This is a genomic window from Anabaena sp. WA102 (genome assembly GCF_001277295.1).
In the GTDB taxonomy this organism is placed as follows: Bacteria; Cyanobacteriota; Cyanobacteriia; order Cyanobacteriales; family Nostocaceae; genus Dolichospermum; species Dolichospermum heterosporum.
The window spans coordinates 4,807,164-4,922,506 of the sequence record NZ_CP011456.1 but is presented as its reverse complement, the minus strand read 5'-3'; the positions used below and the strand labels follow the sequence as shown (position 1 = coordinate 4,922,506).

Annotated in this window: 98 protein-coding genes, 1 tRNA gene, 7 pseudogenes and 1 riboswitch (1 of these 107 only partly in view); of the genes and pseudogenes, 51 read left to right on the top strand and 55 right to left on the bottom strand. The window is 38.7% G+C overall.

The window, feature by feature from the left end; all coding sequences use genetic code 11:
- Positions 1 to 99: 99 nt before the first annotated feature.
- From AA650_RS21585 to AA650_RS21540, 10 genes are all read right to left on the bottom strand, one after another.
- Entirely contained in the window at positions 100 to 705 is a 606-nt protein-coding gene (locus AA650_RS21585; protein ID WP_053540606.1) for a vWA domain-containing protein, read from the bottom strand.
- Positions 706 to 740: 35 nt separating this feature from the next.
- Positions 741 to 1,346, bottom strand: a complete 606-nt coding sequence (locus AA650_RS21580) for a vWA domain-containing protein (RefSeq protein WP_053540605.1) — start codon at positions 1,344 to 1,346, stop codon at positions 741 to 743.
- 249 nt (positions 1,347 to 1,595) lie between these two features.
- Entirely contained in the window at positions 1,596 to 4,214 is a 2,619-nt protein-coding gene (locus tag AA650_RS21575; protein WP_053540604.1) for an HD family phosphohydrolase, read from the bottom strand.
- A gap of 166 nt (positions 4,215 to 4,380) precedes the next feature.
- Positions 4,381 to 5,277, bottom strand: coding sequence for an ADP-ribosylglycohydrolase family protein (locus AA650_RS21570; protein WP_053540603.1), 897 nt, complete (start codon positions 5,275 to 5,277; stop codon positions 4,381 to 4,383).
- Positions 5,278 to 5,624: 347 nt separating this feature from the next.
- The gene (gene aroQ / locus AA650_RS21565; RefSeq protein ID WP_053540602.1) at positions 5,625 to 6,119 is read right to left on the bottom strand and encodes a type II 3-dehydroquinate dehydratase; all 495 of its coding nucleotides are present in this window, start codon (positions 6,117 to 6,119) and stop codon (positions 5,625 to 5,627) included.
- Positions 6,094 to 6,234, bottom strand: coding sequence for a hypothetical protein (locus tag AA650_RS28320; protein WP_027404689.1), 141 nt, complete (start codon positions 6,232 to 6,234; stop codon positions 6,094 to 6,096). The genes aroQ and AA650_RS28320 overlap by 26 nt, the downstream gene beginning before the upstream one ends.
- A gap of 372 nt (positions 6,235 to 6,606) precedes the next feature.
- A complete protein-coding gene (topA, locus tag AA650_RS21555; protein WP_039203318.1) occupies positions 6,607 to 9,252 on the bottom strand; it encodes a type I DNA topoisomerase in 2,646 nt (881 codons plus the stop codon).
- Between the two features lie 468 nt (positions 9,253 to 9,720).
- Positions 9,721 to 10,362, bottom strand: a complete 642-nt coding sequence (locus AA650_RS21550) for a hypothetical protein (RefSeq protein WP_053540601.1) — start codon at positions 10,360 to 10,362, stop codon at positions 9,721 to 9,723.
- Positions 10,363 to 10,414: 52 nt separating this feature from the next.
- Positions 10,415 to 10,885: a PIN domain-containing protein gene (locus tag AA650_RS21545; protein ID WP_053540600.1), complete on the bottom strand. Its 471-nt coding sequence runs from the start codon at positions 10,883 to 10,885 to the stop codon at positions 10,415 to 10,417.
- Positions 10,863 to 11,186 carry a hypothetical protein gene (locus AA650_RS21540; RefSeq protein ID WP_053540599.1) on the bottom strand — a complete coding sequence of 108 codons (324 nt, stop codon included), beginning with the start codon at positions 11,184 to 11,186 and terminating at the stop codon, positions 10,863 to 10,865. The genes AA650_RS21545 and AA650_RS21540 overlap by 23 nt, the downstream gene beginning before the upstream one ends.
- A gap of 222 nt (positions 11,187 to 11,408) precedes the next feature.
- Between AA650_RS21540 and AA650_RS21535 the strand changes: the two genes are divergently transcribed.
- The 4 genes from AA650_RS21535 to AA650_RS21520 all read left to right on the top strand — a co-directional run bounded on the left by AA650_RS21535 (position 11,409) and on the right by AA650_RS21520 (position 16,814).
- A complete protein-coding gene (locus tag AA650_RS21535; protein WP_053540598.1) occupies positions 11,409 to 11,588 on the top strand; it encodes a hypothetical protein in 180 nt (59 codons plus the stop codon).
- A gap of 534 nt (positions 11,589 to 12,122) precedes the next feature.
- Positions 12,123 to 13,697 carry a group II intron reverse transcriptase/maturase gene (locus tag AA650_RS21530; protein ID WP_053538715.1) on the top strand — a complete coding sequence of 525 codons (1,575 nt, stop codon included), beginning with the start codon at positions 12,123 to 12,125 and terminating at the stop codon, positions 13,695 to 13,697.
- A 122-nt stretch (positions 13,698 to 13,819) separates the two neighbouring features.
- Positions 13,820 to 14,029 (top strand): hypothetical protein, encoded by a 210-nt coding sequence (locus AA650_RS21525; RefSeq protein WP_199924321.1) that lies wholly within the window; start codon positions 13,820 to 13,822, stop codon positions 14,027 to 14,029.
- 94 nt (positions 14,030 to 14,123) lie between these two features.
- Positions 14,124 to 16,814, top strand: coding sequence for a CHAT domain-containing protein (locus AA650_RS21520; protein WP_199924320.1), 2,691 nt, complete (start codon positions 14,124 to 14,126; stop codon positions 16,812 to 16,814).
- Here AA650_RS21520 and AA650_RS21515 read toward each other — a convergent pair.
- Entirely contained in the window at positions 16,811 to 17,221 is a 411-nt protein-coding gene (locus AA650_RS21515; RefSeq protein ID WP_039203326.1) for a hypothetical protein, read from the bottom strand. The two genes, AA650_RS21520 and AA650_RS21515, sit on opposite strands and share 4 nt — an antisense overlap.
- Positions 17,222 to 17,412: 191 nt before the next feature.
- Between AA650_RS21515 and AA650_RS21510 the strand changes: the two genes are divergently transcribed.
- From AA650_RS21510 to AA650_RS21495, 4 genes are all read left to right on the top strand, one after another.
- Positions 17,413 to 17,676: a ribbon-helix-helix protein, CopG family gene (locus tag AA650_RS21510; protein WP_039203355.1), complete on the top strand. Its 264-nt coding sequence runs from the start codon at positions 17,413 to 17,415 to the stop codon at positions 17,674 to 17,676.
- Positions 17,663 to 18,082, top strand: coding sequence for a type II toxin-antitoxin system VapC family toxin (locus AA650_RS21505; RefSeq protein ID WP_053540597.1), 420 nt, complete (start codon positions 17,663 to 17,665; stop codon positions 18,080 to 18,082). Before AA650_RS21510 ends, AA650_RS21505 begins: the two co-directional genes overlap by 14 nt.
- Positions 18,083 to 18,599: 517 nt before the next feature.
- The gene (locus AA650_RS21500; RefSeq protein WP_039203329.1) at positions 18,600 to 18,881 is read left to right on the top strand and encodes a type II toxin-antitoxin system HicB family antitoxin; all 282 of its coding nucleotides are present in this window, start codon (positions 18,600 to 18,602) and stop codon (positions 18,879 to 18,881) included.
- A complete protein-coding gene (locus tag AA650_RS21495; protein ID WP_053540596.1) occupies positions 18,881 to 19,066 on the top strand; it encodes a type II toxin-antitoxin system HicA family toxin in 186 nt (61 codons plus the stop codon). Before AA650_RS21500 ends, AA650_RS21495 begins: the two co-directional genes overlap by 1 nt.
- 193 nt (positions 19,067 to 19,259) lie before the next feature.
- Here the strand turns inward: AA650_RS21495 and AA650_RS21490 are convergent, their stop codons facing one another.
- Together AA650_RS21490 and AA650_RS21485 are read right to left on the bottom strand one after the other, a co-directional pair.
- Positions 19,260 to 19,835 carry a DUF4276 family protein gene (locus AA650_RS21490; protein WP_053540595.1) on the bottom strand — a complete coding sequence of 192 codons (576 nt, stop codon included), beginning with the start codon at positions 19,833 to 19,835 and terminating at the stop codon, positions 19,260 to 19,262.
- On the bottom strand, positions 19,828 to 21,063 hold the full coding sequence (locus AA650_RS21485) for an AAA family ATPase (RefSeq protein ID WP_053540594.1): 1,236 nt from the start codon (positions 21,061 to 21,063) through the stop codon (positions 19,828 to 19,830). Before AA650_RS21485 ends, AA650_RS21490 begins: the two co-directional genes overlap by 8 nt.
- A 512-nt stretch (positions 21,064 to 21,575) precedes the next feature.
- Between AA650_RS21485 and AA650_RS21480 the strand changes: the two genes are divergently transcribed.
- Together AA650_RS21480 and AA650_RS21475 are read left to right on the top strand one after the other, a co-directional pair.
- Positions 21,576 to 22,202, top strand: coding sequence for a Uma2 family endonuclease (locus AA650_RS21480; RefSeq protein ID WP_053540593.1), 627 nt, complete (start codon positions 21,576 to 21,578; stop codon positions 22,200 to 22,202).
- Between the two features lie 234 nt (positions 22,203 to 22,436).
- Entirely contained in the window at positions 22,437 to 23,999 is a 1,563-nt protein-coding gene (locus tag AA650_RS21475; protein WP_053540592.1) for an NAD(P)H-quinone oxidoreductase subunit N, read from the top strand.
- 347 nt (positions 24,000 to 24,346) lie between these two features.
- Here AA650_RS21475 and AA650_RS21470 read toward each other — a convergent pair whose 3' ends face one another.
- On the bottom strand, positions 24,347 to 25,192 hold the full coding sequence (locus tag AA650_RS21470; protein WP_442853948.1) for an IS4 family transposase: 846 nt from the start codon (positions 25,190 to 25,192) through the stop codon (positions 24,347 to 24,349).
- Positions 25,193 to 25,261: 69 nt separating this feature from the next.
- On the opposite strand from AA650_RS21470, the pseudogene AA650_RS21465 reads away from it, so the two are divergent.
- Positions 25,262 to 25,660 (top strand): annotated as a pseudogene (locus AA650_RS21465) (transposase); the annotation flags it as partial.
- Between the two features lie 773 nt (positions 25,661 to 26,433).
- Here the strand turns inward: AA650_RS21465 and AA650_RS21460 are convergent.
- On the bottom strand, positions 26,434 to 27,006 hold the full coding sequence (locus AA650_RS21460) for a response regulator (protein WP_053540590.1): 573 nt from the start codon (positions 27,004 to 27,006) through the stop codon (positions 26,434 to 26,436).
- An 896-nt stretch (positions 27,007 to 27,902) separates the two neighbouring features.
- Between AA650_RS21460 and lipA the strand changes: the two genes are divergently transcribed.
- Positions 27,903 to 28,799 (top strand): lipoyl synthase, encoded by an 897-nt coding sequence (gene lipA / locus AA650_RS21455; RefSeq protein WP_053540589.1) that lies wholly within the window; start codon positions 27,903 to 27,905, stop codon positions 28,797 to 28,799.
- A gap of 280 nt (positions 28,800 to 29,079) precedes the next feature.
- On the opposite strand, the gene AA650_RS28315 is transcribed toward lipA, so the two are convergent.
- Positions 29,080 to 29,262: a hypothetical protein gene (locus AA650_RS28315; protein WP_152608850.1), complete on the bottom strand. Its 183-nt coding sequence runs from the start codon at positions 29,260 to 29,262 to the stop codon at positions 29,080 to 29,082.
- Between the two features lie 156 nt (positions 29,263 to 29,418).
- Between AA650_RS28315 and psaX the strand changes: the two genes are divergently transcribed.
- Positions 29,419 to 29,538 carry a photosystem I protein PsaX gene (psaX, locus tag AA650_RS21450; RefSeq protein ID WP_028083170.1) on the top strand — a complete coding sequence of 40 codons (120 nt, stop codon included), beginning with the start codon at positions 29,419 to 29,421 and terminating at the stop codon, positions 29,536 to 29,538.
- Positions 29,539 to 29,559: 21 nt separating this feature from the next.
- On the opposite strand, the gene AA650_RS21445 is transcribed toward psaX, so the two are convergent.
- The 6 genes from AA650_RS21445 to AA650_RS21415 all read right to left on the bottom strand — a co-directional run bounded on the left by AA650_RS21445 (position 29,560) and on the right by AA650_RS21415 (position 41,172).
- Positions 29,560 to 30,429: a branched-chain amino acid ABC transporter permease gene (locus AA650_RS21445; RefSeq protein WP_039201322.1), complete on the bottom strand. Its 870-nt coding sequence runs from the start codon at positions 30,427 to 30,429 to the stop codon at positions 29,560 to 29,562.
- Between the two features lie 335 nt (positions 30,430 to 30,764).
- Positions 30,765 to 35,456 carry a hybrid sensor histidine kinase/response regulator gene (locus AA650_RS21440; RefSeq protein WP_053540588.1) on the bottom strand — a complete coding sequence of 1,564 codons (4,692 nt, stop codon included), beginning with the start codon at positions 35,454 to 35,456 and terminating at the stop codon, positions 30,765 to 30,767.
- 475 nt (positions 35,457 to 35,931) lie between these two features.
- Entirely contained in the window at positions 35,932 to 38,826 is a 2,895-nt protein-coding gene (locus tag AA650_RS21430; protein WP_053540586.1) for a methyl-accepting chemotaxis protein, read from the bottom strand.
- A gap of 31 nt (positions 38,827 to 38,857) precedes the next feature.
- A complete protein-coding gene (locus tag AA650_RS21425; protein WP_027404670.1) occupies positions 38,858 to 39,391 on the bottom strand; it encodes a chemotaxis protein CheW in 534 nt (177 codons plus the stop codon).
- 7 nt (positions 39,392 to 39,398) lie between these two features.
- On the bottom strand, positions 39,399 to 39,770 hold the full coding sequence (locus tag AA650_RS21420; protein WP_027404669.1) for a response regulator transcription factor: 372 nt from the start codon (positions 39,768 to 39,770) through the stop codon (positions 39,399 to 39,401).
- Between the two features lie 178 nt (positions 39,771 to 39,948).
- On the bottom strand, positions 39,949 to 41,172 hold the full coding sequence (locus AA650_RS21415) for a response regulator (protein ID WP_053540585.1): 1,224 nt from the start codon (positions 41,170 to 41,172) through the stop codon (positions 39,949 to 39,951).
- 1,048 nt (positions 41,173 to 42,220) lie between these two features.
- On the opposite strand from AA650_RS21415, the gene hmpF reads away from it, so the two are divergent.
- Entirely contained in the window at positions 42,221 to 43,975 is a 1,755-nt protein-coding gene (gene hmpF, locus AA650_RS21410) for a pilus motility taxis protein HmpF (protein WP_053540584.1), read from the top strand.
- Between the two features lie 392 nt (positions 43,976 to 44,367).
- On the opposite strand, the gene tilS is transcribed toward hmpF, so the two are convergent.
- Genes tilS through AA650_RS21390 form a run of 4 tightly spaced genes read right to left on the bottom strand, consistent with a single transcriptional unit; the run spans position 44,368 to position 49,343 of the window.
- Complete coding sequence (tilS, locus tag AA650_RS21405) at positions 44,368 to 45,396, bottom strand: tRNA lysidine(34) synthetase TilS (protein WP_053540583.1); 1,029 nt, start codon at positions 45,394 to 45,396, stop codon at positions 44,368 to 44,370.
- A complete protein-coding gene (locus AA650_RS21400) occupies positions 45,393 to 46,412 on the bottom strand; it encodes a serine/threonine protein kinase (protein ID WP_053540582.1) in 1,020 nt (339 codons plus the stop codon). Before AA650_RS21400 ends, tilS begins: the two co-directional genes overlap by 4 nt.
- Before the next feature lie 34 nt (positions 46,413 to 46,446).
- On the bottom strand, positions 46,447 to 48,009 hold the full coding sequence (locus AA650_RS21395; RefSeq protein WP_053540581.1) for an ABC transporter substrate-binding protein: 1,563 nt from the start codon (positions 48,007 to 48,009) through the stop codon (positions 46,447 to 46,449).
- 20 nt (positions 48,010 to 48,029) lie between these two features.
- Entirely contained in the window at positions 48,030 to 49,343 is a 1,314-nt protein-coding gene (locus AA650_RS21390) for an ATP-binding protein (protein WP_053540580.1), read from the bottom strand.
- Positions 49,344 to 49,507: 164 nt separating this feature from the next.
- Here AA650_RS21390 and AA650_RS28310 point away from each other — a divergent pair, with 164 nt between their 5' ends.
- Complete coding sequence (locus AA650_RS28310; protein ID WP_199924319.1) at positions 49,508 to 49,678, top strand: hypothetical protein; 171 nt, start codon at positions 49,508 to 49,510, stop codon at positions 49,676 to 49,678.
- Positions 49,679 to 49,689: 11 nt separating this feature from the next.
- On the opposite strand, the gene AA650_RS21385 is transcribed toward AA650_RS28310, so the two are convergent.
- The gene (locus AA650_RS21385; protein ID WP_053540579.1) at positions 49,690 to 50,724 is read right to left on the bottom strand and encodes a LuxR C-terminal-related transcriptional regulator; all 1,035 of its coding nucleotides are present in this window, start codon (positions 50,722 to 50,724) and stop codon (positions 49,690 to 49,692) included.
- A gap of 495 nt (positions 50,725 to 51,219) precedes the next feature.
- Between AA650_RS21385 and AA650_RS21380 the strand changes: the two genes are divergently transcribed.
- From AA650_RS21380 to AA650_RS21365, 4 genes are all read left to right on the top strand, one after another.
- Positions 51,220 to 51,747, top strand: coding sequence for a hypothetical protein (locus AA650_RS21380; protein WP_234413239.1), 528 nt, complete (start codon positions 51,220 to 51,222; stop codon positions 51,745 to 51,747).
- A 108-nt stretch (positions 51,748 to 51,855) separates the two neighbouring features.
- Positions 51,856 to 52,470 carry a hypothetical protein gene (locus AA650_RS21375; protein ID WP_081424302.1) on the top strand — a complete coding sequence of 205 codons (615 nt, stop codon included), beginning with the start codon at positions 51,856 to 51,858 and terminating at the stop codon, positions 52,468 to 52,470.
- Between the two features lie 209 nt (positions 52,471 to 52,679).
- Positions 52,680 to 53,282, top strand: coding sequence for a hypothetical protein (locus AA650_RS21370; RefSeq protein WP_053540577.1), 603 nt, complete (start codon positions 52,680 to 52,682; stop codon positions 53,280 to 53,282).
- 4 nt (positions 53,283 to 53,286) lie between these two features.
- Entirely contained in the window at positions 53,287 to 53,472 is a 186-nt protein-coding gene (locus tag AA650_RS21365; RefSeq protein WP_053540576.1) for a hypothetical protein, read from the top strand.
- Between the two features lie 25 nt (positions 53,473 to 53,497).
- Here AA650_RS21365 and AA650_RS28305 read toward each other — a convergent pair.
- Positions 53,498 to 53,662: pseudogene (locus AA650_RS28305) on the bottom strand (ABC transporter); the annotation flags it as partial.
- Positions 53,663 to 54,032: 370 nt separating this feature from the next.
- Between AA650_RS28305 and AA650_RS28300 the strand changes: the two are divergent.
- Positions 54,033 to 54,644, top strand: a complete 612-nt coding sequence (locus AA650_RS28300) for a hypothetical protein (RefSeq protein WP_053540575.1) — start codon at positions 54,033 to 54,035, stop codon at positions 54,642 to 54,644.
- Positions 54,645 to 54,720: 76 nt separating this feature from the next.
- On the opposite strand, the gene devC is transcribed toward AA650_RS28300, so the two are convergent.
- The 4 genes from devC to hemL form a co-directional block, all read right to left on the bottom strand.
- The gene (devC, locus tag AA650_RS21355) at positions 54,721 to 55,896 is read right to left on the bottom strand and encodes an ABC transporter permease DevC (protein ID WP_199924318.1); all 1,176 of its coding nucleotides are present in this window, start codon (positions 55,894 to 55,896) and stop codon (positions 54,721 to 54,723) included.
- Positions 55,897 to 55,932: 36 nt separating this feature from the next.
- Positions 55,933 to 57,150, bottom strand: a complete 1,218-nt coding sequence (locus AA650_RS21350; protein ID WP_053540574.1) for an ABC exporter membrane fusion protein — start codon at positions 57,148 to 57,150, stop codon at positions 55,933 to 55,935.
- Between the two features lie 788 nt (positions 57,151 to 57,938).
- A complete protein-coding gene (locus AA650_RS21345) occupies positions 57,939 to 59,546 on the bottom strand; it encodes a serine/threonine-protein kinase (RefSeq protein ID WP_053540573.1) in 1,608 nt (535 codons plus the stop codon).
- Positions 59,547 to 59,839: 293 nt separating this feature from the next.
- The gene (gene hemL, locus AA650_RS21335) at positions 59,840 to 61,138 is read right to left on the bottom strand and encodes a glutamate-1-semialdehyde 2,1-aminomutase (RefSeq protein ID WP_053540571.1); all 1,299 of its coding nucleotides are present in this window, start codon (positions 61,136 to 61,138) and stop codon (positions 59,840 to 59,842) included.
- A gap of 137 nt (positions 61,139 to 61,275) precedes the next feature.
- Between hemL and hisIE the strand changes: the two genes are divergently transcribed.
- Positions 61,276 to 61,926, top strand: coding sequence for a bifunctional phosphoribosyl-AMP cyclohydrolase/phosphoribosyl-ATP diphosphatase HisIE (hisIE, locus tag AA650_RS21330; protein WP_053540570.1), 651 nt, complete (start codon positions 61,276 to 61,278; stop codon positions 61,924 to 61,926).
- A gap of 807 nt (positions 61,927 to 62,733) precedes the next feature.
- On the opposite strand, the gene AA650_RS21325 is transcribed toward hisIE, so the two are convergent.
- Positions 62,734 to 62,952 (bottom strand): hypothetical protein, encoded by a 219-nt coding sequence (locus AA650_RS21325; protein WP_053540569.1) that lies wholly within the window; start codon positions 62,950 to 62,952, stop codon positions 62,734 to 62,736.
- A gap of 246 nt (positions 62,953 to 63,198) precedes the next feature.
- On the opposite strand from AA650_RS21325, the gene pruA reads away from it, so the two are divergent.
- Positions 63,199 to 66,177: an L-glutamate gamma-semialdehyde dehydrogenase gene (gene pruA, locus AA650_RS21320; protein ID WP_053540568.1), complete on the top strand. Its 2,979-nt coding sequence runs from the start codon at positions 63,199 to 63,201 to the stop codon at positions 66,175 to 66,177.
- 56 nt (positions 66,178 to 66,233) lie between these two features.
- Here pruA and AA650_RS21315 read toward each other — a convergent pair whose 3' ends face one another.
- Positions 66,234 to 66,575: a hypothetical protein gene (locus AA650_RS21315; protein ID WP_081424301.1), complete on the bottom strand. Its 342-nt coding sequence runs from the start codon at positions 66,573 to 66,575 to the stop codon at positions 66,234 to 66,236.
- A 204-nt stretch (positions 66,576 to 66,779) separates the two neighbouring features.
- Here AA650_RS21315 and AA650_RS21310 point away from each other — a divergent pair, with 204 nt between their 5' ends.
- From AA650_RS21310 to AA650_RS21300, 3 genes are all read left to right on the top strand, one after another.
- Positions 66,780 to 66,989 (top strand): hypothetical protein, encoded by a 210-nt coding sequence (locus tag AA650_RS21310; protein WP_053540567.1) that lies wholly within the window; start codon positions 66,780 to 66,782, stop codon positions 66,987 to 66,989.
- The gene (locus tag AA650_RS21305) at positions 66,979 to 67,497 is read left to right on the top strand and encodes a hypothetical protein (protein ID WP_053540566.1); all 519 of its coding nucleotides are present in this window, start codon (positions 66,979 to 66,981) and stop codon (positions 67,495 to 67,497) included. The genes AA650_RS21310 and AA650_RS21305 overlap by 11 nt, the downstream gene beginning before the upstream one ends.
- A gap of 382 nt (positions 67,498 to 67,879) precedes the next feature.
- The gene (locus AA650_RS21300; protein ID WP_053540565.1) at positions 67,880 to 68,812 is read left to right on the top strand and encodes a cobalamin-binding protein; all 933 of its coding nucleotides are present in this window, start codon (positions 67,880 to 67,882) and stop codon (positions 68,810 to 68,812) included.
- A 161-nt stretch (positions 68,813 to 68,973) separates the two neighbouring features.
- Here the strand turns inward: AA650_RS21300 and AA650_RS21295 are convergent, their stop codons facing one another.
- Positions 68,974 to 70,476, bottom strand: a complete 1,503-nt coding sequence (locus AA650_RS21295; RefSeq protein ID WP_053540564.1) for a phenylacetate--CoA ligase family protein — start codon at positions 70,474 to 70,476, stop codon at positions 68,974 to 68,976.
- Positions 70,477 to 70,954: 478 nt separating this feature from the next.
- Here AA650_RS21295 and AA650_RS21290 point away from each other — a divergent pair, with 478 nt between their 5' ends.
- Both AA650_RS21290 and AA650_RS21285 read left to right on the top strand, forming a co-directional pair.
- The gene (locus tag AA650_RS21290) at positions 70,955 to 72,664 is read left to right on the top strand and encodes a serine/threonine-protein kinase (protein ID WP_053540563.1); all 1,710 of its coding nucleotides are present in this window, start codon (positions 70,955 to 70,957) and stop codon (positions 72,662 to 72,664) included.
- A 115-nt stretch (positions 72,665 to 72,779) separates the two neighbouring features.
- A complete protein-coding gene (locus AA650_RS21285; RefSeq protein ID WP_053540562.1) occupies positions 72,780 to 74,870 on the top strand; it encodes a serine/threonine-protein kinase in 2,091 nt (696 codons plus the stop codon).
- A 182-nt stretch (positions 74,871 to 75,052) separates the two neighbouring features.
- Here the strand turns inward: AA650_RS21285 and AA650_RS21280 are convergent, their stop codons facing one another.
- The 7 genes from AA650_RS21280 to AA650_RS21255 form a co-directional block, all read right to left on the bottom strand.
- A complete protein-coding gene (locus tag AA650_RS21280; protein ID WP_053540561.1) occupies positions 75,053 to 75,412 on the bottom strand; it encodes a hypothetical protein in 360 nt (119 codons plus the stop codon).
- A gap of 34 nt (positions 75,413 to 75,446) precedes the next feature.
- A complete protein-coding gene (locus AA650_RS21275) occupies positions 75,447 to 75,794 on the bottom strand; it encodes a hypothetical protein (RefSeq protein WP_053540560.1) in 348 nt (115 codons plus the stop codon).
- Between the two features lie 796 nt (positions 75,795 to 76,590).
- Positions 76,591 to 76,824, bottom strand: a complete 234-nt coding sequence (locus AA650_RS21270) for a 2Fe-2S iron-sulfur cluster-binding protein (RefSeq protein WP_442853947.1) — start codon at positions 76,822 to 76,824, stop codon at positions 76,591 to 76,593.
- Between the two features lie 61 nt (positions 76,825 to 76,885).
- Complete coding sequence (locus AA650_RS21265; protein ID WP_335337396.1) at positions 76,886 to 81,514, bottom strand: WD40 repeat domain-containing protein; 4,629 nt, start codon at positions 81,512 to 81,514, stop codon at positions 76,886 to 76,888.
- Positions 81,515 to 81,521: 7 nt separating this feature from the next.
- Positions 81,522 to 81,974: a hypothetical protein gene (locus AA650_RS29370; RefSeq protein ID WP_335337395.1), complete on the bottom strand. Its 453-nt coding sequence runs from the start codon at positions 81,972 to 81,974 to the stop codon at positions 81,522 to 81,524.
- On the bottom strand, positions 81,944 to 83,281 hold the full coding sequence (locus tag AA650_RS21260) for a P-loop NTPase fold protein (RefSeq protein ID WP_053540558.1): 1,338 nt from the start codon (positions 83,279 to 83,281) through the stop codon (positions 81,944 to 81,946). Before AA650_RS21260 ends, AA650_RS29370 begins: the two co-directional genes overlap by 31 nt.
- Positions 83,282 to 83,798: 517 nt before the next feature.
- The gene (locus AA650_RS21255; RefSeq protein WP_053540557.1) at positions 83,799 to 84,002 is read right to left on the bottom strand and encodes a hypothetical protein; all 204 of its coding nucleotides are present in this window, start codon (positions 84,000 to 84,002) and stop codon (positions 83,799 to 83,801) included.
- 835 nt (positions 84,003 to 84,837) lie between these two features.
- Here AA650_RS21255 and AA650_RS29175 point away from each other — a divergent pair.
- From AA650_RS29175 to pdhA, 3 genes are all read left to right on the top strand, one after another.
- On the top strand, positions 84,838 to 84,969 hold the full coding sequence (locus tag AA650_RS29175; RefSeq protein WP_257720882.1) for a hypothetical protein: 132 nt from the start codon (positions 84,838 to 84,840) through the stop codon (positions 84,967 to 84,969).
- A gap of 209 nt (positions 84,970 to 85,178) precedes the next feature.
- Positions 85,179 to 85,961 carry a twin-arginine translocase subunit TatC gene (tatC, locus tag AA650_RS21250; RefSeq protein ID WP_039199284.1) on the top strand — a complete coding sequence of 261 codons (783 nt, stop codon included), beginning with the start codon at positions 85,179 to 85,181 and terminating at the stop codon, positions 85,959 to 85,961.
- Positions 85,962 to 86,391: 430 nt separating this feature from the next.
- Positions 86,392 to 87,429, top strand: a complete 1,038-nt coding sequence (pdhA, locus tag AA650_RS21245) for a pyruvate dehydrogenase (acetyl-transferring) E1 component subunit alpha (protein WP_053540556.1) — start codon at positions 86,392 to 86,394, stop codon at positions 87,427 to 87,429.
- 75 nt (positions 87,430 to 87,504) lie between these two features.
- Here the strand turns inward: pdhA and AA650_RS28295 are convergent, their stop codons facing one another.
- Positions 87,505 to 87,669 carry a hypothetical protein gene (locus AA650_RS28295; RefSeq protein WP_168631761.1) on the bottom strand — a complete coding sequence of 55 codons (165 nt, stop codon included), beginning with the start codon at positions 87,667 to 87,669 and terminating at the stop codon, positions 87,505 to 87,507.
- A gap of 63 nt (positions 87,670 to 87,732) precedes the next feature.
- On the opposite strand from AA650_RS28295, the gene AA650_RS21240 reads away from it, so the two are divergent.
- The 5 genes from AA650_RS21240 (at position 87,733) to AA650_RS21220 (ending at position 92,041) form a co-directional block, all read left to right on the top strand.
- On the top strand, positions 87,733 to 88,956 hold the full coding sequence (locus tag AA650_RS21240; RefSeq protein ID WP_053540555.1) for an RNA-guided endonuclease InsQ/TnpB family protein: 1,224 nt from the start codon (positions 87,733 to 87,735) through the stop codon (positions 88,954 to 88,956).
- A gap of 499 nt (positions 88,957 to 89,455) precedes the next feature.
- A complete protein-coding gene (locus AA650_RS21235; protein ID WP_053540554.1) occupies positions 89,456 to 90,394 on the top strand; it encodes an ABC transporter substrate-binding protein in 939 nt (312 codons plus the stop codon).
- A 49-nt stretch (positions 90,395 to 90,443) separates the two neighbouring features.
- A complete protein-coding gene (locus AA650_RS28290; protein ID WP_053540553.1) occupies positions 90,444 to 90,812 on the top strand; it encodes a hypothetical protein in 369 nt (122 codons plus the stop codon).
- A 225-nt stretch (positions 90,813 to 91,037) separates the two neighbouring features.
- The gene (locus AA650_RS21225) at positions 91,038 to 91,907 is read left to right on the top strand and encodes an aldose epimerase family protein (RefSeq protein ID WP_053540552.1); all 870 of its coding nucleotides are present in this window, start codon (positions 91,038 to 91,040) and stop codon (positions 91,905 to 91,907) included.
- Positions 91,908 to 91,969: 62 nt separating this feature from the next.
- Positions 91,970 to 92,041 (top strand) — tRNA-Lys (locus AA650_RS21220).
- Positions 92,042 to 92,135: 94 nt separating this feature from the next.
- On the opposite strand, the gene AA650_RS21215 is transcribed toward AA650_RS21220, so the two are convergent.
- The 5 genes from AA650_RS21215 to AA650_RS21200 all read right to left on the bottom strand — a co-directional run bounded on the left by AA650_RS21215 (position 92,136) and on the right by AA650_RS21200 (position 97,046).
- On the bottom strand, positions 92,136 to 92,378 hold the full coding sequence (locus AA650_RS21215; protein WP_039199279.1) for a YgiT-type zinc finger protein: 243 nt from the start codon (positions 92,376 to 92,378) through the stop codon (positions 92,136 to 92,138).
- 329 nt (positions 92,379 to 92,707) lie between these two features.
- On the bottom strand, positions 92,708 to 94,090 hold the full coding sequence (locus tag AA650_RS21210) for a PP2C family protein-serine/threonine phosphatase (RefSeq protein WP_053540551.1): 1,383 nt from the start codon (positions 94,088 to 94,090) through the stop codon (positions 92,708 to 92,710).
- An 887-nt stretch (positions 94,091 to 94,977) separates the two neighbouring features.
- Positions 94,978 to 95,145: an AAA family ATPase gene (locus tag AA650_RS27080; RefSeq protein ID WP_081424299.1), complete on the bottom strand. Its 168-nt coding sequence runs from the start codon at positions 95,143 to 95,145 to the stop codon at positions 94,978 to 94,980.
- 39 nt (positions 95,146 to 95,184) lie between these two features.
- Entirely contained in the window at positions 95,185 to 95,769 is a 585-nt protein-coding gene (locus tag AA650_RS21205) for a Uma2 family endonuclease (RefSeq protein ID WP_053540550.1), read from the bottom strand.
- A gap of 74 nt (positions 95,770 to 95,843) precedes the next feature.
- Positions 95,844 to 97,046 carry a phosphoglycerate kinase gene (locus AA650_RS21200; RefSeq protein WP_053540549.1) on the bottom strand — a complete coding sequence of 401 codons (1,203 nt, stop codon included), beginning with the start codon at positions 97,044 to 97,046 and terminating at the stop codon, positions 95,844 to 95,846.
- A gap of 88 nt (positions 97,047 to 97,134) precedes the next feature.
- Here AA650_RS21200 and AA650_RS21195 point away from each other — a divergent pair, with 88 nt between their 5' ends.
- Positions 97,135 to 97,542, top strand: a complete 408-nt coding sequence (locus AA650_RS21195; protein ID WP_027404639.1) for a universal stress protein — start codon at positions 97,135 to 97,137, stop codon at positions 97,540 to 97,542.
- A gap of 646 nt (positions 97,543 to 98,188) precedes the next feature.
- Here the strand turns inward: AA650_RS21195 and AA650_RS21190 are convergent.
- Positions 98,189 to 98,968, bottom strand: coding sequence for a hypothetical protein (locus AA650_RS21190; RefSeq protein WP_053540548.1), 780 nt, complete (start codon positions 98,966 to 98,968; stop codon positions 98,189 to 98,191).
- Between the two features lie 158 nt (positions 98,969 to 99,126).
- Positions 99,127 to 99,268, top strand: a riboswitch (cobalamin riboswitch).
- A 345-nt stretch (positions 99,269 to 99,613) separates the two neighbouring features.
- On the opposite strand from AA650_RS21190, the gene AA650_RS21185 reads away from it, so the two are divergent.
- The 6 genes from AA650_RS21185 to AA650_RS21165 all read left to right on the top strand — a co-directional run bounded on the left by AA650_RS21185 (position 99,614) and on the right by AA650_RS21165 (position 104,043).
- Complete coding sequence (locus AA650_RS21185; protein ID WP_053540547.1) at positions 99,614 to 100,021, top strand: DUF1636 family protein; 408 nt, start codon at positions 99,614 to 99,616, stop codon at positions 100,019 to 100,021.
- A 355-nt stretch (positions 100,022 to 100,376) separates the two neighbouring features.
- A complete protein-coding gene (locus AA650_RS21180) occupies positions 100,377 to 101,405 on the top strand; it encodes a serine hydrolase (RefSeq protein ID WP_053540546.1) in 1,029 nt (342 codons plus the stop codon).
- A gap of 467 nt (positions 101,406 to 101,872) precedes the next feature.
- Entirely contained in the window at positions 101,873 to 102,586 is a 714-nt protein-coding gene (locus AA650_RS21175) for a hypothetical protein (RefSeq protein ID WP_053540545.1), read from the top strand.
- Positions 102,587 to 102,601: 15 nt separating this feature from the next.
- Positions 102,602 to 103,063, top strand: coding sequence for a hypothetical protein (locus AA650_RS21170; protein ID WP_053540544.1), 462 nt, complete (start codon positions 102,602 to 102,604; stop codon positions 103,061 to 103,063).
- A gap of 306 nt (positions 103,064 to 103,369) precedes the next feature.
- Positions 103,370 to 103,549 carry a hypothetical protein gene (locus AA650_RS28285; protein ID WP_199924317.1) on the top strand — a complete coding sequence of 60 codons (180 nt, stop codon included), beginning with the start codon at positions 103,370 to 103,372 and terminating at the stop codon, positions 103,547 to 103,549.
- A 32-nt stretch (positions 103,550 to 103,581) separates the two neighbouring features.
- The gene (locus AA650_RS21165; protein ID WP_039205263.1) at positions 103,582 to 104,043 is read left to right on the top strand and encodes a DUF29 domain-containing protein; all 462 of its coding nucleotides are present in this window, start codon (positions 103,582 to 103,584) and stop codon (positions 104,041 to 104,043) included.
- A gap of 234 nt (positions 104,044 to 104,277) precedes the next feature.
- Here the strand turns inward: AA650_RS21165 and AA650_RS28855 are convergent, their stop codons facing one another.
- Both AA650_RS28855 and AA650_RS21155 read right to left on the bottom strand, forming a co-directional pair.
- Entirely contained in the window at positions 104,278 to 104,526 is a 249-nt protein-coding gene (locus AA650_RS28855; protein ID WP_053540543.1) for a hypothetical protein, read from the bottom strand.
- Positions 104,527 to 104,751: 225 nt separating this feature from the next.
- Positions 104,752 to 105,165: pseudogene (locus AA650_RS21155) on the bottom strand (VOC family protein); the annotation flags it as partial.
- A gap of 27 nt (positions 105,166 to 105,192) precedes the next feature.
- On the opposite strand from AA650_RS21155, the gene xseB reads away from it, so the two are divergent.
- Entirely contained in the window at positions 105,193 to 105,432 is a 240-nt protein-coding gene (gene xseB, locus AA650_RS21150; protein WP_053540542.1) for an exodeoxyribonuclease VII small subunit, read from the top strand.
- Positions 105,433 to 105,718: 286 nt separating this feature from the next.
- Here xseB and AA650_RS27070 read toward each other — a convergent pair.
- Positions 105,719 to 106,135, bottom strand: a pseudogene (locus tag AA650_RS27070) (IS4-like element ISSysp3 family transposase); the annotation flags it as partial.
- A gap of 281 nt (positions 106,136 to 106,416) precedes the next feature.
- Positions 106,417 to 107,331: an amino acid ABC transporter substrate-binding protein gene (locus tag AA650_RS21140; RefSeq protein ID WP_234413238.1), complete on the bottom strand. Its 915-nt coding sequence runs from the start codon at positions 107,329 to 107,331 to the stop codon at positions 106,417 to 106,419.
- Between the two features lie 389 nt (positions 107,332 to 107,720).
- On the opposite strand from AA650_RS21140, the gene AA650_RS21135 reads away from it, so the two are divergent.
- Genes AA650_RS21135 through AA650_RS21115 form a run of 5 tightly spaced genes read left to right on the top strand, consistent with a single transcriptional unit; the run spans position 107,721 to position 111,757 of the window.
- Entirely contained in the window at positions 107,721 to 108,047 is a 327-nt protein-coding gene (locus AA650_RS21135; RefSeq protein ID WP_053540541.1) for a hypothetical protein, read from the top strand.
- Between the two features lies 1 nt (position 108,048).
- Positions 108,049 to 109,092 (top strand): CHAT domain-containing protein, encoded by a 1,044-nt coding sequence (locus AA650_RS28850; RefSeq protein ID WP_053540540.1) that lies wholly within the window; start codon positions 108,049 to 108,051, stop codon positions 109,090 to 109,092.
- Positions 109,093 to 109,121: 29 nt separating this feature from the next.
- The gene (locus tag AA650_RS28845) at positions 109,122 to 111,170 is read left to right on the top strand and encodes a tetratricopeptide repeat protein (protein WP_053540539.1); all 2,049 of its coding nucleotides are present in this window, start codon (positions 109,122 to 109,124) and stop codon (positions 111,168 to 111,170) included.
- Positions 111,171 to 111,187: 17 nt separating this feature from the next.
- The gene (locus AA650_RS28840) at positions 111,188 to 111,469 is read left to right on the top strand and encodes a tetratricopeptide repeat protein (protein WP_053540538.1); all 282 of its coding nucleotides are present in this window, start codon (positions 111,188 to 111,190) and stop codon (positions 111,467 to 111,469) included.
- A 30-nt stretch (positions 111,470 to 111,499) separates the two neighbouring features.
- Positions 111,500 to 111,757, top strand: coding sequence for a hypothetical protein (locus tag AA650_RS21115; protein WP_053540537.1), 258 nt, complete (start codon positions 111,500 to 111,502; stop codon positions 111,755 to 111,757).
- 40 nt (positions 111,758 to 111,797) lie between these two features.
- Here AA650_RS21115 and AA650_RS21110 read toward each other — a convergent pair whose 3' ends face one another.
- Complete coding sequence (locus tag AA650_RS21110; protein ID WP_053540536.1) at positions 111,798 to 112,694, bottom strand: hypothetical protein; 897 nt, start codon at positions 112,692 to 112,694, stop codon at positions 111,798 to 111,800.
- A gap of 223 nt (positions 112,695 to 112,917) precedes the next feature.
- Here AA650_RS21110 and AA650_RS27060 point away from each other — a divergent pair.
- The 3 pseudogenes from AA650_RS27060 to AA650_RS28835 form a co-directional block, all read left to right on the top strand.
- Positions 112,918 to 113,052 (top strand): annotated as a pseudogene (locus tag AA650_RS27060) (HAD family hydrolase); the annotation flags it as partial.
- Between the two features lie 145 nt (positions 113,053 to 113,197).
- Positions 113,198 to 113,527, top strand: a pseudogene (locus tag AA650_RS21105) (hypothetical protein); the annotation flags it as partial.
- Positions 113,520 to 113,861, top strand: a pseudogene (locus tag AA650_RS28835) (toll/interleukin-1 receptor domain-containing protein); the annotation flags it as partial. The pseudogenes AA650_RS21105 and AA650_RS28835, both read left to right, overlap by 8 nt.
- 452 nt (positions 113,862 to 114,313) lie before the next feature.
- On the opposite strand, the gene AA650_RS21100 reads toward AA650_RS28835, so the two are convergent.
- Positions 114,314 to 115,343: the 3' portion of an ISL3 family transposase gene (locus AA650_RS21100; RefSeq protein WP_053540535.1), read on the bottom strand. 191 nt of this gene lie beyond the right edge of the window; 1,030 of the gene's 1,221 nt are visible here — the last part of the coding sequence; the start codon falls outside the window, past its right edge — the gene reads right to left on this strand; it ends in the stop codon at positions 114,314 to 114,316.

Genomic DNA, 115,343 nt, shown 5'->3' with positions numbered 1-115,343 from the left:
AGATAAGATCCCCAACTTCTTTTTTTATCTTATCAACAAATTATGAATTGATGTCAAAAGTGGGGGATCTACTTTTGTAATTTTTAATTCACGACGGTGCTAGTCATTAATGGCATTGAGCAAAACTTCTGATAAACTCATATCTTCCATATCATCCATTGTAACGGTGTCGCAAATATCAAACTTAGCACCTGCACTTTGTAGTTCATCATCCAATATTTTCAAAAAGCGGGTAGCTTGAGCATCATTACCGACTTGGATAAAAGAAATAGCTAATTCTTCATCTCTATCCAAACGTCGAGAAACTTCAATAATTACCTTCATGACGGCTTTACGATCATCTGGTTCACCGTCAGTAACTACTAAAATTGTTTCTCCATTGGGTTTAGTTGTACCGCAGGCTTTGCGTTGTAGATAATCATCGGTAGCGTGTTTCAAAACACCGGCTAAATCTGTTGTTCCTGAAGGATCATTTTCTGTGAAAATTTGTGTTACTTTGGCAGATGTGACATTTTCATAACGTTTGAATTTTCCAGAAAACAAATAAATAGTAATGCCATCTGGATCAAATTGTTCACATTTACTGGCTAAGGCCAAAGTAGATTCTTGTGCTGTTGCCCATCTAGTTCTCCCACCTTTTTGATCTGGGGTAGCCATGCTACCGCTTTTATCAATAATTAAGGTGTAATCACGGTTTTCTAGCATGACTAAACTCTCCAGATTTGAGGAATTTTTGTTAATTAATCAGTGATGGCGTTCATTAAAACGTCAGCCAAACTCATGTCTTCTAAATCATCTAAAGTTACGGTATCACAAATATCGAATTTAGCACCAACACTTTGTAATTGATCATCTAAGGCTTTAAGAAATTTGGTAGCTTGAGGATCTGCACCGACTTGAATCATGGAAATTGCTAATTCTTCATCTTTTTCCATTTGTCGAGTCGCACTGATGATAATTTCAAATACAGCTTTGCGATCATCTGGTTCACCGTCGGTAATGACTAAAATGGTTTCTCCATTAGGTTTGGTAGTACCAGCAGCTTTGCGTTGAAAGTAGCTATTCAAGGCATCTTGAAGTACACTTCCTAAGTTAGTTGTCCCTGCTGGATCATTTTCTTGAAATATTTGGGCTACTTTGGCAGCAGTCACGTTCTCATAACGTTTAAATCTGCCGGAAAAAACGTAAACTGTAATGCCGTCTGGATCAAATTCTTCGCACTTTCTGGCTAAAGCAATGGTAGATTCTTGGGCTATCTGCCATCTAGTTCTCCCGCCCACTTGGTCGGGTGTGGACATACTACCACTTTTGTCAATAATTAAGGTATAGTCACGATCGCTCATCATAATCTTCCTATTGTGATTTTTCTACAGCACTTCCCCATGTTATGAGGTACAAGAACCCCACCCCCAACCCCCTCCCCGCAAGCGATGAGGGGGCTATGATGTACGTCATATAATTGGAAACTGCTGTATCTCTATTTTAACCATTAAGCATGAATACAGCACATAATTCATCAATCCTTATCTGCGTTTATCTGCGTTTATCTGCGGTTAAGTATTTCTAAAGTCTGATTCTATACAGCTTCATATTAATTACGAATTACCGGCTTTTGCTTTCGGGTAAGCAATCCGTTTGTGATGAAATTGTTGCCAAACATCCACAAATATTTGGGCGATTTTTGGCATTTCTTCTCTTGTCAAGCCCGAATCTATTAATTGTTCATCTTGCCATTTGGCTTTGAGGATATTATTCAGCATATTTAATGCTTTTTCTGGAGTAGCATCTTTGAGACTGCGTAATGCGGCTTCACAAGAATCTGCTAACATGACGATGCCTGTTTCCCGTGATTGGGGGATGGGACCATCATAACAAAAATCGGCTTTATCTACAATGATGTGTGGGTTTTCTTGGGCTATTTGTTGGGCTTGGTGATAGAAATAGGCGATCGCCATTGTGCCTTGATGTTCGGGAATAAAAGCCTGAATTGCCGTTGGTAAACTGTGTTTCTTGGCCATGACTAACCCTTCCGTCACGTGCTTTTTAATTAACTCAGCACTTCTCCAAGGATCTTTAATTTCTGTTTCATGTTTATTGGGACTGCCGATCTGATTTTCAATAAATCCCAAAGGATCGTGCATTTTGCCAATATCATGATACAAAGTTCCCGCCCTGACTAATTCTACATTACAACCCAATTGTTTAGCCGCAGCTTCAGCCAAAGTAGCTACTAACAAAGTATGTTGAAAAGTTCCTGGGGCTTCTGTAGCCAGACGCTTTAATAATGGGCGATTAGGGTTAGCTAATTCCGCCAAGCGGATGGGAGTAATTACATCAAATAGTGTCTCCAGATAAGGACTTAAACCCAAAGCCACCACACTCCAAGACAAGCCAGATACAGCAAATAAACCAGCTTCTTGGAAGATATACCAACCCGAACCAAAAACCCCACCAGTGAGGATTTTTAATAATAAGAATACACCACCTTGGGTGAGCGCAGTGACAACACCTAATAATGCTAATTCTTCACGCGATCGCAATCTATGGGCTATATAACTACTTAACATCCCCCCCCCAGCCCCAGCCAACAATACTAGAATATTTGTATCTGTGGTAATTGGTAGTATCAGCGACAATAACCCCACCACCGTTATGCCTACAGTTGGTCCATAAAAACTGCCTAATAATAAACCAATTGCACTCCAAGTAGTATAGGGCAAACTGATTGCCAATACTCCAGGAACACTCAGAGTCAGCAGGAGAACTAATAAGCGATCGCGTTGTCGTAAATAATTATGACTTTTTCTTTCCAACCACACAAAAACCTGAATTCCTCCAGTCACAACCATTGCTACAACTGTTAAACCCAGCCAATTCACCTGTCTGCCAATCATGCGATAATGTTGTAATATATGAAATTTACCAGTTGTAATTTGTTCTCCTTTACTAACAATTACCTCTCCTTTTCTAATCTGTACCATCACAGACGGTATTTTATTAGCTACCAGTTGATCTTGTTGTTTAGTTTGGGCTTCATCTTGTTTAATATTTGGTTGTAATACCGCTAAAAATATATTTTTTGTTAATGATTCAGCTTCCATAGGTACAGATAATTCCACTTGTAAACTAACTGCATTATTCAAAATAGATTTGGGTAACCCCGCTGATATACCTTGAGCAAGAATTCGCTCGGCAATTTTACGAATTCCAGCTTGTGTTTTTAACCAATCATTATCAGTTAATTCTAAAATAACAGATTCTGTATAAATTTTTTGGATCTGTTCATTTTTTAGTTGTGATCCTTTATCTAGGGCTTGATTATATCCTTGCCTAACTTGCGCTATTTGGGTAATTAGTGCTGAGAAATCAGATTCTAAAGCAGTAAATTGATAAGCATCCAGTTCTGACAACGCTTGAATAAACGACGCTTCATCACTATGATTTCCATAACTAGGCAACGATACTACCGGAACACTTGATGAATTAGACAACTTTTTACCATTTATTGAATTTTGCGGTATTAACAAAAATTTGGAATTTTGTTTTTTTAAATTTTGTTTTCTATTATTTTCTAAAGTTACTTTCAGTTTTTGCCATTCTGATTCAGGAAAATTCCTCAAATAACGTTGAGTAGGAATTGATAAAACTGAAGTACTAGAAAACGGAAAAATACCAACTATTCCTCGCAGTTGATTACCTGCATCTAAAATTTCTTCTAAATGATCATTAATTTTATCATTGATCTGGTTATCAATCATCAAAACTGGCACAGACCTATCTATAGCATCTTTGCGTTTCTGTTCTGTCTCTTCTCGATTTTCAATATTATCCGTGTAGGGAGCAATAAATGTTTGCCAGGCAATATTATCAACTTTCATTCTTGGTTGGTTATATAAATCATGACCCACCACACTTGTCAATGATAATACTGCCAGCACCAAAATTATTGAGGAGCGTTTCTGGTGTACCCATCTGAAAATAACTTTATCAACACCACCAGTTTTTCTCACCAATTTAGTAGTTGATGTTTGTGTTTGTCCCCGTTTACCTTGTTTTCCTTGATGGCTATTTGCTGATAAATATAGAAGTAGATTTTTGAAAAAATTCCTATGCAGCTTATGTTGATGCTTTCCTTTACGGAATAGCACTTTATACTGTCGCTGCCATTGCTTTAATTGCTGACTCAAGGACTGCAAAAATTGCTGCGTTTTCATCTTTCCTGCCGCGAAATACCCCAAGTATGGCTGATGCCTCCGGCACACTACCCAAGCCGTGTAATAACTTAAGAAGAGAGCGGTTAGTATTTGACCCCCTTCAGGGTTAAATACGAGAGTCTCCAAATTTACTGCCCAATTAATTCAGTGTTTCGCAAAAATCATTTCAACGTCTACGAATAATATGAGGAGCAGCAAAGATAGTATATCCTGTATCTACACATTCGCCAAAATGATCACTAACGTCATATACTCCAGCCCATACCGCCATCATTATATCGGCTAATTTTAACATCTGGTTAAAACTGTGAAGTCCCCATGCAGGGGAATTGGTGACAGAGGGGGAAATTTGCCAACTTACAGGTATACCAACCGTACTATTATATGCACCTGATAATCCTCCAGCAATTGCACCTGTAATATCGTAATTGGCAAAATCGTGATTTTGATTAGCTCTTAATGTGGTGAGAGAAAAGTCTTCTAAGGTACTTAGAAAGCAGTAAAAAGCTAAACCAATATTACTAGTTAATTGTTCTGTACTGTTTAATTCCCTGGTTGCTGTTTCTAGTCCTGCACCCTTTTTTAATAAATCATTGACTTTTATTAATTGTTGTGGCAAGGAAGTTGATGTTTTATCTAAAAAACTCACTGTTTCCGAAATTAATGTGCGGGGATTAAGTTTTTCATTCAGGGATTGAGCGATCGCATATCCTATGATTAAACTAGCATCTCTGACAATCGGCTCATCTTGCCACTTGCATATTTTTTGCACTGCTAAAATATTTTCTCGCATTTTTACAGGATTTTCGTGAAAAAACATCACCACCGGCAATATAGCGAGAATCATTTGTCCCCAAGAATTAATATTTTTTTCTAATTTAATATCTGCCGCTTCTTGACGCTTTAACCAGTCCTCTACATCCAACTTACCCAAACTAATTAAACTTTCCGTCCCCAAAACCGCAATCCTACCCAAATTAAAACCATTCGGGTTAGATAAACTCTCTCCTAAAAATGCTCCTAGAAAAGTCCCCCTAACCCGATTCACAAGAGAATAACGCATAATTTTTGACTGGTAATAGGTAATAGGTAATGGGTAATTGGTAATTGGTAATTGGTAATTGGTAATTGGTAATTGGTAATTGGTAATTGGTAATTGGTAATTGGTAATTGGTAATTGGTAATTGGTAATTGGTAATTGGTAATTTAAATAACTCTTTCTTGCCCCTTGCCCCTTGCCCCTTGCCTCTTGCCTCTTGCCCCTTGCCCCTTGCCTCTTCCCTCTTCCCTCTTGCCTCTTGCCTCTTGCCTCTTGCCTCTTGCCCCTTGCCCCTTGCCTCTTGCCCCTTGCCCCTTGCCTCTTGCCTCTTCCCTCTTGCCCCTTGCCTCTTGCCTCTTGCCTCTTGCCTATTACTGCCTTAAATAATACACCAGTGCTTCCAGACCTAACAAATAACTTTGAGCGCCAAAGCCACTGATTTGGCCAATTACCACTGGTGCGATATAAGAATGATGACGGAAATCTTCCCGACGATAAATATTACTCAGATGTACTTCAACAGTAGGTAAATTAACAGCAGCGATCGCATCCCGCAAAGCCACACTAGTATGAGTGTAAGCCCCAGCGTTAATCACAATCCCCTGATGCTTTCCTAATGCCCCGTGAATAGCATCTACTAAAACCCCTTCATGATTTGACTGCATGGAAAATATACCTGCTTGCAGTTCCATTGCTTTGGACTCTAACAAGCGATTAATTTCTGCCAAAGTCAAAGAACCATAAATTCCCGGTTCTCTAAGTCCCAGCAAATTTAGGTTTGGTCCATGCAGCACAAGAATACTTAAAGCTGGCAAATTCAACTCCCACACCTTAAAAACTTTAGCGACGGCGCATAGAACGTTCATGTACAGGAATCGGAATCAGTTCCGGTTCCGGTTCAGCCTCTGGACCTAGCAGACTATCAATTAACTTCCGCGCTAATTCTTTCAGCTTTTCCAGCACCTTTTCTATATAATCCATTAAACTGACCGCTCCTGAGATAGTACCTCAATTTTATTTAACCGGGTCGCAGAAACTGGCGTATTATCGCACTTCTAGCCTTGGCAGGGTTGACACATTTCCACAAGTATGGTAAGTCCTACTATGAAATTTTAATTTTGTGTTTTCCCTTACTTATTAGATTATCACATTCATAATTACTAATGGGTAATTAGTGATATGAATTCAGGAGTCAGAAGTCACGATTTCAGGAGTATCGCTAACACCACGCTGCGCTATCAGGAGGTAGGGGCGCAGGGCCTGCGCCCATTCAGGAGTTCAGAAGGAAGAAATCTCTCCCCTACTCCCCCTACTCCCCCCACTCCCCCACTCCCCCCACTCCCTGCCCCTTCCCTAACTCGCCGCGTCTGTCTTTTTCGCTCTAGTCTTTGTTGATTTAGTAGTAGCAGTTGACTTAGTAGTAGATTTAGTGGTTTTCCGTGTAGATTTTGTAGATGCTTTAGCTGAAAGTAATTCAATAGCTGTAGACAAAGTTATATTTTCCACTGATTCACCTTCGGGAATACTGGCATTAGTTTTCCCGTGTTTAATGTAAGGACCATAAGGACCATCATAGATATTAACTGGTGAATCATCTTCTGGATGCGTACCCAACTCCCGTAAAGCTTCCTTAGACTTACTCTTAGCAGCGGCCCGACCCTTTTTCGGCTCTGCCAATAATTCTAAAGCACGATTCAAAGAAATTGTCAAGACATTATCAGTAGATTTGAGAGAACGATAATCTTTTCCCTCCTTTCCTTGGTCATGGACAACATAGGGGCCAAATCTTCCTAAACTAGTTTGGACTTTGCCACCAGTTTCTGGGTGAGTTCCCAAAGCACGGGGAAGAGATAATAAACCAACAGCCATATCCAAAGTGAGTGTTTCCGGTGTCACACCCTTGGGGAAAGAAGCTTGTTTGGGTTTAGGATTTTCCTCAGTCTTATCGCCTAGCTGCACATAAGGTCCATAAGTACCAATCTTGATATAAATAGGTTCTCCGGTTTCTGGGTGACGACCAACTTGGTCAGGTCCGACAATTTTTTGTTTGAGGAGAATTTCCACCTGTTTAGGGTCAAGGTCAGCCGGAGTCAGGTTCTTAGGAATAGAAGCGGTAATTACTTCCTCACCATTGGTAACTTCAATGTAAGGTCCATATTTACCAATACGGACTTTAGCATCTAAATTTTCTAGTTCTACAGTTCTAGCCTTGCCGGCATCAATTTCTGTTTCCCTTTCCCTTACCAAAGTTTCTAAACCTTGTTCACCAAGATAGAATTTCTTTAAGTAGGGTAGCCATTGAGCTTCACCCGTGGAAATTTCATCCAAGGTTTGCTCCATTTTAGAAGTAAAACTAGGGTCAACAATATCTGGAAAATGTTTTTCCAGTAAATCAGTCACAGCAAAAGCCGTGAAAGTAGGAATTAGAGCATTATTCAGCAACTGAGCATAATCTTTATCAATGATTGTGCCAATAATGCTGGCGTAGGTACTAGGACGACCAATGCCTTCACTTTCCAAAGTTTTCACCAAAGTTGCTTCAGTATAACGGGCAGGAGGTTGGGTTTCGTGGCCTACCGCGTCCAATTCTTTACATTGAGGATGATCACCAACTTTCAGAGCAGGTAGAATTACTTCTTGGTCTTCTAAAGCGGCTTCAGGATCATCCGAACCTTCCACATAAGCGCGGAGGTAGCCGGGAAAATCTATCCGCTTACCAGAGGAACGAAAACCAGCATCTTCCACTTGGATTTGCACAGTAACTTGAGTCTGGCGAGAGTCAGCCATTTGTGAGGCGACTGTACGCTTCCAAATCAAATCATAAAGAGCGAACTCGCGTCCAGCTAAACCTGTGTCTTGGGGTGTGCGGAAACTACTACCAGCGGGACGAATGGCTTCATGAGCTTCTTGTGCGCCTTTAGATTTGGTCGTGTATTGTCTAGGTTGAGGACTAAGGTATTGTTTTCCATATTTTTGCTCTACACAAGCACGGGCAGCGGTAATCGCTTGGTCGGACAAATGTACCGAATCTGTCCGCATATAGGTAATATACCCCTGCTCATACAAATTTTGAGCCACTCGCATCGTATCCCGTGCCGATAAGCGCAACTTGCGGTTAGATTCTTGTTGCAGTGTGGAAGTAGTGAACGGTGGCGCTGGTTTGCGGGTGACAGGACGTTCTTCCATATCCGTCACTGTCCAGATTTTCCCTTCTAGACGGGTTTTTAGAGTTTCCGCTTGCTCTTCATTAAGTAAAATTACATTGCGACCTGTGGTAATTCTGCCCGTTGTTGAGTCAAAATCGCTGCCTGTGGCAACTTTCGTGCCGCCTAGAGTCACCAGGACTGCGCTAAATAGACTTTTTTCTTGTTCTAAACTGGCTTTTAAATCCCAGTATGTGCCTTCATGGAAAGCCCGACGCTGGCGTTCTTTAATTACTAATAGACGTACTGCTACAGATTGCACTCGCCCAGCGGATAACCCCCAGGCAATTTTTTTCCACAGTAGCGGCGATAGGGTATATCCTACTAATCGGTCTAAAATTCTTCGGGTTTCTTGGGCGCGAACTACCTGCTCATCAATATTACGGCAGTCCTTCAAAGCTTTTTGAATGGCTTCCTTGGTAATTTCATGAAATACCATGCGCTTTGTTGGCACTTTCGGCTTGAGCAATTGGTATAAATGCCAACTAATACTTTCCCCTTCCCGGTCTTCGTCTGTTGCTAAAATCAGTTCAGTTACACCCTTGAGGGCTTCTTTAAGCTGAGTGACAATTTTCTTTTTGTCTTTGGGAACGACATAAATCGGTTCAAAGTCGGCTTCTACATTGACCCCAAGCTGCGCCCATTTTTCCCCTTTCACGGCTGCGGGAATTTCACTAGCCGATTGGGGAAGGTCACGGACATGACCCATTGAAGCTTCTACCACATAGTCTTTTGGTAGGTAGTTGCGAATGGTACGAGCTTTTGTGGGAGATTCGACAATAACGAGAGTTGACATGGAAATTAAAAAAAATAATAGCTATGCAGCTAAATAGTTAAGTTGGGTTAATTTTTGCGAAATGTCAAGATGAAATACCACGCCTAAGCAGTGATTGTATCCTTACACAAACTACCCAACAGGGGGGAATTTTATCAACTTCAGTTGCGGTGAATTAGACATGAGAATGCTGGAAGCAAGCTTTGAGAGTCAATTTGTCAGTTATTTCCATCTTTAACTTATCTAGTACATATTTGACGACTATACTTTGTAAAATATCCCTGGAATTTAATGGTACAAGACTGACAGTGGTTAAGGATTGGGGAAATAAATAATTTTAAATTAGCTTAATTTTCCTCATTTGCCATTTTTTATAGGGCTTGTCTCAAAATTAACTTATACATGAAGAATTGCTAAAATTATATAAATTACAACTACAAGCTTGATTATGAGCGTCTTAATACCTGATAATATTCTTCGAGCCATTGCCTAACTTCTTGAATTGCCAATATAAGCCCCAATTTGTTTAAGCCCCTGTAAAACTTGAATACGTTCTGCTGTATTTTCAAGTAACCGATAAGTGTGAGATCGCGTATATTGAGGGACATCTTGGTGGCGATTGCATTTCAAAAACAATACTTCTCTGCCATTTGTCACCATTCCATAGCAACTTGACTGCAAATTAGGAGCGCTCAACAAATAAGTAAGTGCTTGGGGAATTCCTGCGGTAACGTCCAGCCTTGCAGGTTTTGATTCGATTACCAAAATCCAAAAACTATCTTGGATTACCAAAATATCAATTCTGCCTTGAACCGCTATAGCATTAGCTTCATCAGCAACTTCGATACTGGTACTTACTTCTGCTTTTACCAAAAAAGGAAATTGATAGAAACCAGCCAAATCTAGCAATGGCGACACCACGACAAGCTTAACAATTTCTTCAAGGGGCGCTTCTTCTTGACTGAGATAGTTATAGTTGCGAGTGAGGCGATCTAGTCCTTGTAGTTCCGCTTCGGTTAGTGTTGGTGAATTATTTAACCATTCATCAAAAAAGCGATCGCTAGTGTCGAGTCTCAAGCCAAAGGTTTGACGGAGATTGCTAAGGGTAAGGCTACTAGCATTTGTAATCACAGTTAAATCCTTGTAGTATTTACATGAATTTCAGAAGTTTAGTTCTCGTAGCTTATGGGGCATATTTTTGTAAAAACTCGCTGGGAGTGAAACATTCAAATTCTTCAGTTTGCTCGACAAGTGCGCGAATTAGTTTGTAATTTCTGGATACAAAACATTTTGCTTTTCCTTGCTTGGCAGTTAGATAAACACCTGCATCTTCACGGGGAATTATGCCAGCATCAGCTATCGCTTGAATATCTTGGTCTTCTACAAATATGAAATCTACTTTCAATTGCTGCCAAAGTCTTATTAACAGACCACTTGACCAGTCTTTGTTTTGCAAGCGTTTACCAACTCGTAAGATTTGATCGATAAGTTCTTGAGAGAAGATAACTCTAGTTTGCTCATCGCTATTTTCATCACTGACTAGCAATGATAAAATTTTGCTTTCATCGCTGTTTAAATCAAGCGCTCCCAGAATGTAGATATTTGTGTCGAGAAATACCGATTTGGGTAGACTAGAACTTGATTTCACTGTCATTTAGCCTTTGCTCTCTTTCTGTGGATATTTCTTGTTTTACGTCCTGAATAAGTTCCATAATTTTGTCGGTCGAGTCATAGCCAGATTTGGTAAAAAGTTGATGGGACATAGTTGCAAATCCTTCGTTTGATAGCTGTTCTCGGCGATTACTAATTCCTATCAAATATTGAAACATTTCTAAACTTAACAGCACTGCTTTTTGCTGCCCTTCTTGAACTAAGGCGATCGCTTCTCCCTTAGAGTTGGCTTGTTGGATTAGCCCAGAAAGCTCTTGATTGTCCCGTACATTTGCTTCTAGCATATAGTTTGCTGTTTTGAAGTCAGTTATAATTTTATTCTATGTTATGCGATTCCCACGGAGCGCTTCGCTATCGCCTAAAAATCACGACTCACAGTAATGTAACCCCACTTAACTTTAGTATGATCGCTCGGTATCACGCAATGTTACGCTAAACTATGATTTATGTAATTATTTGATTGATTAAGATTCCATCTTAACTATTTAGGGTTGGAGGGTACGGTTATGGATGAAGCCAGATTACAAGCTTATATTAATTTAATTGAAAAGTTGCTCGCTTGTGCTGATGTTGAGGAACTCAATAATATTCTGCAAGCAAATCAGGAATTGATTGATCCAGAATTGTTGCAGGTGATGGAAAACTATGCAACATGGTTAGAACAAGTGCGATTCGTTGTTAGCTGAATCACGGTAATCAGTCCGTACATAAGCTAACCAACCCAATCCAATCATGGAAAAAAAGGTTGAACTCTCGGTCTGATATGGGTGTAAGTCCCATCTACCAGACTCAGGTATGACTCCCTATCTGCCCACGATGACCCGACTCGGTATCGGGAGGTCGAAGCTGGGAACAGGACGCAATCAGACATCTGTTGTGAGATGACACTTGGCGTTAACGGGGAGTTCCTACGGTGAAACAGAGCCTAAAAAAGCAACCTAGTCCAAAGCAGGACACAACAACAACACCTGACTTTACTGGAGCTAATTCCCGCCGCATCGTTCTTCAATAGCGGTAAGAGTCTAGGGAATCCAGTGGTTGAAGTGGCTACACCTAACGGAACTAACAATCTAGCCGAGGGAACGAATAAAAACGGATTGAAGGTCTAAGGGCGGTCGAACCCTATAAGTAGGCTGGACGAGCAGCGGAATTCCTTCAGTTCGGGTAGGACAGACCGTAATTGGTCGGAGGTGTTCAGAATACACAGATTGGAGCAGAGCATGATTAGACACAGAGAAAACTCTAGTGAATCCTGGAAAACGTTACCTTGGAAGCAATTCCGTCGTAACTTATTCCGCCTACAAAAACGCGTGTACAAAGCTGTTCAAGTTGGCGACAAGCGCAAAGCTAAGTCCCTACAAAAGCTGATTCTGAAATCAACCGCAGCGAGATTACTGGCTATCCGTCAAGTAACACAGCTAAATGCTGGGAAAAAGACAGCGGGAATAGACGGCAAAACCGCGCTCTCATTCGAGCAAAGGTTTGAACTAAGTGAAAAACTTAGAACCGAAGGTAACGACTGGAAACACCAGGGATTACGTGAAATACCCATCCCCAAAAAGGACGGAAAAACCCGGATTCTCAAAGTCCCCACTATTGCAGATAGGGCATATCAATGCCTTGTCAAATACGCACTAGAACCAGCACATGAGGCAACCTTCCACGCTAGGAGCTACGGTTTTAGGACGGGACGCTCGGCACATGATGCCCAGAGATACCTGTACAACAACTTAAACTCTAAAGCTAATGGAATAGATAAACGAGTTATAGAACTCGATATTGAAAAATGCTTTGACCGGATAAACCACACCGCCATAATGGATAGACTCATCGCTCCTTATAGTATAAGACAGGGAATATTCCGATGTCTCAAAGCCGGAGTCAATCCAGAGTTTTCTGAACAAGGAACACCCCAAGGAGGAGTGGTAAGTCCACTGTTAGCTAACATCGCCTTAAATGGGATTGAAAGTATTCATAGATATCACCGTATATCTAGCTACAGAATTACAGACAAGACCTCAAATGGAGATATTGTCGAGCCAACAATCCGTTACGCGGATGACATGGTGATAATACTCCGACCTCAAGACGATGCCACAGAAATACTTGACAAAATCAGTCAGTTCCTAGCAGAGCGGGGAATGAAAGTCAGTGAGAAAAAGACAAAGCTAACCGCCGCGACAGATGGATTTGATTTCCTGGGCTGGCATTTTAAAGTCCAGAAAAACGGAAAGTTTAGATGTACTCCCTCAGTGGACAACTTCAAAGCTTTCCGCAAGAAAGTAAAATTCATCGTCAACAACTCGAATTATGGTGCTACCACAAAGGCTGAGAAATTAGCCCCTGTAGTCAGAGGTTGGAGGAATTACCACCGCTTCTGCAAGATGGATGGGTCGAAGTTTTCCTTATGGCACATCAATCACAGAGCATTCAAGGTATTTAACAAGGAAACTAAGCAGAATCGCCATAATAGCCAAGAGCTAATAAAGAAAGCATTCCCAACAGTTCCTTACTCCGAAAACAAACACATCAATGTCAAAGGTGAGAAATCACCCTACGATGGAGATTTAACCTACTGGAGCGAACGCAATAGTAAGTTATATGACAATAACACCTCTAAAGCCCTCAAACGGCAAAGCCATAAATGTGGTCATTGTGGGTTAAAAATGCTCAGTGACGAGAAGGTACATTTACATCATATAGATGGAAACCACCAAAACTGGAAAACTAAAAACCTTCTAGCAATTCACGAAAGCTGCCACGATTACATTCACATGAGCAAAAGCGAAAGCTAAGAACATCGGGAGCCGGATGCCGTGAAAGTGGCACGTCCGGATCTAACTGAGAGGGGCGGGGAATAATATCCCCCCTCGACTCAACCCAAGGAAATAATGATCATGCCGCTTTGTTACGGAATATGGCGCAACAGTTGGGGCAATATTTCAACCGTCAAGCGGTCAATCTAGAGGAATATCAGGAGTTTTTATGGGAAGTCTTACAAGCAGAAGAAGAGAGTAATGATCCTGCGGTGGTTTATCCCATCCTAGAACGCTGTCAACATCTGTTAAATGATACTCTTGCTCAACTGTTGCAACAATACGCGGCTCTTGCGTCTCTTTTATGGTGATTGAGGATTGATGATAACAAAACCCTTACGGGACAAGGGTTATAAACAATTATTTCCATATTTTCAATGAAATGCCTACACAATAGGGCTTTCAATGATTTTGAACCAGGTTTTCCATAAAAATAACCGAAGAACCCAATACGCTAGATATAGGTTTGCTCAAGGGACGGCTGAAGAAGTGGAAGGTATTGCTGGGGTGATTGAAAATTTATGTATTGATATTACACAGTTTCCCTTGGGAAGTCGAGCTAATAATCTGGAAATTGCCATTACAGGTTATCACACCCTCTTTGAAGTATATACCCGTGATGCTTTTTGTTACGAATGGGCAAGGATACAAAATAATCTGGGTGCTGCTTATCTATATCGTATCAAAGAGAAAAGAGTAGATAATCTAGAGTTAGCAATCAGAGCTTATAACCTTTCTTTAGAAGTCTATACTCGTGATGGTTTTCCGTATGAATGGGCAAAGTCACAAAATAATCTGGGAAATGCTTATAGTCAACGCATCAAAGAGAAAAGAGTAGATAATCTAGAGTTAGCGATCGCAGCTTATAACCTGTCTTTAGAAGTAGTAACCCGTGATAGATTTCCTTATGAATGGGCAGGAACACAAAACAATCTGGGAGAAGCTTATAGAAATTGCATTTTTGGAAAAAAGGCAGATAATTTAGAGTTAGCTATTGCAGCTTATAAGCAGTCTTTAAAAATATATACCCGTAAAGCCTTTCGTGAAGAATGGGCAAGGTCGCAAAATAATCTGGGGAATGCTTATCTAGCAGATTACATTTTTGGGAAAAAGGCAGATAATCTAGAGTTAGCGATCGCAGCCTATAACCTGTCATTAGAAGTCTATACCCGTGAAGCTTTTCCTTATGAATGGGCAAGGTCGCAAAATAATCTGGGGATGGCTTATCTAGCAGATCACATTTTTGGGAAAAAGGCAGATAATCTAGAGTTAGCGATCGCATCATTAAACCAGTCTTTAAAAGTATATACCCCTACTGCTTTTCCTATAAACTGTTTACAAACAGGACGAAACTTAGGAGATACTGCGAACCTGATCGAAGACTGGGAAACCGCCATCAAAGGCTACAACTTAGCCATCGAAGCAGTAGAAAATACACGACTCGAAGCCTTAAACCCCCAACGACAACAAGAAATCCTCTCCGATGCTATGGATGTTTATCATGGCATAGTTCAATCCCATCTCAACCTCAATCAAAAAGATCGCGCCTTAGAATACGTTGAACGCAGCAAAACCCGCTATCTAGTCCAATTGCTTACCGACCGAGATATCTATCCTAAAGGTAATATCCCCCAAACTATTAAAACTGAATTAGATCGCCGCCGTCGTGCCATAATTGGGGAAGAACAACAGTTAGCCATCCAAGAACAAAACCGCAATAGGGGAGTAATTTTAACCCTAGATCAACAAAAACAACCCATCTTAAATGACTATACTCACCTCAATCATTTAAAACAAGAATTAAGTCAACTTATTGACCGTGAAATAACCCCCATAGATCCCACTTTTAGCTTAACTCAAAAAGTTCAAACCATTCCCTTAACTGAGATTCAATCCTTAATTGATCAACAAACTGCCATTTTAGAATGGTATATTTCAGGGAAGACATTTTTAGCCTTTATTGTAACTTCTCAAGAATTAAAAGTTTGGCAATCTTCAACAACAGATAGAGACAAATTGATTGATTTTATTAAAGATTATCGTGAAGCTTATGAAAATAATAAAACAGAGTGGATTAATAATCTTAATTCTCGTTTAAATCAACTATCAGAAATTATCCACATTGATGAACTTTTAGAACTGATTCCCCAATTCTGCAAACGCTTAATCATCATTCCCCATTGGTTTTTACATATTATTCCCCTTCATTGTTTACCCCTAAAAAATGGACGATTTCTCTATCAAAGCTTTTCTAAAGGTGTAGGATATGTTCCCAGTTGCCAACTTTTAAAACTGGTACAATCATCACAACGTGAAAATTTTGATCGTCTTTTTGCTATTAAAAACCCAACAAGAAAAGGACTAAAACCCCTCTTAGGAGCAAATCTAGAAATAGAGAGAATTAGTCAAGGATTTGATGCTGAAAAAACCATTATTATTGGTGAATCAGAAGCATCAGAACAAACCCTAAAAAACCGTCGTCAAGAATTACAAGCATCCCATTGTATTCACTTTTCTTGTCATGGTAAATTTGATAATAAATCTCCTAGAGATTCCGCTTTAATGTTAGCAGATCCAGAAGGTAACTTAGGAGAATCAGCTAACCTAACCCTAGCAGAAGTCTTTGAAAAACTTGATTTAAGAGAATGTCGTTTAGTTACTTTTTCCGCTTGTGAAAGTGGCATAATCGAAAGTAAAGCTGATAGTATCAGTGATGAATATGTCGGTTTACCCAGTGGTTTTCTATTTGCAGGGAGTTCTAATGTTGTTAGCACCCTTTGGACAGTAGATCCTCTAGCAACAACGTTATTTATGACTAAATTTTATCACGATCTTAAACGAATTTCTATCCAAGATCAAGGGAGTATTGCTATTATTTTAAATAATACTCAAACCTGGTTAAGAACTCTCACCAGTAAGAAGTTAGCAAGAATTAAAAACAACTCCGAATTTCAAAAATTATTAATTGAAGCATTTGCCGATAATAAACGCGATCGCAATAAATTTAAAGACTTATTAGAAGCTGCGGTTAAACGTCAACCCTATCCATTTGAAAGTCCCTATTATTGGACTGCATTTATAGCAACAGGAGTTTAGTCATCGGTGGAAATTTGACAAAACTTGTCCATTCCTTCCTCTTGAACATAAATAGCAATTGGAGTTGATAAAAGTGTCGCAATACCTGGGGGACATAGAAAAGATGCTGCTACCATCTCTGTTAACGTAGGGATAAGTGCAGGGACAATTTTTTCTCGCACAATTTCGTATCTTTGCTGACAAATAGATTCACGACATTTATTAAGAACAATAACAAACCAACGCATATCAGCGTTATCTTCGACTCCTTCAATGCCATTTCGAGTAGCAATGGATTCAGCCGCATCCGCCAAATCTCCATCCCATTCTTCGATTACATCAAGTGCAGCTAAAAAATCAGAATTATCTGCTAGTTCACTGCGATATATTGCAATTTGTTCTGATGTTAACTGGATTGTATCTGTCATATTCATTACCTTTGATAAGTCTTTTTTTGATATTATCCCATTAATTACCCTTGAGAATAACAAACCACGATAGAATAGCGATTCCGACGGAGCGCTTCGCTATCGCCCCATGAGGAAACTATTTGAGAACTACTTAACCTTGAATTTTTTGAGCTATAGTATTGTCATACAGAGTTATGACAAACAAAAATATGAGGGTTAATGCAAGGCTCGATAGCGATCGCGCTAATAAGTTTAATTACATTCGCCAGCGGACAAATCAAGGTGTGTCTGACATTATGAAAGTGGCGATCGATCTTTATTATGAAAAATTACATCAAGAATCCCCTGTAAAACCTTTGCAACTCCTTAGAGAATCAGGGCTGATTGGTTGTGCCGAAGGGGACTCTGATTTGTCGGTTAATTACAAACAATATCTCACTGAAAGTCTTAACGAAAAATATGGTCATCGTTGATTCTGGCTTTTGGATAGCATTAATCAATCGCCGTGATGATTATCATGTTCTCGCTCAAGAAGTTCTAGATACGATTGATGAGCCTCTGGTGACAACATGGTGTGTGATTACGGAAGCTTGTCATATTCTCTTGAAACGTACAGGCACAAATGCTCAACAGACGTTTATTCATAGCTTAGAAATTGGTGCTTTTGAGGTTTTTGATCTCAAGGTTCAAGATGGGAAAAGAATCAGTGAATTGATGAATCAATATATTTCCCTGCCAATGGATTTAGCGGACGCTTCATTGATTATTCTTGCCGAACATTTGGGGCATGGGCGGATTTTATCTGTTGATTTTCGGGACTTTAATACTTACCGCTGGAAAAATCGTCATCCTTTTGAGAATTTGATGTCTATTAACTGAAAGTAATGCTATAAATTAGCGATTACTAGGTCGCGCTAGTTCTCTCCGGGACGCAATGCGTTCGCTATCGCCTCTCATCTCCAAAAAAACTGGCCATCACAATTGCCTGTGTTTTATAAGGAAGAACGCCAAAAACCCTTGAAAATGTGGCTGACTGAGTCAGCCACATTTGGGCTTTAGACAAGAGATGAAGGCTAGAGGCTTTCCTTTATCCTGCATTGACGTTAATTTGAAAATTTGAAATTATTTCAAATTTTAATCCATATTCGTGATACAACTAAATTGTCACTAAAGACATAAAAAGCTACCGAGGGACTCTCGGAAAGTTACGCTTGTCAGATATGATTTCACCCGCCAGGGCAAACGAAATCAGGGCAAGAACCCAAATATTTAAGGCAATGCCTGAAACTGGGATAACTGAGGGATATAGACTGAAACTCTCTATAGAATCTCCGCGTCTTTAGACCGGAGAGTGTCAAAATAGGAGAATTGTTTATTGCTCTAGGATACATAAATCATGCTTACTTATAAGGCAATGTATAAGTTTTTAGACAAGGGAGTTCATGGGGAAGTATTAGACTTTCCTGGAGCGATTTCTTGGGGAGAAGATTTATCTATAGTCCGTCGTTCTTTGGCGAGTGCATTAGTTGATATGGCAGAGGTTTATTTATCTCAGGGAGAATCTTTACCGTTGCCGAATGAACAATTAACGGAACCCGAAGCGGATTTAGAGGAACCAATTTATTTGATTTTCTCAGCAGCAAATCATGTTCAAGTTGTTCCTAGTTTTGTAGCTTAATGAAACGTCGAGATTTGTTACGTCACCTCAGTCAACATGGCTGTTATTTATTAAGAGAAGGAAGCGAACATTCTATTTGGGAAAATCCCCTTAACGGTCGTCGTACAGCAATTCCTCGTCATAGAGAGATTGTTGACTTTACCGTTTTTAGAATTTGTCGTCAGTTGGAGATACCTGAACCTTAAATCGCCTCCTAAAACCAATAAAAAGCGATCCCTAGTCCTGAAAATCACAACTCACAGGAATAGCGATTCCTAGGTCGCGCTTCGCTATCGCCCTCAGTAAATATTTAACAGATAGATAATTGAAGCGATTCCTAGGTCGCGCTTCGCTATCGCCTAAAAATCACGACTTACAGTAATAGCGATCATAATCTTTTCAGAGCGATCGCAAGAAATTAAGGAGATTCTTAAACGAAGCGCAGCGATCGGAACATATATTTAGATTTAGTCTCTCTGCTAACTCAACATTCATGTTGGTACTGTAACGAGGCTTTCTATTTTCTCCAACCGACAATTCTATTAGTTTTTCTTTAGGAGATTTAATTTCGTGAGGGTTAGGATGTGCTTTACCTTTTTCACCACCAAGATATTTGATAACTTCTGGATCAGACCAGAACCAAGCTTCTAACTCTTCAATGGGAATACAGATATGTTTTTTAAGACTTTCAATTTCAGAAGATAATTCTTCTAATTTTGAGCGCAATGCTCGCTCATTGTTGAGGGAACCATTCTGAGGATTACGATCCAAATCATGAACGACAATAAAAATATTACAACCTTCAGTGGAAAGTAATTTCAGCTTTGCTCTTAGCTTTTTTGTTAATGAACTACAACCCTTAGAAGCCCATTTTTTGGTTGTGACTTCTGCCCCAAGGACACGATGGACAATTGTACGAATTGCTTCACAGTCTGTATTATCCTCAGCAATTAAGGCGATCTTAAGATTACTCATCGAGAATACCACTGTAAATCCATTCGCCTAATTCACCATCTTCAGAGAGGTATTCAATAACATTGTGAATCTGATCATCGCCTAATTTCCGAACAAATGTTTGTCCATTATCTCGATGAACTAGAATAATTTTGTCTGGACTAGTCCATGAAACGACTTGCGGTGAGTGAGTCGAAAGAATCAAATTTTCTCCAAAAGAGTAGGTCTCGATTTCATTCAGTAACTTTGCAAGCATAGCAGGATGGATTTGTGTCTCAGGTTCTTCAATTATTGTCGTCGTATTAGGAGATGAGGCAATTATTTCAATAAGAATCGACAAGACTCGGAGTGTTCCATCAGATAATAACCCTATATTAACTCCATCTAGCAATACCGAAGAAATATATTCTTCTTCTTCATTTTCAATTTTCTCTCCAGAGTCTCTGCTTAAAATAAACTTTTGTTCAGATATCTTGCTGCCAAGTCCAACTCGCTGACAGATGCTTTCAAGCTCGCATAGATCATCCTTGCCAATAAGACGTAGTATTTTTCGAGCTAGAATATCACCTAAACTGAAAGAACGAGTAGAAATACCTTTGCTTGATACTCTTAGTTGTGATGGTTGTCGTCTAGTCCTTTGTCTAATAGAAGCTTTCCCTAGTAAGCGAACTCCTCCCAAAACAGAATAAACCCAAAGCATTTCGTCAGGTAGCTTGATTGGGGAGGTTTTTGGGAGCGATTGTCGGAGAGAGTGCGTATTCCCAAGAACAGTGATAATTGGACTATCCCCAGTATGAAAAGTTGTCACCCCATTATCAGTAGTCCAAAGATGATCTTCTTCTTCATTAATATATCGACAGTAATCATTCCAGGAGAAACGACTTACTTCTGATTTTTCATCTATGGAGTCATCGGAGTCATCAAAATTCAGATCATCATCAGAACTAGCAAGAGTTGTAAATTCATACCTATATTCAAGTCTACGAGCAGTCGGAGTCAAAATTTCGATTTCTAATATTTTAGGAAAACTTTCGCCATCATACACAAGTGGATTAAACCTACCAATCGCACATAATGAGATTGCTTCAAACCCTTCAAGAATAGCTGACTTTCCAGCCCCATTGCGACCAACTAATACGGCAACACCATCCTCTAAAGAAACAGTAACTCGACTACCTAAGACAGACCAACCGTCAAGGGTAAAAGATAAAAGGCGAGGCTGATTTGTGTTGGAATCTGGGTTGGACAAAATAGAATTTCCTTTCCAATACTAAACGATCTTGCTTAAATTTTAGCCGAATATGTCTATCGTTGTTAAAGTAGTTTAGCTCGCAATTAGTCCATTTTGGACAAAGATATTACACTATTGTTTGGGCGCGATATCTAGCTCGTGGGTGAAGATTACAATCGTGATATCTTGAGTATTGAGTGCGGCTGAGACGATCAGGGCGATTTCTAGGTCGCGCTTCGCTATCGCCTAATAATCACGACTCACAGGAATGAGCCACAATTACTGCTAACAAGCTATTAGCAATAACTTTAATTTTCCGGTTCATGGTCTGTTATTCTTTGACGGCGATCGCTTAGAGATATCAGTAGTCGCTGTAAGGTGCGTTGCTTGACGCGCTTTTTTGCTTTTAATTATGATTAGTTTGTAATTATTATGCGCTACGCTAACACATCCTACTGTTACTATTTTAAAAAAAATATGGATTTAGCAAAAATGCTAAAGTGATGATATTGATGGGGCTAAGTTGACCTATGACCATTGCAACCGAAAGACAAGCACAACAGCAGTTACTAAGTTTTAGCGATTTTATCGTCCGTTATGGTGACAGTAACCGCTACGAATTGATTGATGGAGAGGTGTTTGATTTGGAACCAACAGGCTACCATGAAGAAGTTTCAGCTTTTACCACCACAAAAATCTGCGCCCAAATTGATGCAATAGGTTTAAATTGGTTTGTCCTTCAGCGAGGATTGCTACGTCCTTCCAACTTGGGTATGACAGCATTTCGACCTGATGTTATGGTTGTTGACCGCAATGAACTTGCGAAAGAACTACTTTGGAATGACCAATCAATCCTCACGCTGGGCAGTTCGATTAAATTTGTGATGGAAGTAGTTAGTAGCAACTGGCAAAACGATTATGCGCGTAAAGTCGAAGACTACGCAATTTTAGGTATTCCTGAATATTGGATTGCGGATTATGCGGGTCTAGGTGTGACTCGACATATTGGGAAACCGAAACAACCTACTCTTTCTATTTGTACCTTAGTCAAAGGAGAGTATGAAATTCAGCAGATTCGAGGCAATCAACCCATTACTTCGCTGACATTCCCAAATTTCAAACTGACAGCCGAACAAGTTTTAAAGGCTGGCAGATAAAGTGCTTTTAAGCCATGCTTACTCCTTCCCGAAAATCGCCCCACGCTGAACAGTTCAGTTATGTACTCGACTGTTTATTTTGAGTTATTGCGGTACATTTGCGGATAGCTAAAATCAAATATACGAATTTCCAACTGTTAAAGATAGAAAGATCAATGCAATTTTAGTCAAGAAGTATGGATAGAATAAACTTGTGTTATCTCTAATGTTTAATCGCTAAAACCTATATATCTCATGGATTTTGCTAATTTTGCATCCCAGTTAAATGCTGGAACGATTTTACCAGAGGGAATCGTCATGATTACCCTCTTGGGGGTTTTGATTGTTGATTTGATTTTGGGACGGACATCTGCTCGCTGGATTGCATATCTAGCGATCGCTGGTTTAACAGCCGCGATTATTGCTCTATACTTCCAATGGGATACTACTAACCCCATTGCCTTTACTGGTAGCTTTAATGGTGACGACCTGAGTATTGTCTTTCGGGGGATTATCGCCCTGTCAGCAATGTCAACAATATTGATGTCAATTCGCTACGTCGAACAAAGTGGTACGCCTTTAGCCGAATTTATTGCCATTTTGATGACTGCGACTTTGGGAGGAATGTTTTTATCCGGTGCTAATGAGTTGGTGATGATTTTCATCTCCCTAGAAGCCCTGAGTATTTCCTCTTATTTGTTGACAGGTTATACAAAACGTGACCCCCGTTCCAATGAAGCAGCGTTGAAATACCTGTTAATTGGTGCTTCCAGTACAGCGGTATTTTTGTATGGTGTCTCCCTGCTGTATGGGTTATCCGGTGGACAAACAGAACTAAGTGCGATCGCTCAAGGTATCGCTACAGCGAATGTTGGTCAATCCCTGGGTTTAGTAATTGCTCTGGTTTTCGTGATTGCGGGTATTGGTTTCAAAATCTCCGCTGCACCCTTCCACCAATGGACACCGGACGTTTATGAAGGCGCACCAACTCCAGTTATCGCCTTTTTATCCGTTGGTTCTAAAGCCGCAGGACTTGCCCTAGCTATCCGTCTCTTGACCACCGTTTTCCCTATCGTGGCAGATGAGTGGAGATTTGTTTTCACCGCCCTTGCGGTGCTAAGTATGGTACTGGGTAACGTTGTCGCCCTAGCCCAAACTAGCATGAAACGGATGTTAGCTTACTCATCCATTGCCCAAGCTGGGTTTGTGATGATTGGCTTAATTGCGGGAACTGATGCCGGCTATTCCAGTATGATTTTCTATCTACTGGTGTACCTGTTTATGAACCTGTGCGGCTTTAGTTGCGTAGTATTGTTCTCTTTGCGAACAGGAACAGATCAAATTTCTGAATACTCTGGTTTGTATCAAAAAGACCCACTTTTAACACTGGGTTTGAGTATTTCTCTCTTATCATTGGGTGGTATTCCCCCACTAGCCGGCTTTTTCGGGAAGATTTACTTATTTTGGGCAGGTTGGCAAGCTGGTCTTTACTGGTTAGTTTTACTCGGTTTAGTTACCAGTGTGGTTTCTATCTATTACTACATTCGCGTAGTTAAGATGATGGTAGTCAAAGAACCCCAAGAAATGTCCGACGTGGTGAAGAATTATCCCCAAGTGCGTTGGGATTTACCAGGACTGAGACCTTTACAAGTAGGTTTGATAGTAACTTTAATAGCTACTACCATTTCTGGAATCTTATCCAATCCCTTGTTTACTTTAGCTAATAATTCTGTTACTAACACTCCCATGTTGCAAGCAGCAAAAGTTGCTAGTACACAAGCTAGTGTTATTACAAATAAGGAGTTACAGGAATTGTAAGTTATTCCTAAATAATCGGTAATGGGTAATTGGTAATGAAGCTAGTCTTCAATATTCAATTACCCATTTTTATTATTAAACAGCAATAATACCACATTCCGCACCCCCAAGTGTCACACCCCAAGGAAAGCAATATATTTAGTACATAAGAACTAATACCTGTGAGGGGTGATTAAAATTTATTGAGGCTAAATAGGAATAATTACTATTAAAGCAGATATATAGTCAATAAAACGACTAAGTACAAAATTTTGATTCTGAGGTGATTGTAATGGAAAACCTAGTCCAGAATCATTGAAAGCTTTATCCTCAATGACTATAAAAAACCTTAACGGGTGACAAGGCGGCTAAAGAGCTTGTTTCATAAGGGATAGAGCCTGAAAGCCCCGTTGAAAAAAGAGGCGTTTATGAGGCTTGAGATTGATTAAATTCAGAGCTAAATCAGCCCATAATTCCATACCATAAATCCATAGTTGTCCGTAGAGAGCAAAGCTAAAATCACTTTGACGTGGGTACTTGTCCTGATGTTGTTGAATACGTCCGGCATAAGTCTCTATACCTAATTTTTTCATCCGTTGACCGTGCATAGTGGCTAAACTATAAGCAATGACAATCAATAATACTAAAGCTAAAAAGCGAGTTTCATTTACTTTAGTATCCTCTAAATTATAACCACCAGTTTTACAATCCTTAAAGAATTGCTCAATTCCCCATCGACATCTATAGAGGCATAAAGTTTGTTGGAGAGTTGGTAGATTCGTCAAGATATACCAAGGTTCTTTTGGTCCAGAGTTCCGATATTTTCTCTTCCAATAAACAGCGATATTAAATAAGCCTAATTCATCCCCTTTACCACATTTAACTTTTTCATAAAATCTCGACATTCCTGGCTTAAATCCTTGATTTTTAAGAACTTGATATTCTTGTTCAGGTTTTTCTTGAAAATAAAGGTTTTTCTTCTGGCGTAAAGCGAAGTAAACTCCTTGCTCATCAAGCCATTTAGCCAGTTTTGGACTATGAAATTCTCTGTCTGCTAACACCACAATTCGACATTTTTTTAACAACTTTATTGCTGTCTTTATTAATCTTTTCTGTGTTTGTAAATTACTATTTCCGACATGATTTAATGTTTCCCAATATAGTGGTAGGGCAGAAGTGTTGAATGTTAGGAAAAGATTAAAAAAAAGTACCATAATTTGATACAATCTAAAAAAATCTAGATAAAGAATTATCAAATTATGCGCTTAAAGAATTTCCCAGAAGTTGGCAAAGATGAAAGAGAAGTGGAAATTAGAGTAGTAGCATTTTGTGATATAGAAACTAAGAGTGAATTTCGTTTAGCAACAAACTTATTAAATGAAGGAGAAGAGCAAGTTAGTAATCAAGAGATTATGGAAATTTACATACAAAGATGGCAAATTGAATTGTTATGGAAATTCTTAAAAATGCACCTCAAGTTAGACAGACTTATGACAAAGAATGAGAATGGAATTAGAATTCAGATAATGTGCTGTTTAATCGCTTATTTGATATTGCAACTAATAGAAATACCGCAAGAATTTGGCAAAACTTTATTAGATAAACTCCGTTATCTTCAGTCCTATATGTGTCAGGAAATAAGTTATGTTCATTGGTTTAGAAAACTTATTTGGATAAGATGAAAAATAGCACTTATAGGCTAAGTTTATTTCAATATGTAAAGTTTTATTACGCTATTCAACATTTCTGAATTTGACTCATTGATTTTATTAATGAGTTTAAGTTTTAATGCTGTTTTTAAGTTTATTTCTAGAAGGATATAAGTTATGATTAAGTCTTGATAGACTAACAATAAAATTATATTATATTTTCTGCCAGAAACCACCCTCATTCTTTATTGCTTCTTATTGAGAATGTATCTGAATCAATTTTCCTATCTAAAATTTGTTTTTTTATAGATAAATGTATTCTTTTACTCATTTTTCATCAATTTACCTCCGTAATCACCGTTTGTGACAGTCAAGGGTGCGGAATGTGGGGTAAGAAAGTTGCTGAGGGTTTTAAAGAAACAATGGAGATTTTCTTTGATGATTTTTTGCCACAGTGGAACTATACTGCTAAACCACAACAACATTTAGAATTGTAAGTTATTTAATCCACATTCCTTAATAATTTTTGAAATCTTATTCTATGTAGGGCTTGCTGAATAAACCTATAACCCAGACGCATGAAGAGTTTCATCTGTATGAAAGATAAATGAGGTGCAAGGAAAGTGTGATCATAGCATCAAAAATCGTTCAATTTTCCAGACTTGATATTACTTCTAACTTCTTCTAAATCCTCCTGATAGCGAAGCGTGGCGTTAGCCATACTCCTGAACTTCTAGCCCTCACAGACAACTTTTTCAGCAAACCCTATGTAGTTTCATTTTAATTTGGCATTACCAAAGAAAAAATTACTTAATTTTCTGTTTAATAAAAGTCACAACTTGATTAAGCTGTTTCTTCAAGTTATCAATTTCTCCTTGCATCTTGATAATTTTATCATTTAGTAATTTGATCTCAGCAGATGAATCTACGGCATTTATAGCAACTGGGGCAGGCTGTTTATTTGCAGGATTCACTGGGGGTATATTTAAGTCTAGACGCTCCTTTTTCGACTTCAGCATTGCTGACTTGATAGCGCCAACGAGTTGCTTTTGATCAAAAGGTTTGCCTAAAAATTCAAAATATTCAAATGGTTCTACAAATTTTTCCGTTACCTCTTCCTTGCGTCCTGACATGATTACCAAAGGAATTTTCCGCAATTCTGGTTGAGCCTGGATTTTCTGGAAAACTTCCCAACCACTCATTTTTGGCAACAAAAAATCTAGCATGATCAAGCTGACTTTTTCCTTGAGGATGAGGTTGTATCCTTCTAACCCATCCTTGGCTTCTATCACCTCAAAATTACCTGGTGGTAACATTTCTCGTACTTTTACCCTGACAACGGTAGTGTCGTCAATAACTAAAATTTTGTTACTTGCCACAACTGATTACTCTACTAAAAATTTTATGTTTAGATGGCTGGTTGCCGAGTGCTTTTAAGAATTCTCTCACTATATCCAAAATTTATGTAGATTGGGGGGGAGTATTTTCTGACATAAATTTCCGAAATCACAGGAGTTGTAGGAAACTTTCACTGATGTTTTGATCAATTTGTATCATAGTTGTGTAGGTAGACTACACACAACTAATATCCTGTGTAGTGAAAGATTTATTAGTCTAACTTCTCAGTTTGGGGTATATCTGGAATTACAGTACCTCTATGTAAATAGTCATTACGCGCTCTTACTTTTTGCCTAATTAACAAATCGTTATGTCAGTAACCCAGCCCTAAAGGGACTGGGCTTGCAAGAGTAATCAAGCAAGCCGTGCTGACCAGACCACCCTGAGCGGCTTGCCCTGAGCGAAGTCGAAGGGAGTCGAAGGGTAGCCGTTATTTGAGTCACGACACCCACCGAATGCGTTCGCGCCAGCGTGCCGTCAGGCATAGCTAGTTCCCTGCTCTGTCATTTGCAATTAAACAGTTTTAAGGTCACTGAAATAGTGTTGCAAGTCTAAAAAGCTCTTATAACTGGTCGTTCGCGCCAGCGTGCCGGAGGCATCTAGCTAACATTACCCCAGAAATGAGAGGCTATGAGTGAGCAAAACATTATGCGTACAGAGTTGAGAATTTTGAATCGGTAATTGTCCCGTTGAAAGTGCATTACAAAAGTACCCCGAATTTCCCAACTCCAAGGCGGTAATGAAAAAATATTCAAGGCGGTTAAAACCGTGGTCAGTGAGCAGTTCGGCAAGCTCACTGTAACACTTGTCGAACTGCTCGTGCCGTTTCCCTCTCAGGGCTAAAGCCACGCTCGTTTCCCACTTACCGGGTATTCTTATGAATTCTCCACAACAAGTTGATATCAAGTCAGAAATTATGACTATGCCTAGCTGGTTGCGTCGTCCCATCGGCAAAGCCAGTGAAATCTCTACTGTCCAACGTATCATTAAGCAGCGACAAATTCACACAATTTGTGAAGAAGGGCGTTGTCCGAATCGGGGTGAATGCTACGCCCAAAAAACGGCGACTTTTTTATTAATGGGTCCAACTTGTACCCGCGCTTGTGCTTTTTGTCAGGTAGATAAGGGTCATGCGCCAATGGCGTTGGATGAGGAAGAACCCCAAAAGGTGGCAGAATCAGTACGGCTTTTAGGGTTGCGGTATGTGGTATTAACTTCTGTCGCCCGTGATGACTTGGCTGATGGGGGGGCTGGTCATTTTGTGAGGACAATGGAGACTATTCGCCAGATGAATCCCGATACTCAAATTGAGGTGCTGACATCGGATTTTTGGGGTGGTGGGGGTGTGGCAGTCCAATGTCACAGTTTAGCGATGATTATTCAGGCTCAACCGGCTTGTTTTAACCATAATGTCGAAACAGTCCGTAGGTTAACTCCAACTGTGCGCCGAGGGGCAAAATATGACCGTTCGTTGGCTGTATTAGCGACGGTTAAGGAGTTGAATGATCAGCTTCCTACGAAGTCAGGTGTCATGGTGGGACATGGAGAAACTATGGAGGAATTAATTGAGACAATGGCGGATTTGCGATCTGTAAAATGCGATCGCCTCACCATTGGTCAATATATGCGTCCTTCTTTAGACCATCTACCTGTTAAAAAATATTGGACTCCAGCGGAATTTACAGAACTGGGCAATATAGCCAAGGAAATGGGATTTAATCACGTCCGTTCCGGTCCCCTGGTTCGCAGTTCCTATCACGCTGGGGAGGAGTAGGGGGAGTAGGGGGAGTAGGGGGAGTAGGGGGAGTAGGGGGAGTAGGGGGAGTAGGGGGAGTAGGGGGAGTAGGGGGAGTAGGGGGAGTAGGGGGGCAGGGGGAGTAGGGGGAGTAGGGGAGCGGGGAGAGGAATTTTACTGATGACAACGGACAAGGGACAACTGACAACGGACAACTGACAACTAACCAACCTTACAACCCACATTCAGCATGAGTAAATATACTCAAAATATTTTTCCCAGCAGGTTATTTTGTCAAAAAAAGAATTTCATAAAACAGCTAAAACCCAATCATAATAACCAGTTCATGCTTTTTGCTATCTAGGTCGGTATTCAATGAATTTAATCTCAAACCAACTAATTTATTGACATTATTCTCAATAAACTTGATTCGAGCTTTAAATATATCGGCGATGGCTACGCCGCGCCGAAGGCATCGCTCTAATATAGAATTGCGTGTCATTGTCTGAAAGCCTTGTTATCATTGGGTTATGGATAATTCCGAAAATTCAAAAAACACCTGCGGAATGTGGGTTACAAAAATATTTTTAAAGAATTTGCAAAATTGGCGCGTGAGTTTGCTATTTCTTAAAAAGTCACTAAATTAGGAGAACCGCTTATGACTGCTAAAGGCAAACCCGCTGCTAAACCTTCCTACGCTTTCCGTACTGGCTGGGCGTTGTTACTTTTGGCTGTTAACTTTTTGGTAGCAGCTTACTACTTCCACATCATTGAATAGTTAGAACTAGATCGGTGCTGTTTAAATCGTGCCTTTAAATAAACCTTTGGGACGAATAAGCAGCACCACAATCATGATTAGTAGAGCTATACCTTGTTTGTACTGTGAACCTAGCCAGGGGGTGCTAACTTCTTGGGCAATACCAATAATAAAGGCGGCGGCGATCGCTCCATAAGGATTACCAATTCCCCCCAAAATCACTGAAGCAAACAAAGGTAAAATCAAAAACCAACCCATATTTGGACGCACTGCTGTAATTAGCCCGTACATACTCCCACCTAAAGAAGTGAATGTCCCAGCAATTACCCAAGTCCACAAAATTACCCTATCAACATTAATACCAGATACTCTAGCTAAATCTAAATCATCAGCTACTGCCCGCATTGCCTTACCAATTTTCGTATTTTGTAGCAAGTAGTGTAGCGATAAAATCGCCAAAATAGCTAATCCCAGTACCAATAATTGATTTTGCGGTACTTTTAAAGTCCCAAATTCTAAAGCCGGAATCACGGGCAAATTATAATTTTGGTTTTTACCTCCCCAGAGAAAAATAATCCCATTGCGGAGAAATAAAGCTAGACCGATAGAGATAATAATCAGTGTTGTCGAACTAGCACGGATAGACCGCATTTTTGACCATAGCAATTTTTCTGCTAGTAACATTCCTCCCACAGTTCCCACGGTAGCCACAATCATTGACAACCAAATATTTAGACCCATAGCATTGACCATGAGAGTCAAATAAGCTCCTAATGTGAGAAAATCACCGTGGGCAAAATTAGACAACCGCAAAATCCCATAGGTTAAGGTCAGTCCTACTGCTGCTAAGGCGATAATGCTACCGACAGCGATACCGTTGATAATTAATTGAGCAAATTGTGTAATATCCATAAATATGAAGTTATGGTGAAATTATTGTGAATTTTTGAAGTTGTTATTCAGTAAATGATTGTATCCAATCATCTTTAGGATCTCCGTCACATTCAGAAATGCCGTTTATGGGTCATCTAAAAAAGCACTTGCAGGTTAATAAGTAGGTTGGCGTTGAAAATTGTCGTTATGGCAAGGCAAAAGGCAAGAGGCAAGAGTGAAGAGGGTTTGGGCGATTTTACGTTTCTTTACACAGTTTGGTTTTAAGGAATAAAAGCGTGGTTAATCATCAGCACCAGCAATTTTTTACCCGACTGTAAATTACTGGAGGATACTTTTTACCCTAGTATTCTTCATTAAGCTGTAACTACGACGTTTTCTCCTTTTAGCATCCGCGAGGCTGCTTCTAAAAGTGCTTCTTCTAAATAGGGTTTAGTAAAGTAGCCACTAGCACCAAGTTGTATTGCCATTTGTCTATGTTTATCTGCACCACGAGAGGTAAGCATGGCGATAGGTAAGTTACCAAAAGAACCATCTTTCTGCATTCGAGACAGCAGTTCTAATCCATCACAACGAGGCATTTCAATGTCACAGAAAACGATATCGCAATGTAAACCGGAACGAAGTTTATCCCATGCCTCTTGCCCATCACGGGCTTGTTCTACCCGATAACCAGCTTTGCTAAAGGTAAGAGATAGAAGTTCTCGAACTGTGATGGAGTCATCAACGATTAATACTGTTGTTTCTACTTTGTCAGCGGAGATTGTGTTTACTGATGGTGAATTTGTTTGCTGCCAATTGCCACCGATATGTTTAGACATCTTGCCTTGGAAGATGTCAATGATTTCTAGTACGTCAGCAATGGGCATGATCATACCGTCACCAAGAACTGTAGCACCAGCTACGCCACTTGGTTTAGGTGCTGGTCCTTCAAATTGCTTAATTACAATTTCTTGTTCACTGAGGACTTGATCAACTTGTAAAGCGATCATTGTATTGCCTGAACGGATAACGATGACAGAAATCATGTCATCATTTTTTTTAGTCCCATAGATGTTGCCACGACTAAGTTGACGGTTAAAAACTAAGATATCTTTTAAAGGCTTGAAGGGCAGAATAATCTCTCTCCAGACGATAAATGATTCTCCGTCAGCATCTTGCTGAATGTTTTTGCTGGGAATATTTAGGGTATCTTCCACACCATCCATTGGAAAAGCGATTCTGGTGCGATCGCAAATGCAGAATAGGGCTTTACAAATACTTAGGGTCAGTGGTAGACGAATGGTAAAGATCGTTCCTTGACCTAGTGTGGAGTCAGTACCAACAGTACCGCGAATTTCGCTGATATCGTTATGGACGACGTTCATGCCCACACCCCTACCTTTGATATCGTCTACTTCATCGGCGGTACTAAAGCTGGGGAGGAATAAAAGTTCGTAGGTATCAATCCGAGACATGGTTTTTGCCTGTTCGGGGGTAAGGATACCTTTTTTAACGGCTTTGTTTTTAACTTTTTGATGATCAATACCTGCACCGTCGTCACTAACAGAAATAATGGTTTGGTTTCCTTGTTGTAGGGCGCGAATATTAATGATACCTACGGGTGATTTACCTGCGGCTTCCCGAACTTCTGGGGTTTCAATGCCGTGAGAGATCGCATTATTGACCATGTGAGTCAATGGATCTGTGAGACGATCCAAAATCATCTTGTCAACTAAGGTATCCACTCCTTCTGTGACTAATTCTACTTGTTTACCATATCTAATGGCATTATCCCGCACCCCTCGCCGCAAACGATCAACAGCTTGGGTAAATGGAACCATTCGGGCTTTTGTCAATCCTTCTTGTAGTTGACTAGTTGCTTGGCGTAACTGTCTTGCTACCTGTTCTGTTTCTTCGGTAACAAAGTCAATATCACTGGCTGACTCCCGGACTCGCACGATGAACTCAATCATTTCTTGTGCCAGGATATGGAAGGGCGTAAACCGATCCATTTCAATTTCGCTAAAGCCGCGATTATGGGAATTTCCTGATGGTGGTCCATCATGTTCTCGATAACGGCGACTGGATAGGAGAGAGGCTTCTAAGAGCGATCGCTCGTAGTATTCCTGCATCCTCACTCCCACATCTGATAGATGCTGTACCTGAACCAAAAGACTATCTAGAGACTGTCGCAGACGTTCATGATCCTGCTCTAATGTATTCCGATTTACCACCAACTCCCCGACTAAGTTACTCATATCATCCAGTTGCTTAACTGGAATTTTCATACTTTCTTCTCTTATCGTTCGTCGAGTTGTCGGACGGGGGATGGGGATTTTGCTAGTAGAAGTTTTTCCTGATGCGGCAGACGAGCCAGATATTGTTTTATCAGCCTGTTCTAATAAATCCTCTAATTCACTAAATTCATCTTCTAATCCCAAGGAAGAAAAAGTATTTTGAGAGTTCGTTACTACAGGTCGAACAATTACTGGTGTCTGTCCAATAATTATCTGTGCTTCTTTGTCTCCCACCTCATCCAACAATGCTTCTAATGCTGCCAAATCTTCCCCTGGGATAGATTCTGACTCCTGATTAGTAATTTCTCCTAATGCTGTGGATAAGAGTGCTTCTATCGCCGCAAAATCATCTATTGAAGATGCTTCTACTATATCTTCTACAGGTTCATCCAATAATGCTTCTATTGCCGCAAAATCATCTATTGAAGATGATTGTAATGGGTTGTCTAACTCTAATTCTGAGTAAGTTTCATCCACTACGGCACTATCTGTAGTTATTGCTGTTAGCAAAATTGAGTCTAATTCTAAGTTGAAATCTGCAAAATTAGAGGTAAAATCTAGATTAGTGTCGGATTTAGAAGATGTTATTTCCTCTTCAAACAAAATCAAACCGTCATCATTGCCATCTTCAACAGGCTCAAAAATTTCTTGATCTGCTGTTACTTCTGGAGGTTGAGAAAAACTATTAATTTCTGGTAGAAATAATTCTCTAGATTGGGAAACATTGTTAGAGTTGGCATCTATAAAATCATCAAATAAATTATCTATGGCTTCCGCCCCAGTATCGCTATCTGACGTGAAGAATAAATCAAAATATTCCTCTTGGGAAGTTGGATTAAACCCTTTTTTATCTACATGATTATTTGTCGTTAATTGCTGATATTTTGTGCCAATTTCAAGAGATGCACTAAATAAACTCTCCTCTAGTTCTTTAGCTATATCTTGACTAATTACAGAGGTGTTTTCTGAGTCACTTATGCCTAGATCATCCCAGAAGTTATCTGGATCATCTACTGAATTAGCAAGATTAGTTGTTATTTCTGGTGTACTGAATAAATCATCAATTTCATTGACCAGGGGTGGCTGGGGTTTTACCGCTGTAAATAAATTATCTAATGATAAACTTTCTGGTGCCGATGGTTTTATTTTTGATGTTTTTACATTGGTAGGAATAACTTCTACTGGAAAATTGGCATCTGTATTTGCCGATAAAAAGGAATTATCAAAATTGATTTGAGGTTCTGTAGCTATTTCTGCTATCGCAGTATTTTCTGATTCAGTTGTTTCATCTGTAAATATTAATTCATCATCGGCTGTGAAAGTCAATAATTCTTCTAAATTATTACTGCTATTTGTCTCATTTTCAGAATTAGGCTGCCGAGATTGTCTAGAAATTGAGATTAATTCTAGCAACACATCATCTGATGGAAATTGTAAATCTGTATGATTTGACAACAGATTACTAGGTTCTATCGGTTGAGAACTAACTGTTTCCGCTATATCCCCTGATTCTAATAAACTATCATCAAATAAGAGACTTAAATCCTCATGATTATTTGCAGTTATCTTATGTATATTGTCATCTTCAAAGAAGAGTAAATCAGCTAAATTGTGATTATTCTCTTCAACTTCACTGTTGATAATTGGTAACTGATAGTTGGTGATATCTTCTAATATTTCTTCTTGTTGCCAATTATTTTCTAAATCGGGGGTATCGCCTTCAAATAAATCAGCCAGAGTGTTTAACTCAGAGATTCCTATTTCTGGAGATTTCTCAGTCACAGTTGATTGATGATCAAACAAAGCTGGATCGGTAAATCCATTGATGTTGGGTTCTAAATTTATTTCTGTCGTATCTGTAAATAAAGTTTCCCCAGTTTCCGTTTCTGCAAATTCTAATAACTCCAGTTGTACAAGAGGAAACAGATTTTCTAATTGTTGACTAATAGTAATTTCCCCATCTCTATGTTGGAGAACTAATTCTTGCGCTTGCTTAATTTCAGTAATAATTATTTTGGCTAAAGTTAAATAACTATTATCGGGATTGGATATAGCCAGGGCTGCTGATTCACACAGATTGCACCAATTTGATAAATTTAATTCTCTACCGATTTTTACTAATTGATGACAGCATTCTTGTAAATTGTTACGGGAAGTCTCTATGTTAGTTTTTTTAAACTGTTGCAACATTTCCCGCAGAACTTGTAACACCTGTGCTTGAAACTCTGTCCAATCCTGATTTTGTTTACTTGGTATCGGTGAATTTTGTATCTGTGGGGAAACAGGTGGCTCTATGTGCAACCGGGTAGGAGATGCGCTACTAGGGTTTAATACTTGATTATTACCCTGTTTTAGCAGTAGTTCTATATGCTCATTCAGCCATTGCATGACTGGTTCAGTTTTTGACATCAAAGCTTGAGCTTTTTCCTCTGATAACCCAAAGGGATTGCCAAGATTGTCTATCAAGGCTTTTAATGTATCACAGATGTCCAGTAGCAAAGACTCTAATCTTTGGTCTACTTGAATAGGATGTTCTTTAAGAATTTTGAAGCAATCCTCAAGACGGTGGGACGTGTGCTGAATACTACTCAGACCTAACATAGCCGCACCACCTTTGATAGAGTGGGCTGCACGGAAGACTTCATTAATCATTTCTGAATCTTCCAGGGTTCCTTGAAGATTCAGTAATCCTTGTTCAATAGTGTTTAGGTGTTCTCTGGCTTCTTCGAGAAAGTAACCTAAAATCCGTTGTTGTTGTTCCGGCTGCATAGTTAATTAAATCGGCTTACTACAGGTAAAAGGTGGAAGAAAAGGCGCATGGCAAACAAAAAAGTTAACAGACTAGTACCGCAGGGCGGAAGTCAAAAGTCAAAAGTCAAAACGAAGACAGTAAGTAATGGGACAGAATTAATTACACAATTGATTTTTCTGTTCCCAGTTAAAAGTTCCCTGTTCCCTCTCTCAACGAGTGAATTTAATTTTGTCCGACTACTTATAGGCTTTTTAACGATTTAGAATGGTTGGTTTATTTACACCGCGTTGTACTAGTGGTCTGTCAAATTTATTTTGACGGGTAATGATCGGAAAAAACTTCTGTTCTTCTCTCCCCTGCCTCCCCTGCCTCCCCTGCCCCCCCTGCCTCTATTCTCCCCCTGCTTGCCTTCACCCGTCATTTTCGGGTTGACAGACTACTAGGCATAGAGGTAGACATTAATTGTTCCTTTTGCCTTTTGACTTTTGCCTCTTACCTAGATTCGATAGTTTCCACTCGGAAGCGTTCCACGGAGGCAATTAAATCGCGGGACACTCCCACTAAGTGTTGCAAAGCTCCAGAAACCCGCTGTGCTTCTTGAGAGGTTTCTTGGGCTGTTAATTCCACAGATTGCATGACTTGGGCGACAGCACGGGAGGTTTCCGTTTGTTCTACGGTATCACTGGTAATTGATCGTACTAAAATATCAATGTGATCGGCTACCTGGATGATATTATCTAGCGATCGCTTGGCTTCTTCTGCTAATTTAGTCTGATGAATTACCTGTTGTGTCCCTTCCTCCATAGCTGTCATCACTGAGCTAGTTTCGCTCTGAATTTGCATCACGATTTGCTCAATTTCTTTTAAAGACTTCGCAGATCGATCAGCCAACTGTCGCACTTCATCAGCCACAATAGCGAACCCTCGACCCGCTTCTCCTGCTCTCGCCGCTTCAATACTGGCATTAAGAGCCAATAAATTAGTTCGAGAAGCAATCTGTGAAACTATGGCAACAATAGAGTTAATTTCCTGGGAAGATTCCGCCAAACGTTTCACTTTGCGAGTAGTTTCTGCCACAGTTTCCCGAATTTCCAAAATCCCTGCCACCGTATTTTCTACCGCTTCGCCCCCTTTCTGAGCAATTTTACTAGCATCACGGGCTACAGTTTCCGCTTCCCTGGCCGCCTCTGCTACCCGTTGAATGGAATATGTCATTACCTGTACAGAATTCAAAGTCACAGCCAACTCTTCTGCCTGTCGCAAAGCATCCCCAGATAAAGCTCTCGCAAAGGTTTCTGAATTAGTTGAACCTTTAGTCACATCCCGTGCCGCCACTTTCACCTGTTGGACAATATCCCGCAGGTTTTGAATTGTCAGGTTAAAGGCATCCGCTACCGCTCCCAGTACGTCGGCTGTGACTTCAGCTTGAACCGTCAAATCTCCCCTAGCTGCTCCTTCTACGTCATCCAGAAGGCGAATTACCTGACGTTGAAGGTTTTCCTTCGCTTCTTCCATCTCAATGGCTTTACGTTGCGCCTCATTGGTAGTTGTGAAAATTACCCTAGCCATATCATTAAAGCCAGTAGCCAAGTAGCCTAATTCATCTTGTGAATAAACAGTAGCTTCCACATTCAAATTACCTTGACGCACAGAATCAAACTGAGCTTGTAAGTCCTTTGTAGTCCGGCGAATTTGTTTAAGCGTGAGATTCCCCATAAACCCGGCAGTAGCTGCACCTGTAGCTCCCGCAGCCAAAGCCATTAACAACCCTGTATTTCTCACGGATTCCCGTTGTTGAGCCGGTGAAATGGAAATTGCCAAAGCACTAACCAGAGCTACACCCAACATTGATACCAAACCGACGCTGCCAGCTATCCACCATTGTTTATGGTCTAAGGAGGCATTTTCAAAATGTCCAAATAGCCCTTGTTCTGAGGTGACAATTGGTTCTGTCCTCGCAAGGTCTGATTGAGTAAATATACGAGATGCTTCTTGATCACCTGTAATTGTGAATAGTTCTTCATCACGATGACTGAGATCCTGATAAGCATCCCCTCTTTCATTAGCGAATGAGTTATTCACAAATTGAGCTTGGGAATTTACCTGACTATCCAGGGATTCTGACAGCATTCGCCTATCATCAAAACTATCATCTTCAGTGAGTTCAAAGCCGGGGATATCACCTAGATCATCAAATTCATCAAAGTCGTTGAGAAAATCTTTGTTCTTGCGAATATTTCCACTAGAGATATTACTGGTATCTTGAGTGGAAACGAAGGTTTCAATCCCCGAATCTACTTCAGCCTCTGACCCAAAAGCCGATTCAAACGCATCTAAATCAAAGCTATCATCATCAAAATTATTTTTTCCTGACGAGGAGTTGAAATTAAACTGCCGTTGTGGTAGTACAGAATCGTTGATAAATGATCCTGATTGCTGATTAAGTTGGGTCTGTGATCTAGGTGCAGATTCCCCGGATATATTATGCAGTAAACTATCTTGGCTACTGAGAGAAAAGTCCTCTTCCTGGCTATTTTGCCAATTATTTCCTATATTATTATCGTTGTTGATAGCCTGTTCATTAATCTCCAAATATGTATTTTTTACACTAGTGGTTAAGTCTGGAGAATTATCATCCATCAATTTATCTATATCTTCATCTTCCCCCATGAATAGCTCAGTCTGATTTTCAGAATCATCATCAACCGATAATTTAGTTTCTGCAAAAGGTGAATAGCTCTCCTCACCATTACTCATGACTGAACTGCCATTAGCTAGATTGTTATTAATATCCCCATGATTATGACCGGCAGAACTTCCTTCTTGCCAAAAAGGTGATAATTCTAATTGATCTGATATCGGATTATCCGCGAGATATTCACTAGATAAGCCAAAGGGATTATCAGTCGTGGCAGTATCCAATGAATCGCTATCAAATTCTAGACTATCTGGATCACTAAACGGATTATGTTCTTGAATATCCAGGGGTGATTCGTATTCTTCAAAGGAGTTCATTTCCAGGTTGCTACCATGCCAATTCCCCATAACTCCTGAATCTAAAGATACTTCAGTTGTCCCCTGAGACAGAGATTCATCATCACCAAAAGGCTGTGTAAACTGATCTATAGTTGCTAGACAATTATGAACAAGACTAACACTTTCTTGATCATCTGTTAGACGCAATACTATTTGATACTCACTCCTAGCTACATCATATTGTTGCAACATATAGTAGATGTGTCCCTTTAGCAAATGTGAATCAGGGTCATCTGGTGAATTCTGCATCAACTGATTAATCACTATCGCAGCTAATTCATAATCTTGCTGCTCATAGGCTGTTCTAGCTCTATCATAAGTTATTTCTTGAGAATTTATACGTGTTTCCATTTCCTCCCTCCCAATTGAATTCCGACTAATTTCACCCTGCCCACCGCGCACTTCGCAAAATTGCTATCTGATCCAGTAGTCGCAAATATTTTTTTTCTTTTTCTGTATCAAATAACCATTCTCCACGCAAAAACGGAGCCATTGCATCTGGTACGTTATTTTGTGGCATTAGATACTGTACATCAAGCCAGTCCATCCCACAAATTTCTTCTACCCCTAAGCCTACTATCGTATCTTGATCTTCAATGGCAATGACTGGAATTTCTGAGCAATCCGTGTTTAATGGCGTTGTTTCCCCCAGAAATTGACCCAAATCAGCCACCCAAATCAAGCGCCCCCGTAAGTTTAGCGTACCTAATAGTAAGGGCGATGTGTTAGGAATTGGTGTAATCTGATCAGGACTAAGTTCAATTACTTCCCGAATTCCCGTGGCTTGCAGGGCAAACTCCTGACGTGAGGGCAGATAAAACCGCAAATGCAACTCACCTTCAGGACTTTCTAGTTGTAATTCGGGACGAAATTGATCTTGCCCTGTACCACTTAAAAAATCTGGTTTACTAACCATATTATTTTCATCCTTGTCCTCGCAGGAGTTGTTTGACTGTTCCTACCAATTCAGTTGGTTGGAAAGGTTTTGCTATATAAGCATCTGCCCCTTGTTTCATTCCCCAATAGCGATCAAATTCTTCACCTTTAGAAGAACACATGACAACAGGAACATTTTGGGTTTTAGGATCAGATTTTAATCGTCGGCAGAGTTCATAGCCGTTCATGCGGGGCATGACAATATCCAAAACCACCAAATCGGGAGGTGTGGTTTGAATCGCTTCTAAAGCTTCTGCACCATCGCTGGCATGAGTAACTTTTAAGCCACTAGCTTTCAGTAGGTCTGTAATCATCTCCCTCTGGGCAATACTGTCTTCAACAATGAGAATTGTGCTCATAAATGTCTATTTAGCCTCCTGATTTAGATTTTCCGTTGAGGAAAATAATTTGCGGTGATGGCAAAGATTAACTGTATAAATTAAGTCTATTATTTCCCTACTTTACTGTGTATGGAAGAGAGTTAAACAACTAAATTTTATTCCTGTGATCACATCTTTTACCCTATCTTGTCCTCAATCAACAAGTCTTATCTCCTATTTGCACACTTGGACAATGATCTAAGTTGAGATATTGTGCTACTAGCATGAGCAATTCTTGATCTGTAAAAGGCTTAGTCAGATAATCAGTTGCCCCTACCATGCTGGCACGAACGCGATCAATAAATCCGTCTTTGCCAGTCAGCATAACAATTGGCACAGACCGAAATACTGTGGAGTGCCGTAACATGGCACAAATCTCGTAACCATCTAATACTGGCATGGCAATATCGCAGAGAATTAGATCTGGCTGGAGTTGAAAGACGAGACTCAAAGCTTGTAAGGGATGAGTGATGGAAATCACTTCATAACCTTGCAATTTTAGAATAGATTCTATCGTCTCACAAATCACTAATGTATCTTCAATACATACTACCCGCCCTTTATGTTTTTTTGTTTCTAGGTTTTGTTTTTCTTTGCTAAGTTTATATGTGTCTGAATATACTAAATGTAGCCAACCCTCTTGCACATAAGGATATATAGCTTTTGCTAAAGTTAAAATATCACGGTTGAGATAGCGAGCTAGTTGGCGTAGAGAAGTTTTTCCATCAGCCCATTTATGTAATTTTTTGACTGTATCTTCTGGTAAGGAGGCACTTAATTTAGCCATATCGGCTAAAATGGGTAATTGTTCTGTAGATTGAATATGTGGGTATAATTGCTTCCATTCTTGCACTTGTTTGGTGATTTTGGCAACTAATGGAGCAATTTCTAAGGTGGTTAATTGTGGTACTATTGCTGTCCCTAATTCAAAGATGAAACTGCCTTGGTGCAAGCTCAACAGATCAAATAAAGTTTCTTGGACTAAGCCATAAATGATTGTCCGAGCAATTTTCGGAGTGATAATATTTTGCTCCAAAAGCGCCCAAATATAAGCATATTCTGGAGAATTAGTGACTGCTAGAGATGCCAGTTGTTTAGATTCAAGCGGCTGTTCGACTCGGTAATAACGGAGATAATCGTCAATCCGCGATAAGCTAGTGTCATCTGCTTGGCAATAGACGATTTGACCGTTGAGAAAAAATACAAACCATGATTGTGGTGTATTTTCTCCTCCTTGCCGATTTTTGAAGGTTTCTTCTCCACTGAGTTGGTGACTTGGATATGATGTGCGGGCTTCTACCCATAATTGTCCAGTCCGTTGTCCTAACTCAATTAGTTGGAGAATACTGCAAATATCAATCTCATTTAAGTTTCCCTGCATTTAGCTACAAAGCACTCCTTGATGTTCCAGTGTTATTATTTGAGGGATTTTGACTAGCTGTTTCATACCTCGCAACGGCACAATGTTTATTTCTATAGGTTAAACTCAGTCTAAATTAATAAATAAAATTTCCGAGTCTCATAAATTTCTTGATAGGCTTCTCCTACAGCTTACTCTTTGCTTTCTGATTTTGACTGTCCATGATTTCTGAATGATATTAAGTAGTATAAAGTAGCAATGCTTACTAAAACTAATTGAGGGTGGGTACTGGGTAAGTCCTAAGTCTAAAAAGCTCTTATAACAGGTCGTTCGCGCCAGCGTGCCGGAGGCATCTAGCTAACATTACCCCAGAAATGGGAGTTGGTTTCCAGGTTCCAATCAAAAATCTGGTTTTAATTTTAATATCCACAGCGGTTAAAACCGCTCGTGTCGTTTCCCTCTCAGGTCTAAAGACGCGCTCGTTTCCCACTTACCGGGTATTCTTATGATAGTTATCCTCAGAGGATGTTTGAAAAGTTTTTAATGTATAAATAAACCCTTCTGGTAAACCTCTCCAGTATTAAATGTTATTCCTTTTCCCTCCCCCCTTATAGAGGCTACGGTGTACACACAAGTTATCGAATCACCATTATTCCTCAAATTACCCCACCCTAACCCTCCCCTTTGCTTTGGGGAGGGAACTAATTTTTCCGTTTTTCCCCCGATGCTTTGGGGGGATTAAGGGGGGTAATTTGACTTGTGTGTGATAGCCTCTGAGGAGAGAGTTAGGTAGAGGTAGGGAAGGGGGGTTAGGTTTCTGGAGATTATCGGTTTCATCTAATACTTTTCAAACAACCTCTCAGACTATTGGTTGAGAATATATAATCGGGGGGGGTTAGTAAGAATGATTTTAATTAAGTATCAGCAAGTATTAATATACATGATATCTAAGAAAATAGTTTTATCTTCCTTGTGCTGCTAGACTAATGTTGAACAAAACCAAGTTGACAGAATCATCTACGGTATATCCTAGAACACGGACACAAAGTACATCAAAAGGATTGACGGTGTGCTGTATTTAGCAGAAGTACAAAAACAGAAAGGTGGCTTACTTAGTGGCGGTGGCAAAAGCGAACTAAAATTGATCGCTTGTCAACGTGCTGATCAAAATTGGAGTCCAGTCCCGGACGAAATGATTGTTACTGATGAAGCAAGTAAATTGAATGATGGTGCATTGGTACTGGTGGATTTGAGTCCAAATCGTCAAGTACAGCGGATTCAAGATGCTGGTCGTCCATTGGTGAATATTTTGCAAAATTTTTCCCGACAGGTGGAAAAGTTTAAATTTAAGGAGGAGGAAATTGACCAGTGGAAACAGTCGCTGAAGCTACAAATTCAGGAACTGAATCGTCGGGAAATAGAAATGGAATCCCGGTGGGACGAGGTACAAAAACTGGAGGATGACTCTAAACGGATAGATACACAACAACACTTGATTAATACGTCTCGCACGGAAGTTGAGCGGTTACGGGCAGAAGTTGAACGTAATCGCCGGGATTTAGAAGGTGCTTGGGAACATCTGCGCGTTGAGCAGCGCTGTTTAGAGGAGATCAGATTAAATCTTCAGCAGTCTCAATCTGTGGATAATGAGCGTGGTCAAAAGTTAAGTGATTTGCTTAATCGTTTATCTGCTACATCTGCTCCTATTAATATAGTTAAGGAAAGTCTTGATTACGCTTCTGAATTTGCCAATAAGCAGCAGGATGTTTTGAACTTGCATTGGCAAAAGTTGGATATCCAACGTCATGCAGCTAATCAGCAGCAAAGGGAGGGAGAGGAACTGGTGCAAACTTTGGGCGATCGCCAAAATGAATTGCAACAGGCACAGGATTCTCTAGCACAAGAAATCACCCAGTTACAATCACAAATAACAATAGTTAATAGTAAACAGGAATTAACTTCCATACTCAAACAGTATTTAGAAACTGAGGAGGAATTTTACCAAAAGCTGCATCTTTTGGCGACTAAGACTGTTGCTGAGGTAGCTAAACCGGAAGTTGATGTGACGGCTTTGCAACAAATGCCTCTGAAAGAATTGGAGAAAATGGTGCAAGATTGGCAGGAGAAGTTAGATAGGGATTCTAATTTTGTGCAGGAACAGGAGCAGGAGCTTGAATACAAGCAAGAACTTATAGAAGAACTTCAACAAAAAATTGTTCATGCCACTGGGGAAGAACTAGTAAATTTAGAGTTAGAATTAGTGGATGAACAGGATCTTTATCAGATGCTGAACGAGAGTTTGGTGGGACAAAGACGCAATTTGATTGGACAACAAAAAACTCTCCAGCGGAATCAAGTGGTCTTGTGGCAAAGACAAGGGATTTCGGTGGAGATTAAGGGGGAATCTAGTGATTTAGAATTACTGGTTTCCCAATTTGCAGCCGAGAAACAGCGAAAATCTGCGGAAATTGAGAAGCTAGAAAGTGATATAGCTTTGATACTTGCTACTATTGCAGCAGATCAAGGGGCTATTGATCATCAAACTCAGGAGGTAGAAGTAAAGCGTCAGGAAGTTGATTCTATTCAGGAGCAATTACTGAATTTACGAACTGCAACTGCTGAATGTTGGGGGAGAGTGAATCTTTATCAGGAAGCTTTGCAACCTATTCAGGATGAGCTTGATAGGTTACAGGAGCAGTTAAAAAAGATTTGTGAATCTTTAACTCAAGTGCAAGCATTTGGTGATTCTCAGCTTCAGGTTGTTTTTGATCTGCGTCAGGTGATTGAGAGTTTTATAAATCTACCGGAGGTGTTGGTTTCTTAGAGGGTGTTTGAAAAGTCTAATTTATTACAAAAAAAAGGGAACAGGGAACAGGGAACAGGGAACAGGCAAGGGGCAAGGGGCAAGAGGCAAGAGGCAAGGGGCAAGGGGCAAGGGGCAAGAGGCAAGAGGCAATAATGTAATCGCCGAAAATAATTAATTGAACCTACGTGAGTTCGACATAACGATAATTTTTGGAAAACTCACCCCACGTAGGAGTCTCAAGCCCTTATGATCTCGTTGAAAAAATCATAACTCCGTTCGCGTAGCGTCTCCGAAGGAGAAACTCCGAACTCCTAACTCCGAACTCACGTGAACCCGAGTTCGACATAAGATAATTTTTGGAAAACTGCCCCAAATATGAGTCTCAAACCCTTATGATCTCGTTGAAAAAATCATAACTCTGTTCGCGTAGCGTCTCCGAAGGAGAAACTCCGAACTCCTAACTCCGAACTCAGGTTAATCCAGTCACCTTGGACTATGGCTGTCAAACCACCGGGGAAAGGATCTGTTTGGGAGCGATTGGGGGCTGTGATTAGGGCTGTGAGTTTGTCAATGTGTTCAAAGTTGGGTGCATGGGGAAGTATTTCTTGGAGGATCTGACGCATGACTCGACGTTGGACTGCTAGGGGTGCTTTTTGTAATATTCGCCTGTTTATTTGTAAATTGTCTTTATCACCCTTTGCTGAGGCTTCTAGCCGCCACTGAAGGGCTGTTTGTTCGAGAAATTCTACGTCTGCTTGAAGTAGTTCTGCTGTTTGGGCTAGGTTTGCTTCTACTTGGGGATTGAAATTTTCTCTGAGATATGGAATTAGTTGTTGACGAATGCGGTTACGGGGATGCTTGAGGTTTTGATTGGTGGAGTCTTCCCATATTGGCAGATGGAATTTTTGGCAAAATTGTTCTGTTTGGGAACGGGTGATTTCTAGGAGTGGACGGATTAGGGTAATATTTTCGGTGAGTGGACGTTGCCAAGTTAATGCTTGTAAACCGTCTGTGCCAGTACCACGAATTAAATTGTATAGTAAGGTTTCGGCGCGATCGCTGGCAGTATGTCCGGTAATAATATATTGATAGTTATAACATTGGGCGATTTTTGTTAAGGCTTGATATCGCCAATTTCTGGCTGTGGCTTCACTTTTGACGGGTTGATTGGCTGTTTCTAAATAAAAGGGTGTGTGCCAAGTTTTTGCTAAATTGGCGACGTGGTGAGCATTTGCTTGGGAGTCTTCGCGCCAACAATGATCACAATGGGCTATGGCTATGTTCCATTCCCATTTGGGTTGTAAGTCTAATAGTAATTTAATTAAACATAGGGAATCTTGTCCACCGGATACTGCAACTAATAGATGTTGTTTGGGTGGGAGTAGATTACGGGTGTGGATGGTACGATGTATGTGAGCGTGGAGGGGTGTCCATGTCATAATAAATAATATTTAATCCAAGGGACAACAAGAAAACCACTAATCACACATATAATAACGACGAAGAAAACTTGTAAGCCCGGTATCTCTTCTAATCTGACTCCCCTAGCTAGTAAAGTCAGAAAAACAAAATTGAAAGCAACGCTGGAGAAAACAAAGAGGGGACGGAACTCACGTGGACCATGTTTGATTCTGTCGATCAACCGCAAAATTTTTTGTGTATTTTGTGGTCTATGTTCTCGGTTAGGCTCCATTAAACGATCAATTAAATCTTTAAATTCCTGAGAAATTCCTGGGGCTTTATCTTGCCATAATAACTTTCCAGATGTATCTTGCGGAAAATTAGGATATTCATCAGATCCAGGATATGTACCTGTGAGTAGGTGAAGAAATGTACGCGCTAATGAGAAAAAATCAGCTCGATAATCTATGGTTCTGAGTCCTTGTTGTTGCTCCCGTGAATTATAGCCTGGTGTTCCTATTATTGTCGCAGGAGCAAGAGGATCAATTGGTTCGATAAGTTCTTTAACAATCCCAAAATCAATTAATACTAGTTTACCATCATCTTTTAACATGATGTTCCTTGGTTTAATATCCCGATGTAAATATTTTTGACCATGAACATAAGACAAGATAGTAATCAATTGTTCTAGCCATTCAATAGCTTGTGCTGTATTAGCAATTCTTTGATTGTCTTCCAGCCATTTACCCAAATCCTGTCCGTCAATTTTTTCCATCACAAAACCACGTAAGATTTCTTGGGTGTGAGGACAGCGAAATATAAAATAACCATATTCCTCTCCCTTGGGAATTCCCGGATGCTCTAATCTTGTTAAAGCTGCAAATTCTCTTTGAAAAAGATGTTTTAACTTTGGATTACTAGATTCAATTAAAACTTTCATAACTTTATGATCATTTTTAAACATATCTTCTACCTCAAAAGTTTTAGAAAATTGACCTTTTAAGTCTTCAAGGACACGATAACGATCAATGATAATATCTCCAGGTTGAATCATAATTTTCTCCCTCTTGTGTTAATAAAATACTGATTTACTTTTGTGGTTTATTTGGACAACCTAACTTTTGGTAATCATAGTCAACAGGTAAAAACATAGCTCCTTCTGTGCGGCAATCGGTGGGGACAAGCCCAACCTTGAATATTTGGGAAGTGTCTTCTTTCCTATCTCCGTCCTGATCAAAGGAAATAGTTCCTGAAGCTCCTTCCATGACCTGGAAACTATCCGATTTTAATTGCTGCTGTATAGCCAATCTTTGATGTTCCACAGAATCATTCATAAATGACTTATCTTTTAGAGCGTTTGTTAGAGCCTTTGTCGAGACTACGGTAGCATCATAAAACCATCCGGCTTGAACACCTATATCACTAGTTCCCCAGAGTTCTTCAGCTCTTTTAACAACATTTTTGTTAGGACTGCTTACAGGACTCCAAGTAGTGATAATCCGAAATTTGTCGATATATTTAGTGTCTGCAAGCGATTTCAATATGTTGAGATTATATAGAACAGTTTGTCCTACCACTGGCAGTTGATCTTTATTCGCTCTAATCAAATCCTTAGCATTCTCGAAACCGTTGGAAGTTTTTCCCTTATTAGCAATTTGACCATCAGGAATAAGAATCAGTGCTTTAGCTCCTTGCTGCTTAACATCATTTAATTCATTATCAACCTTCGGTAGATAAGAAATTTGTTTTTCAATTATCTTATTGTGAGCATTTTGACCAAATTTGCTTTTCAAGTATTCAAAAGCAGATTTACTAAAAGTGCTTTCTTTGTTGTAAAAAATAGCTACTTTGTCTTGAGGAATATTAATTCCTAATGTTTTCAATGTGTCAACTAGTTTATTCATCTGATGGGTAACATCAGTATTAGTCTTAAATAAAAAATTGTCTGGATATTTACGATCAGCTAAAATATATTGTCTAGTAGCCGAAACAGCAGAAATAAGAACTACTTTTCTGTGTTGATAAACAGGTAAAGCTTCTTTAACGATCTCAGAGGCATAATGTCCAATAACTGCAATTATGTCTTGTTTAGAGAGCAGTTTGTTTGTTAACTGTTTAGCGTTTCCAGGGTCATTGTCATTGCTATCATTAACGATAATAATTTTTAAACCAGGATTTTTCGGATCATTGTTAAAATCATCTTGAACCTGAGCCGCACCTCTTAACATAGCTTCTGAGATACCAATATTAGCAGGAACAATAACAGCAATAGTGTAACTTTTTCTACGTGCTGCCATTAATTTGGCATTATTGAGGTAGATTAGAGCTTCTCCGTCATTTTTATTCTGTTTTCTATGCTCATCAAAAAAATCGACAGCCTCTTTAAATTTACCCACGTTCCAAGATGCGAAAGCCTTTTCAAATTCAGAGTTAGTATTGTTAAGAGATTCAGATCGCAAGAGACTTTCCTCCCCACAAGAAATATTATCACCTAACGCATAGTTTTCACACCAATTTTGAGAGAAAATTAGAGTGTAACTTCCATATACAAAAGGCCAAGCTATTGTACATACACATGATACACAGAAGAAGATGAAGGTTATTAAAAATAACCGTTTAGCTAGGAGGGGGCTTTTAGCAAAATTTCTCATATCAGTTTCCTTTTAAGTGATTAAATTTCTGGAAAACGGTTTTTAATGTACTTGGTAAGTAAAGGATGGAAAAGGCCAAAAGTTACCAAATTTTGGCTATCATTATTTTCGACTAACCCAGTTGTACATAATCTATGCATAGATTGCCTAATTTCTGTTTGGGAAATAGAAGGAAAAAATCTATAAAGTTCAGGGAGTGATATTGGTTCTGTTTCATAAGCTAATTTTCGTACAATATTAATTTCTGTATTTGATAAACGTAAAAGATGTTTATCAAATATCTCAGTTATGGCATTATGAATAAACAATGTTCCTTCCAGGAATTCATCAATTTTACCTTGATGATGCTCATTAATATATGGAGCAGCCAATTTTAAAGCCAATGGATGTCCTTGATATTTTTTAATCAGTGTTCCTATTCCCTGACCTGACAACTGAAAATTATCCAATAGGTATTGATAATATTGAGCATCTTGAGTTTTTAAACCAGCTACGGTTAATTCTCTAAATCTGGATTTGTCGGCAATATCCATTTGCCGATGTTTTTCTAAACCGACAAATACTACACAGCTTTGATGTTCTAATTCTGAAACAGACTTCAAAAATAGTCCATAGTTAGAATAGTTGATTTTTTGCTGGTCTGCTGATATTTCATCAGTTTCTATTAGTTGTTCACAATGATCAAAAATCAGTAAGCAACGATGTTGATTTAAGAAAGGAATTAGGCTGATAATTCTTTGACGTATCTGAGGTAGAGGTATATTTCTTCTAGCGGAAAAATATGATTCTATATCAGTGAGAAAATCTGCCAATAAAGGGCAATATGTAAGATCCTTCCAAATGACATAATCAAATTTATCTTTAACTTGATCAACAAACTTTCTTAATAGTTGTGTTTTCCCAATCCCAGGTATACCAAAGACACCCAACAAAGCACGGGATTCTGTAACTATCCATGTTTCTAATTGAGATAGTTCTTGTTCACGTCCATAAAAATCTTGAAGATTTGGTGCTTCTAGCAAATCTAACCGTAATGAATTGTGTTCTGGATCTTTTTCACCACCTAGATGCTCTAAAAGTCGTGAAAGAGTTACCAAGCAATTCTTTTTGCTAACTGTCCTACCCGTAACTTGACTGAGGTATTGGAATAACTCAGGACCGGTATTATTTTTGATGGTGTCAACAGCATAATTGAGATTCTCCATATTGGCATAGGCGATATTTTGCAAAGAATATTCTAAAATCGCCTCTTGACAATCACTCAAGTTCAAATCTATTGCTTTCTCACGCTTTACCCAATCCTTCAGTCCTCTAATTATCTGTTTCGCATCCATAGTCTAGTTTTCCCCTGATATCCTGTTCTGGATTGTATCTTAATTTGCCATAACTTTATTAGTTTTATTAGTTTTATTAACTAAAATACTGGTTAACAATTAGTATTTACAATCACATTGACCTCCGAGATACTTGGTTGTGTAAGGACAAAAAAGAGGTTGATATGAATAGCATTGATAATTCAGTAATTTCACTGTCAGAGTTTGTGAATACCAACGGACAAGAGCATATTTTGCAGTCATTCTCAGTACAATTACTGCAAGTACAAAGTGGTTGGTTTATACAGAGTTATCAAGGAGATGAGGATGATGATCCTATAGTTCCTCCTAATTAATTGAGCGGATATTATTTGTCTGAAGAATTAATAATTCTCATCGCTTCCAACTTGCAAATTTCTAATTCTGGTAATTTACAATGGGCTTTTTTAAGTTCTTGATCATGGGAATAAAATTCTAGGAAACTTCGCCATGATTCTCTAGCAGCTTGCTGATTTCCTTGTGCTGCTTGGACTTGTGCTAATAAACAATAAGCTGGAGTATAATTGCTGTCTAATTCCAGACAGATAAGTAAATGCTGGTGTGCTTGTTCATAAGAATTTTGCTGAAAATATGCCCAAGCAAGATTTTTGTGTAATGCAACTTTAACTGTATGATCTTTTATCCTTGATAAAGTTGCTTCAATCATTTTGATAGCATCTGCACTATTTCCTTGGAGAATTTGCAACCGAGCTAAGTTATTAATAGCAGCATCCGCAGCGCGATTTTGATATTTAATGGCAATCTGATAGTGATGACAAGCATCATCTAAATTGTCTAATTTTTCGTAAGTTGCTCCCAGATTATAGTGAGCAGAACCATAGTTTTGGTTTAATTCAACTGCTAATTCTAGATAAGATGCAGCAAGTGCAAAATCATTGTTTAGATAGCTTTCATGTCCTAACTTATTTAGAGATCTAGCAATTTCTTTTTTTTCTTTTTCACTGAAATCAATACGTCTTAGCACTTTTTTAAATTCCTCTGAAACAGGTTTATTAATTGATAGTAGATACAAGATAGATTTAGTAATATCTTCATTATCTTTATCTACTGCTTTTTCTAGTTCTTTTGTTAATTTAGATGAACTATCAGTTAATAACTCTGGTTTGTATTTAGCAAACAATACAACTAAGTCTGAGCGTTTGTAACGACGATGATCAGCCGATTCATTCTTCGGTTTAAATTCATCACATATTCTTTCAACATATTTTCTGACAGATACTTCTGAAATGTTCATGGCTTCAGCTATAGCCGGATCTGTGTGGCCTGCAAGTATTTTCTGCAATACATTTTTGCGGTTTTCTGTGAGGTTATCAAATATGCGATTAAACTCTTGTTGATTCATTTTCGGTTTAAGTTGCATCAGTTATATAGGCATCCGATTTGATTCCTGATAGCGTTCACGTAGTGTGCCGTATCCCTGCGGGAGCCGGAGCCATCAGGCATAGCGTGGCGTTAGCCATATTTTCCTATGTAGGAAGGCAAGAGGCAATCATGCAAGAGGATTCGAGAATATAAAGGTGTACCGAGTTTTGTATGGCTACGCCACGCAAGCTATCAAAAATCAAAAAGGAATCCTATATATTCACTTTTGCGACTATTTTACAGTAAGTCAACATCAATTATCCTATGTCACTATTATGACTTGGGCAATGCCAACTGTTACGTAAGTAATCTGAAAATCTCAATCTCTCTCCTGGGGTTGACATCTGTAAGTAAGTATGTCACAATTTCTATCAAAATGTGTGTCACAAAATAAATTTATTAATTTTTGTGACACATATAGGGGGAAAAATTACTTGTAAAAGCAAAGCTTTTCAGATTCAAGAGCAATAAAAAAGTGGGTCTAAAAGATATGAATTTGAAGCAAGCTACTTCTGTATTAGTTTTAGTTGTAGGAATAGGAGTATTTGACATCAAATCGGTAGGGGCCAAAAATGCTTCCACAAAAGCACCTCTTACTACTGATTCTACACAAAATACTGCATCTTCATCATTCACAATTGCCCAAATAACAGAAGCTAGTTACCCTCTTTATGGCTCATGGAAATTAACATTTAGTGTCAATGGAACTGTTTATAAAGGTTATCTAATTATGAAAGGGTATTATGGAGATTTAAGAGTTAGTTACTTTGATCCTGAGATAAGAAAGAAAGCGACTATAGATCAAAGAATGAAACTGATGTCTTCATCACAGGGATTGGTTTTATTAGGATATAACCCTGTTTATGCTGGAACGTCTATTTCACATCCTACTTATGCTGCTGATAATTTTGTTTTTTCAGTTCAGCCTGATGGTTCATTAGTAGCTTTTACTTGTGATGATGAAAAACGGTGTTCGTCTGTTGATATGGAATTTGTGAAATGAGGTTCAGGAAAAATCTTACCACATTTAAGTAAATTATCGCTCAAGACTATTATTAGTAGTCAAAAAACTTTCTAATCAATAAGGTTTTACTATCGGGATCAATAAATTATGAAGTTCAATTGTAACTTAGAGGCAACTTTCATTTCACTATTTACACTAGCATTTTTACAAGTACAAAATCCAGCAAGTGCATTAATAAATCAAGAAAAATTTGGCGATTTTTCGATTAATTTAGAGTTAAATACCAGCGAAAGATTTAGCAAAAAGCCACCTATTCAACTTGCCATAGATGACTATTATTGGGGATCACAACGAGATTTTAACATTTGGATGCCTGGAGAATTAATAAAGAACACAGATGAAACTCTAAGATCAATGAATGCAGCGACACAAACAGTGTATTTAATATCCCATAAAGATATGCCTCCAGAAACGTCGTATTTAGGTTCGGAAGAGATTCGAGAAGTTTTACAAGTTGCTTTAAGAGCAACCATTTCTCCCAATGATAAAGTTGTAAAAAGCACAAATATGGTATTGAAAGGATATCCAGGTATTGAATTACTGGTGCAATATGCCGATGGCACTCAAGGACAATACCAAGGATATTTAGTGCGACGACGATTTTATATATTGGGAGCTATAACTTCTAATGAATTAACTACAGAAGTGGCTAACTTTTTCGATTCTTTTAGAGTTTATCCGACTCGGATTGTTAGTTATTAGAATTACTGATTTTGTACTGATAAGCCTATGTACTTCATTTCTCCGCGATCGCAAATTCCCATCAATTTGAGTAATCTGCATCAAATAGATCGCTCTGTATAGCTCATTTTGGAAAAGAGTGGACTGACTGTGCGATCGCATCTTCAATATCCCGTCTGTCAAACATTCTAGAAGTCCTATTACCTATTTAGATAAATGAGAGGTCAAATATGCAAACCGTAACTATCAACATTGCAGGACGTGGAACTCCTCTTGCAGATGGAACAACATCGTCTCGAGGTCATATGTGGTACTCGTTAACAGATGTCAGTGGCAGTGCTAAAAGCTATGGATTTGCGCCAGACGAACAACACCACGGTTCGCCTTTTGCTCCAGGCAAGGTTTATACCAGCGATAACACCAACTACCAGAGCCGCGAATACTCTAAAACTATAGAGATCACGCAAGCGCAATATGAGGCGATGAGAAATTTCGGCGATAGACCACAGGATTTTGGTTTCAGCACATCTTACAACGTACTTAACAACAGTTGCATTGACTTTACTTGGAAAGCTCTGGAAAAGGCCGGACTGAATACCTCTGGATTTCAAGGGCATATTTGGCCAACCAGAAACATTGACGATGTGAAGAATATGGTTAATACCCGTTTTGGTGTTGATCCTCAACTAGCAATTGCCTTGGGATTGATCGATGCCAGAATTTTACGGGATACTGCTGATATGTCAATTGATGACATCATCACTGACCTCCAAAAATCCTTCAACCAAGCCCAAACTGTCACCAGCCCCATCATTCTATACTTGAGAAGGTAATAACTTGCATGACACTATTAATGGTGGTTTGGGAGATGATTATTTATCCGGTAGTGCCAGTAATGATATCATCATTGCTGGAATCGGCAAAGATACTCTCTCAGGTGGTTTAGGTTATACCGCTTTCTTTATAGCAATTGAGGGCGGGGAAACCCTGCCCCTACTTGGTTGTAAAAACGTTATCTCATAACAGTAGAAAGTGCTATACATACTTCTTAAAACATATCCGCAGGATCAGCAGATTGGAGTTTGTTAGTAGCGATCGCCCCAGAAATAGCACACATAATTATAGTTAAAAGTAGGACTTGTATACCACGAATTATCGTCATATACATGGGCAAATTTGTCGCTGTTCGGGTTAGTTGGTAAGCGCTCAAACTCTTGTTTATTCATCCTTGATTTTAATTGTATTGGTTGTATATTAACCTTTGTGGCTATTTTACAGTAAGTTAATATCAATTACGCTTGTCACTATTACAACTTGTGTAATAGTGACATTTGTTATGGGGTTGACACCACTAAGGTAAATATGTCATATTTGCGTTTGAGAGATATGCCACTGAATAGCAATATCAAATTTTGTGACGTACCTGGGGTGGGAAGCAATGTTTTTATAACCAAAACCAGTTAAATTCTGGACAGACTTTACTGGTATCGCAGCAAGGTCAATTTTACACAGTCTCTAACTCAAAATAATTCCGTTTTTCAGGTTCAAAATTAAGGACATTTTACTATCAGAAGCCATAAACTATGAAATTGAATCCCAACTTAAAGCCAATTATAAGTTCTCTATTCTCACTAGCTTTGTTGTCCATACAAAATCCAGCAATTGCATCGGTAAATCAAGGTAAATTAGGAAATTCTTCAATTAATTTAGGACTGAATATAACCAAAGAATTTACCAAAAAACAACCAATTCAAATAGCTGAAAATGACGAATTTTGGGGACCACAAGGAGATTTTCAAATTTTGATGCCTGGAGATGTAGTAGAGAATAATAAAGAAATGCTGGTAACAGAAAATAAGGCAACAGAAACAGTATATATGATCTTTCATGGAGACCTACCGACAGATACTGATTATTTAAACTCGGAAGGGATTCGAGAAGTTTTACAAATCTCTCTGAGAAAAAACCTGGATATAAAAGGTAAAGTTGTGCGAAGCACAAATATCGTAATTGAAGGATATCCAGGTATTGAGTTGCTAGTACAACATTCTGATGGTAGTCTAGGACAATATCAAGGATATGTGGTCAAACGACGACTTTATTTAATCGGAGCTAGAGCAAAGGATGAATTAACCACAGAAGCGATTAATTTTTTCGATTCTTTTAGGGTGTATCCGACTAAGATTGTTAATTAGAATCAAGGGCGGGGTTTCCCCGCCCTTGGTGGTAAAAACGTTATTTGATAACAGTAGAAAGTCCTATACATAGTTCTTAAAACATATCCGCAGGATCAGCAGATTGGAGTTTGTTAGTAGCGATCGCTCCAGAAATAGCACACATAATTATAGTTAAAAGTAGGACTTGTATACCACGAATTATCGTCATATACATGGGCAAATTTGTCGCTGTTCGGGTTAGTTGGTAAAGTCCTAAAGATACAGCTACCCCTGGAAAAAATCCCAAAGCTGCTAAAATTAAAGCTTCTTCAAAAACTATAGTTAGCAAATAATCATGACGATATCCTATGGCTTTTAAAGTTGCATATTCTCGCAAATGGGCATTAACATCGGTGGAAAGAACTTGGTAAACAATAATTATTCCTATGACAAATCCCATTGATACACCAAGGTTGAAAATAAAGCCAATGGGAGAGTTACTACTCCAAAAGTTATTTTCAAATTCAATAAATTCTTGATGAGTAAGAACTTTAACATCATCTTTTAAATAAGCTTTTAATTGGGCAACAACTTGATCGGTTTGATAACCAGGTTTGATTTTAACTAAACCGATACTCACACTACTTGTAGGCTGTCTGGCAAAGATTTGAGAGAAGTTATTGGCACTGGTAATCAAGCTCCCATCTGCCGCAAAGGAAGCACCAAGTTTAAATAAGCCACCAATAGTAATTGTATTACCATTAATTTCAGTTGTGACAGTTTTACCTTGTTGAATTTGCTGAATTGCTTGTTGATATTCTCCTCTGGCTGCCCGATCAAATAAGACTGTATTTGGTAATTTAATTTTTTGTAATTGTTGATTAATTTCTGGTAAATCAAAAGCTGGTTGATCTGGATTAATGCCAATAATTAACACTCCTGTTTCTAATCGTGTTTGCGGATTTTTCCAAATAATATGGTTACAATACATAGCTTCAGCCGATTTTACCCCTGGTACATCCATTGCTTGATAAAGTCGTCTACGAGAAAAAATAGACATACTTTGTAAACTACGAGCTTGGGGACTAATGAGAATAATATCAGCTTGTAAACTCCGATGTAATCTAGTATTACTATCATATAAAGCAGTTTGAAACCCTGACTGCATAAACATAAGAACATCGGCAAAAGCAATACCAGATACTGCTACCAATAAACGGCTTTTTTCATGGGTAAGTTGTAACCAACCCAAAGGAGTTCGTCGGCACAATTTTTGAAAAATACTAATCATAGAAATGATAATTGACAACTAACAACTAACAACTGACTAAAGACTAATAATTGCCTTAACTTGCATATTTGTAAATTTAGCTGCTTGGTGGCTAGAGGCTTTGTTTAGTCGGATGTGGACTTTTATTATTCTGTTATCAATATTGCTGGAAGGATCTGTATTGGTGAGGTTTTGCTTTCTTACTTGTAAACCGATTCGTTCTACTTTTCCTTGTAATTCTTGAGAAAAAGTATCGCTAACTATCCGCACCTGTTTTCCTTGGATAATTTTTGTAATATCACTTTCGTAAACTTCAGCAACTACGTACATCTGACTGGTTTTACCAATGTCAGCAATGCCATTACTAGAAATTAATTCTCCTGGGTGAGTGTAGATTTCAAATACTTGTCCATTTTGAGGAGATTTGACATAGGCTTTTTGAAGATTGATAGTGGCTTTTTTTACTACTGCATCTGCTTGATTTAATTCGGCTATTGCTGCTTGTACATCTACCTTCCTAACTTCAGAAATTTGGTTTAGGGTTGCGGAAGCTTCTTTGATTTTTTGTTGACTACTTAATTCGAGCTTTTTTAACTGTGACTGTGCGGCTTGAAGACTTTTTTTAGCAGTTTCTACATTCAAGTTTTTACTATCTCTTTGAGATGCGGAAATTGCCCCTACTGTATATAATTCTTGATAACGGTGATTTTCGGCTTCAGCATTGAGTAATTCAGATTGCAATTTTTCTAAAGTTGCTTTTTGAGTATTAATATCACCTTGACTTTCGGCGGCTAATCTGTCAATGATGGCTTTTTGGGCGGTAATTTCTCCGGGTTTAGCACCTGCTTGAATTTGGGCAATTTTAGCTTTAATTATGTTTACTTCGGCTGTGGCTTCAGTTAATTCTGCTTGCAAGCGATCGCTATTATCTAAAATAGCAATTACCTGTCCTGTTTTTACCATATCCCCCTCTTTGACTAATATCTTCTCAACTCGACTTCCTTCTCCAGATATCGCTGCTGATAATTTAATCACTTCCCCTTCTGGTTCAATTCTACCCAGTGCTGTGACGGTTTTTATCTCTGGTACTGCTACCACAGGATTGGCTGGTTTTTGATTATCTATATCCCGAGATTTGAGGACAATAAAAACACTAATACTAGCCATAGATAAAGATGCCAGCATGGCAATAGCGATTCCTGCGGAGCGCTTCGCTATCGCTAATCGGAGAATAAACTGAGAAGATAATGAACCTTGTCGCTTGCGGTTTTGCACAACTGCATACCTTTTCAGTGCTGTTTCAAAATTAGTTAATGAAAAATATCTGGTAGAAAACGAAATCCTAGAAAATCTTAAAATGTAGTTCCTATACTCAACGAGGTAATTTAGTCAATTTATTGCATTAGAAATGACAAATCAATTCTAAATTTTTAACAGAAACGAACATTTAGAGATAATATCCCAGAATAGAAAGTCAGATGGTTAACAGATGACAGTTTTCGTAAAATTAGTATATGTACCTGTGCAAAATTAATTGAACATTTTAAAATTCCTAAACCAATCAATTTTGTAGGGGTTCAACCCCCTGTGATTGCACCAAATACGGGGGTAGGCACGGGGGCGCTACCCCTACATTAAATCCAAATTTTTTATATAAGTAGGTGAACACAATAAAACCAAACTGTGTAAAGAAACGTAAAATCGCTGAAAACTTCTTTACTATTGCCTCTTGCCTCTTGCCTTGCTATAACGACAATTTTCAACGTCAACCTACTTAATTAATTTTGCTTGCGTACTGATTTTAGGGACTTCCAATTAAAAAAATACCCAAAAATTTCTTGTGGTGCGGGCCGAATTGCCCGCTAATCATCAAGGACGGGCAGGATGCCCATCCCACAAAATTGGGTAATTTATTTTTTGGTGTTCCCTTAGACAAAATGAGATAGAAATATGAATACTTATACAGCAGGAGTCAGGAGTAAAACTGGCTTGCTGTCTGGCTTTGAATTTAGATCATTTACCTCATTAATCTACAATTTGCTATAACTCATCAATTTCTTTAATTAAAATAAACCGCGCTTACCATTCGGACGTACCGTTAACCAATTCATTTTAGCTACAGCCAATTGTTCGTCAGTCACCTTAGCACCAGTGAGATTAGCACCGGATAAATTAGCCCCTCGTAGATTAGCTTGACTTAGATAAGCTTGACTGAGGTTTGCACCTCTGAAGTCCGCACCTTCTAAATCAGCATTACTAAAATAAGCCTTACTTAAATCCGCATCTTTGAAATTTGCTTGTTGTAAACTTGCCCTACCAAAGTCAGTATTGTGAAGATTAGCTGCTTGAAAATTAGGTTTCTGAAATTGAGCAGCATGGAAATTGCTTCCTGATAAGTTAGCACTAGATACACTCAACCGGATAAAATTATAGCCCGCAAAATCCCGTCTTCCTTTTTCATAAGCTGCTAGAAGACCTGGGGAATCTAATTTCCGCACAGAGAATGGATCATCAGCGTTATTTACACCTCTAGCGGCTGATTTAGATGCCAATTCTCTACCCTGATTGCGTCCCTGATTGCGTCCATGTTTCCATTCTGTGTCTGCTGGTGCTGGTGTCTTGTCTTTTCTGGCTCGAATAGATGCCGCTAGTTTCGCAACATTATCATTGTTACCACGAGTATAACTAATAGAATCAATCCCAGCATTTGAAGAATGATTCTGAGTAGGTTCAGAGGGTTTAGAGAGTAAGCCTTGGGCTAAACTATCTAAATATGGCTCCATGTCTAAAGCTGTAAGTACGTCTTGTGCGGATTGATAGCGATTGCGGACGGATACGTCCAACATTTTTCTCAAGACCTTAATAAAATGGTCACTGGCTTGTACCAGATGTTCCCACATCATTTCCCCTGTGGTGGGATTGTATTCTAAGTCTTTAGGAATTTTCCCAGTTAATAAATAAACACAAGTTACTCCTACTGCATAGATATCACTGGCATAAACTGGACGCATAGCCATTTGTTCGGGAGGTGCAAAACCAGCAGTACCAATTGCATAGGCTGTTAAGGCTGATTGTTCGGATTGATTGGTTATGACTTGACTAACTTTATTTTTGACAGCACCAAAATCAATTAGTACGAATCTGGCATCTTGAGAACGACGAATTAAGTTAGCTGGCTTAATATCACGATGAATTACCTGTTGCTCGTGGATATATTGGAGCAGGGGCATGATTTCACTTAAAAATTGTCTGACTGCGGTTTCACTATAAACTCCATTTTTTTTCACTTCTTGTTGGAGAGTCAAACCGCTCACATATTCTTGCACTAAGTAAAATTGATTGTTATCTTCAAAATAGTCCAGTAGTCTGGGTATTTGGGGATGATTACCGATTTTACCAAGAGTTTCTGCTTCTCTGGAGAATAACTCCCGTGCCATTTTTAATATGTACGGAGTTGTACTTGCTGGACGTAATTGTTTAATTACACAAAGCGGTTTGCCAGGTAGATTTTGCTCTACTGCTAAAAATGTTGCCCCAAAACCACCTTTACCGATGGGTTTAACTACGCAAAAGCGATCGCGCAACAGTAATTTCGAGCCACAAGCCTGACATATTAGACTAGATGCTGAATTTATAGGATGGGAACAGGTGGGATTTACGCAATAGCTCATGCAATGTAAACTCGCTGCGTAACAGCTTCAGGGGAATAATGATGCTCTTATTACATTATGGAGAGCAAATTCAAATTTACACCAGGTTATATGAAGCGGGAATTTATTTTTTGATTCCCCTAAGGGACTTCCAATTAAAAAAATACCCAAAAATTTCTCGTGGCGTTAGCCATAGTATGCCCATCCTACAAAATTGGGTAATTTATTTTTTGGTGTTCCCTTAGGCAGGTAATAGGCAACAGGAAACAAGGAATTTATTACCCATTACCCATTACCCATTACCCATTACCTATTTACAGACTAGACAGTACCTCTTTAGCAGCAGCTAATGTCTGTTCAATATCTTCGGAAGTATGTGCTAAAGAAGTAAAACCAGCTTCAAATTGAGATGGGGCTAGATAAATACCATGCTCTAACATTCCGCGATGGAAACGACCAAATTTACCTGTATCCGCCTTTTTGGCATCTTCATAGTTATGTACAGGACCTGCGGTGAAGAATAGCCCAAACATGGCACTAATATGACCACCACAGGCAGCATGACCTGTATCTGAGCAGATTTTTAGCAATCCATCAGTTAACTGTTTAGTAATTTTTTCTAAATACTCATAAGTACCGGGTTTACCGAGGAGTTCCAGGGTTTTAATTCCCGCTGTCATGGCTAAAGGATTACCAGAAAGAGTCCCAGCTTGATAAACTGGTCCTGCGGGGGCAACCATAGACATAATCTCACGACGACCACCGTAAGCGCCGACTGGTAAACCACCACCAATGACTTTACCCATTGTGGTTAAGTCGGGGGTAACACCAAATTTGGCTTGTGCGCCACCGTAGGCAATACGGAAGCCTGTCATCACTTCATCAAATACCAGTAATGCACCATGCTCTTGGGTAAGTTCCCGTAGTCCTTCTAGGAAACCAGCATCAGGGGTAATAAAGCCCGCGTTACCAACTACGGGTTCAAGAATCACACCGGCGATTTCCTGGGGGTTTTGTTCAAATAGAGCTTTTACGGCTTCCAAATCATTGAAAGGCGCGGTTAAGGTGCTGGCGGTGACGGATTTGGGTACTCCTGGTGAGTCGGGTAAACCCAGGGTAGCGACACCAGAACCGGCTTTAACCAGGAACATATCTGCGTGTCCGTGATAGCAGCCTTCAAATTTGATAACTTTTTCTCGATTTGTAAAGGCTCGCATTAGGCGTAATACCGCCATACAAGCTTCTGTTCCAGAGTTGACGAATCTGACCATTTCGACGCTAGGAACAGCATCAATGACCATTTCGGCTAAAACGTTTTCGAGAGCGCAGGGAGCGCCAAAACTTGTGCCTTTATCTAGGGCTGTGTGTAGTGCGGATATTACTTCTGGATGAGCATGACCACAAATGGCTGGTCCCCAAGTCCCAACATAGTCAATGTATTTGTTGCCGTCTACGTCCCAAATATAAGCGCCATTAACACGATCAAATACGATGGGTTGTCCACCGACGGATTTAAAAGCGCGAACGGGAGAACTGACTCCTCCGGGCATCAGGTTTTGAGCAGCAGCAAAGATTTCTTGTGATTTTGTGGTTTTAATTGTGGTGTTTACCAAGGGTATCTCCTATGAGGTGGTGATTAAAATTGAGCTTCTATCTTAGGATAGGGTGAAAAGTTGCTTGTGAATTTCTCTGGTATGGGATTAGCTGAAAATGGTATCTTGAGTCAAAGAATTATTGTAAATTAACTGGTATGTCTTCTTCTGAACTGAAATCGCTTTCATCTGCTATCCCTGTGGAAAAAATTCGCTACGATGACAAGGGTTTAGTGCCGGCAATTATCCAAGATTATTTGGATGGAACTGTGTTAATGATGGCTTGGATGAATCGGGAATCGTTGCAAATGACTTTGGACACTGGGGAAACTTGGTTTTGGAGTCGTTCCCGGCAGGAATTTTGGCACAAGGGCGCAACTTCTGGACATATTCAGAAGGTACAAACTATTCGTTATGACTGTGATAGTGATGCTCTGTTAATCGGGGTGGAGCAGTTGGGTGATGTAGCTTGTCATACTGGAGAACGTAGTTGTTTTCATCAGGTTGATGGCACGGTGACACCACCACCAGGTGATAGTTTATCACAATTGTTTGCGGTAATTTGCGATCGCCGCGATCGCCCCAATGAAGATTCCTATACCTGTAAGTTATTGGCTGGTGGTGATAATAAGATTTTGAAAAAGATTGGTGAGGAAAGTGCCGAGGTAGTTATGGCTTGTAAAGATGATGATGCTGATGCGATCGCTGGCGAAGTTGCGGATTTATTTTATCATACTCTTGTAGCTTTGGCTCATCATCAGGTTGATTTAAAAGCAGTTTATCGCAAGTTACAAGAAAGAAGGAAATAGGCTAATTTATTAATAACTGTCAGAATCAGGATAACCAGGATGTACAGGATGTACAGGATGATAATTAAAATTGTAGGTTGGGTAGAATGAAATCTGAAAATCCTGATTCAGACAAAAAATGAATTACAAAATTCACCAACAATCCACAAATCACAATCCTAAAAATCCTTTAATCCTGATTCAGACAAAATAGAAAACCTAAAAACAACTGGCTCTTGCGTCTCTTTTATGGTGATTGAGGATTGATGATAACAAAACCCTTACGGGACAAGGGTTATAAACAATTATTTCCATATTTTCAATGAAATGCCTACACAATAGGGCTTTCAATGATTTTGAACCAGGGTTTCCATAAAAATAACCGAAGAACCAAATAACTATTAATACAATCTTAGATGAATTTAAAAAAAATGCTAATTCTCCCCTACCCCCTGATAGCGCAGCGTGGCGTTAGCCATACTCCTGAACTTAGATATATCCTAGGGGTTTAGCACTGCTTTACCCTTACATATCTCATCAATTACAGGATGGTTTAATGCTGATGTAGAGATTTTTCATGAAACGTCTCTACAACGTGGTTTGCCTAAAGGATACCAGAAGCTACACCAAGGTAGTTGTAACGTTATTGAGTCCTAAAGTACCAGTTAAACCTGTCACCTCAATGATGGCAATAAGCACCTCTTTTTTCAACGTGGCTTTCAGGCTCTATCCCCTATGAAACAAGCTGTTTAGTCATGAGGATATCCAGACAGTTAAAACTGTTCCCAGTTAAAAGTTAAGAGTTCCCTGTCCTCGCAGACAACTTATTCAGCAAGCCCTAAATATAATTGTATTAACATTAGTTGTAGCTAATTTAAGCAACTCCGACCAACTCAAGGTATCTGATTTATGATCTGCTGTTTCACAATGAATAACTAAATTCCATTGCTGCTCTGGGTTTTTCTTAGTTTTATCTGCTAGAATTTCCGCATTGCGAATTGCTTGCAGCAGCGCTTGCTTCTTTCCGCCATCTTTCTTATTGTGCATTTGTCGGCTTTTTTGTACCACCTGTCAAACAAACTATCCCTATTCCCAAGGTTGCTAAAGTCCAATTTTTCTAAATATTCAATAAAATCACATTCAAAATTACTAGGAAGGTTTACAAAATGGTGTTTACTAAGTTACAAGTAACACCATAGTTTGTTATTACGCAATCATTCAACATTACTCCAGAAAAATTTCGTTTGGAAACAACCGTCAACCCTCAACCGTCAACTGACAACTAAAAAATTTATGGTATTACAAGTAGAAAACAACACTTACGAAGCGAAAACCCAAGAAATTGCTAAACAAGTTCTAGCTGCTACCCAGGAAAATCGCTCATTTTTGGCTGCTTTACGGGATCAAATGCGTTGGGATGATAAATTGCTCGATTGGGCTATGAGTAATCCAGGTTTACGAGTACAATTATTTCGGTTCATAGATACCTTGCCCGCTTTACATAGTAAATCAGAAATTGCCTCCCATTTGCAAGAATATTTGGGAGATGATTCCGTAGAATTACCCGCAGCTTTGAAAGGAATCTTAAACTTTGCTAACCCTGATTCTATGCCCGCACAGGTAGCCGCGACAACAGTGGGAACTGCGGTAGAAACTTTAGCACATAAATATATTTCTGGGGAAAATATCAAGCAAGTCATCAAAACCGTTGAGAGACTGCGAAAAGACAAAATGGCTTTCACCATTGACCTCCTCGGTGAAGCGGTAATTACTGAATTAGAAGCGCAATCTTATTTAGAAAGATACCTGGAATTGATGCAGCAGTTGGTGGAAGCATCCAAAAATTGGGGGAAAATTCCGGCTATTGATGAAGCTGACGGCGAAAATATCCCCAAAGTCCAGGTTTCTGTCAAATTAACGGCGTTTTATTCCCAATTTGATCCTTTGGATGCCCAAGGTAGTGAAGCACGAGTCAGCAATCATATTCGGACTTTACTCCGTCGCGCTCAAGAATTAGGTGCAGCAGTCCATTTTGACATGGAACAATACGCCTATAAAAATATCACATTCAATATTCTCAAAAAGCTATTACTGGAAGAGGAATTTCGTCAACGTACTGATATCGGGATGACAATACAAGCATATCTGCGGGATAGTGAACAAGACGCTAGAGATATTATTGCTTGGTTAAAACAACGGGGTTATCCTCTCACCATTCGTCTAGTTAAAGGTGCGTATTGGGACCAAGAAACCATCAAAGCTACTCAAAAGCATTGGCCACAACCAGTTTATAATGATAAAGTCGCCACCGATGCCAATTTTGAGGCGATAACTCAGCTATTGCTAGAAAATCATCAGTATGTCTATTCTGCCATAGGTAGTCATAATGTGCGATCGCAATCTCGCGCCATAGCAATTGCGGAAAATCTCAATGTTCCCCGTCGTCGTTTTGAAATGCAAGTTCTGTACGGCATGGGTGATAAAATCGCCAAAGCTTTGGTAGATAAAGGTTATCGCGTGCGGGTTTATTGTCCCTACGGTGACTTGTTACCAGGAATGTCTTATTTAATCCGTCGTTTATTAGAAAACACCGCAAATAGTTCTTTTCTCCGGCAAAATCTGGAAAATCGTCCCGTTGAGGAGTTGTTAGCAGCACCAATTATATCTCACGCAAAGGCGCAAAGTCGCCAAGAGGAGAAGGAAGGTTTTGTTGGTGTTGCGGATACAGATTTTGCGGAAGAGGAAAGAAGGAATAAGTCGAGTTTAGCTTTTGAAAATGTCCGTCAGCAGTTGGGGAAAACTTATTTACCCTTACTAAATGGGGAATATGTGAATACTACAACGTTTGTTGATTCTCTTAATCCTTCTAATTTTAGTCAGGTTGTTGGTAAGGTGGGTTTGCTGAGTGTTGAACAGGCTGAGGAAGCAATGAAGTTTGCTAAGGCTGCTTTTCCTGCTTGGAAGAAAACTCCAGTCAAGCAACGGGCTGATATTTTGCGTCAAGCAGGGAAGTTAATGGAGGAACGACGCGCTGAACTTTCGGCTTGGATAGTTTTGGAGGTGGGAAAACCTGTTAAGGAAGCTGACGCGGAGGTTTCGGAAGCTATTGATTTTTGTCTTTATTATGCTGCGGAAATGGAACGGTTGGATAAGGGTGTAATTTATGATGTGGTTGGGGAAACCAATCGTTATATTTACCAGCCGAAAGGTATCGCTATTGTGATTTCTCCCTGGAATTTTCCTTTGGCTATTGCTTGCGGTATGACTGTCGCTGCTTTGGTTTCGGGAAATTGTACTTTACTCAAACCGGCGGAAACTTCTTCTGTTATTACTGCGAAGTTGACGGAAATTTTAATAGAAGCGGGAATCCCTAAAGGTGTTTTTCAATACGTTCCTGGTAAGGGTTCTCAAGTCGGTGCTTATTTAGTTAATCATCCTGATACTCATGTGATTGCTTTTACTGGTTCTCAAGAAGTAGGTTGTAGAATTTACGCAGAAGCCGCAATTCTCAAACCTGGTCAAAAGCATCTTAAAAAGGTAATTGCCGAAATGGGAGGCAAGAATGGCATCATTGTTGATGAAAGTGCTGATTTAGACCAGGCTGTTGTCGGCGTTGTCCAATCTGCTTTTGGTTATAGTGGTCAAAAGTGTTCTGCTTGTTCACGGGTGATTGTGCTTGAACCCATTTATGATGCTTTTGTGGAAAGGTTGGTAGAAGCCACAAAATCCTTGAATATTGGGGAGACGGAGTTACCCAGTACCCAAGTTGGTCCGGTAATTGATGCTATTTCGCGCGATCGCATTTTGGATTATATTCAAAAAGGTAAACAAGAAGCAAAAGTCGCCTTAGAATTACCCGCACCCAGTCAAGGTTATTTTATCGGTCCGGTGATTTTTTCGGAAGTACCCGCAAATGGAGTTATCGCCCAGCAGGAAATATTTGGCCCTGTCTTAGCGGTAATTCGGGTGAAAGATTTTCAAGAAGCAATAGACGTTGCCAATGGTACAAACTACGCTTTAACTGGTGGTCTTTATTCTCGCACACCTTCCCACATTGAACAAGCACAAGCGGAATTTGAAGTGGGGAATTTATACATTAACCGAAATATTACTGGAGCGATCGTTTCCCGTCAACCTTTCGGCGGTTTCAAACTTTCTGGAGTCGGTTCCAAAGCCGGCGGACCAGATTACCTCTTGCAATTCCTAGAACCACGCCACATCACAGAAAACATCCAGCGTCAAGGTTTTGCCCCAATTGAGGGTGCAGACTAACTTTATAATACACAAAGATCCCCGACTTCTCAAAGAAGTCGGGGATCTCAAACTAATTATCTATTTTTGGGACACTCAGGTAAGCTTTTACCAGCGTAGTTACAATCAAAATAAATTAATGCTTCTCTACTAGATTTAAAGTCTCTAGTTTTAGAGGCTGGATCTTTTTTGGGATTTGCTTTATCAGACCAAATTTTTAAGTAGTAACTGCTACCATCATCAGTAGACCATAATTCGTAAATATAGTCACCTCCTCTACCTTCACCTCTCAAATAGTCTGCTAGTGCTGTATTTGATATAGATAGAAGGGTAGATATAGCCAAGATGGGAACTAGGGCTATTTTTAATAGTTGACTTATTTTCATAGACACACCAATCATTGTTTGTATTTCCAGCATAGCGTAACTGTGTGTCTATGTCTAGAATAAAATCATGCACATTTTCATCTAAGCGCAAAATAAAAATGTTATTCATACCATCAATTTTATGACATGAGTCGGGGATCTTTTTTATCCTGTTAATCCTTAAATCCTGGAAATCCTGATTCTGACAAATTATGATATTTTGATGTTAAAATATGAAATCAGGGTTTCTCTATATTTATGGGTAAAAAAGATGATATTAAACAAGTTAATTCAATTGCTAGAGAATTTCGGATGTCAGCAGAATTAAGAAATGCTTTTGGTATATTTCTGGAGGAAGAAAAAAGAAATGGTTATGGTGGAACTTTAAACGATAGAGGTGATTTTACCTATTCAGAACTCCGTCAGAAAGCTAAAGAATTTTTAGAGGATATTAATTATGACTCCTAAAACATCTCTTGCTAATTCCATACTAAATCTAAATCAAATTATTCAACCAATTATTGGCGAAACTTGCCATCAAATTACATTTAGTTATGGGGATGAATTACAGTTACATTTTGGTGAAATGACTGCCTACAATCATCCTAAATTAGCACATTTACGTAAAGGAAGCTGGCAACTTAGCACTAGGGCAACACCTTGGTATTTAATGCTAGGAGATAATCTTTTCGGTCATTCATCTATGTTCGTAAATAATAAAAATGCTGCCAAATATGCTAAAACGTTTTTACAGTATTTGGAAAACAAAAAACTGACTAATTTTATTATTCCTGCTAATAGTCATGATATGAAACTCACTTTATCATTTGAGGGTGGTTACGAACTAATTTTAAAACCAGATTTAGAAGATGATTCTGGACTTGCTTATTGGGAATTAATGATGCCAAATGAGCAAATTTTAACCGTTGGTCCGGGAATGTTTTGGGAATGTAAATCAATTCATGAACCTTATTAGTCTGGATATTTAAGTAGGTTAGCATTGAAAATCTTCGTTATGGCAAGGCAAGAGGCACTCATGCAAGAGGCAAGAGTGAAGAGGGTTTGGGCGATTTTACTTTTCTTTACATAGATTGGTTTTATTGTGTTCACCTACTTAGATCCAGATACAATTTCCGTTTCAAATTATAATTACTAATTAATAATGTATAACTGCGTGCCTTGCTTAAAACAAACACTTTTGTTTTCGTATTAGCGCAAAATCCAAATAGTAACATCCTTAAGATAGATACCATCTCTCTAAAAATATGCAAGAATGAAGGTAGAAATATCTGTTAAAAACAACTTAACACCATTCTCTATTTTTGACTCCTGACTCCTATTCCCAGGGGGGTGAGACTATGATTGATACAAGTAACGATATAAGAATTATTTCTTTAGTTCCTAGTGCTACGGAAATTGTGGCCAAACTGGGCTTGTTTAATGCTATGGTAGGGCGATCGCATGAATGTGACTATCCTCCCGAAATCGTCAATCTTCCAGTTTGTACCCAAGCGCGTTTGAATGGTGACGCTAATAGCCATTCTATTCACAAAGAAGCCGACAATCTATTACAATCTGCCTTGGGTATTTACAAAATCAAAGTGGATGTTTTAGAGAAACTGCACCCTACCCATATTATCACTCAAGATCAATGTGATGTCTGCGCCGTCAGTTTACCGGAGGTAGAAAAAGCAGTTGCCCAACTTACCCACAGTTCGCCACACATTATTTCTCTACAACCCAATACATTACAGGATACTTGGGGTGATATTGAACGGGTTAGCCACGCATTTGGTGTAGATTCAGTAGAAATACTGGAGAATCTAGAAGCCCGTGTCAGAATTTGCAAGCGTAGACTACAAGGACTTTCCACCGCCGAACTGCCTAAAGTCGTGTGCATTGAATGGACTGATCCTTTGATGACTGCTGCAAATTGGGTTCCTGAATTAATTAACTTAGCAGGAGGAAGACCATTATTTAGCATCACTGGTAAACCTGCTGCTCATGTCAAATGGGAAACATTAGTAGATAGTAATCCAGATGTGATTATTTTCATGCCCTGTGGCTTTGATTTGCAACGAACTCAGCAAGAAGCAGAATTATTAACTCAACGTCCAGAATGGAAAAAACTCCACGCTGCTCAAACAGGAAGAGTATTTATTACCGACGGTAACGCTTACTTTAACCGTCCTGGTCCGCGATTAGTAGATTCTGTGGAAATTTTAGCAGAAATATTGCACCCAGATATTTTTGACTATGGTTATAAGGGTAGTGCTTGGCAAATTTTGTAATTATTGCCATCAAGGGTAAGTTAAACGGGCGGTTAGAAACCGCGTCTACACAAGCAAAACCCACCTGCGTGGGTTTCAAATCCTTGGTTTTTTCGTTAGTCCGCGCAGGCGGACTTTGTTTGTATAGCAGCGAATTCCATTCGCCAAGCCTTAAGTTGACACTAGCTTCTGCTGTATCTGTGTTTGACACCTATAGGAAAATATTCAGTATCACCAATGGGTTTTAATTCTACTACAGGAGTTTGATATTGTAGAGGAACATAATTCGCAAATTCACTATTTAAACGCAATAATTGGGCAAGAATAGCCGCAGTAATAGATAATCTTTTTTCCTCTTGATTTTCAATTCCTGGTGCTAATTCTACTACTACAGATAAAAAGCGATTTTTATCGGCATCTTCTTTTACCTGGATAACAAACTTACCCGTTACCCATTCTCTAATGATTGGTTGTTCTAGTCCGACTGTGACATTTTCTGGATAAATATTTGCGCCAAAATAGGAAACTGTAAAGTTAGAACGTCCAAAAACATAGACAAAAGGTAATTGGTGAATTCCGCGATGATTTTTTAATTCTGTAATAGGATTAAAACCCCATTCTGCTAAGAATTCTAGCATTTCTGTGTAGGTAATTAAGCCACCTTGATCAAAAATGCTATATCTAATTAAAGGCACACCATTATTCCCAGAAAATAGTAAATTTCCATCTTCTACTTCAAAAAAACGACTGCAAGGATCATATTGAACTAAAGTAGGTAATCGGGATTCTCCAAATAATGCTTTAGCTGCGGCAGGTGTGGCTGCTAAAAACCGCCGAATACAAATACTTAAAGGGGTTTCATTCCCTAAAACTCCTGCGTCTGCTGTTCCATACATGGAAGCAAAATCATCATAGGGATTTTGAGAACCTATTCTTTCTCCAACTAAATTGCGCCATTCTTCACTGAATACTTCCCCTGCCATGACTAATTTAATGTGATATTGTCCCCACTGCATTCCATTGGCAATACCCGTATCAATCACATCTTTGAGAAATGGTGGATATCCTAATAGAACAACTTGCTCAAAATTACCGCCTAATTCTTGGACAATTCGCAAAATTTCTGTTTTATTATTCCCTGGGGTAATGACGGTAATCGGATAACCTTTAGCGGCTAAATGACGACAGCAATTAGTGGTAAACATTCCACCCACCCAAGTTCCCAAGGTAAAACAAATTACTGCTAAACTGGGTTTAGTATCGGCATGAAAACTATCATGAAAAATTTGTTCAAAGCGGGTAGCTATTTCTAGTTCGTCGGTGATGAAACGTGGCCAAAATGTAGGTTTACCCGTTGAGCCAGAGGAAGCGGCAATCATATCACAGCTTCCTACTTTTCCATTATTACACAATTGGGGCAAAGAATAACGGGAAATATAATTTTCTTTATTAATTTTTGGTAAGTTTTGGAAATCTGCTAATGTTTGAATATTTTGAGGATTTATGCCTCGTTCTGCTAAAAATGCCTGATAAGCGGGTACACTAGCAGCTACATCTTGAAATAATCTCAAAGCTATTTCTTGACTGTCAATATTCAGGTGCTGTTTTAGTTTGTCTGTTAAGGGAGTTGAGATAAAATATTCTAATCCTAAGATTGCCCTTGGTGTTGATATTTGTGGTTTCATAAAGCTGGTTTGTCCAAAAAATCTGGTTGTTCTTTCTCAGAATTCTATCTATAAATGCAATTTTTTAGTAACCTATGGGATTTACCCACTGTACAAACTTACCATCATATCAATAAACGAAATTGCGTCGTTTTCGGCTTTGGGAATAAGAGTAGGGTGCGTCAGATAAAGGAAATCTGTTTTTTACAAAATTATCGGGTCTGACGCACTCTACAAGAGACAAGGGAACACCAAAAAATAAATTACCCAATTTTGTGGGATGGGCATCCTGCCCGTCCTTGCTGATTAAGGGTATGAATTTTAGTCTCACGCAAAGGCGCAAAGACGCACTGAGGTTTGAGTTTTAAAGAAAAATTTTAGCTGTTAGAGGCTGCGGGAACTTGACACTCTCACTGAGCTTTACGCTTACCGGATATTCCTGTAAATTACCTCGTTGCTTTTGTAGCCATTGATAACTCTCCATTTATCTCCCCGGATCATGCAAATATATTGCAGTCAACAACACATAAATAATGGCGGTCATCGTTTTTGTACCCAGTGCGGTGAAGCATTACCTTTGACGGTGGGACAAGTTATTGATAATCGTTATGAAATTGCGCGGATATTAGGACAAGGTGGTTTTGGCCGCAGTTATTTAGCGATTGATCGGCAAAAATCTCGAAAAACTTGCGTTTTAAAGGAATTTGCCCCCAATGTTGTTAAACCCCAGGAGTTACAAAAGGCTAAGGAACTGTTTGAACGGGAAGCAAGTGTCCTCAAAAAAATCCAACATCCCCAAATTCCCCGGTTTCATGCTTCTTTTTCCGCCAAAATTGGGACTAAGGATTTTTTCTTTTTGGTGCAAGATTATATTGAGGGTGATAATTATGACCAATTATTTGAACAGCGTCGGGGTCAAGGACAGTCTTTTAGTGAGGAGGAGGTAATTAATTTACTACATAATGTTCTGCCTGTGCTAACTTATATTCATTCTTTAGATATAGTTCACCGCGATATTTCCCCGGATAATTTGATTTTGCGCCAAAGTGATAATTTGCCCGTATTGATTGATTTTGGAGGGGTTAAACAGTTACCAGCTTCTCAGGGTTTTTGGCGGACACAATTGGCTGTCAATGCGACTTTGTTAGGTAAGAAGGGATACGCACCAGAGGAACAGTTACTTCAGGGAAAAGTTTATAAGAACAGTGACTTTTATGCGTTAGGGGTGACGGCTTTGGTATTAATGACGGGGAAAGAACCACATTTACTTTATGATAGCTTTAATGGGGTTTGGCTTTGGGGTAAGGAAATTAAGGTTAGTCCCAAATTAGAGACTGTCTTAAAAAAGATGTTGGCATATAAGCCGAGCGATCGCTATCAAAAAGCCGAACAAGTTATTAAAGATTTACCTTTACCATCTACCTCATCTACACCACAGATTATGCAAACTTCTAACAATAATCCCAATCCCTATATTACTAAGTTGAAAACACAGGTGGTAGCACCAGGAATAAAGCGGGTTCGCAGTATTCATGGTGGTGTCCACAATCAGACAAGTTTGTTTGTTCAGAAAATACCCATGCCAAAATGGTTGCGTCCTTTTATGGTTAGCTTTATTATGACTACGGTAATGTTGTCAACAGGTGCGGGTATGTTTGCTTTAGGAAATTTTGCAGTTAAGGGAATAACCTCAATTAAAGTTCCGCAAGTTGAACTTCCCAAAATCCCATCTAAGCATGATTCTAAAGATGAAAAAAATCAAACTAATCGCACTATTCAACAGGTGTTTAGTCGTCTACAACAGTTAGAAATTTCTCCGGCATTTTTTACTAATACCGTTAATGAAGTTTTTTATGCCGAAAAACCAGAATTAAACAACCGCAAGTTAACTCAAAACCCCGAAGACGCAGCTTTGAGATCACAATGGAATGCGATCGCTAATAAGTTATTAAATAATCTAGAAAAGGCTAATTTAAGTGAACCTGCTAGAAAGAAAATAGGTAGTTATAGTCAACAGGATTCCCAACGCTGGGAACAGTTAGCCAAAGCGGGAAAATTAGGTAATTATAAATCTTTTCAGGATTTACGTGCAGATACATATCAGACCTTTGACCCGTTGTTTCCTGGTCAGGAACGCGGGAAACTAAATCAAAAAACTTTTCTGCAAATCTGGTATGCGATCGCATCTGATAAAGTAGAAAATAAGTAATGGGTAATGGGTAATGGGTAATAGGTAATTTGTCAGAACTGACCAATGACCAATGACCAATGACCAATGACCAATGACCAATGACCAATGACCAATGACCAATGACCAATGACCAATGACTAATATATACTGTTCTCAAGGGCATCAAAATCCGTCGGGTAGTAGGTTTTGTCTCCAATGTGGAGACAGAATTGGCAGCGTACCGATATCTGGAAATCAAGGTATTCAAGCGGGACAAACTTTAGGCGATCGCTATGTTATTATTCGGCAAATTGGTCAAGGAGGATTTGGCAAAACCTACTTAGCAGAAGACCTTAACCGCTTTCGAGAAGCTTGTGTTTTAAAAGAATTTTTTCCCCAGGTACAAACTCCCTACATTGTCCAAAAAGCCGAAGAACTTTTTCAGCGAGAAGCAAGTGTACTTTACAAATTACAACATCCTCAAATTCCCCGATTTCGGGAACTATTACGGATCAACTTGCAAGGGAAAGAAAGTCTTTTTCTAGTTCAAGATTATATAGATGGTGAAACTTATAATTCCTTATTAAATAGTCGGCAAAAACAGGGTTTAAAATTTACAGAAATAGAAATCCGCCAATTATTACAGCAAATTTTACCAGTATTAGAATATATTCACGCCCTGGGGGTTATTCATCGTGATATTTCTCCTGATAATTTAATGCTTCGGAGTAGTGATAAATTACCAGTATTAATTGATTTTGGAGGTGTTAAACAAGTAGCCGCCACCGTCGCCTCTCAATATTACCAAACAGGGGGAATAGCATCTCCCACAAATGGCACTTTGTTAGGAAAAATAGGATTTGCACCCCCAGAACAGATGCAAACTGGTATGGTGTCCACCCACAGTGACTTATATGCTTTAGCCGTCACAACGTTAGTTTTACTGACAGGTAAACAACCCCAAGAATTAATTGATACTTATAATTGTAGTTGGCAATGGCGACGGGAAATCAGCCTCAGTTCCGCACTTGGACAAATCATAGACAAAATGTTATCACCAATTGCGAGCGATGCCTACGGCGGGTTACACCAACGCTATCAAACAGCCCGTCAACTTCTCCAAGTCCTCAACCCTCAATCTGTTAGCTATCCGCAAACTCAACCCCCCACATCTGCTACAGTTGCTATTTCTCCCCCGAAAATCCCCGTTCCTGAACCCGTGATGATTCCCACTCCTCCCCAACCAGGTATTTGGACAGGAAAAAATGTTTTGATTCTCGTTTTTTTCCTGACTATTGGGAGTTATTTATATTGGCAAAAACTTAAAACCCCTACCAACAATTTACAGGGAAATAACCCGATAATTTTACCCAGTCCCCATTCCACCGAAACAGCAAAAACAGAAGTAACTTTTTCACCGGAAGAAAGACGACGCAAACAAAAATTGAGCATTCTCCGTGAAGAATTAGATATAAATTATCAATTTTATGTTAGACTAGTAAACCAACTCTTTCGAGAAAAATATCCCAATTTAAAAGGGCGTATTCTTAGTGATAATCCAGAAGATGAAAATTTACGAGCTGAATGGGATAAAACCGCCGCCGAAGTCCTAGAAAAGCTAACAGCCATCACTGCTGACTCCCGCCGTCAACTGGGAAATTATACTGGGGATGAACGCGCCACCTGGAAAGCCCAAATCAATCAAATCAACGTTGGTAGTCGGTCTTTATATGATTTAGGTGATGCCGCTTTTTTCAGTGAATTTCCCGAACAAAAGAGTAAAAATTTTATTAAACAACCCATTGGACAAGTTTGGTACGCATTTGTCAATGATCAACTTAACGCCATTCTTGACAAAAGTATATTGGAAAGAATAGTCTTTCCTGAAGGCGCTACAGGTAAAACAGTGAGTGGAACTCTCCAACCAGGAAAAGGTAAAGTTTTTATTGCTGGACTAGCCAAAGACCAAAATATGGAAGTGAAACTAGAAGCAAATTCCAAAGTCTTACTCTCAATTTATTCCCCCTCTGGGAAAAACCCATTACTACAAGACTCTCAAACACGGACGATATCTGCAACATTACCAGAAAAAGGATTTTATGAATTTGTTGTTGTTTCCACAGCCTCAGAATCCGTAGATTATCAACTCACCCTAACCGCAGAAAATCCCCCAGAACCCGAACCAACAGAAGAACCAACAGAAGAACCAACTCTCACAGAAACACCCACACCTGAAAATAATTAGGACTTACGGATAGCGTAGCGTAAGCCATAAAAATTACAGCCGTTTCCAATTATATGACGTATATCATAACCCCCTCATCGCTTGCGGGGAGGGGGTTGGGGGTGGGGTTCTTGTACCTCATAACATGGGGAAGTGCTGTATCTGTGAGGTCTAAGAGTATGGCTTACCAAGAAAGAGTGAAGCTATTTATCCTCATCAAACCCAGACTTTATATGTGCGGTGGGGTGATTGGTTGATGCCTTTATTATTGCTTCTAACTGCTTTGAGTCGGCTTTTAGGATTTCCTCTTTACTGTATTTTCTCCTCCCAATAGAAAGTGGTGTGAAAATAGAAGTATTTACTTGCGGACTAACACTATCGTTTAGACTATCATCTATTTTTTTGCGAAGAGATGATAAAAACATTATATCATTTCCTAGATCAGAAACTTCATCTTCATATTCATCCGAGTCTTCAATTTGATTGATTCTTTCTTGGTATTTTACCATCAAATTATCAACAGCTTCGATCATGAACTTGATATCTTTAAATGATAAATCCATAGCTAATTCCTTCCAATGATGACTGTAACTATTATTAATTAACTTTAGAGAAATACGTACCTATCTGTTGTAATTCTTTTTTATAATCCTCCAATGGCATATCTTGAATGGGTTTCCACAGCCAGTGATTATCATAGTCATTAACTAATTCTAGCTGTTCTGGTATTTTTGTTCCTGCTTGTAATTGCCACCAATTTTTACCATAACCTGGATTAGCAAATGTTGATATTCCCCCTGTTGATTCCCCATCTGCTAAAGTAGTCATAACCCATACTTCCCCATCCTGATCATAGCAAGCAATATCTTTATCAGGGCGAACATTATCCATTCTGGGGGAATTGGCATTTCCTTGTCTATAAAGAATAATTGGTGTGTTGTTCATTAAGTAGGATTTCAGTCTTTAATTTGTGTATTATACTCAAAACGGCTTGATTGTTTGATTCTAAACGTAGGGGTAAAGCAAGAGCTTCATTGGTGTCAACTTAACGTAAAACCCATAGCCCGCCTGGGAATGAATTCCCAGTCTAAGGGACTTCCAAATAAAAAAATACTCAACCACCTAACGCAAAAATCTCTCAAACCCTTATTCCTCTGTGTCCTCTGCGCCTCTGTGGTTCGTTAATCAGGATAATTTATTTCTTGGAAGTCCCTAATAGCATTAACGTAAAACCCATAGCCCGCCTGGGAATGAATTCCCAGTCTAAGTAGGTGAGCGTTGAAAATTGTCGTTATGGCAAGGCAAAAGGCAAGAGGCAAGAGGCAAGAGTGAAGAGGGTTTGGGCGATTTTACATTTCTTTACACAGTTTGGTTTTATTGTGTTCACCTACTTAATAGCAGAAGTTGTCTTTTGATGACTAAATAACCCAGAAATTTTTGAGTAAACTTTAGTTTACTTTCGCTATTAGCCCGGAAATTCATTTCTGGGTGGGTGTGGAAGCCAACAAATAAGCCATCTGTAGCCTAAGTTGACACCAATGAAGCTCTTGCTTTACCCCTACACATCTGGGTTCTTTGTCATTTGGCAAAAGTTTAAATCTCACCCGTGTTTAGTATAAATAGCATAATCCTTGACAAGAAACCATTGCTAGACATACTATATACCTATTCTGCTTATATACAGGCTTGTTTCTTCCTTGCGCCTTTGCTTCTTAGCATCTTTGCGCGAAACAAAACATAATTACCAAGTTGGATCACTAAAAAGATGCACCGTCAACTTCTCTTTTCCCGGTGGAACTGCGGTAATACAAGCCCGAATAACTTCCCCATCATCTAACTCTAGAGTACAAGCGTGACAAGTCCCCATCAGACAACCCGTAGGAATTGATACCCCAGCCCGTTCCGCCACATCTAACAACGGTTCTCCTACTTCAGCATTGACAGTAATATCATCTGGTAAAAAATTAATTTGCATAGTTATAACAGGTTTTTATTGCTTAAAAAATAGTTAAAAAGAGTAATTACGAATTATGCCCCTAATCATCTTGACACAAAGTGCGGTAACTTTGCTCTCTATCGCCATCTTTCCTAGTCATATTTGGATTATACAGTAAATAATCTTTTAAAATATGGCAATTACTTTTCAATAAACTTTCTAATGTAATATCTGACAACTTGCGTAAAATTACATTATCTTTATCACTACCAGCAGCCAATATTTGACCATCTGGACTAAAACTAACACTACTCAACTCTTCAGAATCACCTTTTAACATTATCAATAAAACACCTTCTCGATTCCACAACCTGAGTTTATTATCACTGCTTACTGCTAGAGTTTGACCATCTGGACTAAACTTAACACCAATAAAAGCATCACCATACCCCATCAGAGTTTTTTGTAAAATACCGTTCTCACCCCAAATTTTCACCGTACTATCAAGGCTAACTGAAGCTAATAATTTACCATCAGGCGACCATGCTACACCATTTACCCTGCGAGTATGACCAGTTAAATTTTTGATAACTTCCCCATTCCTTGTCCATATTTTTACTGATTTATCATCACTAGCAGAGGCTAAAAATTTACCATTAGGACTAAAACTCACCCAATTAACAGCATCAGTATGGCCATTTAAAGTTTTGAGTAAAGTCCCATCTCGCCTCCATAATTGAATTGTTTTATCCTTACTAGCAGAGGCGATAATTTTACCATCAGGCGACCACGCCACAGCTAAAACTATATCAGTATGACCATTTAAAGTTTTGAGTAAAGTCCCATCTCGACTCCATAATTTAATTGTTTTATCCTTACTAGCAGAGGCGATAATTTTACCATCAGGCGACCACGCTACACCCCAAACTTGATCATTGTGACCCGTGAATATTTTTAGTAATTTACCATCTCGATTCCAGATTTTTATTGTTTTATCCAGACAACCACCAACAATAGCATTACTATCAGGACTAAAACTAATACTTGTCACCCAATCATCATTAGTTTGGGGATGATGCAAAGTCAGACTATCCCAACGCCATAAAATAATATTTTTATCCCTACCAGCAGATGCTAGAGTTAGTCCATCAGGGCTAAAACTGACACTATTCACCCAACTATTATGTCCTCTCAGAGTTTCTACTAAATTACCATCAAGACTCCAAATTTTAATTGTTTCATCCATACTCGCAGATGCCAGAGTATGTCCATCATTACTAAAATCAACACTAATAACACCGCTGCTGTGTCCAGAAAGAGTTTTGAGTAATTGACCTTTTCGACTCCATAATCTGATTTTTTTATCCATACTAGCAGAAGCAAGAATTTCACTATTAGGAGACCAATCTATAGCGACAACAGCATCTTTATACTCCGACAAAGTTTTGAGTAACTGACCTTCTCGACTCCACAATTTTATTGTTTTGTCAGCACTACTAGAAGCAAGGATTTTACCATCATGTGACCAAGCTACAGCTAAAACAGCATCTTTATGACCTACTAAAGTTTTTAGTAGCTTACCTTCTTGACTCCAAAGTTTGATAGTCTGATCTGTACTAGCAGATGCGATAATTTTTTCATGAGGATGAAAACTCACACTATTTACTACAGATGTATGACCGAGTAAGGTTTTTACGAGTTTACCTTTTCGATTCCACAGTTTAATTGTTTTGTCTTGACTAGCAGAAGCTAACATTTGACTATCAGGGGACCAAGATAGACTATTTATCACATCATCATGTCCTGATAAAGTCCTCACTAAAATTCCATTAGGACTCCAAAGATTAATTGTTGTATCTGCACTAGCTGAAGCTATTAAAGATTTATCAGCACTAAATGTCACCATTCTCACCCCCGATAAATGACCTTCTAGGCGGTTACGTTCTTTGACTCCGTAAACCGCTTGATATAGTGCAGTTAATACCCTTTCTTGAGTAAAAGTATTTCTCCATAGAGTTTTTTTTAATTTTCTCCCTGCTTTTAAACTTTCTTTAAGGGCATCAATACCTTTTTGAGAAGCAAATAAAGCCTCACTGGACGCACTTAGAGTTTTCATTTCACTATCTGTAGACGTAATCACAGAAGTAGTTAAGCCAAAGATAGCAATAATAGAAGCTGTTAAGGCTATTTTTAGAGCAATATTTAATCTAATTGCAGTTAAACGTTGTTTTTCCTGGCTATCGGCTAATTTTGCAATCAACTCTTTTTCTTTTAATTCTGTTCGCAAATGTTGGATTTCTGCTTGACTTTCTTCTTCTCGCTTGCGTAATTCTCGTAATTCTGACAGTAAATTATCTCCTTGGGGATTGTGGATATGTTCTAAATTAAAACCGTTTTGATTTTTTCTTAATTCACTTTTAAGACGTTCAATTTCTTGATAACTATTTCTAACTTTATCCCGTAATGTATTAATTTGTATCTGTAATCCAGATTCTTGTCGTTGTAAATGACGAATTAAGCTGACTAAATAATCATGAATTAATTGATAGCGTTCAGGAACATTGGGAAATATCACAACTAACCCAGAGCGAATTAAAATATCTAAAATTAACTCTAATTTACTAGAATCTTCTAACTCTGAGAGTTCTAATGTTAATTCTGCACGGGTTTTAAAAGGTCTTTTGTTATTATTGTCTGTTAATAAGTATAAAACTAAGAGAGCAGCCCGTTCGTTTTCTCTCCCACATTCTTTAATTAATTCTTGAATATATGTTTGAATTAACTTATTGGGACGATAGGGTTCATACTGTGCAAGAGTAGTAATATATTTATCTTGTAATTGTGCGCCTACCAATTGCAATTCTATCGGACGAACTTCACCCAGTTCTGAAGACAAATCCGCAACTAAAGCATCAATTAAATCTGGTTCTAATTTGACTTGGGAGTAATAATGTGAACGTTCAGTTAATTTTTGAATGATTTTTCTGGCATTTTCAGGAGAAAAGTTATTCAGTTGATAACGAATATTTTTATCAAGAATATTATTATTAATTGCCTCAATTGATGAGAGATATCTAAAATCTAGAAGGCGATGTAAATAATCTTCGCGCAAAGTTAAAATAACTTTCACAAAAGATATACTTAAACAATTACTAATAAATTGATCAAATGCTTGTTTTTCGTGAAAATCTGTATAACCAAAGAAAAATTCTTCAAATTGGTCAAAAATTAAAACTGTAATTAAATGATTATCTGCATTTTCTCGTAATTGTTGTAAAATGTCATTAGCAGTTATCAGAGGACAAAACTTAGATCGAGATTCTGTTTCAATGGCTGATAGTTTCCCCATTTCTAACATAGCTTTGGTAAAAGATTTTCCTAATTCTCCTAACCAATCTGTATAAACTTGGAGGACAACTGGTACAGCAATTTGATCACCAATAGCGCGGTTTTGTAGTGCGGGAACTAAGCCAGCAGTGACAGTAGAACTTTTACCAACACCTGACTGTCCATGAATAACTATTAATTTTTGGTCTGCACGACTAATTCTACCAATTAAGCGATTAACATCAGATTCTCTACCAGAAGCGGCAATTTCTAAGGCTATACTATTACTACCAAATGTAGATATTAAAGTGGGGTTGGTGACTTGTCTTTGAGGTTGTAACCGCCCAGCCCCAATAAAGGAGACAAAACCATATTGTTGTTCTACAGAATGGAGCTTTTGTTTAATAATATAGGCTTGAAGATAGTGTCCTATTTGAAAGTATAATAATCTTAAATTATGTAATAAGCGAATGTAACGATGGGGATCATATTGATGTTCACTGTTCTCTAAGGCTGATGATAGTTGTTGAGATGCTGTATTTATATATTCTTCTGCTACCGTTATTTGTTTTAGATGATTGAGGGCTTTGGCTAAAGTTAATAAATAAATTTGTTCTAATATCAGAGGAAATAAATAATTATTTGATTCTGGGTGATTTTTTGCTGTTTCTAATTGTAGTAGTGATATATGCCCTAAAATACTAGCTTGTATCCAGTTTGAATTATGTACGGCTACCTGTGCTAAAAAACCATAATCACAAGCTAATTGAATTCTTCTACCATATATTTTATGTAATTCTAGGGATTTTTTAGCGACAACTTGTAATTCTTTCCATGATTTTAAGCTATATAAGACTTCTAATAATTGGTCAATAAATTCTGAAACTAAATCTATCCGTCCAGCAATTTCAAATGTTTGTAAACATTGCTGAAAATATGTTTTGGCTGATTGCCAATATGTTTCTCTTGATTTGGGGTTTTGTTCGGCAAGACGACAGTAACATAATCCAATATAAAATAATAAAATTGACTGTTTTAAAAAATCAGCACAAGATGAATTAGATAATCCTGCTGTTATATCAGTTGCATATTCTGTCAGTTCTAAATCTTCTTGATGATGCCAAAAAGGCAAACTTTTCTGAAAGTTATTTAAGGCAGAATCAATCCGATTATTGACATAATCATCTATGCCAAAAATAAATTCTAACTTAGCATTTAATTCTGCTTCGATTCCAATCCCCCTATCATACAATTCTCTAATTGCATAATGGAGTTGGTCGCTACTAATCCATACTTGTTCTAAGGTGACAGTATGAACTTGAGCATAATTACTTTGTAAGACTCTTGTAAATAAATCGTCAGTTTCTTGGTGGAGAAATTCTAGTAATCCAATAGAAGTCATTTCAAATCTAATTGGTGTAGCTGCCCCAACTCGCAAAATCGGGAGCTAACCGCATGATTTTTTGTAAAACTTGATCATTTACCCAAAAAATTATTGGGGTTTGATAACGTTTACGAAATTCGTCTCGGACTTGATTAATGGAACGCAAGAGATCATCTATTTCATAGATTGATTCAAACCCCATAATCATTAATCCAGCAGGTTGATCAATGGTAAGTTGTGATTGAATTGTTGTATATAAACTTGTAGTTTTTTTATCTAAAGTAATACTTTGAATGCGCTCATTTCCCCAACCATTAATTGCTAGTTGCTGCTGGATAATATCTCGCAGGAATTCGTAGTTACAGCACAGTAAAATAACTGAAAACTGATTTTTAGAAAAGGTAATTGCTCTTTCTAAACTACGTAAAGACTGTTGGTTAGCAGCGATTATATTCTCTGCTTGCTGTCTTTTAAGCATAATTTAAATTTTTCCATTTCTGCTAAAACTGGGTTAACTGCAAACCACACTCCTTGGTGATCACGATATTCAAATATGAATAAACTGCGTAATAAAATATCGTACTCTACATTGCCTCTAACTCGTTGATCTTGAAGTACCTGCAAGATTAATTCACTTTCTTCCATATCAATGGCATTAGCCCGGTAATCTCGTTGTCTTTGAATTACTAATTCTACACATTGGCGATCAAAAGGTGGATCTTGTTCTCGCAAACAATCAAATAGTAATCCTAATAAGTCGCGGACATGACCACCACTAATCAGACATAAACGATCCAGAGTTTCTAAGTTATCAAATAATTGAGTAACTAAATTTAAGCGATCGCCTGGTAACATATCAGGAAAGGCTCTGGCTAAGACCATTTGGCGCATCAATCCCAGTCCTTCGGTATGAATTTCTCCACAACGTTGACGCACGGGAATCATCGGTAATACTTTCGGTGCGACTCCACCTCCTAAACGGTGTTGTAATTGGGCGCTTTCATTGGAAAATGTCAGGGCTAAGGGAATTGTATAAACCACATGACAATGTAATTTTCTTAATTGTTCTCCTCGATCAATGAATAAGTATTCGGGAAGCGATCGCCCAGAAGGTAAAGGACGAACCGCCACCCTATCCAAGTTATCCACAATCACCACCAATCCCTTCTTCCCTCTGGCTTTTAGCTCCAAATTAGCCCGGTCTAACAGTTCTTTATTAATTGATTGTAAGATATTTTCTGTGCGTGGTTCTAGATAGTCTCTTAACCGTCTGCGTAACTGAGGGCTTTCTTTGGTTTTTGCCGTAATTTTAGCAATTCCCACAGATAACTCGGCTTCTACTCCCAAGTCTAAAGGAGTTTGCAGAAAATCTACCAACTCCCCAAACAACTTAGTAAAGTAACTAGGCTGGACACGCAGTTTCATCGCTTCCAAGTTTTTACTCACCAAACCAGCGATCGCTAACAGAATATCTGTAATATCTATATCTACCATTTCCAAAACATGAGTAGACTCAAAATAGACAACATGAAAATCCTGCGCTTCCAACTCAGCCTTGAGTTTTAATAATTCCGTAGATTTTCCACAGCCCAAATGTCCTGTAAATAACTGACAGGTTGGCGTATTTGGAGATATCTTAGTAATAGTCCGCAGCAGAGCTTCAATGATCTTCCCACCCCGGACTGAAGTAAAATCAATATAATACATCCGGTCGTCTACATTCTCAATCATCAAGGGACGGGAAGGATTACAAGCCTGATAAAATCTTTCTACATTAAAAAGCATAAAAAATCCAATTCACGCTGTAATTGTCACAACATCATCTGTCACAATCTTTTTTACAACGGAAAACTAGACATATCCGCAACAACTTGGTATGTAAATATAACTAATTTTATCTTTTTCTTCACAGCCTCACCCCACCCAGTCACCAAAGCAATTTACTTACATTAAAATTTACACTGATGACATACAGCAGTTCCCGATGTTATTAGGTACAGATATTAATGATGAAACTCTTTTGGTGCGGGCAAGATGCCCGCTATGTCTACCTCATAAGAGAAGAAAGTGCTGTAAAGGACATAAGCAAAAAACTGTAGGGTAGGGAAACCCCGCCCTGAATGACTAAATTGTATTGCATCCAACTGATAACCGCCACAACAATTGAATCACTCCCTCTACAGAAGCAACCCAAAACAGGCAAAATATTGAAAGTTGATAAAAAACTTGATGTTCTGACAAATCTAGTCAAACACTAATTACGTAGCCTCAACTGCAATTATTACTTTGTCATCGAAGCATATTAATCCTTGCATTTACCCTTACGAATACAGTCACCTGATTGTTCATCTCTAGCAGACATACCCACCACTAACTGTGATTGAGAATAATTTCCGATTCTTACCCCTGCATTGTCAATGGACAGCTTATTCCCTGCAAAACAAGCACTGGAATTGTACAGATAGACAGACAACACCATTAGTCCTAAACCAATTGTTTTTTTCATATCAAAACTCAACTCAGAATGCTATTGCGTAATCAACAACATCATCCTGGTCAATGAAAACTTGTGAATCAGCTAATGGTTCTCAAAATTGCCATAAAAAATCTGCCCATAGCATCAAACAAGACACCACAAACAATGCAAACTTAAAGCGCATTAGTTTATCTTGTCTATTCATTGCAAAGACTAATCTAGACTAGTGTTGGATATTACCCAACTACATCCTTGATTTATCTCAGAATGAACAAACAAGTTATTGTTTTCATTGATTCATAAATCCAAAGTTAGATTTATGACTGCTAAATTAACTCTTACCCCCCTGGCAGAGTTAATTTAACCACAAGATAACGTTCTTTCTATCTGTACAAATTCTCTGAGAAAAACCCGGAGAAAAAAATCTTTTTTTGACCAGAAACAAAAATAGATATTATGCGTCATTAAATAAACGACGTAATCTAAAACACAGTTATATCTAATCACCACCAGAGATTATTTTTTCGTAATCATGAAAAAATGACTCATCACAGGGGATATAGCTAATTAATATTCACCAACTCATACTGAGTTCTAAATTAATACTTAATAAATAAGTATTAATGAATTAATAGTGCCAGAAAAAATTATTGTACTAATTAATACTTTTAAGCAAAAAATAATTACAAATATAAAAATAAAATCAAAGATATAAATATTACTAAAAATAAATAGGTTTGCTGAATAAGTTGTCTGTCAACCCGAAAATGACGGGTGAAGGCAATCAGCAGGAGCAGAGGAGGGAAGAACAGAAGTTTTTTCCGATCATTACCCGTCAAAATAAATTTGACGAACTACTAGGAGTATGGCTAACGCCACGCTGCGCTATCAGGAGGTAGGGGCGCAGGGACTGCGCCCATTCAGGAGTATGGCTAACGCCACGCTGCGCTATCAGGAGGATTTAGAAGAAGTTATACTCCGCAAGGGAATAAATTGAGCTTTTGCTTAAAGTTAATTTTCCTGACTCATTAGATATCTCCAGAAATTAAATATGCGTGACCTGAAACCCTTGTAGAGACGTTCCATGTAACGTCTCTACCATCTTTTTTGGAGATGTCTATTGACAACTTCAAGAGTTTTCAGACCTATTCCTTATAGAATAGTTAACAAAGATTGCCTAACAACCGATTCCCACTCCTCTTACTCATGACCTCTTCACAAGACGTAGATACAATCAAATCCCCTAACTCAGACCCAGAACCATCTATCAGCCCCCTAGATGAATTACCAGGTGAAGTGGAAATGTCCATTTTCGACCATCTGGAAGAGTTGCGACAAAGAATTTTCTATTCCCTCATAGTAGTGGCAGTGGGTATTATCGGTTGTTTTATCGTAGTTAAACCCCTAGTCCAGCTACTAGAAATCCCCGCTCACGGCGTAAAATTTCTGCAATTAGCCCCCGGAGAATTTTTCTTTGTCTCCATGAAAGTTGCCGCCTATGGTGGTTTAATCCTGACCACACCCTTCATTCTTTATCAAATCATTCAATTTGTACTTCCTGGTCTCACCGTGCGCGAACGGCGGTTAGTCATTCCCGTAGTGCTAGGTTCAAGCATATTATTTGTATGCGGCTTAATCTTCGCCTACATTGCACTCATCCCAGCCGCATTGCAATTCTTCATTAACTATGGTGCTGATGTTGTAGAGCAACTGTGGTCAATTGACAAATATTTTGACTTTGTGCTGTTATTGTTATTTACCACAGGACTAGCATTTCAAGTTCCCGTCATTCAAATCTTGCTGGCTACCTTGGGAATTGTCTCCTCAAAAATTATGTTAAAAGGCTGGCGTTATGTCATCATGGCAGCAGTAGTTTTAGGAGCAATACTCACACCTTCCACCGACCCTCTCACTCAAAGTCTTTTAGCAGGAGCAGTCTTAGGACTATACTTTGGTGGGATTGGACTAGTGAAACTCACAGGTAAGTAGTTGTCAGTTGTCAGTTGTCAGTGGTTAGTGGTCAGTGGTCAGTTACTGCACAGAATTATCATGTCTGCGTTTATCTGCGTTTATCTGCGTTTAATTATTCTTAAAATCTTATTTCATGCGGCTTCATTTACTTGATGAAATTACATTAAGTAGGTGAACACAATAAAACCAAACTGTGTAAAGAAACGTAAAATCGCCCAAACCCTCTTCACTCTTGCCTCTTGCCTCTTGCCTTTTGCCTTGCCATAACGACAATTTTCAACGCCAACCTACCTAATTGTTAATCGCTATGCAGAAAGCCAGTTATCCTGATTGTTACCATATAAAATAGGTTTTGATAAATTAATTTTGTCAACGCCGGCTAATTTATAGCTAACGTAAACAAAGACAAACTTAACTTTAACTTTTACAATAGGAATACTTCACCAGCATGGCTCAAGAGCGCACATTACCCACATTTAATACTGCCACAGTCCAAATCACCAAAGAAGAAGGACTAGGCTTATATGAAGACATGACATTAGGGCGTTTATTTGAAGATAAATGCGCCGAAATGTATTATAGAGGAAAAATGTTTGGATTTGTCCACCTGTACAACGGACAAGAAGCAGTTTGTAGCGGCATTATTAAAGGTGCAATGCGTCCCGGTGAAGACTTCGTTTCCAGTACCTACCGTGACCACGTTCATGCTTTAAGCGCCGGAGTCCCCGCCCGCGAAGTCATGGCAGAATTATTTGGTAAAGCCACAGGTTGCAGTAAAGGGCGCGGTGGTTCAATGCATATGTTTTCTGCTGAACATCGCCTATTAGGTGGTTATGCTTTCGTAGCCGAAGGTATTCCTGTGGCTGCTGGTGCAGCTTTCCAATCTAAATACCGTCGGGAAGTTCTGGGAGACAAAACCGCCGACCAAGTAACCGCTTGCTTCTTTGGTGACGGTGCTGCTAACAACGGTCAATTTTTTGAAACATTGAATATGGCAGCTTTATGGAAATTGCCAATTCTCTTTGTGGTCGAAAATAATAAGTGGGCAATTGGTATGTCTCACGAACGGGCAACTTCTCAACCAGAGATATACAAAAAAGCCAGTGTGTTTAACATGGTGGGTGTGGAAGTAGACGGTATGGATGTTTTAGCAGTGCGTCAGGTGGCTCAGGAAGCCGTAGCCCGCGCCCGTGCAGGAGAAGGTCCAACTTTAATTGAAGCTCTGACCTATCGCTTCCGGGGTCATTCCCTGGCTGACCCAGACGAAATGCGAAGCAAAGAAGAAAAAGAATTTTGGTTTGCTCGTGACCCCATTAAAAAGTTAGCGGGTTATTTAGTGGAACAAAATCTAGCTACAGAAGCAGAACTCAAAGATATTGAAAAGAAAATTCAGGCTGTAATTGAGGACGCGGTTAAATTTGCCCAAAGCAGCCCTGAACCAGATCCTAGCGAGTTATATCGCTTCATTTTTGCCGAAGACGTTTAATTTGGGTCATGGGTAATGGGTGATAGGTAATGGGTGTCAAACTGTCAGCTAAATTCTGGGCAAACCTACCCTTTCCTACTCTTTTTTGGGTAGGTTTTCTCTTGCCATACGTTCTATGACATCACTGATGCTTGATGCTTTTATATCTATTTGTTTTTGCTCAAGCCATTGAATAGCTGTTTGAGTCAAAGTCATTGTGAATCGTCTTTTTTCTTCTGCGTAAATTTTTTTTCTAGCCATGTTGTTATTTTTAAATAACTCATATATAATACGAGTATAACAACATTTGAAAGGTCGAGTCAAATGCAATTAGTAGAAAAACACGTAATCAGTAAACAGCATAAATTTTGGAAAGAATGTGATTATTTGGCTTTGCAATCTAAGCATCTTTACAATGCTGCTACTTATATTCAACGTCAATACTTCTTTGAAACTAATACGTATTACAACTCAATTGATATTTACCATCAAACCAAGAATATAGAAGCTTACCGATATCTTCCAACTAAGGTTAGTAAACAAATAGTCCGGAGAGTTTCAGAAGCTTGGAAAGGTTGGTTAGCCGCATTAAAGGATTGGGCAAAACATCAGGGTAAATATCTTGGCCAACCGAAAATGCCCAGGTATAAGCATAAAGAGCGTGGTAGAAATATTGTAATCTATCCAATAGATGCAATATCAAAACCAGCGTTAACTAAAGGTATTGTGAGACTATCTCAGTCTAATATCCAAATACCTACTATTGCTGGTAATGTAGATCAAGTAAGGATTGTACCTAAGCTAAACTATTATGTTATTGAAGTAGTTTACACAGTAGATGAGCCTGTTAAATCAACGGGTAAATACAGTGCTGGTATAGACCTTGGTCTAAATAATTTGATGGCTATAACTTCCAATCATTCCGGTATTAAACCGTTATTGATTAATGGTAGACCATTGAAAAGTATTAACCAATTCTTCAATAAAAGAGTAGCTAAAGCGCAATCAGTAGAAGCCTGGAGACAAGTTAAAGAATTAAATAGTAAGCGTGACAGACGGGTTGATAATTATCTCCATACTGTTTCCCGCAGAGTAATTGATTGGTGTCAGTTAAATGATATTAGTCAATTAATCATTGGCAATAATTTAGGATGGAAGCAAGACATTAATATTGGGAAAAAGAACAACCAGCAATTTACCAAAATCCCTCATGCTAAATTAATCAGTTTGTTGTCTTACAAGGCTAAGTTAGCAGGTATCGAAGTTGTAATTACTGAAGAAAGTTACACATCCATTGCTAGTGCTTTAGATGGTGATAATCTGCCTGTTTACCAGGATAAATCAGATAGTAAACCTACTTTTAGCGGTAAACGGATTAAAAGAGGTTTATATAAAACTTCCAGTGGTAAAATAATCAATGCTGATACCAATGGAAGCATGAATATAGCTAGAAAAGTAATCCCAAACTTTATGAATGGGATAGAGGGATTGCCGTTTATCCCTGTAGTCTTAGGTCTTTGGTCTAAGATTGCAAACGTAGTTGTCTAGTATTGTCTATCCTTAGGTAGCTTTGTCCAGATTTCTATGAGCGGTAATCAGGGAATATCAAAAATAGATAGCGTTGGTGATTGAAGGGATGATTTTTGCTCACGCAGAGGCGCAGAGGCGCAGAGACAAGGAGCTTGAGCGATATAATTTTTGATTTTTATGCTTCAATATAGCGATCGCCAACGCTATGCTTTTTTCCCAATTCAAAAATATGCAAGTTAGATGTAATAAAGCTTATACTCATCAAATTTATTAAGGGTTATAGTTGTATAGGATACAATTATATCAGGCAGAGCCTAGTGTGTTAATTCTGAATCCCTTATCCCATAAGACTTAATATACAAAATGTGTCGCATATTTTTATAAAAAAGTGCCTAAAACAGATGCTTTTGGTGTAAAATGGGACAAAACTAATAATTTTTTAGACAATCCCTGCCTACAAAATACACAGAATTAACATAGTACCCAACCACTAAATCGCTTAGACAGTAGAGGAAAAATGAGATTAAAAACTAAACAGGGTCTGCCACCAATCGTGTTTATTGTGCTAGGCATCGCTTTGCTTTTGGGTATGTCAAAATTAGTTGCATATCATCTTTCGATCCAAGAACGGATGAGTTGGGGTGAAAAGCTGCTAATTCTTGATGGTGCCACTCCTGAGAAAAAAGCAGGTATTAGCGCGTTTGCGAATCAGGACTACCGCACGGCGATCGCTAAATTCCAAGCAGCCTTAATTCAGCAACAGAATGACCCAGAAACCTTAATTTATCTAAATAACGCTATTGTTCGTTCTGCCAGCACTAATACCCCCAAAATTGCTGTCAGTGTCCCCATTGGGAGTAACCTCAACGTTGCTCGAGAACTACTCCGGGGTGTGGCTCAGGCACAACATGAAATTAATCGATCAGGAGGTAAGAGGTTACAGGTTGAAATTATCAACGACGAAAACAATCCAGACATTGCCAGACAAGTAGCGACAGCTTTGGTACAAGATCCTCAAGTGCTGGCAGTTGTGGGACATAATGCCAGCGAAGCATCACTGGCAGCCGCTCCCATCTATCAGTCTGGACAACTAGTGATGATTACTCCAACCAGTTCTGCAAAAGAACTAGTAGGTTTTGGCAGCTATATTTTTCGTGCGCTTCCTAGCACTCGGTTCTTGGCGGAACCATTAGCAACATATGTCCTCAAGGTAGCAAAAAAACCTAGTGTAGCGACTTGCTATAATTCTCAAGCTCCTGATAATATTACATTTAGAGACGAATTCACCGCATCCCTAATTGCAGATGGTGGTCAGTTAATTAACATTAACTGCGATATGGCATCAGATAGTTTCAATCCATCTACTTCTATTTCTCAAGCTATTAGCAGTGGAGCCGATGCTATTTTACTTACTCCTCACATCGATCAATTGCAAACAATTGCAAAAGTCAATTGACATTGCTCGCAGTAATAAAAGCCGACTAGCACTTTTCAGTAGTCCTAGTATGTATACGATACAAACATTGCAATCAGGTAGAAGTGATGTTAATGGGTTAACAATGCCTGTTGTCTGGCATCCTCAAATGCAAAAGGCTAGTGTTTTTACGCAACAAGCAACCAGGCTTTGGGGTGGTCAAGTTAACTGGCGGACGGCGACTGCTTACGATGCGACTCGGGCAATTATTCAGGGATTAGAAAAAGCCCGCACACGGAGCGAACTACAAGCAACACTCCGCAATCCCGACTTTTCAACAATGGGAGCAGGAGAGGTGGTGAAATTCTTACCTACTGGAGATCGCTCTAGTCATCCCATATTGGTGCAAGTAAGATCCACTAAAGCCAAGTATGATTTTGTACCAATTAATCCACAATAGGTAGAAATGTGACAATGCTGCTATGAACAGTCAAAGACTGTAAACTAGGTATGGTAAGGATTTGAGTTGAAATTTTTTGAAGGTTTGAGATCAAATGATCATGGTGGAATTTGTTGGCACGACAACCTACAATTGGGGAGAAAGGTAGGAAAATCGCAATATGTATTGCCTGTTTCCTCTTGCCTGGACATAAGCACAAATTACCACACCAAGCTACTGGCTATTATGTTTACCATTGACATTCAAGAACAACAATACAAAACCTACATCCTGTCTGATAAAACCGCTGGTACACAAATAGAAGTTGTCCCAGAAAGAGGCGGTATCATCACTCGTTGGCTGGTGCAAGGTCAAGAAATATTTTACCTAGACGCTGAACGCTTTACCAATCCTGATTTGAGCGTTAGAGGTGGTAATCCCATTTTGTTTCCTCTTTGCGGTAATTTACCTGATAATACTTACAGCGTTGATGGAAAAGAGTATACCATTAAACAACATGGCTTTGCGCGGGAATTGCCTTGGACAGCAATAGCGCAAAATACTGAAGGTAAGGCTAGTCTCACTGTAGTTCTCAGCAGCAACGAGGAAACAAAGGCAGTTTATCCTTTTGATTTTCAATTGGCTTTTACCTACGAACTCCAAGGTAATACCCTAGTAGTGCGTCAGGAATATAAAAATCTGTCATCTACACCCATGCCATTTTCCGCTGGTTTCCACCCTTATTTTCTCTGTGGGGATAAAAATCAGCTAGAAGTGGAACTTCCTTCTGGAGAATATCAAGATAACAAAACTAAGGAATTCCACGCCTTTAACGGCAAATTTGACTTTAACCAAGATGAAATTGATTTTGCTTTTGGGGGACTCACCAGTAAATCAGCCACAGTCACAGATAATAGCCGCAGGTTGAAGCTAACCCTAGATTACGATGATTTCACTACCTGGCTAGTGTTTTGGACTGTCAAGGGCAAAGATTTCTACTGTCTAGAGCCTTGGAGTGCCACCCGCAATGCTTTCAACACTGGTGAAAACCTGACTATGTTAGCGCCTGGAGCTAGTTGTACTGCTTCTTTTCGGTTAACGGCAAATTTTTTCTAGAAACCCCTTGACAAAACCATAGCTGTTGATGGTATATTGATAAAGTTGGAAAAACAGCAAAAGGGTGGCTAACTCAACGGTAGAGTACTCGGCTTTTAACCGATTTGTTCCGGGTTCGAATCCCGGGCCACCCATTTTTAAGACTTAAGTATAATTGCCTCTGCCAGTTACAAGATGTAAAATTATCCAACTTAGAATAAAATTCTTCAGCTTTCTTTACTTAATCAATTAAACAGAAACGCGGAAAGATTGACCAATAACTTGAAAATCTTCGGTTTCTTGGTTTCTGAGTTTGGCACGAATTTGAGTAAATTGATTAACAACGTCTGGTTTATAGAGCTTTTCTCCACATTTTGAACAAACTTCTGCTTCTACATGGATAACGGCGGTGTTATTGCCTCCTTTTAGCATTTTTTCAATTTGCTTAGTTTCTAATTCACCTTGACAAGTGGGACATTTTTGAGTTTTCATAAGACCTCGTGATGTGTCAATTAATCCAGTGTTGAGGCTGGGAATAATCAACAGCGACTAAAATTCTAATGCTTCTATTCTGATCATAGCCTCAAATTTTGTGAATCGGTTGATGGCTAATGTTTTCTCGATTAATTAAATCGGGAATACAGGGGGTATTATTGGGTATTTTTGGATAATTTTGTTATATATGACAGCAGGAAATATTTTATTAAATGTATTTCTCTGATTTCTGCTTTTTTATGTTTATATGAAAGTTGGCGCAGATTAATAAATTGAATAATTTTTATACAAATACATTAATATTCTCAAAATTTGGCGCTAATCTATCAGACAATTTGCATAACAACTAATGTCATATCATCGGTATTTCGTTTATCAGAACCAATGAATTGTTCAACTTGGTCAAAGAGATATTCGACAATTTCCTGGGGACTGTTGCAATACTTACAGGCTGTTCTGAAGGATGTAACAAAATTATCTTCATCAAAGCGATCGCCTCCAGCCGCCGCTGCATCCGTCAAACCATCAGTATAATAAATTACTGTATCCCCGACTTCTAACTGTGCTTGTGCATTTTCATATTCACTATTGGCATCTAAACCAATTAACATCCCCAATGTATCCAATTGACTCACAGTTTTTGTAGCTGCGTGCCACCACAAGGGGGGATTATGGGCGGCATTACTATAAGATAAAATCCGCGTTTGTGGGTCATATTCGGAATAAAACATGGTGACAAAGCGGTGAGAATTTTCCAAATCCGCATACATTACCCGATTCAAATTTTGTAAAATCCCGGCTGGGGAATTACCATGTAATACTTCACCCCGCAACATTCCCCGCAACATCGTCATAATTAAACCCGCGGGAACACCTTTACCCATGACATCCCCAATGACCAAACCCCAACTAGCATTTTCTGGAGATGCTTGTGGTTTAGATTTTAACTGGTTTTGATTAGTGGGAATAAAATCATAGTAATCACCACCAACTTGATTAGCCGGTTTACAACGGGCGGCTATTGATAACCCAGGAATATTGGGACATTGACGCGGTAAAAGTCGGCGTTGAATTTCTGCACCAATTTCTAACTCTTGGTCTAAACGTTCTTTTTTTCTTAATTCTACAGACAGTTCATCATTGTCAATTGCCACTGCTGTCTGGTCTGCTACTAACCGCACTAATTTTTGTCTGGTTTCTGTCCAACTATATTCAGGATCTCGACTCAAAACGTACAGCCAACCTCTTTCTGTATGCTTGACTAAAATAGCTGTGCCAAAGATTTGCACATCTGGACCTAAAACAGCGTGCATTTGGTCATCTAGAATTCCTGTGGAAATAGCAGCAGGACCTGAGTTAGATAAAAGAGTAATTTGACTACTAGCAGTTTCTAGGGCTTTTCTAATAATTTTTCTTTGCTGAGTATCCTGCCAATGTAGTTGTTCTAATCTAATTTGTCCATTGGGTTTATAAAGAAAAAGTGCGCTACCTTCTGCATCTGTGACTCTGGTAGCCATGAGGGGAATCAGTTCCAAAAACTGATTTAAATTATTAAAGCTTCTGAGGGCAAATCCTAAAGAACTCAGTAAGTCTTGAATTTTATTTTGTTCTCGATGCAGCCTAGACACAAGTTCCTTGAGTGCCACTACAGGAGTGACATCGGTGGTGCTGCTATTGCTATCAGTAGAATGGGGGGGGAATTGTGACACAGGTTAATATTGCAGTTAAGAATAGCAAATTTGTGATTCTTTATAAATACTCTTTTTTGATAAATTGTGAAATCATCATGGAACGAGATTTGTGATTTTAGCAAGAGTAGAAGAAATGTTGAAAGTAATTTTTTAAGTCTTGGTTAATGCTGAGGACATTGCTGAGGGTTAATTTTCCATAATTATAAATTTTCTAATTTGTCAAAAATGAGTCTGGGAGAATCAGTGATTTTTATGATTAATTAGCAGCCTCTAATTTTTTCATAACTGAATCGGTGCTTCATATATCTTGGGAAATAAAAATTTGTCACTAGCAAAATTATCTCTATTCCTGAGAGAGTAGATATTAAGAATCATCCAACCAATAACCAGATGGATTTTTGGTGCATTAATTCATGGCTTTTGCGTTGTGAGGATTTTAGTCAAAACGTTGAAGTAATCATGCTTTTAATGAAAACTTCTTTGACTATGGACTACAAACATTTAACCTATATACCATAAATTATCGAAATGTTTCCTTAGATAGATTTCTTTTCGGGAAAGATTTTGCCTATTTTTGGTCAATATTTCAAAATGTATAATTTTATATTAGTGTTTTGACGGAGAAGGTGGCAGGAAATTAAGTCTTATTTTCCATGCTTCAGCTAAACTTAATAAAGCCTTGGTTAGTAGCTTATATTGTTTGTATCAGCGATACTAAATAATTATATATAATGATAAATGCGTTATATATTAATATTGCCAGCGGTTTAACTGACTTAGAAGTATTAATTTGAGTAAGTGATTTTCTTAGCTGCTTGTTTGATGGGAACTTGGATAATAAATTCAGTTCTTTTGCCAATATCAGAGAAATATTCTCATAAGAGTAAGCCACAAAATTGGGTAATTTATTTTTTGGTGTTCCCTAAAGCATCTTTTAAAAAACTGAATACATTAAAAATTGTGGTTTTACCAGTACCATTTGCACCCACAAAAGCGCACATTTTAGGAATTTTTTTAATTTCCACATTTTTGAAAGCTTTAAAGTTTTTTAGATGGATACTTTCGATTTTCATGACTCACAATTAAACAATTTTTTGAATAGATAGCATTATTTATTCCCTATCCTCAAAATTCACATCTTGATAAATGTCAATTAAACTAATTTCAAAATCAAGATGTTGCAACTTAACAATATCATTTTCACATTTATATTCTCTAAAAATCCATTCTCCCTCATTAGTTTTGCTATAGTGCATTACTTGATATTGATTTTGTTCTACTAAAACATATTCTTTAAATTGGGGAATAGAACGATAAAAAGTAAATTTCTCACCCTGATCATAATTTTTTGTAGACTTAGATAGAACCTCAACAATTAATAAAGGATTAGTCACAGTAGTATTATTTTTGCCTGTATAACTAGCCTTACCATCAGTTACAATCACATCTGGATAAGTATATTCTTTAAATTGTGGAATCCATAAACGCATATCTCCCATAAAAACTTCATATTTTTTGCGTCTCATGGCATATAGTAAAATCGCCGCAATAGCTAGTGTAATTTTATTATGATTACCAGTTCCCCCAGTCATAGGAATAATTTCTCCATCCCGATATTCGCTTTTATAAAGTGCTGTTTCCTCTAGTTCTAAATATTCTTCAGGGGTGTAAATATGTTTGCGAGTTTGTACTTGCATATTGTTTTCCTTAATTTGGTTAATTGCAGAGAATGAAGGACAAAGCCAAAAACTTCATCCTTCACCCTTTTCAATTATGCTTCATCCAAAGCTGCAATACCAGGTAAGATCTTACCTTCTAACAACTCCAAACTAGCACCACCACCAGTAGAAATGTGGCTCATTTGGTCAGCTAAACCGACCTTTTCCACAGCCGCTACAGAGTCACCACCACCGATAATGGTAGTTGCGCCGGTTTTGCCGATTTCTGCTAGAGTATGTGCGATCGCTTCTGTACCCGCAGCAAATTTATCAAACTCAAACACACCCATAGGTCCATTCCAAATCACAGTCTTGCAATCAGCCAAAGCCGCTTGGAAAACCTTGATAGAATCAGGACCAATATCTAAACCCATACCATCGGCAGGGATATTTTCAATGCTGACAGTAGTAGCATTAGCATCAGGAGCAAACTTATCAGCGGAGACAATATCTGTAGGTAGCAACAAAGCCACACCACGTTCTTTAGCCTTAGCTTCCAAAGACTTCGCTAATTCAAGCTTATCTTCTTCCACCAAAGACTTACCAACACTCAACCCACGGGCTTTGTAGAAGGTGAAAATCATCCCACCGCCGATGATCAACTTATCGCACTTTTCCAACAAAGTTTCAATCACACCGATTTTGCTAGAAACCTTAGAACCGCCAATAATAGCCGCCAAAGGACGCTGAGGTACTTCAATCGCACTTTGTAAATATTGCAATTCCTTCTCAACCAAATAACCAGCCACAGAAGGACTCAGAAACTTAGTTACACCCTCAGTAGAAGCGTGGGCGCGGTGTGCAGTACCGAACGCATCATTTACATAAAAATCAGCATTAGCAGCCAATTTTTCCGCAAATGCGGGATCGTTTTTTTCTTCTTCCTTGTAGAAGCGGACATTTTCCAACAACAGCACTTGACCATTTGCCAATGCGCCAACCTTAGCCGCCACATCATCACCAATACAGTCATCAGTTTTGACAACTTCTTGTCCTAACAACTCAGACAGACGTTTAGCGACGGGAGTTAAACGTAATTTCTCATCTACACCCTTGGGACGACCGAAATGACTTGCTAAAATGACCTTAGCACCCTTTTGGGTCAAATCTTGGATAGTTGGCAACGCCGCCCGAATCCGAGTATCATCAGTGATGTTGCCTTGATCATCCACAGGCACGTTAAAATCAACCCGTACCAAAGCGCGTTTTCCAGATATATCAGCCGCAGATAAACTTGCTAAACTTTTTTTAGACACAGCCAAACTCTCCTGATTACTTTTCTGTTATTGTCTTCAAAATATGACCATCAAGATTTTACCGGAGTGAGGGGTGCAGAGGTGAGATATGTTTAAAACAGTTCTATTTCCCATTGATCAAAGTCGAGAAGCCAGAGAGGCCGCTGATATAGTTGCCAATATTGTGCAAACCTATGGCAGTCGCTTAATTCTGCTTTCAGTCGTTGAAGAGCCAGATTCAGAAGCACCGGCTACCAGTCCTATGGTATCTCCAGAAGCAGTTGCCAAACTCCTAGAAAATGCCCAGGCTTTATTTTCTGGACAAGGAATCATAGCCGAATTACTAGAAAGACAAGGTAAACCAGCTTTTACTATTTGTGATGTTGCTGATGAAGTTGAAGCCAGTTTAATTATCATGGGCTGTCGAGGAATAGGCTTAACGGATGAAGGCGCAACTGATAGCGTTACCGCACGGGTAATTAACCTTTCTCCCTGTCCCGTCTTGATTGTTCCTTGATTAAGTATCACGCTTAAATTCCTACCACATCTCGTTCCTAGTCTCTGACTAGGAATGCAGCTGATGAGGCTCTGCCTCTAATAAGTAGGTTGGCGTTGAAAATTGTCGTTATAGCAAGGCAAGACGCAAGAGTAAAGAAGTTTTCAGCCATTTTACGTTTCTTTACACAGTTTGGTTTTAAGTAGTGAGACAGAATTAATTACACAATGTCATTGCGTTAGCGCAGCGTGGCGTTAGCCATATGGAACGAAGTGAAATGAAGCAATTCCAAGGGTTGTGATTGCTTCCCTTCGCTCGCAATGACTGTAAATATTTTTGTCCAATTACTTATTGTGTTCACCTACTTATACTCAAAACGGCTAGAAGCTGGACTTTTTTATCATACAAAACACATCTCCGAGAATTAAATGTGCGTCGTTTGAAACCCTTGTAGAGACGTTCCATGGAACGTCTCTACAATCTTTACCGGAGAAGTCTAAAGAACAAGTTCAAAGCCTCTCCAGTATTAAATATTATTCCTTTTCCCTCTCCTCTTAGGAGAGGGTTAGGGAGAGGTCAAAAGGAGAGAGGGGTTTCATATTTGGTTAAACTATGAACCGTTTTCAGTATACCTGCCTTCACAGATAACTGTTTCAGCAAACCCTACTTAGACAAGATAACTAGTATTCGGGACAATGGGAAACATTGCATATTCATACCAAGCTGTCCAGATAAAACTCCGAATCCAGCGTTGACGTTTCTCCAAACTTAATTCATACTCAAATGCACCAGAAGACTCATCAATAGAAGATAAATGGGAGTTACAACCACAGCCATGTTGATAAGTAAAACCGTATTTAGATGCTATACTTTGCACCTTCATTTGCATTGCAAACACCTTACCTGCGTGTAGAATAGCATCCCACGAACGCTTATGTTCTATATCTCTTTGATCAAATCTTAAAGCCCGTTCTTCAAACACATGATCTCGATAAATTGGGGCTAAATGCACATGATAGAAACTAGCTGGTAAATCATATCCAAATTCATCAAAAAGTTCCAAACCGATGCGAGCTACCTTGACCTCATTATTGTACTCAGAACCTTTTGACTCACAATTATGCAAAACTGCCTTAAAGTTTGGATAGTTGTGAATCATAAAGTCGTGACCGTAGAATTCCAGAGTTTCCCATGCCAGTTGCCCAAATAACTCAGAGAATGAAGGTATTAGCCGAAATAACTGGGGGCGGTCATTAAACAAATCAACATCACCATATTGCAGTTTATATTGAAACAACTGCGCCATTTCTACATAGACTTGTGGATTACTAAATCTGACATTTGCCCTGCCCTTAGCAATATCCTGCCACACACAAGGTAATTGAGCAACAGTAACCGCATTTTCACCAACAATGACGGCAACGTTAGAGGCTTCTTGAAGCTGCATATCTAATTTCCACAAAGAGTTTAATTAACAATTTACTGTAAATAATCCCTTTTTTATCTTCTCAACAGCATAAAAAAATGATACTTCATTCAGCCTCTGGGCAAAACAATAAACAGAATTATCCTCCCTTGTCTATTGACAAGACATAAAAAATATAGTATTCTCGCAACTGAATCGGTTTTAATGGGAAACAGTCATTAAACGCAAGGGGGAAAGTCTGGTGTAAATCCGACACTGTCCCGCAGATGTAAGGAGATTTATTCTCTAAGTCAGAATGCCCGCCGAAAGCAAAAAACTCACATCCATTTGCGTGGTACAGATGATTCAGACCATGAATGTTTCCATAGGAATTAATCAGTTTAGACCCCCAGAGAAACCCTACAAATTGTGTACTGTTCTGAGATTATTAACCGTCAATTTAATTATTTGCAATCCTGCACTTAAGAAAGTGGGAAGCTTTTATAGGTGAGACTTATTGCTATCTTCGTTAGATATATTTTGACAATAATAGAAAAGATGACAGCAAGTGAATCTTGTCCGTTTTCGTGTGCGGTTAATTATGCTTCTTTACACATTTTACAGTAGCCATATTGTAAAAACTCTTATGTCTGCGTTTCCGAATTATTCCTCAACATTTCTAAATCAATGCTCAATCAAAAACATAATCTATTTGTCTGTACTACTTGTGGTAGTAAGTGGCAAGATGGTAAGCGGGTTGGTGAAAGTCAAGGTGAACAACTACTAAAACAACTTCAAGAACTTGCTCAAGATAGTGAATTGCACAATCAATTCTGCATTCAGGGGGTTGAATGTATGAGCGCTTGCAGTCATTCCTGCGTGATTGCTTTTGTAGCCGAAGGAAAATCAACCTATCTCTTTGGTGATTTACCAGTAGATAGTAGTCCATCTGCGGTACTAGAATGTGCAAGTCAGTATTATACAAAATATGATGGTGTATTGCCTTGGTCAGAACGTCCAGAACCTTTAAAAAAAGGCATTTTAGCAAAGATTCCCGCACTAGGTGAGTGGGCAAAATTAAACAACAATAGTTGATAGGGAACGGGAAACAGAAGAATCAGTTGAGTCATTAATTCCGTCCGATTACTTATCAAAAAAAATAACCCAAAATGACCTCTAAAAACAACACCTAAATCAATCAATCCTGATTTCATTTACTTATCTAGAAAATATCTTTCAGAGGAAGAAGCAACAGGGAACAGAAAAAACTCATGTTTCTAAACATGAGATTAAAATAATGACACTGTTTTTTTTCGTGCTACGCATCTTTTAAAAACATCTTTTTCTTGACTGAAGCTCTAAACTGGTGCAAATGAGTGTTTCTTATCTGTTCCCTGTTCCCTGTTCCCTTTTTTTGTAAGTCAATTCAATCCTCTCCTCATACAACTGCATGAAACTACATTCATTGATCTTATTTAGTATCACGGCTACTCTTTTATTATCTCTACCAGTTAAAGCAAATCCTGATAACAACCAGCTTGAGAACCCAAATAGCTGGAGTCAAAATAAATCAAGTGTACAATTGCCGGAAATTAAATTTATTCCTCCAGATTCTGTCAGTAATACCAGTCCAATAGAGACTCATAACTTCACTGGTATATTTCCTTTGGGAAGAGAAATCTCAGAACTACAAACTCCTATTAAAACATTAATGGCTCGCTACAAGTTTCTTTCTCCTGGTATCTTTTTTATGGACTTGAACACAGGAGATTATTTAAGCATTAATGGCGATAAATCTTTTGCGGCTGCTAGTACAATTAAATATCCAATTTTGGTTGCTTTATTTCAGCAAGTAGATGCTGGAAAAATTCAATTAGATGAAACATTGGTTATGGGGAAAAAACATATTGCTGGTGGTTCGGGAAATATGCAGTATGGGCGGTTAGGAAGTAAGTTTAGTCTCTTAGAAACTGCAACTAGGATGATGACTATTAGCGATAACACCGCCACAAATATGATCATAGAGCGTTTGGGTGGAATTACTCAATTAAATCAAAAATTTCGCAGTTGGGGATTGCAAAATACTGTGATGCGAAATCGCCTGGGAGATTTTCAAGGAACTAATAAAACCAGTGCTAAAGATTTGGTAAAACTATCAGCTTTAATGGAAAATAATCAGTTACTTTCCAATACAAGTCAATTACAAGTAATAGGTATTATGAATGGTTGTCATAATAGAAGTTTATTACCTTCTGGTTTAGGTTCTGGTGCTAAGATAGCGCACAAAACAGGGACACTCAGGTTTATATTAGGGGATGCGGGTATTATTGAAACGCCATCAGGTAAGCGTTATTTAGCAGGAGTTTTTGTGCAAAGACCAAATAATGATCCTAGAGGAACAGATTTTATTCGTCAAGTTTCTCAGGTAGTATATGGTTATTTTGACCAAGCAAAAGTAAGTAACCAAGTAAGATTATAGACAAGTACCACAGGGCGTAAATAAACCAATCATTTTCAATCACTAAAAAGATGATGATCATTAACTTACCCCCCAGTGTACTAGGAGTGAATTATATTCTAAGCAAAGACAAACTGTTTAGGATCTGTCAAATTCAAACTACTAGCTTGAATCCCAGTGAGAGTCGCTAAAGTTTGATTATTGAAGACAATCGCAGTATCTCCACCAACTTGATTTAACTTGAGTGTAGATGAGGTAATGCCGGTAATGGACTATATTCTACCCAATTTAATTACCGCAAAACCTATATTCCCAAAGAGGCTTATCTGTTAGTTAAAGCTGAACAGGCGTTTTTATTAATTGGGGAAATGAAAAAGACGGCATTTGTGGGGTTGACGATCGCCTATGATTTTTTTGATGCTGAAGTCGAGGAAGAAGAAGACGATGAACTAAATTTTTCTATGTTTTAATGATCAGGAGTATAAATTATGGATACTATTCTACACTTAGAACATCAAGGTAAAACCGCCCGCCTATCCTTGCAATCGTTGCCACGCCGCCGTCCCAAACCAGTAATTCAGCAAAAAACTCAGGTAGGGGCAATTACGCCTTATAAACTGATCAATGGCATTAATGCGATGATCGATCCGTTTCAGGCTCAACCGTCAGATTTTATCGCTCTTGACCCAGAATTAAAATTGGAGGGAGCAGGACAAATATTGGAAACAGAGATGATTTCCACCGCTTATTACAATTCTAGTAATCGCCTGGATGGACTCAAACCCGTCACTGACTTTAAATTTGTTGATATTATTTACGATCAGCAAGGACAAGAAAAAGAACGCCGCCCCCATCTGATTCGTAAATCCAATCTCAACGATCACCTTCCTATTAAAACAGGTAAACGTCTCCCTATTACCCAAGCATTTACGGACTTTGTGTTCCGGTATACCTATCAAATCGTCCATGAAGACGGCGTGACAATGGAATTTTTATTTAATATCGCCCAAGAACTTCATCAAAACCAGGAAGTAGCTGTGGTGGGGGCTGGTACTAAAGGTAATCAACCACTGGTGATTCGGGAAAAGGGTAGTCCCTATCGCGGATTTTTGTATGGTGAAATTGGTCAGGGTGAAAACGAAGGTAAGTATAAATTATTGCTACTGTTGAGCGATCGTGAACTAAAAATCGTGGACGAATAAACTAGGGAGGCATCTATGCTCGACACCTATATTGATATTTCTAAATTAGTTCCCAAAACTGGTAATTATCAGATTGCTACTGGTAGTGCAGTTAGGGACTTAACTCTGCTGGAAATCGCTAGTCAATACGAAACCCAAGTTAGTCGCAAAATGATCGCATTGACTCAAAACCAACTGGGTAAACGATTTGGCACCACCGAACTAGTATTGCAAACTACCAAAGTTGATGGTGAAGGGGTTTTTATTTATTTTGAACGCTCTAAAAATGTCTGCTTTTGCTTTAATGCTCCCTCTGGACGGGTGCGGATTAATTTCCCTGCCCTTGATGCCTTAGAAGGAGTTTTACGCCAATCCACTGTCCAAAAAGGATTGTTTAGAGCCGAACTGTATTTACAGGAACAAATCCATGACCGCCGTGCCACCATTGGGGATGTGTTAAGGATTTCCTTCAGCAATTCTCATTTTAAGGTTTCATGACATTTAAACCCTTACATTCATAGGGTTTTACAATTCTTAACAAATCCGGGGATAGCGAAGCGCTGCTGCAAGCAGTTCGCTGAAATGGCGCAAACTCGTTTCAAAATGAGAATTGCTGCTTGAGAAGGTCATAACTTGCGTTTTTACGTCCATATATCCCCTTTAGGCAAAAGCTCAAATTGTGACCTTGCAAAGTATAAAAAAATTTTCCAATACATCTTCTTAAAAATTTTCCTCATCTCCATTTAGTATAAGCAAGAAAATATAATCTTAAATTAGATTGCATTAGAATATATTTTAATCAATATGTATAAGCGAAAATTTCCCAGTATTATGGCGAGGGGAGCGATCGCCCCAGGCATCGGGTCTCATATCCCTGATAAGACCGAAGGAATAGAAATAGCACTCTCTAGAAATCACCTTTCTATTGTTAGAATTATTGAGAATAATGCTTTGTTAGGAACTAAATTTAAGTTATTATGTTAAAATAATTGTGTCTGTTATCCAAAGGATAAAGTATGACCACAACAATTTCCACACATCTACAATCAACACTATATGAAACAGATCATTATCTGTGGATAGAAAACACACTCAAACAGCTAGAAAACAGAGATATTAATAATTTAGATTGGCAGCATTTAGCAGAAGAGATTGAAGCATTGGGAATAGAACAAAGACGCAAAGTAGAAAGTTATTTGAAGCAGTTATTAATCCATCTTCTGCTTTGTTGTTATTGGGAAACTGAAAAAGAAACCTGTCAACGAGGTTGGCAAATTGAAATCTCTAACTTCCGTGACGAATTGGAATTTTCTTTTCGCTCCAAAACACTTTACAACTATTTCCTGAGTTGTTTAGAACAGGTTTATACTAAAGCTAGAAGACAAGCAATTCAAAAGACAGGTTTACCTGGTGAGATTTTTCCAAAGCAATGTCCTTTTAGTCTTGAAGATATTCTTAATAATGAATATTTCCCCTAATTTTTTTAGAGGTTGTTTGAAAACTTTTTCGTGTAGGATCTGACACCCGCAGATCCCCCTAAATCCCCCTTGAAAAGCGGGACTTTGAGGAATTTAGCCCCCCTTTGTAAGTAACTGTTCACACCCCCCAGGAAAAAGGGATGAAGAGGCAACAGGAATAGGGAGATGTTTTATACTAGAGATATCAAGAAGGCGTAAGCGTTGCGCGACCTAGGAATCGCCTAGCGTGGAAAATTAAGAGGTGACAGGAATGGGGGGATGTTTGATACCCCGACGAGCAAGAGTGAGAACTTGAGCTACATAAGTCCAAGGGTCGATTTTTCGCAACCGACAGGTTTGCACAACACTCAAAATAGAGCAATAAGCTAAACTACCCTCAGTGGTACGAGTCCCATAGCTAATCCGTCGGGAAATGACAGCATGTCGTAAAGCCCGTTCTGCCCTTGGTTTGATGTCCACATTCACAAGTCGCTTGATAGTCATGATGAAGAACGCAAACCACTTCAATTCCTGAATCTCGCTTCTCTAATTCCAAAACGTAATAGCCCATGTATGGCTTGATGGCTGGGTCTATTTCTAAGCTCTGATTACATGATGCACAGTTTTCAGGATGATCCGGTATGATTTGAGTCGCAACTAAGGGTGTACTTCGCCACATCCCCTTAGCACCTACCTGCTTTCCCGGTGGTTTCTTCCCAAATCCAAGACTTGTTGATCTTTGTTATAAATTACTTCCCAGTTAGTTTGAGTGTAAAGAATATTTTCACCAATTGATTTTGCTGCTTCCGCATGATTTAAAAGGCCCAGTATATCAGCAGTTAAGGTAGTACCCCAACGATTACCTTTTCTTTTCATAGAACTGATACCTAAACCCGCAGATGTAGGATTTTGCCAAATCATTAACCGAATTAATCCATGATCTGCATTTTGATGATAAAGTCGAATTGACTGTAAAGGTGAATTTACCCGATATAGTTGATAAGCTATAGTTGCGGTTAATTCTCCTATTTCTCCAATCCGATAACCAAATTGTTGCCAATATTGAATTGCGGAAATAGCATCTGGGACACCAATACAGACTTCATAGACACTGCTAATTGTTGTATTACTGGTTAAATTCATAATTTATTGAGGTAGGTAGAAAAATTTATGGTAAAACGGAATAATTCGGTTAAATCCATATCTGCAAATGGAGGAAGTTATGAAGCTAAGATAGCAGAAATTGAAACTATTATCACTCGCATTGAGGGAGGTGAATTAGAATTAGCCGATGTATTTACGGAATTTGCGACTGCGGTTGAGTATTTACAAGAATGTGATAGTTTTTTACAGCAGCGACAACAGCAAGTAAATTTGTTAATTGAAACTTTGCAAGATGATGACCAGTAAATAAACGGGAGACAACCGAAATATGCGACAATAAGTAATTGGACAAAAATATTTACAGTCATTGCGAGCGAAGGGAAGCAATCACAAATCTTGGAATTGCTTCATTTCACTTCGTTCCATATGGCTAACGCCACGCAACGCTTACGCAATGACATTATGTAATTAATTCTGTCTCACTACTTACAGCGATTTCCAATCATATAAGGTACATCTTAGCCCCCTCATCGCTTGCGGGGAGGGGGTTGGGGGTGGGGTTCTTGTTCCGGGTTTGATGACAATTTGCTGTAATCCATTTATAGGATTCTTTCTTTTCTATGGGTAAGTTTTTATATTCTCTTTCATTCTTATCTGCATGGTCTATTTCTCTAGTCCACAGTTGTACTGTACTTAACCCTAACGGGAATCCATTTTCTGCATCTAATATCAGTGTTGGGTGAATGTAAAATCCCACATCTTTGTTATTCCCTACTACTCCTATTCCTTCTGGCTTCAGTCTCCCTATATGTGACTGCAAGTTAATTTCACTCGTATCATTAATTGCTAATATATGTTTTCCATTCACATTTAATGCACAATGCTCTCCCACACTGGCAACTAGTTCTCCTATCCTTACATTCTCATTCTCTAAGAATCTATAATATCCCACTTGTTCGGCTCTATTTTTGCTTATTCTCCGAATATTTACGGTTTGCTGTTGTGCCATTGCTGCATACAGTTTAGCCCCCTTTTTAACCGTCTTGGGTCTCCGAATGCTTTCATCTGATATTTTCCCCGTGAATTAAAATTGGATTTTCCACCTGTGTTTTCCCCTTGCTTTTTTCTCTCTCTACTTTACTTTCTTTTGTGTTTCTTTTGGAAATTTAATCCCTTTTACATCTCCAAACGCTTTCTGGGTAAGGTTGTGTGTACACCGTAGCCCCGCAAGCGAGGATGGGGCTATAATATACTCGATATGATGAGGAAATGCTAATTAATAACTAAATCCTACAAATCTTTTTGGGGAATTGGTTCATGAAACTCGATCATTAACTGCATGGTTTCTACAGCTAAATCACGTAAATCTTGATTGAGATATACAGCACCTTGAGAACCAAACCAACGGTCAAAAATCGCCACATATTTGGGGTTATCGTTGACAAATCCTTGCATAAATTTGACGAGGGAATAATTCACTGAATTGAGGAATTTAGAGTTATTCTCAGGAACCATACAAGCAATTCCTTCTCGTGAATAGGGACGAGGGGGGACTATGGCAAAACTATCTGGATTTTTTGCTGTTTGTAACCATCCTTCTAAAAGAATGCTATCGGATGCAAAAGCGTCAATTTTACCCTGTTCCAAAGCTGCAAATGCTTCCGGTCTAGTCTTAAAATATACAAGTTTAGATTGGGGTTGTATTTGCTTGATTGCTTGTTCATTGGTAGTTCCAGCTAACACACCCACACGCTTATTAATCAGGGATTCTGGTGAACCTAAATTGGTTTCCTTTTTAATTAAAATTTGCGTCCCTGTGACACCATAACTAATAGAAAAATCAACTTTTTTATCTCGTTCCCAAGTAAAACTACTGGCATCACAGACAATATCAACTTGTCGGTTAATTATCTTGGGAATCCTTGCTGCTGGGGTAACTGCAACTAATTTAAGTGTAATTTTTTTGCCTAATTCTTTCTCTAATTGCTGTTGGATTAAAGTTAGCATATTCACAGAATAACCAGTCAATTTTCCTTGACTGTCGGAGTAGGCAAATGGTAAAGCATCTTTGCTTGTACCAGCAGTTAATACTCCTGTTCGGGCTACTTTTTCCATCACTGTCTCTGCCTTAGCAACACCGGGTATTAATCCTGATAATATCAAACCGAAGATCACAGGGGCAATATTTTTATATATCTTCGACATAGTAAAAGCAGGTAAATGGGAGAGATTTATTTTGGTACTTACAAACATATTAATCTTGGGGAATCCATAGAATCAAAATGATTAAATTATCTCTATTAAAGACCAAGTTAACAGTTCTAGAAATGATTCTTCACATTAGACCCTGCACAGAATTATGAAACCAATTAATTTATCCGTCTTGATCTGCGTTTATCTGCGTTTATCTGCGGTCAATTATTCTGGAAATCTGATTCTATACAACTTCATTTTAATTTGGTATTGCACAATTATTGATAGTTATATGTCAGGATTTAATTGGAATTGATCGCTTGCAAAGTCATCATCCTTGCTCTATGATATTTTAAAATAATGGTTTATAAACGTGGAAATTAGCTATTTTAGGTAAATTTATGACAGAAATTAAATTTGCTATTGAAGGTGAAGACGCAATTACAGCCACAGAGGAACTTTTGGCAATTGAAGGTATAACTGGGAACTATACCGTAAATTCGGAAGACGTGAAGAAAGAGGCGGTCATTACCACAGTTGCCACTATAGTCGGTTTGGTGGGTGGTGCGATCGCTATTGCTGAACAAATCCGCAAATGGTATCAAGAGTATCAACAAAATCAGTCAGGTAAAAAGATTGCCAAAGTTCTGATTGTTGGCCGCAATGGTAGACGATTACTGTTAGAAAATGCCACAATTGATGAAATTCGCCAAATTTTAGAATCATAACGTGCAGATTCTTCACCTTGACCTGAAAGCTGTTGCAGGTAATTATGTAGAGTTACGCTACTTTACTGATAATTACAACCAATACGAAAGACGTACACTCCCCTTGAGCGAAATTACCGATTTAATTGAGTTAGCAGAAAGAGATTATTACGTTTCCTCATTTGCTGAAGATTATGCAGTGACTGGGTTACGGCTGTATAACTGGTTAGATGGGACTGACAGATGGTTACAAAAACTCATCAATCAATATCAGCGTCAAGGAATCATTTTAGCCATTGCTACAGCCGAAAAACTCGCCCATTTACCTTGGGAAGTTCTGCACAATGGTAAAACCTTTCTCGTTGAACGGTCAATTATTCCTGTACGGTGGGTATCATCGGACTCTGTAAAAACATTGTCTGTGGAAACAAAACCAGAGAACCGCGCTTTGCAAGTTTTATTTATGGCTACTTCCCCCCAAGGAGTAGAACCTGTATTAGATTTTGAAGCCGAGGAAGCGCGAATTTTGGAAGCGACAGGAAGACAACCTTTAGCTTTGACAGTGGAGGAAAGCGGTTGTTTATCGGAATTGCGCTATTTAGTGGATTATTACGGTAAAGATTATTTTGATATTTTCCATATTACCGGTCATGCCACAATTACCAACGGACAACCGGAATTTATTACCGAAACCGAAACCGGAGAAGCTTTTTATGCTAGTGCAGAACATTTCAAACAAGCACTACAATTCCGATTACCAAAATTGATTTTCCTTTCTGGTTGTCGCACTGGACAAGCTGGAGGTGATGGTGATAATTATGGTTCAGTCCCTTCAATGGCGGAAGAATTACTCAAAGCTGGTGCTAAAGCCGTTTTGGGATGGGGACAGAAAGTTTTAGAATCTGATGCAACAGCAGCCGCAGCCACATTATATCAAGAATTAGCAGCAGGAAAGCAAATCACCGAAGCAGTTGCCAGTACCTATCAAACATTATACTCCATCCATCTTGAAAACTTGGGTTTTCGCCATAGAAAAACTATAGGTTTCAACTTAGACGGGGTTTAATCAAAAACCAAGCGCGGGATTGGCATTTATTGCGATTATATGCGGCGGATAGTTTACCAGGAGAATTGGTGACACCATTGCGGACTCAGGGAAGGAAACCAGCACCACCTCTTTCTGTGAGTACGGAATTTTTAGATCCTGCGGGTAAGGTGAAAGTCCCCACCCGTGAGAGTTTTGTTGGTCGTCGTCGTCAATTGCAAAGTTGTTTAAGGACGTTGACACAATCAACGGAAGAAATAGGGGTATTAATTTATGGCATGGGTGGTTTAGGTAAAAGTAGTTTAGCAGCTAGACTTTGTGACCGCCTCCCGAATTTTCAGCGTGTTGTCTTGGTAGGGAGAATTGATGAACCGAGTTTAGTTAGTCGGTTGGTGGAAAAGTTGGATGATAACGAACAACGCAAACAGCTACAAAATCCTGATGAGGAATTGAGATTTAGATTCAAGCGGGTATTTCAGCAGTTGTGGGAAGCAGGGAAAGATCCGTTTTTGTTGGTGTTGGATGATTTTGAGGTGAATTTAGAATTGACCTCTCCCCCAGCCCCTCTCCTGCAAGGAGAGGGGAGTTTGATTCCCCCATTCCCTCGCAGGGAAGGGGGGTTAGGGGGGTTAGGTCGTTTGCAACCCATAGCCGCAGAGGTTTTAACAGCTTTAGTTTGGGCGATTCGGGAAACATATACCAATCATTGGTTAATTCTCACCTGTCGTTATGATTTTGAATTTAGCCAGTTGCAGTATTTCTATAAACAGCCATTGGAGGGAATGAGGGGGGCAGATTTAAGAAAAAAGTGTAATCGTCTTGAGGCTTTTGGGGCAAAATCTCAGGTAGATGAGGCGTTGAAATCTCAAGCGCGGAGGTTAGCTGATGGTAATCCCCGGTTGCTGGAATGGTTGGATAAGATTTTGCAAAATTCCACAGTTGACCAAGTTGCAATTCTCAATCGTTTAGAAGTTGATGCGGTGGAGTTGCGAGAACAGGTTTTAGCTGAAGCCTTGCTGCAACAAATGGATGAAACGATGGGGGAAATGTTGTCACAGGGTTTGGTGTTTGAGTTACCAGTCCCCAGGGAAGCATTAACCGCAGTTTGTGAAAATATCCCCAATTTGGCAGATTATATCAATCGGGCGGTGGCGTTGGGATTGTTGGAAGTTAGTCCTGATAAGTCGTTGCGTGTACCGAGAATTTTGCCGTTGACGTTACCCACTCATGTAGAAACCTTGCATCAACAAGCGGCTGAGGTGTTGTATCGTTTGTGGAGAGGAGACACGAAAACCACACCTGAAGAACAACAGTTAGAAATTCATCGGTTAGCATTATTTGGAAAACAAGGGGAAATTGCCTCAACAGTTGGATCAGATTTGACGACTTACTGGAATCAAAAAAGCCGATTTCGTGAAACCATTTATCTGTGCAAATCTACCTTAGATATTGTTGAAAGCGATAAAATTCTTTTTAATCTAGCTCGTGCTGAACAAGAAATTGGTGAAATCGAACAAGCAGATCAACATTATCAACAAGCATTAGAACTCTGTTCAGCAACAGATGAAGAAGCAAAAGCAACAATTATTCATAACCAAGCTAGTACCTACCTCGATAAGGGAGAAATTGACGAAGCAATTACCTTGTACTATCGGTCTTTGGAAATTAACGAACGTACTGAAAATTCTTACAATCAGGCAGCGATTTTTCACGAATTAGGACGTTGTTACAGCAAAAAACGAGAATTTGATAAAGCATTATCTCTCTACCAAAAGTCTTTAGAAATTAAAGAATGCATTGGAGATGTAATCAATAAATCCTCAACTTTGCAATGTTTGGGTACTGTGTATGCTAGAAAAGGAGACAGAGATAAAGCACTTTTTTATTTTTATCAAGCTTTACAAATAGAAGAAGAATTTGGCAATGAAACAGGTAAAGGAAAAGCTTCTATTTTGATGCAGATGGGACAGCTTGCATATAGTGAAAAGGATTTTGTGACTGCACGGAAATATTTACAGAAATCCTTTGAGATATTCCAGCAGATCGAATCCCCTAACGCTGAAAAAGTGAAGGAAATAATTAACCGTATAGAAAATTAACGCATTAATTATTCAATTTGCACCAATTAGCTGTTATCTATGCCGACACGGGAAAAATAGAGGAAGCGATCGCCCTCTACCACCAGGTTTTACAAATTGATCAAAGCATTGGCAATGTCCAAGGTCAGGCGATAACGTTGGCGATGTTGGGGCAGTTGTTAGCAGATGAAAAAGGAGATTTTGTGACTGCACTGGAATATTTACATCAGTCTTTGGAGATATTGCAGCTTGTCAAATCGCCTGATGCTGAGACAGTGAGGGGAATTATCAAACGAGTGCAAGAAATGGCAAATGGTTAAGGTAATTTCTTAAACTTGTAAATTTTGAAAATGCTGGAACAAACATCAAAACAACAAACTGAATGGGAGTTTGCAGAAATCTGGGTAGATACTTTGATATCTCCTCCTTATATTCTGATGTTAGTCAAAGAACAATCAGGAAAATTCTGTATCCATAACCCTGCACAAAACTATAAAATCATCTTTGCTAGTGACAATTATGAAGCCGCTAAAATATGGCTACTAGAGGATGAATATGAGCGATTGAATAGTCGTATTTTACAACAAGATGCTGATGATGAAGATTAAAAGAGACGTTGACTAAAACGCCTCCTTGTTTAGGATATGTCTAATCAACCTTAAACCTAGCTAATAATTCCTCACGGGAAAGATTAAGTAATAACTGAGTTCTTTCTGTGGGAGAAAGTTCCATCAACTGACTGATAATAGCAGATAACTCCTCATCTAAATTACCAAAACGCACCGCTAACAAACTCTCTACCATCAAACGCTGTCCATCTTGTCTTCCTGCTTCTATTCCCTCTTGTTTCCATTCTTCACACTGTTTAAGATACGCAGGTGATAAACTCATAATTAACTCCCTTACCTCTTCATCATTGACATTACTATTCAATTCTAAATTTTTCCGCCAAGATGCGAAAATTCTTACTAGATACTTCCATTTATCGTTCTCTTTTGATAGTTCAACTACTTCGCTGATAGCTTCATTTTGAGTTCTACCTTTTCCTAATACCCTTAACCATAGTGTATCCTCTGTCATGGGTAACTGGTTAATAGCCACAATAGCCGCTTTCTGGTATTTTGGCAGAAAATAAACTCCTTTTTCCCATCCCTCCTTTGTTTTTGCTCCAAACCCTTCCAAGATTCTTTCAGAACAAGTGGGTGTTAAAATCCATAGAAAAGGTAATTCTTCTTCAGAGATAGAACGTTTTTCTCTTTTGGCTTGTCTTAACAATTCACCCTGAACGCTATACAATTTTAACAAACAACTTCTAATTTCTACCTCGTTAGGTGCATTGCGGTAAGGTTCAAAAAGACAGCTTTTAACTGCCATTTTTCCTAATAATCCTAATTCAGAATTTATCGCTGTTGTCGTCGGAACAAACCAAACATCTATTTCCTGAACTTCGCTTTTGACATCTTTACTGGTTTCTACCTTACCTAAAGGTTTTAATAATTCTTCTAGGTATTCTTTAGCCAGTTGGTCGTGCAGTTGTCGTGTCATCATTCCCCGCTGGGTTGTCAGCTTGACTATTCTGGTATTTATTTCAAGATAGTTCTTCCTTATCAATTTTACTATAGCAAATTTCAAATCAATCGTCAAGCATCTAAATACTGTTTTTGCGCGAAAAATCAAAGGTTAATTAACCACTAAATTCATCAATTCTGCGCTAAGTGCCAAAACAACATACACTTTTTGTGAATTAAGCTAACAAAAGGAGTTGACTGTGACTAAGTTCTTATTCGTAACCGATTTAGATCATACCTTCGTAGGCCATGATCAGGCATTATTGCAGTTGAGCGATCGCTTGCAACAACATCGTCGACAACATGGGACAAAGATAGTCTACTCTACAGGGCGATAGTGAAGCGCTGCTGCAAGCAGTTCCGTCTATTCCTTACCGAGAACTACAATTTGATACTCTCGTCCTACCCGTCAACTATCTAAAGTTTGATTTTTAAGTAATATGACATATTTAGCTAAAATCCTGCGAAATTATGTAATGCTTAACTAACTTGTTTCCTGCAACCAGACAAGTTTTAAAGGAAGCAGGTCCTGATGTGGGAGCATCAATTGATTCAGTGGGAGGAATTGCGATCGCAGTCTTAAATAACGGTTTGCGTCCTTTCCTTGCTAAGTGGCATCCTCTCTTACAAACATGGGAAGCACAGCGTCCTCCTCATCTGAGTGCGAAAGAACATGAGCGCAATTGGTCTGAAGAAACAAAATTGAGGGCTGAGTTAGAATTACTGAGGAAAGACTTGGAAAAATATGCCAACGCATTAGCGGAAATTGCTGGAGTCAAGGAAAAACAAAAGGAAGTGAACAATGGCTGAATTTGATGTTTTTTTAGCTCACAATAGTATAGATAAGCCTGTACTTAAAGTTATTTATGAAGCACTTAAAAAGCGTGGTATAACCTCGTGGTTAGATGGAGAAGAAATTCGTCCAGGAAGTTTATTTCAAGATGCAATACAAAAAGGAATTCCATTAAGTAAATCAGCCGCTATATTTATTGGAAAAAGTGGATTAGGAATGTGGCAAGGACTGGAATTAAAAGTAATTTTGTCAATGTGTTTAAAACAGAATATACCAGTAATTCCTGTGTTATTGCCAGGAGTGTCCGACTTACCCCCGGATATGCTTTTTTTGAAAGAATTCAATTATATAAATATTTATGACGGTGAGATAGTCAATAAAATTGTCAATAAACGTGTTTTAGATTTATTACAATGGGGCATAAAAGGCCAGAAACCAGAAGATTATTCAGCAGAACAGATAAAGATAAAGCCAGGAAAAATACCGAATAAAGAAAAGTTAGTAGACTTAGTAATTCAAGATATTTATGATAGAAAGGATAATCCCTACGCAGACGCTACAATATGGTTTGATGCTATTGAAAAAATTATTGATGATTTAGTTGATGATTTAGTTGATGCTATTGCAGAAAATAATGATAAAAACAAAAATAAAATATTGCCTCGATTGGGTAAAATTCCTATTTTTACTGCATATAGAAATTCTCAAGAATTACTGATAAATAAATACATTATGAATCAAATTAAAAATAAGCTAGAAAAAAAAGGAAAAAATAAAAACGAAATTGGGCTCTTGCGTCTCTTTTATGGAGAATTAATACTAAAGTGCCAGTTTAATAAACTACGTAATCGGAAATTACTAAAGTTACGAAAGCCATATCCAAGTCTTTTGATTAATTTGAGTTTATTATTAATTCCTTCAACAGTACCACTCGTAGTTCTGCCATCAAAATAACCTACGACTTCACCAAACCATCTAATCATTGTTCCTATACTTTTGGGAAAATACGAAAGTCCATTATGCATCCAATCTAATAAATTGATTATGCTTTCACCCCAAGACTTAGTAGATTCAAATATGTCTCGAAATTCTTCTTTTAGGGTGTGCATTTTTGCAAGAATAGGGGAAACTTCTCGCACATTATTTAATCTTTCTTTTTGTTGTTCATTTAAAGAATCTTCGTTTTTTATTAAGCTATATTTGCTTTTATTTAATCCTGCTAATATTCGGTCTCGCTCTGATTTATTATCTAAAGACGTGGCGGCTCTTTTTTCAGATTTACGCATAGCATCTAATTCATCATTTACTTGTTTCATTACGTGAAATCTATCAGCAGTTATATTTGCATTTGGCATTAATTCTTCTACTAAACTTTTATAAGGAGACCAGAGATCCATGCTCACTTCAACTATTTGTTCAAGTACCTGAGATCCCCATTTGACAATAACTTCGCGTATTTCTTCTATTCTTCTTGACTTCACCAACTCAATTGGTTTACGAGTATCTAAATCTACTAATACTGCTAAATAATTTCCTTGACCTTTCACCAAAGCAATTTCATCTATACCTAACCTTTTTACCTGACTTAAATTAATGTTTAATAGTTGTGATACTTGTGCTTTTAACATTGATTCAACTTCTTCATCGCTCAAGTCATTTCTTTTGGCAACACTATGAATATTACTGTTTAATACTTGTTCAACTATATCTCTGGCTAATCTTTTAGTATATCCTTTACTTTTATCTACAAAGTTTAGATTTTCACTAAATACTTTTTGACACTTATGACATTTGAATTGGCGACGATTTATTTTTAACAATACTGGTTTTTCA

What these genes read in the sequence shown, in the direction of transcription:
- tilS (WP_053540583.1), bottom strand. Translation starts at nt 45,396, where the DNA reads ATGACATGGACACCCCTCCACGCTCACATACATCGTACCATCCACACC.
- tatC (WP_039199284.1), top strand. Translation starts at nt 85,179, where the DNA reads ATGACCTCTTCACAAGACGTAGATACAATCAAATCCCCTAACTCAGAC.
- AA650_RS28855 (WP_053540543.1), bottom strand. Translation starts at nt 104,526, where the DNA reads ATGACTATCAAGCGACTTGTGAATGTGGACATCAAACCAAGGGCAGAA.
- AA650_RS21185 (WP_053540547.1), top strand. Translation starts at nt 99,614, where the DNA reads ATGCTCAATCAAAAACATAATCTATTTGTCTGTACTACTTGTGGTAGT.
- AA650_RS21305 (WP_053540566.1), top strand. Translation starts at nt 66,979, where the DNA reads ATGACTCCTAAAACATCTCTTGCTAATTCCATACTAAATCTAAATCAA.
- AA650_RS21180 (WP_053540546.1), top strand. Translation starts at nt 100,377, where the DNA reads ATGAAACTACATTCATTGATCTTATTTAGTATCACGGCTACTCTTTTA.
- xseB (WP_053540542.1), top strand. Translation starts at nt 105,193, where the DNA reads ATGGTAAAACGGAATAATTCGGTTAAATCCATATCTGCAAATGGAGGA.
- AA650_RS21505 (WP_053540597.1), top strand. Translation starts at nt 17,663, where the DNA reads ATGGTCATCGTTGATTCTGGCTTTTGGATAGCATTAATCAATCGCCGT.
- AA650_RS21525 (WP_199924321.1), top strand. Translation starts at nt 13,820, where the DNA reads ATGGCGCAACAGTTGGGGCAATATTTCAACCGTCAAGCGGTCAATCTA.
- aroQ (WP_053540602.1), bottom strand. Translation starts at nt 6,119, where the DNA reads ATGAACGTTCTATGCGCCGTCGCTAAAGTTTTTAAGGTGTGGGAGTTG.
- lipA (WP_053540589.1), top strand. Translation starts at nt 27,903, where the DNA reads ATGAATTCTCCACAACAAGTTGATATCAAGTCAGAAATTATGACTATG.
- AA650_RS21300 (WP_053540565.1), top strand. Translation starts at nt 67,880, where the DNA reads ATGATTGATACAAGTAACGATATAAGAATTATTTCTTTAGTTCCTAGT.
- AA650_RS21275 (WP_053540560.1), bottom strand. Translation starts at nt 75,794, where the DNA reads ATGAACAACACACCAATTATTCTTTATAGACAAGGAAATGCCAATTCC.
- AA650_RS21295 (WP_053540564.1), bottom strand. Translation starts at nt 70,476, where the DNA reads ATGAAACCACAAATATCAACACCAAGGGCAATCTTAGGATTAGAATAT.
- AA650_RS21395 (WP_053540581.1), bottom strand. Translation starts at nt 48,009, where the DNA reads ATGAGAAATTTTGCTAAAAGCCCCCTCCTAGCTAAACGGTTATTTTTA.
- AA650_RS21580 (WP_053540605.1), bottom strand. Translation starts at nt 1,346, where the DNA reads ATGATGAGCGATCGTGACTATACCTTAATTATTGACAAAAGTGGTAGT.
- AA650_RS28295 (WP_168631761.1), bottom strand. Translation starts at nt 87,669, where the DNA reads ATGGCTAGAAAAAAAATTTACGCAGAAGAAAAAAGACGATTCACAATG.
- AA650_RS21240 (WP_053540555.1), top strand. Translation starts at nt 87,733, where the DNA reads ATGCAATTAGTAGAAAAACACGTAATCAGTAAACAGCATAAATTTTGG.
- AA650_RS21115 (WP_053540537.1), top strand. Translation starts at nt 111,500, where the DNA reads ATGCTGGAACAAACATCAAAACAACAAACTGAATGGGAGTTTGCAGAA.
- AA650_RS21500 (WP_039203329.1), top strand. Translation starts at nt 18,600, where the DNA reads ATGCTTACTTATAAGGCAATGTATAAGTTTTTAGACAAGGGAGTTCAT.
- AA650_RS21225 (WP_053540552.1), top strand. Translation starts at nt 91,038, where the DNA reads ATGTTTACCATTGACATTCAAGAACAACAATACAAAACCTACATCCTG.
- hisIE (WP_053540570.1), top strand. Translation starts at nt 61,276, where the DNA reads ATGTCTTCTTCTGAACTGAAATCGCTTTCATCTGCTATCCCTGTGGAA.
- AA650_RS21570 (WP_053540603.1), bottom strand. Translation starts at nt 5,277, where the DNA reads ATGCGTTATTCTCTTGTGAATCGGGTTAGGGGGACTTTTCTAGGAGCA.
- AA650_RS21425 (WP_027404670.1), bottom strand. Translation starts at nt 39,391, where the DNA reads ATGGTTAGTAAACCAGATTTTTTAAGTGGTACAGGGCAAGATCAATTT.
- AA650_RS21265 (WP_335337396.1), bottom strand. Translation starts at nt 81,514, where the DNA reads ATGACTTCTATTGGATTACTAGAATTTCTCCACCAAGAAACTGACGAT.
- AA650_RS21530 (WP_053538715.1), top strand. Translation starts at nt 12,123, where the DNA reads ATGATTAGACACAGAGAAAACTCTAGTGAATCCTGGAAAACGTTACCT.
- AA650_RS21545 (WP_053540600.1), bottom strand. Translation starts at nt 10,885, where the DNA reads ATGACAGTGAAATCAAGTTCTAGTCTACCCAAATCGGTATTTCTCGAC.
- psaX (WP_028083170.1), top strand. Translation starts at nt 29,419, where the DNA reads ATGACTGCTAAAGGCAAACCCGCTGCTAAACCTTCCTACGCTTTCCGT.
- devC (WP_199924318.1), bottom strand. Translation starts at nt 55,896, where the DNA reads ATGATTAGTATTTTTCAAAAATTGTGCCGACGAACTCCTTTGGGTTGG.
- AA650_RS21195 (WP_027404639.1), top strand. Translation starts at nt 97,135, where the DNA reads ATGTTTAAAACAGTTCTATTTCCCATTGATCAAAGTCGAGAAGCCAGA.
- pdhA (WP_053540556.1), top strand. Translation starts at nt 86,392, where the DNA reads ATGGCTCAAGAGCGCACATTACCCACATTTAATACTGCCACAGTCCAA.
- AA650_RS21345 (WP_053540573.1), bottom strand. Translation starts at nt 59,546, where the DNA reads ATGAGCTATTGCGTAAATCCCACCTGTTCCCATCCTATAAATTCAGCA.
- AA650_RS28310 (WP_199924319.1), top strand. Translation starts at nt 49,508, where the DNA reads ATGAATAGCATTGATAATTCAGTAATTTCACTGTCAGAGTTTGTGAAT.
- AA650_RS27080 (WP_081424299.1), bottom strand. Translation starts at nt 95,145, where the DNA reads ATGAAAATCGAAAGTATCCATCTAAAAAACTTTAAAGCTTTCAAAAAT.
- AA650_RS21480 (WP_053540593.1), top strand. Translation starts at nt 21,576, where the DNA reads ATGACCATTGCAACCGAAAGACAAGCACAACAGCAGTTACTAAGTTTT.
- AA650_RS21420 (WP_027404669.1), bottom strand. Translation starts at nt 39,770, where the DNA reads ATGAGCACAATTCTCATTGTTGAAGACAGTATTGCCCAGAGGGAGATG.
- AA650_RS21490 (WP_053540595.1), bottom strand. Translation starts at nt 19,835, where the DNA reads ATGAGTAATCTTAAGATCGCCTTAATTGCTGAGGATAATACAGACTGT.
- AA650_RS21110 (WP_053540536.1), bottom strand. Translation starts at nt 112,694, where the DNA reads ATGACACGACAACTGCACGACCAACTGGCTAAAGAATACCTAGAAGAA.
- AA650_RS21415 (WP_053540585.1), bottom strand. Translation starts at nt 41,172, where the DNA reads ATGCAGGGAAACTTAAATGAGATTGATATTTGCAGTATTCTCCAACTA.
- AA650_RS21445 (WP_039201322.1), bottom strand. Translation starts at nt 30,429, where the DNA reads ATGGATATTACACAATTTGCTCAATTAATTATCAACGGTATCGCTGTC.
- AA650_RS21325 (WP_053540569.1), bottom strand. Translation starts at nt 62,952, where the DNA reads ATGCACAATAAGAAAGATGGCGGAAAGAAGCAAGCGCTGCTGCAAGCA.
- AA650_RS21285 (WP_053540562.1), top strand. Translation starts at nt 72,780, where the DNA reads ATGACTAATATATACTGTTCTCAAGGGCATCAAAATCCGTCGGGTAGT.
- AA650_RS28290 (WP_053540553.1), top strand. Translation starts at nt 90,444, where the DNA reads ATGTATACGATACAAACATTGCAATCAGGTAGAAGTGATGTTAATGGG.
- AA650_RS21205 (WP_053540550.1), bottom strand. Translation starts at nt 95,769, where the DNA reads ATGCAAGTACAAACTCGCAAACATATTTACACCCCTGAAGAATATTTA.
- AA650_RS21270 (WP_442853947.1), bottom strand. Translation starts at nt 76,824, where the DNA reads ATGCAAATTAATTTTTTACCAGATGATATTACTGTCAATGCTGAAGTA.
- AA650_RS21235 (WP_053540554.1), top strand. Translation starts at nt 89,456, where the DNA reads ATGAGATTAAAAACTAAACAGGGTCTGCCACCAATCGTGTTTATTGTG.
- AA650_RS21260 (WP_053540558.1), bottom strand. Translation starts at nt 83,281, where the DNA reads ATGCTTTTTAATGTAGAAAGATTTTATCAGGCTTGTAATCCTTCCCGT.
- AA650_RS21280 (WP_053540561.1), bottom strand. Translation starts at nt 75,412, where the DNA reads ATGGATTTATCATTTAAAGATATCAAGTTCATGATCGAAGCTGTTGAT.
- AA650_RS21575 (WP_053540604.1), bottom strand. Translation starts at nt 4,214, where the DNA reads ATGAAAACGCAGCAATTTTTGCAGTCCTTGAGTCAGCAATTAAAGCAA.
- AA650_RS21370 (WP_053540577.1), top strand. Translation starts at nt 52,680, where the DNA reads ATGCAAACCGTAACTATCAACATTGCAGGACGTGGAACTCCTCTTGCA.
- AA650_RS21135 (WP_053540541.1), top strand. Translation starts at nt 107,721, where the DNA reads ATGACAGAAATTAAATTTGCTATTGAAGGTGAAGACGCAATTACAGCC.
- AA650_RS21400 (WP_053540582.1), bottom strand. Translation starts at nt 46,412, where the DNA reads ATGATTCAACCTGGAGATATTATCATTGATCGTTATCGTGTCCTTGAA.
- AA650_RS21170 (WP_053540544.1), top strand. Translation starts at nt 102,602, where the DNA reads ATGCTCGACACCTATATTGATATTTCTAAATTAGTTCCCAAAACTGGT.
- AA650_RS21430 (WP_053540586.1), bottom strand. Translation starts at nt 38,826, where the DNA reads ATGGAAACACGTATAAATTCTCAAGAAATAACTTATGATAGAGCTAGA.
- AA650_RS21535 (WP_053540598.1), top strand. Translation starts at nt 11,409, where the DNA reads ATGGATGAAGCCAGATTACAAGCTTATATTAATTTAATTGAAAAGTTG.
- AA650_RS21140 (WP_234413238.1), bottom strand. Translation starts at nt 107,331, where the DNA reads ATGTCGAAGATATATAAAAATATTGCCCCTGTGATCTTCGGTTTGATA.
- AA650_RS21475 (WP_053540592.1), top strand. Translation starts at nt 22,437, where the DNA reads ATGGATTTTGCTAATTTTGCATCCCAGTTAAATGCTGGAACGATTTTA.
- AA650_RS28300 (WP_053540575.1), top strand. Translation starts at nt 54,033, where the DNA reads ATGAAATTGAATCCCAACTTAAAGCCAATTATAAGTTCTCTATTCTCA.
- AA650_RS21375 (WP_081424302.1), top strand. Translation starts at nt 51,856, where the DNA reads ATGAAGTTCAATTGTAACTTAGAGGCAACTTTCATTTCACTATTTACA.
- AA650_RS21495 (WP_053540596.1), top strand. Translation starts at nt 18,881, where the DNA reads ATGAAACGTCGAGATTTGTTACGTCACCTCAGTCAACATGGCTGTTAT.
- AA650_RS21255 (WP_053540557.1), bottom strand. Translation starts at nt 84,002, where the DNA reads ATGAAAAAAACAATTGGTTTAGGACTAATGGTGTTGTCTGTCTATCTG.
- AA650_RS21510 (WP_039203355.1), top strand. Translation starts at nt 17,413, where the DNA reads ATGAGGGTTAATGCAAGGCTCGATAGCGATCGCGCTAATAAGTTTAAT.
- AA650_RS28285 (WP_199924317.1), top strand. Translation starts at nt 103,370, where the DNA reads ATGTATAAGCGAAAATTTCCCAGTATTATGGCGAGGGGAGCGATCGCC.
- AA650_RS29175 (WP_257720882.1), top strand. Translation starts at nt 84,838, where the DNA reads ATGGCTAACGCCACGCTGCGCTATCAGGAGGTAGGGGCGCAGGGACTG.
- AA650_RS21175 (WP_053540545.1), top strand. Translation starts at nt 101,873, where the DNA reads ATGGATACTATTCTACACTTAGAACATCAAGGTAAAACCGCCCGCCTA.
- AA650_RS21520 (WP_199924320.1), top strand. Translation starts at nt 14,124, where the DNA reads ATGATTTTGAACCAGGTTTTCCATAAAAATAACCGAAGAACCCAATAC.
- AA650_RS21215 (WP_039199279.1), bottom strand. Translation starts at nt 92,378, where the DNA reads ATGAAAACTCAAAAATGTCCCACTTGTCAAGGTGAATTAGAAACTAAG.
- topA (WP_039203318.1), bottom strand. Translation starts at nt 9,252, where the DNA reads ATGTCAACTCTCGTTATTGTCGAATCTCCCACAAAAGCTCGTACCATT.
- AA650_RS21315 (WP_081424301.1), bottom strand. Translation starts at nt 66,575, where the DNA reads ATGCTGGAAATACAAACAATGATTGGTGTGTCTATGAAAATAAGTCAA.
- AA650_RS21585 (WP_053540606.1), bottom strand. Translation starts at nt 705, where the DNA reads ATGCTAGAAAACCGTGATTACACCTTAATTATTGATAAAAGCGGTAGC.
- pruA (WP_053540568.1), top strand. Translation starts at nt 63,199, where the DNA reads ATGGTATTACAAGTAGAAAACAACACTTACGAAGCGAAAACCCAAGAA.
- AA650_RS21190 (WP_053540548.1), bottom strand. Translation starts at nt 98,968, where the DNA reads ATGCAGCTTCAAGAAGCCTCTAACGTTGCCGTCATTGTTGGTGAAAAT.
- AA650_RS21310 (WP_053540567.1), top strand. Translation starts at nt 66,780, where the DNA reads ATGGGTAAAAAAGATGATATTAAACAAGTTAATTCAATTGCTAGAGAA.
- AA650_RS21440 (WP_053540588.1), bottom strand. Translation starts at nt 35,456, where the DNA reads ATGCAGCCGGAACAACAACAACGGATTTTAGGTTACTTTCTCGAAGAA.
- AA650_RS21290 (WP_053540563.1), top strand. Translation starts at nt 70,955, where the DNA reads ATGCAAATATATTGCAGTCAACAACACATAAATAATGGCGGTCATCGT.
- AA650_RS21390 (WP_053540580.1), bottom strand. Translation starts at nt 49,343, where the DNA reads ATGGATGCGAAACAGATAATTAGAGGACTGAAGGATTGGGTAAAGCGT.
- AA650_RS21385 (WP_053540579.1), bottom strand. Translation starts at nt 50,724, where the DNA reads ATGAATCAACAAGAGTTTAATCGCATATTTGATAACCTCACAGAAAAC.
- AA650_RS21540 (WP_053540599.1), bottom strand. Translation starts at nt 11,186, where the DNA reads ATGCTAGAAGCAAATGTACGGGACAATCAAGAGCTTTCTGGGCTAATC.
- AA650_RS28315 (WP_152608850.1), bottom strand. Translation starts at nt 29,262, where the DNA reads ATGACACGCAATTCTATATTAGAGCGATGCCTTCGGCGCGGCGTAGCC.
- AA650_RS29370 (WP_335337395.1), bottom strand. Translation starts at nt 81,974, where the DNA reads ATGCTTAAAAGACAGCAAGCAGAGAATATAATCGCTGCTAACCAACAG.
- AA650_RS28320 (WP_027404689.1), bottom strand. Translation starts at nt 6,234, where the DNA reads ATGGATTATATAGAAAAGGTGCTGGAAAAGCTGAAAGAATTAGCGCGG.
- AA650_RS21165 (WP_039205263.1), top strand. Translation starts at nt 103,582, where the DNA reads ATGACCACAACAATTTCCACACATCTACAATCAACACTATATGAAACA.
- AA650_RS21515 (WP_039203326.1), bottom strand. Translation starts at nt 17,221, where the DNA reads ATGACAGATACAATCCAGTTAACATCAGAACAAATTGCAATATATCGC.
- AA650_RS21470 (WP_442853948.1), bottom strand. Translation starts at nt 25,192, where the DNA reads ATGGTACTTTTTTTTAATCTTTTCCTAACATTCAACACTTCTGCCCTA.